Annotated in this window: 96 protein-coding genes and 2 pseudogenes (1 of these 98 running past the window's edge); 65 read left to right on the forward strand and 33 right to left on the reverse strand. The window is 54.9% G+C overall.

All coding sequences use genetic code 11. From position 1 onward, the window contains the following. Positions 1 to 120 (reverse strand): annotated as a pseudogene (locus tag CEE69_RS11155) (IS5/IS1182 family transposase); the annotation flags it as partial. 895 nt (positions 121 to 1,015) lie between these two features. Here CEE69_RS11155 and CEE69_RS11165 point away from each other — a divergent pair. Both CEE69_RS11165 and CEE69_RS11170 read left to right on the forward strand, forming a co-directional pair. Continuing rightward, complete coding sequence (locus tag CEE69_RS11165) at positions 1,016 to 1,741, forward strand: hypothetical protein (RefSeq protein ID WP_199169853.1); 726 nt, start codon at positions 1,016 to 1,018, stop codon at positions 1,739 to 1,741. Positions 1,742 to 1,777: 36 nt separating this feature from the next. Next, a complete protein-coding gene (locus CEE69_RS11170; protein WP_099260766.1) occupies positions 1,778 to 1,996 on the forward strand; it encodes a carbon storage regulator in 219 nt (72 codons plus the stop codon). 22 nt (positions 1,997 to 2,018) lie between these two features. Here CEE69_RS11170 and CEE69_RS11175 read toward each other — a convergent pair whose 3' ends face one another. The 3 genes from CEE69_RS11175 to CEE69_RS11185 form a co-directional block, all read right to left on the reverse strand. Next, complete coding sequence (locus tag CEE69_RS11175) at positions 2,019 to 2,630, reverse strand: hypothetical protein (RefSeq protein WP_008670123.1); 612 nt, start codon at positions 2,628 to 2,630, stop codon at positions 2,019 to 2,021. A 12-nt stretch (positions 2,631 to 2,642) separates the two neighbouring features. Next, the gene (locus CEE69_RS11180; RefSeq protein ID WP_233215142.1) at positions 2,643 to 3,491 is read right to left on the reverse strand and encodes a 5'-methylthioadenosine/S-adenosylhomocysteine nucleosidase family protein; all 849 of its coding nucleotides are present in this window, start codon (positions 3,489 to 3,491) and stop codon (positions 2,643 to 2,645) included. Positions 3,492 to 3,635: 144 nt separating this feature from the next. Then, positions 3,636 to 4,010, reverse strand: a complete 375-nt coding sequence (locus CEE69_RS11185; protein WP_233215143.1) for a hypothetical protein — start codon at positions 4,008 to 4,010, stop codon at positions 3,636 to 3,638. Positions 4,011 to 4,295: 285 nt separating this feature from the next. On the opposite strand from CEE69_RS11185, the pseudogene CEE69_RS33470 reads away from it, so the two are divergent. After that, positions 4,296 to 4,433 (forward strand): annotated as a pseudogene (locus tag CEE69_RS33470) (chemotaxis protein CheB); the annotation flags it as partial. Between the two features lie 9 nt (positions 4,434 to 4,442). Here the strand turns inward: CEE69_RS33470 and CEE69_RS11195 are convergent. The 5 genes from CEE69_RS11195 to CEE69_RS11215 form a co-directional block, all read right to left on the reverse strand. After that, positions 4,443 to 5,615 (reverse strand): acetate/propionate family kinase, encoded by a 1,173-nt coding sequence (locus CEE69_RS11195; protein WP_233215144.1) that lies wholly within the window; start codon positions 5,613 to 5,615, stop codon positions 4,443 to 4,445. Next, the gene (locus CEE69_RS11200; RefSeq protein WP_037253044.1) at positions 5,612 to 7,990 is read right to left on the reverse strand and encodes a phosphoketolase family protein; all 2,379 of its coding nucleotides are present in this window, start codon (positions 7,988 to 7,990) and stop codon (positions 5,612 to 5,614) included. Before CEE69_RS11200 ends, CEE69_RS11195 begins: the two co-directional genes overlap by 4 nt. After that, positions 7,987 to 9,351: a Glu/Leu/Phe/Val family dehydrogenase gene (locus CEE69_RS11205; protein ID WP_037253065.1), complete on the reverse strand. Its 1,365-nt coding sequence runs from the start codon at positions 9,349 to 9,351 to the stop codon at positions 7,987 to 7,989. Before CEE69_RS11205 ends, CEE69_RS11200 begins: the two co-directional genes overlap by 4 nt. A 53-nt stretch (positions 9,352 to 9,404) precedes the next feature. Beyond that, positions 9,405 to 10,382, reverse strand: a complete 978-nt coding sequence (locus CEE69_RS11210) for a periplasmic heavy metal sensor (protein ID WP_008670136.1) — start codon at positions 10,380 to 10,382, stop codon at positions 9,405 to 9,407. A 199-nt stretch (positions 10,383 to 10,581) separates the two neighbouring features. Continuing rightward, positions 10,582 to 11,181: a hypothetical protein gene (locus CEE69_RS11215; protein WP_008670137.1), complete on the reverse strand. Its 600-nt coding sequence runs from the start codon at positions 11,179 to 11,181 to the stop codon at positions 10,582 to 10,584. Positions 11,182 to 11,410: 229 nt separating this feature from the next. Here CEE69_RS11215 and CEE69_RS11220 point away from each other — a divergent pair, with 229 nt between their 5' ends. Then, positions 11,411 to 11,944 carry an RNA polymerase sigma factor gene (locus CEE69_RS11220; RefSeq protein WP_099260767.1) on the forward strand — a complete coding sequence of 178 codons (534 nt, stop codon included), beginning with the start codon at positions 11,411 to 11,413 and terminating at the stop codon, positions 11,942 to 11,944. Positions 11,945 to 12,028: 84 nt separating this feature from the next. Here CEE69_RS11220 and CEE69_RS11225 read toward each other — a convergent pair whose 3' ends face one another. Further along, on the reverse strand, positions 12,029 to 13,663 hold the full coding sequence (locus tag CEE69_RS11225; RefSeq protein ID WP_037253048.1) for a TolC family protein: 1,635 nt from the start codon (positions 13,661 to 13,663) through the stop codon (positions 12,029 to 12,031). A 188-nt stretch (positions 13,664 to 13,851) separates the two neighbouring features. Between CEE69_RS11225 and CEE69_RS11230 the strand changes: the two genes are divergently transcribed. The 6 genes from CEE69_RS11230 to CEE69_RS11255 all read left to right on the forward strand — a co-directional run bounded on the left by CEE69_RS11230 (position 13,852) and on the right by CEE69_RS11255 (position 23,303). After that, complete coding sequence (locus CEE69_RS11230) at positions 13,852 to 14,400, forward strand: hypothetical protein (protein WP_008670140.1); 549 nt, start codon at positions 13,852 to 13,854, stop codon at positions 14,398 to 14,400. Between the two features lie 262 nt (positions 14,401 to 14,662). Further along, the gene (locus tag CEE69_RS11235; RefSeq protein WP_051073415.1) at positions 14,663 to 16,963 is read left to right on the forward strand and encodes an efflux RND transporter periplasmic adaptor subunit; all 2,301 of its coding nucleotides are present in this window, start codon (positions 14,663 to 14,665) and stop codon (positions 16,961 to 16,963) included. Between the two features lie 64 nt (positions 16,964 to 17,027). After that, complete coding sequence (locus tag CEE69_RS11240) at positions 17,028 to 20,558, forward strand: efflux RND transporter permease subunit (protein WP_037253050.1); 3,531 nt, start codon at positions 17,028 to 17,030, stop codon at positions 20,556 to 20,558. A gap of 169 nt (positions 20,559 to 20,727) precedes the next feature. Next, positions 20,728 to 22,116, forward strand: a complete 1,389-nt coding sequence (locus CEE69_RS33145; RefSeq protein ID WP_037253053.1) for a hypothetical protein — start codon at positions 20,728 to 20,730, stop codon at positions 22,114 to 22,116. 210 nt (positions 22,117 to 22,326) lie between these two features. After that, positions 22,327 to 22,620 (forward strand): hypothetical protein, encoded by a 294-nt coding sequence (locus CEE69_RS33150; RefSeq protein ID WP_233215145.1) that lies wholly within the window; start codon positions 22,327 to 22,329, stop codon positions 22,618 to 22,620. A 20-nt stretch (positions 22,621 to 22,640) separates the two neighbouring features. Continuing rightward, positions 22,641 to 23,303 carry a GNAT family N-acetyltransferase gene (locus CEE69_RS11255; RefSeq protein WP_037253055.1) on the forward strand — a complete coding sequence of 221 codons (663 nt, stop codon included), beginning with the start codon at positions 22,641 to 22,643 and terminating at the stop codon, positions 23,301 to 23,303. A 24-nt stretch (positions 23,304 to 23,327) separates the two neighbouring features. Here the strand turns inward: CEE69_RS11255 and CEE69_RS11260 are convergent, their stop codons facing one another. Continuing rightward, complete coding sequence (locus CEE69_RS11260; RefSeq protein WP_051073416.1) at positions 23,328 to 24,815, reverse strand: PP2C family protein-serine/threonine phosphatase; 1,488 nt, start codon at positions 24,813 to 24,815, stop codon at positions 23,328 to 23,330. Positions 24,816 to 25,666: 851 nt separating this feature from the next. Here CEE69_RS11260 and CEE69_RS11270 point away from each other — a divergent pair. The 3 genes from CEE69_RS11270 (at position 25,667) to CEE69_RS11280 (ending at position 27,933) form a co-directional block, all read left to right on the forward strand. Further along, positions 25,667 to 26,560 carry a DUF1559 domain-containing protein gene (locus CEE69_RS11270; protein WP_099260768.1) on the forward strand — a complete coding sequence of 298 codons (894 nt, stop codon included), beginning with the start codon at positions 25,667 to 25,669 and terminating at the stop codon, positions 26,558 to 26,560. A gap of 205 nt (positions 26,561 to 26,765) precedes the next feature. Beyond that, positions 26,766 to 27,194: a MerR family transcriptional regulator gene (locus tag CEE69_RS11275; protein ID WP_008670157.1), complete on the forward strand. Its 429-nt coding sequence runs from the start codon at positions 26,766 to 26,768 to the stop codon at positions 27,192 to 27,194. Next, positions 27,160 to 27,933, forward strand: a complete 774-nt coding sequence (locus tag CEE69_RS11280) for a heavy-metal-associated domain-containing protein (protein ID WP_081611044.1) — start codon at positions 27,160 to 27,162, stop codon at positions 27,931 to 27,933. The genes CEE69_RS11275 and CEE69_RS11280 overlap by 35 nt, the downstream gene beginning before the upstream one ends. Here CEE69_RS11280 and CEE69_RS11285 read toward each other — a convergent pair. Next, a complete protein-coding gene (locus CEE69_RS11285) occupies positions 27,871 to 28,977 on the reverse strand; it encodes a potassium channel family protein (RefSeq protein ID WP_008670159.1) in 1,107 nt (368 codons plus the stop codon). The genes CEE69_RS11280 and CEE69_RS11285 overlap by 63 nt on opposite strands. A gap of 153 nt (positions 28,978 to 29,130) precedes the next feature. Here CEE69_RS11285 and CEE69_RS11290 point away from each other — a divergent pair, with 153 nt between their 5' ends. Next, positions 29,131 to 29,646, forward strand: coding sequence for a hypothetical protein (locus CEE69_RS11290; protein ID WP_008670161.1), 516 nt, complete (start codon positions 29,131 to 29,133; stop codon positions 29,644 to 29,646). A 91-nt stretch (positions 29,647 to 29,737) separates the two neighbouring features. Further along, positions 29,738 to 31,204, forward strand: a complete 1,467-nt coding sequence (locus CEE69_RS11295) for a TolC family protein (protein WP_008670163.1) — start codon at positions 29,738 to 29,740, stop codon at positions 31,202 to 31,204. A 95-nt stretch (positions 31,205 to 31,299) separates the two neighbouring features. Here CEE69_RS11295 and CEE69_RS11300 read toward each other — a convergent pair whose 3' ends face one another. The 5 genes from CEE69_RS11300 to CEE69_RS11320 all read right to left on the reverse strand — a co-directional run bounded on the left by CEE69_RS11300 (position 31,300) and on the right by CEE69_RS11320 (position 37,448). After that, entirely contained in the window at positions 31,300 to 31,602 is a 303-nt protein-coding gene (locus CEE69_RS11300; protein ID WP_233215146.1) for a metal-sensitive transcriptional regulator, read from the reverse strand. A gap of 58 nt (positions 31,603 to 31,660) precedes the next feature. Beyond that, positions 31,661 to 33,172 (reverse strand): copper oxidase, encoded by a 1,512-nt coding sequence (locus CEE69_RS11305; protein WP_037253060.1) that lies wholly within the window; start codon positions 33,170 to 33,172, stop codon positions 31,661 to 31,663. 245 nt (positions 33,173 to 33,417) lie between these two features. Beyond that, the gene (locus CEE69_RS11310; protein ID WP_008670166.1) at positions 33,418 to 34,326 is read right to left on the reverse strand and encodes an anti-sigma factor family protein; all 909 of its coding nucleotides are present in this window, start codon (positions 34,324 to 34,326) and stop codon (positions 33,418 to 33,420) included. 1 nt (position 34,327) lies between these two features. Continuing rightward, complete coding sequence (locus tag CEE69_RS11315; protein ID WP_233215147.1) at positions 34,328 to 34,855, reverse strand: RNA polymerase sigma factor; 528 nt, start codon at positions 34,853 to 34,855, stop codon at positions 34,328 to 34,330. Positions 34,856 to 34,994: 139 nt separating this feature from the next. Next, positions 34,995 to 37,448, reverse strand: a complete 2,454-nt coding sequence (locus CEE69_RS11320; RefSeq protein WP_008670168.1) for a heavy metal translocating P-type ATPase — start codon at positions 37,446 to 37,448, stop codon at positions 34,995 to 34,997. Between the two features lie 82 nt (positions 37,449 to 37,530). On the opposite strand from CEE69_RS11320, the gene CEE69_RS11325 reads away from it, so the two are divergent. Beyond that, the gene (locus tag CEE69_RS11325) at positions 37,531 to 37,863 is read left to right on the forward strand and encodes a four-helix bundle copper-binding protein (RefSeq protein WP_081611048.1); all 333 of its coding nucleotides are present in this window, start codon (positions 37,531 to 37,533) and stop codon (positions 37,861 to 37,863) included. Positions 37,864 to 38,204: 341 nt separating this feature from the next. Here the strand turns inward: CEE69_RS11325 and CEE69_RS11335 are convergent, their stop codons facing one another. Then, the gene (locus tag CEE69_RS11335) at positions 38,205 to 39,452 is read right to left on the reverse strand and encodes an ISL3 family transposase (RefSeq protein WP_099260770.1); all 1,248 of its coding nucleotides are present in this window, start codon (positions 39,450 to 39,452) and stop codon (positions 38,205 to 38,207) included. 307 nt (positions 39,453 to 39,759) lie between these two features. On the opposite strand from CEE69_RS11335, the gene CEE69_RS33635 reads away from it, so the two are divergent. Both CEE69_RS33635 and CEE69_RS32820 read left to right on the forward strand, forming a co-directional pair. Continuing rightward, a complete protein-coding gene (locus CEE69_RS33635; RefSeq protein WP_158230993.1) occupies positions 39,760 to 39,999 on the forward strand; it encodes an RES family NAD+ phosphorylase in 240 nt (79 codons plus the stop codon). After that, entirely contained in the window at positions 39,966 to 40,151 is a 186-nt protein-coding gene (locus CEE69_RS32820; protein ID WP_199169861.1) for a hypothetical protein, read from the forward strand. The genes CEE69_RS33635 and CEE69_RS32820 overlap by 34 nt, the downstream gene beginning before the upstream one ends. A 221-nt stretch (positions 40,152 to 40,372) precedes the next feature. Here the strand turns inward: CEE69_RS32820 and CEE69_RS11345 are convergent, their stop codons facing one another. The 3 genes from CEE69_RS11345 to CEE69_RS11360 form a co-directional block, all read right to left on the reverse strand. After that, entirely contained in the window at positions 40,373 to 42,316 is a 1,944-nt protein-coding gene (locus CEE69_RS11345) for a UvrD-helicase domain-containing protein (RefSeq protein WP_099260772.1), read from the reverse strand. Next, positions 42,309 to 44,327, reverse strand: a complete 2,019-nt coding sequence (locus CEE69_RS11350; protein ID WP_099260773.1) for an ATP-dependent nuclease — start codon at positions 44,325 to 44,327, stop codon at positions 42,309 to 42,311. Before CEE69_RS11350 ends, CEE69_RS11345 begins: the two co-directional genes overlap by 8 nt. A gap of 611 nt (positions 44,328 to 44,938) precedes the next feature. Beyond that, a complete protein-coding gene (locus tag CEE69_RS11360; RefSeq protein WP_099260775.1) occupies positions 44,939 to 45,619 on the reverse strand; it encodes a hypothetical protein in 681 nt (226 codons plus the stop codon). A 1,688-nt stretch (positions 45,620 to 47,307) separates the two neighbouring features. Here CEE69_RS11360 and CEE69_RS11375 point away from each other — a divergent pair. Beyond that, positions 47,308 to 47,946, forward strand: coding sequence for a 3'-5' exonuclease (locus CEE69_RS11375; RefSeq protein ID WP_099260778.1), 639 nt, complete (start codon positions 47,308 to 47,310; stop codon positions 47,944 to 47,946). A 1-nt stretch (position 47,947) separates the two neighbouring features. Here the strand turns inward: CEE69_RS11375 and CEE69_RS31980 are convergent, their stop codons facing one another. Beyond that, positions 47,948 to 48,133, reverse strand: coding sequence for a hypothetical protein (locus CEE69_RS31980; protein ID WP_143549199.1), 186 nt, complete (start codon positions 48,131 to 48,133; stop codon positions 47,948 to 47,950). A gap of 97 nt (positions 48,134 to 48,230) precedes the next feature. Beyond that, entirely contained in the window at positions 48,231 to 49,319 is a 1,089-nt protein-coding gene (locus tag CEE69_RS11380; RefSeq protein WP_099260779.1) for a hypothetical protein, read from the reverse strand. A 364-nt stretch (positions 49,320 to 49,683) separates the two neighbouring features. Between CEE69_RS11380 and CEE69_RS11385 the strand changes: the two genes are divergently transcribed. Both CEE69_RS11385 and CEE69_RS11390 read left to right on the forward strand, forming a co-directional pair. Then, positions 49,684 to 50,493, forward strand: a complete 810-nt coding sequence (locus tag CEE69_RS11385; RefSeq protein WP_099260780.1) for a ParA family protein — start codon at positions 49,684 to 49,686, stop codon at positions 50,491 to 50,493. Between the two features lie 2 nt (positions 50,494 to 50,495). Next, complete coding sequence (locus CEE69_RS11390) at positions 50,496 to 51,404, forward strand: ParB/RepB/Spo0J family partition protein (RefSeq protein WP_099260781.1); 909 nt, start codon at positions 50,496 to 50,498, stop codon at positions 51,402 to 51,404. 26 nt (positions 51,405 to 51,430) lie between these two features. On the opposite strand, the gene CEE69_RS11395 is transcribed toward CEE69_RS11390, so the two are convergent. Continuing rightward, positions 51,431 to 52,906 carry a WD40 repeat domain-containing protein gene (locus CEE69_RS11395; protein ID WP_158230994.1) on the reverse strand — a complete coding sequence of 492 codons (1,476 nt, stop codon included), beginning with the start codon at positions 52,904 to 52,906 and terminating at the stop codon, positions 51,431 to 51,433. A gap of 225 nt (positions 52,907 to 53,131) precedes the next feature. Here CEE69_RS11395 and CEE69_RS11400 point away from each other — a divergent pair, with 225 nt between their 5' ends. Together CEE69_RS11400 and CEE69_RS11410 are read left to right on the forward strand one after the other, a co-directional pair. Continuing rightward, a complete protein-coding gene (locus CEE69_RS11400; RefSeq protein WP_099260783.1) occupies positions 53,132 to 54,046 on the forward strand; it encodes an ArdC family protein in 915 nt (304 codons plus the stop codon). A gap of 931 nt (positions 54,047 to 54,977) precedes the next feature. Next, a complete protein-coding gene (locus tag CEE69_RS11410) occupies positions 54,978 to 55,949 on the forward strand; it encodes a serine/threonine protein kinase (protein WP_099260785.1) in 972 nt (323 codons plus the stop codon). 402 nt (positions 55,950 to 56,351) lie between these two features. On the opposite strand, the gene CEE69_RS11415 is transcribed toward CEE69_RS11410, so the two are convergent. Both CEE69_RS11415 and CEE69_RS11420 read right to left on the reverse strand, forming a co-directional pair. Next, the gene (locus tag CEE69_RS11415; protein ID WP_099260786.1) at positions 56,352 to 57,305 is read right to left on the reverse strand and encodes an ImmA/IrrE family metallo-endopeptidase; all 954 of its coding nucleotides are present in this window, start codon (positions 57,303 to 57,305) and stop codon (positions 56,352 to 56,354) included. Between the two features lie 4 nt (positions 57,306 to 57,309). Beyond that, complete coding sequence (locus CEE69_RS11420; RefSeq protein ID WP_099260996.1) at positions 57,310 to 57,714, reverse strand: helix-turn-helix domain-containing protein; 405 nt, start codon at positions 57,712 to 57,714, stop codon at positions 57,310 to 57,312. Between the two features lie 137 nt (positions 57,715 to 57,851). Here CEE69_RS11420 and CEE69_RS11425 point away from each other — a divergent pair, with 137 nt between their 5' ends. The 5 genes from CEE69_RS11425 (at position 57,852) to tnpC (ending at position 63,925) form a co-directional block, all read left to right on the forward strand. Next, the gene (locus CEE69_RS11425) at positions 57,852 to 58,157 is read left to right on the forward strand and encodes a DUF2188 domain-containing protein (RefSeq protein ID WP_233215148.1); all 306 of its coding nucleotides are present in this window, start codon (positions 57,852 to 57,854) and stop codon (positions 58,155 to 58,157) included. Between the two features lie 207 nt (positions 58,158 to 58,364). Beyond that, positions 58,365 to 59,363 (forward strand): hypothetical protein, encoded by a 999-nt coding sequence (locus CEE69_RS11430; RefSeq protein ID WP_199169854.1) that lies wholly within the window; start codon positions 58,365 to 58,367, stop codon positions 59,361 to 59,363. 3 nt (positions 59,364 to 59,366) lie between these two features. Further along, a complete protein-coding gene (locus CEE69_RS11435) occupies positions 59,367 to 61,649 on the forward strand; it encodes a Mov34/MPN/PAD-1 family protein (protein WP_099260788.1) in 2,283 nt (760 codons plus the stop codon). Further along, the gene (locus CEE69_RS11440) at positions 61,646 to 62,422 is read left to right on the forward strand and encodes a hypothetical protein (protein ID WP_099260789.1); all 777 of its coding nucleotides are present in this window, start codon (positions 61,646 to 61,648) and stop codon (positions 62,420 to 62,422) included. The genes CEE69_RS11435 and CEE69_RS11440 overlap by 4 nt, the downstream gene beginning before the upstream one ends. A 108-nt stretch (positions 62,423 to 62,530) precedes the next feature. Next, complete coding sequence (gene tnpC / locus CEE69_RS11445; RefSeq protein ID WP_099260790.1) at positions 62,531 to 63,925, forward strand: IS66 family transposase; 1,395 nt, start codon at positions 62,531 to 62,533, stop codon at positions 63,923 to 63,925. Positions 63,926 to 64,338: 413 nt separating this feature from the next. Here tnpC and CEE69_RS11455 read toward each other — a convergent pair whose 3' ends face one another. Both CEE69_RS11455 and CEE69_RS11460 read right to left on the reverse strand, forming a co-directional pair. After that, a complete protein-coding gene (locus tag CEE69_RS11455; protein WP_158230995.1) occupies positions 64,339 to 65,514 on the reverse strand; it encodes a hypothetical protein in 1,176 nt (391 codons plus the stop codon). Positions 65,515 to 65,848: 334 nt separating this feature from the next. Next, positions 65,849 to 66,892 carry a protein kinase domain-containing protein gene (locus tag CEE69_RS11460; RefSeq protein WP_099260793.1) on the reverse strand — a complete coding sequence of 348 codons (1,044 nt, stop codon included), beginning with the start codon at positions 66,890 to 66,892 and terminating at the stop codon, positions 65,849 to 65,851. A gap of 182 nt (positions 66,893 to 67,074) precedes the next feature. Here CEE69_RS11460 and CEE69_RS11465 point away from each other — a divergent pair, with 182 nt between their 5' ends. The 12 genes from CEE69_RS11465 (at position 67,075) to CEE69_RS11530 (ending at position 76,023) form a co-directional block, all read left to right on the forward strand. Next, complete coding sequence (locus CEE69_RS11465; protein WP_158230996.1) at positions 67,075 to 67,443, forward strand: hypothetical protein; 369 nt, start codon at positions 67,075 to 67,077, stop codon at positions 67,441 to 67,443. After that, a complete protein-coding gene (locus tag CEE69_RS11470) occupies positions 67,440 to 68,075 on the forward strand; it encodes a hypothetical protein (RefSeq protein WP_099260795.1) in 636 nt (211 codons plus the stop codon). The genes CEE69_RS11465 and CEE69_RS11470 overlap by 4 nt, the downstream gene beginning before the upstream one ends. 37 nt (positions 68,076 to 68,112) lie before the next feature. Then, positions 68,113 to 68,760, forward strand: coding sequence for a hypothetical protein (locus CEE69_RS11475; protein WP_158230997.1), 648 nt, complete (start codon positions 68,113 to 68,115; stop codon positions 68,758 to 68,760). Between the two features lie 17 nt (positions 68,761 to 68,777). After that, the gene (locus CEE69_RS11480) at positions 68,778 to 71,495 is read left to right on the forward strand and encodes a TraM recognition domain-containing protein (protein WP_099260797.1); all 2,718 of its coding nucleotides are present in this window, start codon (positions 68,778 to 68,780) and stop codon (positions 71,493 to 71,495) included. Beyond that, complete coding sequence (locus CEE69_RS11485; RefSeq protein ID WP_099260798.1) at positions 71,492 to 72,130, forward strand: hypothetical protein; 639 nt, start codon at positions 71,492 to 71,494, stop codon at positions 72,128 to 72,130. The genes CEE69_RS11480 and CEE69_RS11485 overlap by 4 nt, the downstream gene beginning before the upstream one ends. A 12-nt stretch (positions 72,131 to 72,142) precedes the next feature. Next, positions 72,143 to 72,775, forward strand: coding sequence for a hypothetical protein (locus CEE69_RS11490; protein ID WP_143549202.1), 633 nt, complete (start codon positions 72,143 to 72,145; stop codon positions 72,773 to 72,775). Between the two features lie 133 nt (positions 72,776 to 72,908). Beyond that, a complete protein-coding gene (locus CEE69_RS11495; protein ID WP_099260800.1) occupies positions 72,909 to 73,364 on the forward strand; it encodes a hypothetical protein in 456 nt (151 codons plus the stop codon). A gap of 103 nt (positions 73,365 to 73,467) precedes the next feature. After that, positions 73,468 to 73,722 (forward strand): hypothetical protein, encoded by a 255-nt coding sequence (locus CEE69_RS11500; protein WP_008657083.1) that lies wholly within the window; start codon positions 73,468 to 73,470, stop codon positions 73,720 to 73,722. 532 nt (positions 73,723 to 74,254) lie between these two features. Next, positions 74,255 to 74,500, forward strand: a complete 246-nt coding sequence (locus CEE69_RS11510; protein ID WP_233215149.1) for a hypothetical protein — start codon at positions 74,255 to 74,257, stop codon at positions 74,498 to 74,500. Positions 74,501 to 74,585: 85 nt separating this feature from the next. After that, positions 74,586 to 74,918 (forward strand): hypothetical protein, encoded by a 333-nt coding sequence (locus CEE69_RS11515; protein WP_233215150.1) that lies wholly within the window; start codon positions 74,586 to 74,588, stop codon positions 74,916 to 74,918. Between the two features lie 247 nt (positions 74,919 to 75,165). After that, complete coding sequence (locus CEE69_RS11525; RefSeq protein ID WP_233215179.1) at positions 75,166 to 75,726, forward strand: MT-A70 family methyltransferase; 561 nt, start codon at positions 75,166 to 75,168, stop codon at positions 75,724 to 75,726. 15 nt (positions 75,727 to 75,741) lie between these two features. Next, positions 75,742 to 76,023 (forward strand): DUF1580 domain-containing protein, encoded by a 282-nt coding sequence (locus tag CEE69_RS11530; protein WP_037252868.1) that lies wholly within the window; start codon positions 75,742 to 75,744, stop codon positions 76,021 to 76,023. Positions 76,024 to 76,040: 17 nt separating this feature from the next. Here the strand turns inward: CEE69_RS11530 and CEE69_RS11535 are convergent, their stop codons facing one another. From CEE69_RS11535 to CEE69_RS11545, 3 genes are all read right to left on the reverse strand, one after another. Next, positions 76,041 to 77,294: a tyrosine-type recombinase/integrase gene (locus CEE69_RS11535; protein WP_099260802.1), complete on the reverse strand. Its 1,254-nt coding sequence runs from the start codon at positions 77,292 to 77,294 to the stop codon at positions 76,041 to 76,043. A 609-nt stretch (positions 77,295 to 77,903) separates the two neighbouring features. Then, positions 77,904 to 78,284: a hypothetical protein gene (locus CEE69_RS11540; protein ID WP_099260803.1), complete on the reverse strand. Its 381-nt coding sequence runs from the start codon at positions 78,282 to 78,284 to the stop codon at positions 77,904 to 77,906. Then, positions 78,284 to 78,586 (reverse strand): hypothetical protein, encoded by a 303-nt coding sequence (locus CEE69_RS11545; RefSeq protein WP_099260804.1) that lies wholly within the window; start codon positions 78,584 to 78,586, stop codon positions 78,284 to 78,286. The genes CEE69_RS11540 and CEE69_RS11545 overlap by 1 nt, the downstream gene beginning before the upstream one ends. A gap of 110 nt (positions 78,587 to 78,696) precedes the next feature. Here CEE69_RS11545 and CEE69_RS11550 point away from each other — a divergent pair, with 110 nt between their 5' ends. Further along, positions 78,697 to 79,905, forward strand: a complete 1,209-nt coding sequence (locus tag CEE69_RS11550) for an AlbA family DNA-binding domain-containing protein (protein ID WP_099260805.1) — start codon at positions 78,697 to 78,699, stop codon at positions 79,903 to 79,905. Positions 79,906 to 79,937: 32 nt separating this feature from the next. Here the strand turns inward: CEE69_RS11550 and CEE69_RS11555 are convergent, their stop codons facing one another. Both CEE69_RS11555 and CEE69_RS11560 read right to left on the reverse strand, forming a co-directional pair. Beyond that, positions 79,938 to 80,831 (reverse strand): hypothetical protein, encoded by an 894-nt coding sequence (locus CEE69_RS11555; protein WP_099260806.1) that lies wholly within the window; start codon positions 80,829 to 80,831, stop codon positions 79,938 to 79,940. Between the two features lie 49 nt (positions 80,832 to 80,880). Then, positions 80,881 to 81,303 carry a hypothetical protein gene (locus CEE69_RS11560; protein WP_099260999.1) on the reverse strand — a complete coding sequence of 141 codons (423 nt, stop codon included), beginning with the start codon at positions 81,301 to 81,303 and terminating at the stop codon, positions 80,881 to 80,883. A gap of 186 nt (positions 81,304 to 81,489) precedes the next feature. Here CEE69_RS11560 and CEE69_RS11565 point away from each other — a divergent pair, with 186 nt between their 5' ends. The 24 genes from CEE69_RS11565 to CEE69_RS11705 form a co-directional block, all read left to right on the forward strand. Continuing rightward, positions 81,490 to 82,392 carry an anti-sigma factor family protein gene (locus tag CEE69_RS11565; RefSeq protein ID WP_099260807.1) on the forward strand — a complete coding sequence of 301 codons (903 nt, stop codon included), beginning with the start codon at positions 81,490 to 81,492 and terminating at the stop codon, positions 82,390 to 82,392. A 9-nt stretch (positions 82,393 to 82,401) separates the two neighbouring features. Further along, complete coding sequence (locus CEE69_RS11570; protein ID WP_099260808.1) at positions 82,402 to 84,729, forward strand: efflux RND transporter periplasmic adaptor subunit; 2,328 nt, start codon at positions 82,402 to 82,404, stop codon at positions 84,727 to 84,729. Between the two features lie 15 nt (positions 84,730 to 84,744). Next, the gene (locus CEE69_RS11575; RefSeq protein ID WP_099260809.1) at positions 84,745 to 88,722 is read left to right on the forward strand and encodes an efflux RND transporter permease subunit; all 3,978 of its coding nucleotides are present in this window, start codon (positions 84,745 to 84,747) and stop codon (positions 88,720 to 88,722) included. Between the two features lie 757 nt (positions 88,723 to 89,479). Next, positions 89,480 to 91,171, forward strand: coding sequence for an efflux RND transporter periplasmic adaptor subunit (locus tag CEE69_RS11585; protein ID WP_199169855.1), 1,692 nt, complete (start codon positions 89,480 to 89,482; stop codon positions 91,169 to 91,171). Positions 91,172 to 91,183: 12 nt separating this feature from the next. Then, positions 91,184 to 94,420, forward strand: a complete 3,237-nt coding sequence (locus CEE69_RS11590; protein WP_099260811.1) for an efflux RND transporter permease subunit — start codon at positions 91,184 to 91,186, stop codon at positions 94,418 to 94,420. Positions 94,421 to 94,453: 33 nt separating this feature from the next. Next, the gene (locus tag CEE69_RS11595) at positions 94,454 to 94,822 is read left to right on the forward strand and encodes an RND transporter (protein WP_099261001.1); all 369 of its coding nucleotides are present in this window, start codon (positions 94,454 to 94,456) and stop codon (positions 94,820 to 94,822) included. Between the two features lie 463 nt (positions 94,823 to 95,285). Continuing rightward, positions 95,286 to 95,642, forward strand: a complete 357-nt coding sequence (locus CEE69_RS11605) for a heavy-metal-associated domain-containing protein (RefSeq protein WP_233215152.1) — start codon at positions 95,286 to 95,288, stop codon at positions 95,640 to 95,642. Positions 95,643 to 96,473: 831 nt separating this feature from the next. Then, the gene (locus CEE69_RS11610; RefSeq protein ID WP_233215153.1) at positions 96,474 to 96,779 is read left to right on the forward strand and encodes a hypothetical protein; all 306 of its coding nucleotides are present in this window, start codon (positions 96,474 to 96,476) and stop codon (positions 96,777 to 96,779) included. A gap of 113 nt (positions 96,780 to 96,892) precedes the next feature. Then, the gene (locus CEE69_RS11615; RefSeq protein WP_390179971.1) at positions 96,893 to 98,395 is read left to right on the forward strand and encodes a PP2C family protein-serine/threonine phosphatase; all 1,503 of its coding nucleotides are present in this window, start codon (positions 96,893 to 96,895) and stop codon (positions 98,393 to 98,395) included. Then, entirely contained in the window at positions 98,392 to 98,637 is a 246-nt protein-coding gene (locus CEE69_RS33640; RefSeq protein WP_063825903.1) for a BON domain-containing protein, read from the forward strand. The genes CEE69_RS11615 and CEE69_RS33640 overlap by 4 nt, the downstream gene beginning before the upstream one ends. 20 nt (positions 98,638 to 98,657) lie before the next feature. After that, the gene (locus CEE69_RS11625; protein WP_233215155.1) at positions 98,658 to 99,107 is read left to right on the forward strand and encodes a thioredoxin family protein; all 450 of its coding nucleotides are present in this window, start codon (positions 98,658 to 98,660) and stop codon (positions 99,105 to 99,107) included. Beyond that, complete coding sequence (locus CEE69_RS11630) at positions 99,104 to 99,736, forward strand: cation transporter (protein ID WP_007340599.1); 633 nt, start codon at positions 99,104 to 99,106, stop codon at positions 99,734 to 99,736. The genes CEE69_RS11625 and CEE69_RS11630 overlap by 4 nt, the downstream gene beginning before the upstream one ends. Before the next feature lie 65 nt (positions 99,737 to 99,801). Beyond that, the gene (locus CEE69_RS11635; protein WP_099260814.1) at positions 99,802 to 101,061 is read left to right on the forward strand and encodes a cytochrome P450; all 1,260 of its coding nucleotides are present in this window, start codon (positions 99,802 to 99,804) and stop codon (positions 101,059 to 101,061) included. Then, positions 101,058 to 101,702, forward strand: coding sequence for a cation diffusion facilitator family transporter (locus tag CEE69_RS11640; protein ID WP_233215156.1), 645 nt, complete (start codon positions 101,058 to 101,060; stop codon positions 101,700 to 101,702). Before CEE69_RS11635 ends, CEE69_RS11640 begins: the two co-directional genes overlap by 4 nt. Further along, positions 101,686 to 103,833, forward strand: a complete 2,148-nt coding sequence (locus tag CEE69_RS11645) for a heavy metal translocating P-type ATPase (protein ID WP_158230999.1) — start codon at positions 101,686 to 101,688, stop codon at positions 103,831 to 103,833. Before CEE69_RS11640 ends, CEE69_RS11645 begins: the two co-directional genes overlap by 17 nt. Before the next feature lie 1,139 nt (positions 103,834 to 104,972). Then, entirely contained in the window at positions 104,973 to 105,335 is a 363-nt protein-coding gene (locus CEE69_RS11655) for a hypothetical protein (protein WP_081611102.1), read from the forward strand. 43 nt (positions 105,336 to 105,378) lie between these two features. Beyond that, entirely contained in the window at positions 105,379 to 107,772 is a 2,394-nt protein-coding gene (locus tag CEE69_RS11660; protein WP_099260816.1) for a fused MFS/spermidine synthase, read from the forward strand. A 685-nt stretch (positions 107,773 to 108,457) separates the two neighbouring features. Next, positions 108,458 to 108,760, forward strand: a complete 303-nt coding sequence (locus CEE69_RS11670) for a heavy-metal-associated domain-containing protein (protein WP_199169857.1) — start codon at positions 108,458 to 108,460, stop codon at positions 108,758 to 108,760. Between the two features lie 101 nt (positions 108,761 to 108,861). Beyond that, positions 108,862 to 110,016: an ABC transporter permease gene (locus CEE69_RS11675; protein WP_099260819.1), complete on the forward strand. Its 1,155-nt coding sequence runs from the start codon at positions 108,862 to 108,864 to the stop codon at positions 110,014 to 110,016. 99 nt (positions 110,017 to 110,115) lie between these two features. Further along, positions 110,116 to 110,646 carry a hypothetical protein gene (locus CEE69_RS11680; RefSeq protein ID WP_008671146.1) on the forward strand — a complete coding sequence of 177 codons (531 nt, stop codon included), beginning with the start codon at positions 110,116 to 110,118 and terminating at the stop codon, positions 110,644 to 110,646. Between the two features lie 2 nt (positions 110,647 to 110,648). Then, complete coding sequence (locus CEE69_RS11685) at positions 110,649 to 112,205, forward strand: HlyD family efflux transporter periplasmic adaptor subunit (RefSeq protein WP_099260820.1); 1,557 nt, start codon at positions 110,649 to 110,651, stop codon at positions 112,203 to 112,205. Beyond that, a complete protein-coding gene (locus CEE69_RS11690) occupies positions 112,206 to 112,949 on the forward strand; it encodes an ABC transporter ATP-binding protein (protein WP_008671142.1) in 744 nt (247 codons plus the stop codon). Positions 112,950 to 112,994: 45 nt separating this feature from the next. Further along, positions 112,995 to 114,128 (forward strand): ABC transporter permease, encoded by a 1,134-nt coding sequence (locus tag CEE69_RS11695; RefSeq protein WP_099260821.1) that lies wholly within the window; start codon positions 112,995 to 112,997, stop codon positions 114,126 to 114,128. A gap of 712 nt (positions 114,129 to 114,840) precedes the next feature. Beyond that, positions 114,841 to 115,343: the 5' portion of a hypothetical protein gene (locus CEE69_RS11705; RefSeq protein ID WP_099260823.1), read on the forward strand. The gene runs 193 nt beyond the window's last position; only the first 503 of its 696 coding nucleotides appear in the window; it begins with the start codon at positions 114,841 to 114,843; its stop codon lies off the right edge, out of view.

Consider the following 115,343-nt stretch of genomic DNA (forward strand, 5'->3'; position numbering starts at 1 on the left):
AAGATCGGCACGCGGTCGCCCACCCTTTGGACTGGGTGGGTAGTCTGGAAGAAGTTCTTCCATCTGCTCCCACAATTCATCTGGCATGCGAAAATCATCAAAACTGCGTTGCCCATCCATGGCGGGCCCTCCTTGGGTTTGAGTACCTGTGAAATACCAACTCAAGGATGGTCCGCTCTTTTCATGCCAACTAGGTTTTCGGATAGGTTCTAAGCGTCCTGTTGGTTGAAATTTGCTTGCTCGATACTTCACGGCCAGGCCGTGGCACTGCAGATATTCGGCAATGGAATAAAGAGCACAAAGTTTCTTGTTACTGCGAAGAAACCTTTCACGGCCTGCATCTAAACGCGTGAACTCGCTATAGACAGGACATTAATCACGGTGATCACGGCGGATCCATGAACGCAATGCTATTCCAACCAATGAAGTTTGCTGCATTGCTAGCCGTTGTCGTGTTCTCCGTTCAACCGGTGCAGCGATCGACGTGTCGCTGCCAAAAATGCCCACAGCGTGCCAGCCACTCAGTTGAATCCGGCGAGTCTTCATGTTGTGACGAGATGGATTCGGGCGGATGCTGTTGCGACGACGGGCCAGCTGCTCCCGGCGAGCGTTGTCCCTGTGGTTGTCAGCAAACACCGACGGACCAGGGTATTGAACCGCAATCCAAATTGCCTCAGGTCGAAACCGTCGCCGACGACGCGGCGACATGGTTTCTTTCGTCGATCACCAAGCAAGTGTCTGCAACGGCCAAGCGTTCTCGCTCGACACCTAGCGTCTCTCTGTTCATTGCGCTTTGCCGGTTTCGTTTGTAGCGTAAGGATCGCGAAGGCTTCGGTCTTAGACACCGATTGGCGTTCGCAATCTTGATTCTTTGCCAAGACCAGTCGATCTGACCGGTCAATCTGACCACTCCGATTCGTAGCGCACGCGGGCACGAATTGCGTTCGGCATGGACGAAAGGCGTGGTCTATAAATTGATCCCAACAAACCAAACGAATTCATGGATGGAATAACGATGCTGATGCAAGAAATGACCTGCTCCAATCAAGCGACCGTACTCGGCGACGAACACGACAACGTGCATTTGGTCGGCTGCCCGACATGCGGTCGCGCGGCGAAAGTGAGAACACAGTGGCTCGACACCGAACTCGCTTGCGGGCACTGTTCGGCAACCTTTGTCGTCAGCGAGTTGATGGATGGCGACAAGCTTGCCCGATCCACCAACGCGGATAAGCGTCAGCCCAAAACCGAACAGCCGATCCTCAAGTTGGACGGTCACGGACGATCAAAGCCAAGGCTCGAGACGCAAGAAAAATCGCTGTCGCACAACCAAAGCCGCCGACCGATCGCGTTCCTGATCGAGCCGCGCGACGAAGTCTATGCACGGTTGGCGGGCGATCTGGTCGAGGCTGGCTTCCGCGTAGTGCGAGCAATTACGGTGACCGATGCACTGAAGGCATGTGGAAAATATCGCCCGCGTTTGGTCCTGGCTAACATTTCGTTATCCGAGCGAAAGGCGTGGCAGATGGCTCCAAAACTGGCAATGCTCGACAGCGACACGCGCGTGTGGCTGTACGATCATGCGATCGAGGTTCACGACTACGCGATGGCCGATTTTCTTGGCATCGAGCAATTGATCGAATACGGCGGCGACGTTTTCCGGTTGTCGTCGCATGTTCGTCAATCGCTGCGAGATTGTCATGCCAAGAGTTCGACCGCCGCGCGCTCGTCGGTGGCCTGAAGATTCAATAACCCACAAAACGAATGGAGTCATGAAATGCTAATTCTATCACGCAAGGCTGGTGAGTCGATTTGCTTGCCGGGAACAAACACGACGATTACAATCCATCGCTCAAGCGGTGGACGAGTCGTACTTGCGATCGACGCACCACGCGAAGTCGCGATTTTGAGGGGCGAGTTGGTCAGACTGGACGACGGCGATGCCCCGCCAAACGAGATGCACACGCAACAGCTTGTGACAATGCGTCCTCGGTGAGATACGCCCACGGTGAAAGGCGTTACAGCAAACCCATCTGTTTACGCTCGCTCAACGAAAAGCGATTGTCGATGTATCTCGCGATCGCTTTGGAGAGTATTCTTCGCATCGTCGTTTCATCGTAGTCGAGCTGCCTTGTTAGCTCTCTGGACCGTTTGCCAATCACATACGCAATCGTGTCGCGGCACTCGTGATAGATAGAGTTTCGTTCCACCTGTGTGCTATGCGCTCGACCGAGTGCATCTTTGATGTCAGGATGCTTGTCAAGGTAACTCTCGGTAACGAGGTCAACGAGAACGCGATTGAAGAAACCATTTCCATACCGAGACTCGGTTGCTACCAGTTCGTCACGAAGTCGAATCGCAAATCGGCTGGTCTCTGATTCTAAATCCTTGGATCTCACCTTCAGGTCAATCAATTCCTCGTTGATCTCAGAGTCCCAAGGGAATATCGAAATCGGCTTGTCGCTCCCGACGCTCCAGATTGAAAGTTGATATCCATCCAATCCAAACGATTCGTCCTCGTTGCGAACATCAACCACGAATTTTTGCCCGTGTTGAATTTCAGCAACCAGTCGCGCAAGCAATGGATGGTTCGCGGATGTTGTCACAGGAAAAGGCTCGGGCTGGTTCATTGTCTACATTCCTTAAGAATGCTCTGCCGCAGTGACGGTATTGCTGCTGGTCATAGACGACAACAGGAAGTGGGAGGCATTGCGGCATGCAATCACTCGACTCTCCTCAATGATACGGTCGCGGTTCGCATCGGCAAAGTCGCTAATGCCTTTGACGACACACCAGATCGGATGCTTCGTCACGCCGAGCAGTCCAATGCCCTCCATTTCTCCTCCGACGATACGGTGATTTCCGGCGGGCACAAGTCGCGTTAACTCGTCCCGGAATGCCGATGAATGCACAATCGCCGCCCCAGAGAGGATTGCCCCAAAATAGACATTGTAGTCGGAGGCCGGTTTTTCAATCCTGAATTGACGCAAAGCATTGACGGTCTTCTCCGCTGCATTCATGCGTGTCGCTGAGTCATAGTTGACTAGATATCCGTTTTCGGACAACGCGTCGCGGTAGTGGCGATGGTCGTACGGAATGACTTCCGTCGAGACGAGGACGTCACCGATCTGCTGCGTTGACTCCTCCACCCCGAACGCCATGCCGAGTTGAATGACTGAAGTTGCACCGGTGGCCCTTTGGAAACGCGAAGCCAACTCTGCCGACCCGCCATACCCAAGTGGCCCCATGCTCCTGGATCGAACCGCAATCACATTTTCAAACCCGATCAAACCCAAGTCGTAGTAGCTGCCCAGGAATGGATGGTGTCGTTTCTTAAACGATATCCCAAACTGTTTACACTGCTGCGACAATGCATCCAACTCCGACGATACAGCTGTCAGAATCAGCGTATCGCAGAGCGGGAAATCAGGGACGGATTCGCTATCTTCGGACATCCTCAACAATGTAGATGAGCAATGAAGGCGAGCCAACAGGCGGACAGAAATGCTCTGTCATTTGGCTTCTTCGCTAGTAAGTCACCGCACATCCACTCGTTGAACGCTCATCGCGCCTGAACTTCCAGCCAGTCCGAGTTTGTCGAGCCAGTGGGATATTCGTCGGCATGACGAATCTTTCTAGCGACCGCAACCCGAGTAAGATCGTCGATACAGAATCCTACGCGGAGCGACGTAGGTTGCTCGGTGGGCTGTGTACGAAGGGTAATAGCTGGAATACGAACGTGGGTAGTAGCTGTCGTAGCCAAACCCTCCGTAGCCGATGCCGCTGTAGCCAACGCCGTATCCGAGACCAATTCCGTAGTACGCGGCTCCGTGTCCGTGGCCGCCATATCCATGACCGCCATAACCATGGCCGTATCCGTGACCGCCATATCCATGTCCTCCGCCGAAGCCGTGACCACCGCCTCCGACATGCCCGCCACCGCCGTGGCCGCCACCACCGTGACCGCCACCACCGTGACCGCCGCTAGCCATGGCTGTTGAGGAGAGCATGACTGCGCCCGTCAAAATTGTGAGACCTGCAAACAGTTTCAATTTGGATGGATTCGTCATCGTTCATCGCCTAATCGGGTGGGAGGAAACCAATGTCCAGCGAAACATCGCTTGGATGAAGCTTGGCAATGAAGCAGACCGTGCGACTGCTTCGTGTTGTGAGAATTAGATGCGAGTTTCACGCCATTCCTTCACCAAACCGTTTTGCTTCGTCCGATCCTGCCGCAAAGACTCCGATCATCCGGATCGAACCGATCGTTCGGGGCCGTTTTACCGCTCGGAGCGATAGTGGGCATCGGTGCATCGGCGGGCGGATTGGAGGCATTGCAGCAATTGTTCGACAAGCTGCCACCGGACACTGACCTCGCGTTTGTTGTCGTTCAACATCTTTCGTCAGACTTCAAAAGTCTGATGGATGAGATTCCGGCGAACCTAGTTGAAGACTCGTTCGCCCTCTCGTGCCAGCATCAATTCCTCGTTCGATTCGATGACGAGGATTCTGCCCTTCGTGCCAGTCGTCGAGACATCCATATCACTTGTGACCGCGGCGTTTGCGATCGGGTCGAGTTCGAGCCCTAGAAAAGCAAGTCGCGCACACGCTGCGGCGCGGATCGTTGCGGAATGCTGACCGACACCGCCTGTGAAAATTAAGGCATCGAGACCGCCCAACGTCGCCGCCATCGCTCCAATACCTTGGCGGAGTCGATGAACATAAATTGCAATCGCAAGTTTCGCCCGCTCGCTACCAGCTTCTGCGGCCTGCAATACGGTTCGCATGTCCGACGAGACGCCGGAGACTCCGATAAGCCCAGACTCTCGATTGAGCGCATGATCAAGTTGATTTGCGGAGAAGCGATTCTCTCGAAGTAGATGACACAATAGTCCTGGGTCAACGGACCCGCTACGAGTCGCCATCATTAGACCCTCAAGAGGCGTGAAACCCATCGTCGTGTCAATCGACTTGCCATCGCGAATAGCCGCTAACGACGCGCCGTGTCCAAGATGTGCGATGACAACACGTAGACCGAGCGAAGGTCGATCCAGTATCTGTGCAGCCCGTTGGGAACAGTACGCATGACTCAGCCCGTGGAATCCAAAGCGACGCAGGCCCCACTCGTCTGACCATGCTTGCGGTATCGCGTACGTATACGCTTCTGGAGCGAGCGTCGAATGAAAGGCCGTGTCAAATACGGCCACATGTGGGAGGCTGGGGAATACTTCTCGTGCCGCAACGATTCCTTCGAGGCAGCTTGGGTTGTGCAGCGGTGCCAAAGGGGTCAATTCGTGCAAGGCGTCTTCAACCTCAGCCGTCACCAGCACGGGTTGTGTAAAACGAGTTCCCCCATGGACGACTCGATGAGCGACCGCTGCAATCACTTCGTTTGTGTTGACTCGGAGATCGGCTGCGACTCGACCAATTGCGGGCTTCACGTCCGACCAACCGACCTCGCTGAGAACGGCTGGCGATTCGGTTGATGTGAATGTGTAGCGAGTTGGCTCGCTTGCCCAATCGGTGTGACTGCTGGCATGAGTGTGGCCGTCAGCTGTCTCGATCAAACTGCACTTCAGGCTGCTGGAGCCGACATTGATCGTCAGTACATTCACCCCTTCCACTTCCAATCCTGAATTTCCGGCATGTCCTCGCCGTGAGTCTCGATGTAGTGCTTGTGTTCGATGAGTTTGTCTCGCAACGCCTGTTTGATGTAAGCCCCTTCCGAGCCGATTGTTTGAGCACGATCGACTACATCTCCGGCCAAGTGGAATCGGTCCAATTCGTTGAGCACGACCATGTCGAACGAAGTTGTCGTGGTTCCTTCTTCCTTGTAGCCTCGAACATGCAAATTTCGATGGTTTGTACGGCGATACGTCAGTCGATGAATCAGCCATGGATAGCCGTGGAATGCAAAAATGATCGGCTTGTCAGTCGTAAACAGCAGGTCAAAGTCTTTGTCGCTTAGTCCATGTGGGTGTTCGGATTGCGGTTGCAATTTCATCAAGTTCACGACATTGATGACTCGGATTTTTAGATCGGGAACGTGCTCTCTGAGCAATTCCACTGCTGCCAAGGTTTCCAATGTTGGCACGTCACCACAGCAAGCCATCACAACGTCGGGTTCACTGCCCTGATCGTTGCTCGCCCAATCCCAAATCCCCAGGCCCGCCGAGCAATGCTTCACCGCCGCGTCCATGGTCAACCATTGCGGTGACGGTTGCTTTCCAGCCACGATCACGTTGACGTAGTTGCGACTGCGCAGGCAGTGGTCCGTGACACTCAGCAAGGTATTTGCGTCGGGCGGCAAGTAGACCCGGATGATCTCTGCCTTTTTGTTGACGATATGGTCGATAAATCCAGGGTCTTGATGGCTGAACCCATTGTGATCCTGTCGCCAGACGTGTGACGTGAGCAGATAGTTCAAGCTGGCAATTGGTTGTCGCCAAGGAATGTGGCGACAGACCTTCAACCACTTCGCATGTTGATTGAACATCGAGTCAACGATGTGAATGAACGCTTCATAACAGGAAAAGAATCCGTGGCGACCAGTCAGCAAGTAGCCTTCCAGCCAGCCCTGGCACTGATGTTCACTGAGCATTTCCATCACGCGACCATCGGGCGAAACGTGATCGTCTGTCGGTAGGATTTGGGCTGTCGAACAACGGTCGGTCACGTCGAAAACCGCGCTCCAACGATTCGATGCTGTTTCATCAGGACTGAACACACGGAAGTTTTTTGCGTCCAAATTCAGCTTCATGCATTCGCTGATGAATTGCCCCTGCACACGCGTCGCTTCCGCCATGACACTGCCGGGACGCGAAACGTCCACCGCGAACTCTCGGAAACCAGGCACGCGAAGATCTCGGAGCAGCGTGCCGCCATTGGCGTGAGGATTCGCGCCCATCCGTCGATCACCCTTCGGTGCTAAGTCCGCAATCTGAGATCGTAGCCGACCGGTATCATCGAAGAGTTCATCGGGCTTGTATGACCACATCCAAGATGCGAGCAATTGGACGTGCGCAGGATTCTCTGCCATCTTCCCCATCGGCACTTGGTGAGAACGCCAAGAGTCTTCGACTTGGTTCCCGTCCACTTCCGGGGGACAGGTCCAGCCTTTTGGCGTCCGCAGCACAATCATTGGCCAGCGCGGTCGTGAATGAAAACCATTCTCGCGAGCGTCTTGCTGAATCTGACGAATTTCCGCGAACACCTTGTCAAACGTCGCCGCCATCAATTGGTGCATGTCTTCCGGATCGCTGCCTTCAACAAAGTAGGGCGTGTATCCGTACCCGCGAAACAGTTGTTCCAGCTCTTCGCGGCTGATGCGAGACAAGACGGTTGGGCCGGCGATCTTGTAGCCGTTGAGATGCAAGATCGGGAGCACGGCACCATCACACACCGGATTAAGGAATTTGTTGGAGTGCCAACTCGTCGCCAGTGGTCCCGTCTCGGCTTCACCGTCGCCAATCACGCAAGACACGATCAGATCAGGATTGTCGAACGCGGCTCCGTACGCATGTGACAAGGCGTAGCCAAGCTCGCCGCCCTCGTGAATCGAGCCTGGCGTTTCGGGGGCGACGTGGCTCGGAATTCCACCCGGAAATGAGAACTGTTTGAAAAGCCGTCGCAATCCATCTTCGTCTTGCGAAATATCCGAGTACCGTTCGCTGTAGGTGCCTTCGAGATAGGTGTTCGCGACCAGGCCCGGGCCACCGTGACCGGGACCGGTTACATAGAGCACATTGAGGTCGTGTTCCTTGATGACCCGATTGAGATGAACGTAGATGAGATTGAGACCAGGTGTCGTGCCCCAGTGGCCGAGCAATCTGGGTTTGATGTGTTCGATCTGCAGCGGCACCTTAAGCAGCGGATTGTCGAACAGATAGATTTGACCCACGGACAGGTAGTTCGCGGCTCGCCAGTAGGCGTCCATGCGCTGAAGTTGTTCGTCCGTGAGAGGTGAACCTAAGCTCTTGTCTGAAGTCATGATATCGGCTGCACTGTCGGTTGAGTCGAAAAGAATGTGTTTGTGCCTTGAGACTCGATGGCTTCGCCGATGCGATTCAGGGCGTGAGCGTAAGCCGCCGTGCGCATGTCAATCTGGTTGGCGGCCATCAACTCATAAATGAGGTTGAATTCTCGCTTCATGATCTGACTGAGTCGCTCGTGAACTTCCTCGACCGTCCAGTAATATCCGGCTCTATTTTGTGTCCACTCGAAATAGCTGACCGTCACACCACCGGCGTTCGCCAGAATGTCTGGAACGATGAGCGTTCCCTTTGCGTTGAAAACTTCGTCCGCTGACGTCGTCGTGGGACCATTGGCGACCTCGACAATTACCGGTGCGATGACTCGATCGGCGTTCTCGGCAGTGAGTTGATTCTCGAGGGCAGCGGGAATGAGGATATCGACATCAAGCTCCAATAGTTCCTTGTTGGTGATTACTTTACCGGTGCCTGCATCGTCGGGTTGGCAATGGCACTCGACACAACCGCATTCGGGGCAGTCACAGACACTTCGCGAGGCATAGACTTCCGACATGTCCTGGCGCTGTTGTTTCAGTTCAATCGCACGCGGAATATCCAAACCTTCTTCGCGATAAACGCCACCGCGCGAATCACTGATCGCGACGATTCGGTAACCGTCGGCGTGCAGTAGCCGAGCAACATGCTGCCCCGCGTTTCCAAAACCTTGCACGGCGACGCGAACTTCTGTTGGACTCCATGATTTCAGACGCTCCAGTTCCTTGATGCAGTAGTACGCTCCACGCCCGGTGGCATCATCGCGACCCAAGCTACCACCTAGCGGTATCGGCTTGCCGGTGATCACCGTTGGGGTGCGACGTCGTTGAATGTTGGAGTATTCATCCATCATCCAGCCCATGATCATGGCATTGGTGTAGACATCGGGGGCAGGAATATCCGTTTCAGGTCCGATAAAGTCGGCAACACGCTGGATGAACCCGCGACTGAGTCGCTCCAATTCAAGCCGTGACAGTTCTTTCGGATTCACGATGATGCCTCCCTTGCCGCCACCAAAGGGAATCCCCGCGACGGCGCATTTACACGTCATCCAAAAGGCGAGTGCTTTGACTTCGCCCAGGTGTACGTCGGGATGAAATCGAATGCCTCCCTTGGTCGGCCCGCGTGTGTCATCGTGACGGACTCGGTATCCCTGAAACACACGCAGTGAACCGTCATCCATTCTCAGGGGGATGGATACTTGAAGCATCGACTTGGGATACCGCAACCGCTCCAACGCCTCGGGCCCGATGCTGGAGAATTCAGCAGCCTGATCGAGTCGGCCAATGGCGTTCTGAAAGATTTCTTCATCGGCTTGGTGACTCATCGTTGTTTCCTTTTCTGTGGTTCGCTGACTCAGTCTCGACGTTGATCCCATTTTCACCTAGCAGGGGCAGTTTCACTTGGGCTAGCCATTCCGACGAGCGTTTGGCGTTGGTCTTCGGTCAACACTTCCGCGGCTTCGCCGACCGATCGAATGAACGCGATGCGATTGTCAGCTTGCAGTTTGGCGATCTCTCGTGCTTTGGCTTCGATCTTGTTGATGTCGGGTTGGGCTTCGGCTGTCAGCGTCCAGAGTTCTTGCTCGGCTTCTTCGATCTTGCGCTCCGCAGTGGCCGTTGCCAGCAGTGCGGCTTCCTTGAGTCGGTTGAGCTTGAGTTGTTGTTCGTCTGACAGAGTGATGTGCTGTGGATGATCGAGAAAGAATCCGGTCTCGCCGATGTGGTACAGGTGCGACGCGCCGGCAAAGCCTGGCAGGGCGGATGGCATGCTCATGCTTCCCATCGACCCCATTCCATCCATGGATGATTTCATGGCGGGGTTTCGACCCATCATCCCCATGCCTTTCATCATTCCCATCCCTTTGCCCATTCCCATGCCACCTGACATTCCGCCCATGCCCGACATCATTCCCATACCCATGCCGCCCTTACCCATGCCGCCGGACGACATCGACGAGTCGGTCGTGTCTTGGTTCATGCCGCCCATCCCTTTCATCATTCCCATTTTCATGCTGTCCATGCCTTTCATTCCACCCATCCCTGCGGAGTCTGAACCGGACGACGGATCGGCGGCACCTTTATCCATGGCCATCTTCGACATCGCACCGGGCTTCGCGTCCGCGCCATAGCGAGCTGTGTGTTGCGATTGCAGGGTTGTTTCGAGGTCGGCCACTTTTTTTCGCAGTGCTCGAAGTTGTGTAGCAAGGTCGCCGTCCGCAGTTTCTGAAGCGGCTGGGTGAGCGGCATGCGGATCGGTTTTGGTTTGTGCAAACAACGATGGAGCGAACAAAAGGAGGCTACTGGCGATCAAAGCGGCTGAAACGGTCGATTTGCTGAACGGTGACGTGAATTTCATCGGAAAACGCCTTGTTGGTTTAAGCTGGAAGGAGGAATGCAGCGACGACCGGCAGGTAATCCGTCGCCCTTGATACCCTGGCGGGGTAAGCTAGAATCTGTCAGTAACAGTAAAAACGATCCGCTTGGCGAAGAGCCACCAAGCGGATCACGACTTTCAAAACAATTCGCTTCGATGAAACGCAATGTCCTGGACGCTCTCACTCACCGCGTTTTGCTGGCGTTTCGCCTTCGGTGGTGGAGGCGTGCTTCATCGCGTCATGAGCGGCGTCCTCGTGACCCATCGTCTTCATCAGCTTGGCGTGGTCTTTCGCCACTTGGTCAAGCGTGGCGGTGATTTTGGCCGACATGTCGCCGCAGACCTTTCCGTCGGGCGAGTCTTTGCAGCATTCGGCGTGCAGCATTTCCTGCGTGTCGGCCGTCTTGGACAGCTTCGTTTCAATCGCCTTGACTTGCTCGACGACCTGCGGGTTACTCGCGTTTTGGTCCCGAATGACCACCATCTCTCGCTGAATACTCTGGATTTGGTTGCCGAGCAGTTGCGATTCCGCTTGCGTGACCTGCGGCCGGATCACCGGCGCCTGAGTCGCGTATCGTTGGATGCTTTGCGAGTAGTTCCGGGCGTGCTGAATGTTGCGGGAAGCTCGCTGGTTTGCCCAGAATCCGCTGCCCGGGCGTTGCCGTCGTTCGGCTGTCGATCGAATTTTGCTCTGTGCCAAGACGGGTTGCGGAACAAGGGAGGTGGCGGCGAACATGACTGCCAAACCAAGAACCAACTTACCGACGTGTTTCGTGGACATCTGTTTTCCTTATTGAGGAGAGGGGAGAATTCTTCGTTGAGGTCGTTTCCTCAATCGGGTAATTGGATGCTTGCCCGATTCGCGTTCTTCACGAAATTGCCGCAGAATTGTGATGGCAATGGCGTGTGTTCGCGTACGTCGTCCGAACTTCGCTCAACCTGCAACGTCAAGGAGCCACTGTTTGAATAGCCGGCGGCGTGACCAACCTGCGTCCGATGACTTTGCAGCAATGGATCACAATTCCACGCAGCGAATGGTGGCTGCTTGCATCGCTGGCGATCAGGACGCGATGCGGATGCTATACGAGCGTTGTAGCCAGCGCGTGTACGCGCAGATGGTCCGCATGGTCGGCGTTCAGGATGCGGACGACGCGACGCAGCAAGTATTCATCCACCTGTTCCGCAAGTTGGATAAATTCGATGGTCGGTCGAAGTTGGAGACTTGGGTCTACCGCCTGGCTAGCAACGAAGCCTTGCAGTTCATTCGTTCCAGGTCTCGTCACTCGACGGACTCGTTGCTCGATGATCCCACGGGGAATTCGCACGACATGAGAGAGCAGACAGAGCAAGCTGAAATGCTGGACGTTGCGTTGTCAAAGATCAACCCAGAGCTGAGGGTCGTCTTGGTGCTCAAGGAGCAAGAGGATTTGTCATACCGCGAGATCGCCGACGCGGTCGGCATTCCAGAAGGCACGGTCGGTTCGAGGTTGAACCGTGCTCGTGCCGATCTGCGTGAAGCCTTGCTGCAGCTTGGTTGGGAATGAGCGAGAATTGAAGATTGGCGACTGAAAGATTGCAGATTGAAAAAAAGACTACCTGGAAATCAATCTTCGTTCGTCAATCTTCAATCAATACGGACAGCCGACCGTGCGATCAATCTGGGCGATCGTGCCGGCCAGGGACGCGTTGATGCGAGCAAGCTGCGTCTCAAACATCAATAGTTCGCGATACGTTTCAATCAAGGTGAAAAAGTCGGTACGTTCGCCACGATAGTCTGCGATCGCTAACTTCAACGTGTCTTCGGTTCTTGGAATGATGCGATCTTCATAGATGTCGGTTTGCTCGACGAGTGAGTCGGCTTGAGCAAGCAAACGACGCAGACGACCATAAATTTCGTCACGCTCGGCTTCCAGGCGTTGTTGCGTGCTGCTTGTTCGTCGTGAAGCTTCACGAACACCGGCATTGATCTTCTCACGCCAAATCGGAAGCGTGGTTCCGAACGTGATACTGAGATTGTCATTGCCGTTGGCCACGGGACTGATCACGTCGTGATTGTCACTGACAATTCCCCAGTTCAGTCCAACCATAAAGTCGGGGTATTGCTGCAAACAAGCGAGCCGTTGTTTCTGGCGATCACGCTGAATCTCTGCGGCCAAACCTCGCAGGCTCGGGTTGCATTGTTCGGCTTGAGAGATCAAAGCGTCCAGTTGCATGGGAGCGTCGGCAATGCCGAGTTCCTCGGTCGCTTGCGGCAACAAAGACACGGGTTGCTGCAACAACGCGGCGAGGTCGGCCTGTGACATTTCCAACTGCTTGGTGAGTTGTACGATCTGATCATCGAGTCGGTCGATTTCCAACTGCGCGCGAAGCACGTCCTGCTGGGTTCCGCCGCTGCGATAGCGAGCCTCGGCTACCTTGGCGAGGTCGTCCACCAGGTCGCGAGATTCTTCAATGATCGCAATCGCACGGGTCGCGTACCAGACTTCGTAATAGGACAAGCGAACCGATTCAGTGATCTGCCGTTCGATGCGTTCCACCTCGGCTTGGGCAATTTGGGCTTCGCGGCTGACGATCGCTCCCTTCGTCCGCAGTTTGTCTGGGAATGGCACACCTTGTTGCAGCGACATCTGGTTGGCGATCCGCCCACCCGCGGTTTGCAACGCGTTGTCGTGCAGCGGCCAGAACGTGTTATTGAATTGGGGATCGGGCAATGCAGTGACCTGTGGAATCCGTTCCAATTCGGCCTGAACACGTTGGCGTGCAGCCTGAATGCTGGGGTGAGCCGCCAGGGCCTGAGAAATGAAGTAGTCGACGGGTTGCCCGGTGCTTAGTTGGGGGTTGGGAGTTGAGAGCTGGGAGTCGTTGTCAGCACTTTCCTCGTCATCGGCGTCCTGCTCACCATCTTCTTCCTCGATTTCAAGCATCTCTCCAAGCGTCTTTGGCTCGTCTTCTTCCTCATCTCCTAGACGCATGGGTGCCGCCAGATCTAGTTGTGCCGCCAGGACGACCTCACCTCTCTGTGGCGGCTGGCCATACCCGACGGTCCGAAAATTCGATTCATTGCTAGCATCCGGAGCTGGCTGCGGGAGTTCGTCACTTAATGACTCTTCGCTGACGGCCGGTCGCGATACGGCCGCGTGCCGCGACCCGTTGGGGCGAACGGGACCGCTGGCACAACCGCCAACGGAGAGCGTGACTAGGGACAAGGCCAGCAAATGACGCTTGCGATTTCGCGAAAACACGGTGCTTTTTCGTATGTACATGACAAACTGGCTCCCTCCAGCTATCCTTTCAAAAGGGAAAGTTCCGTGATGAATCAGATTCGTCTTGAACTTTCTGAGTGTATTTCCGATATACTCCTAATACCGGTCCTAGGTATATGTTTCGGAAGGCCCACGTGTTTCGCTGTCGTTTAATTCGCACCGTCGTTAATCTTTCACTGATCGTCGCAATGATGATTCAGCCGGGGATGGCGTTGGCTTTTGCTAACGACTGTGGTGCCGAATGTGCCTCCGGCTTCAAGTGCGAAGGCTGTGGCTGCTGCGAAGTTGCTTCGCCGACCAAGAAGTGCGGCTGCTGCGGTGGCGGCGAACAGGATGTCGACGGTAGCTGCTGCATGTCGGCGTCGAAACCAGTCGAACATGGTTGGACCGATGAGGAGTGGGCCGAAGACGAGATGATGGCGGAAGACCTGGCGGCGAGCGAATCGCTCGAAATGCAGGTCATCGTCATCAGCACGACCGACGAGGATGCAGTCGACGAAAGTCAGGCCCACGAGGTCACGTCGGCTTGTCATTGCGGCTTGGAAAGCCAGCCGCTCGGCGACTCCTCACCCTCGCGTCCCACGATTGAGCGACGTGACTCGGTGGCGATTCGTTTCGCTGACTTGGCAACCATCTTTGGTGCTACCCATGTTAAGCCGCCGCGTCAGTTGCAAAGCGAAGCATCGAATCCGCCAGCACACTTCTCTCAAATCTTTCTCTGTATTTGGCGGCTGTGATTCTGTCTGCCTGAGCAGTTTCATGCACGTTGCACAACGCGAGCGTGCATGTTCCCAACGATGACTCGTTTGCTCGTGGCCCTTCTTTGCAGAATCCGTTTCGATCGACGGTTGAATCCCGTCCGACCATTCACAGCCTGATGGCAAGTGCCAACACCTAACGGCAAGTGATGGAGCGGCGGCAAATTCCCTTCGGTTTGTCGTCGATCCGTCACCCCTTTAACTTCATCGCCAATGATTGTGCGATGCGGAGTTCATCAATATGTCAAATCACGATCCTCAAAATATAAAAGCAACCGACGAGGATGCGGAGAAAAGTTCCGAGCCAGCCGCTCAAGTAACTGGCGAATCATCCGTGCCTGAAAACAAGGAGGCGTCAAGCATGAATAGGAATCATCAGCCGAGTACGAACGAGGAGCAGGACGTGTCAGCGGAAACGAAGTCATCAGACGCCAAGGTCGACGCCACGGATTCAGCCGGCCCGGCAAGCCAGTCGGAATCACCGGTCGAAGCAGGCACTCCGGAAGCGACCGCTTCATCGGCCGCGTTGGCCGAAACGAAAGTCGCTGGATTTGGGTGGTTGTTGCGCGTCGGAGTCAATGCCGCTGCCGTCACCGCCGTGGCCGCTTTGATCTTGGTCATGATCGGATTCGCACAACGTTCCCAGTGGGTGACCGCCAATGGTTTCTCCGGCGGCGAGTCGGAAGCGGTTGCCGATGCGGGCGGCGGCGAGGAAAAACGATATATCTGCCCGATGATGTGTACTCCACCATCGACCGAACCGGGCCGATGCCCCGTTTGTGCCATGGAGTTGGTCGAAGCGACCGGCGGCGGTGGCGGCGATGGGATTTCGGTCACGATCGAATCCTCGGCGAGACGGCTGGTTGGTATTCAAACCGCGACCAGCAAAATGGGCGAGATGAATCGAACGATTCGCACGATCGGCTCGATCGACTTTGACGAAAGCCGACTGTCAACGATCTCCGCGTACATCGACGGGCGACTCGAAGAATTGTATGCCGACTATGTCGGTGTCGAAGTCAAAGAAGGCGACGATTTGGCATTGATTTATAGCCCCAAGTTGTACTCCGCACAGACCGAATACATCACCAGTTTGGAGAGTGAGTCGGTGGGACGATTCAGTATCAACAGCCCCGACATGCTGGCTATGGCACGTGAAAACCTTAGCGAACTCGGAATGACGACCGGGCAAATCGAAGACCTTCGCGAGAGTCGCAAGCCGCAGTCACGCATCCGAATCAAGTCGCCTCAAACGGGCACGGTATTGGAAAAGGCAGCAGTCGAAGGTGACTATGTCAAAACGGGTCAGAAGATTTATCGAATCGCGGACCTGACCTCAGTTTGGATGATGTTGGACCTATTCCCCGACGACGCTTCATTGGTTCGTTTCGGCCAGCAAGTGGAGGCAGAAATTCAGTCGATGCCGGGTGAAGTCTTCACCGGGCGCGTTGTATTCATCGACCCCACGGTCGACCCTGTAACCCGAACCGTTCGCGTTCGCGTCGAAGTGATGAACTATGACGGCAAGCTGCGGCCCGGCGACTATGCGACGGCTCGGATCAGCGTTCCCGCGGTTCCGGTCGACATGGTTTACGACCCGGCACTGGCTGACAAATACATCAGCCCGATGCACCCGCAAGTGATTCGCGATGAACCCGGCGATTGTCCCCTTTGTGGCATGGATTTGATTCCGACATCGCAACTGGGCTATTCGCCAAAACCCGTCGAGGCTCAGCGCGTTGTTACTGTGCCTCGTGACTCCGTGTTGCTGACGGGTGAGCGGGGTGTCGTCTATGTCGAAACCGAGCCGGGGCGTTTTGAGATTCGCCGCGTTACCGTCGGAGCGATGAATGACGACGACGCGATCATCGTCGAAGGCATGGCCGCCGGAGAAACGGTTGCAACCAACGGCAACTTCTTGATTGACTCGCAAATGCAGCTTGCGGGAAACCCGTCATTGATGGACCCCAGCAAGGCACCGAGTTATTCGCCCGGTCCGCTCGAACTTCCCGATCGCGATCCCGTCATGCTTGCGGGTCAATCGGGCGAGCAGTTCGATCGAGCCTACGACGCCTACTTTGAGATTCAATGTGCGATGGCGGCCGACATGACGCCACCACCCGTTGCGCTCAACACGCTGCTGGATTCACTCAACAAGCTGGAAATGTTGGCCGAAGTTCCTGACGCGGCACAAACACGATTCGCTAGCGCCCGTCGCGGAGCGTCTCGGATGGACGGTTCCCTGGAAACCGCTCGGGAGGCGTATCGCAGTGTCAGCCACGCGATGTTGCACGCCGCAACGATTGCACGCGGCCCTAAAACCGCCAAGTCGCTGGTCCACATGTATTGCCCGATGGTCCCCGGTGGTGGTGGCGATTGGATGCAACCCGGCGGTGAATTGCAAAACCCGTACTGGGGAAGCGAGATGCTGACGTGCGGCGAGACCGTTCGCGACTTGGCAATGAATGCCGCCAACGGCGATGGGCAAGAAGTGAGTTTCAAGGTGGTTGGATTCGGCACGGACAACGGAGAGATGCAATGAACGAGCAATCACAATTGTGTCGGGTGCGTGCTAAGAAAATCATTCAACTGCAGGGAGGCCAACAATGTTAAATCTACTCATTCGCTTTTGCGTTAAGGAACCGTGGCTGGTCGTCATGCTGACGATCGGCCTCAGCGTCGGCGGCTGGTTCGCATTCAAGGCAGTGCCGATCGACGCGATTCCGAATGTCGGTGAGAACCAGGTCATTGTGTTGACCCCTTGGCCGGGGCGTTCACCGAAAGACATTGAAGACCAAGTCACTTATCCGCTGAGTGTTTCGTTGCTGGCCGTGCCCGGCGCGGAATCCGTTCGCGGGAAAAGCATGTTCGGCTACAGCTTTGTGCAGGTGACGTTCAAGGATTCAATTGACTTCTACTGGGCGCGAAGTCGAGTCTCGGAGCAACTCGGCAGTGCCGCATCGCAGTTGCCCGATGGTGTCGTTCCGCAACTCGGTCCTGATGCAACCGGACTCGGGCAAGTTTACTACTACACGCTGCAACCGCCCGAAGACGGCATGAGTCTCGCCGAACTTCGCAGCCTGCAGGACTTCGTTGTGAAGTACGAATTGCAAGCGGTCGAAGGTGTCAGCGAAGTCGCGTCGATTGGTGGTTACGTCCGCCAATATCAAATCGAGGTCGATCCCGACAAACTGCGATTCTACAACGTCTCGCTTGACAAACTGGCGATGGCAATCAAGGGGTCGAACCTGGATGTCGGTGCCAAGACGGTCGAATCGACAGGAATGGAATTCATCGTTCGCGGCAAAGGTTTCCTGGGAACTGATGGTGATAAGTCCAAAGCCGTTTCCGACATCGAAGATACGGTCATTCTGCAACGAGACGGTGTGCCGGTCCGTGTGAGTGACGTGGCGCAGGTTCAACTAGGACCCGATTTTCGTCGCGGAGCGTTGGATTACAACGGTGCCGAAGCGGTCGGCGGCGTTGTGGTGATGCGCTATGGCGAGAACCCTCGCGTGGTCATTGACCGTGTCAAAGCCAAGATCGCTGCGATCGAACCGGCGCTCAAAGGTGTCAAGATTCACGGCGTGTACGACCGCAGCGGTTTGATTGACGAGACGATGGCAACGCTGACGCACGCATTGCGAGATGAGATCATCATCACCGCGTGCATCATTCTGCTGTTCCTGCTTCACATTCGCAGCAGTTTTGTCGTTGCGATCTGTTTGCCAGCCGCCGTTTTGATGTCCTTCATCGCGATGCACTTCGTGGGAGTCGAGGCAAACATCATGTCGCTGGCGGGCATTGCCATCGCGATCGGCACGATGGTCGACATGGGGATCATCGTCTCCGAAAATATTTATCAGCATTTAGCAGACTGGGAGAAGGAGGACGGTGCGACAAAGGCTGGAGCAGACCGGGAGAAATCGCGAACCGAAGTCGTCTACGAGGCAACGATCGAAGTCGCTCCCGCCGTTGTCACGGCCGTCTTGACGACAATTGTTAGTTTCTTGCCGGTGTTCTTTTTAACCGGGCGTGACTACCGACTGTTCTCACCACTGGCATACACAAAAACGTTCGCCATTGCCGCCGCGATGATTACGGCGGTCACGATCGTTCCCGCACTCAGTCGTATCATGCTGCGAAGTGCGAACTATCAGAAACTGTCGGCAGCGATGGCCGCGATCTCGCTCTCGGGATTGCTGGCCGCGATGTCGCACTTCCTGTGGGGCGATGATTTGGGCGGATATTTTGGTCTGGAAACCTGGATCATCACCGTCGCAGCGGGCGTTATCGGTCTGGTCGCCGGTTGGCAGTTGCTTCGCGAACGCATTCGACCGATCGAAGAAATTCCTTCCAGCCGTTTCGTTCGTTGGATTTATGCGGCACGTTTGCGGCACGCGTTGAATCACAAAGCGTTCGCGCTTTCGTTCCCCGCCATGTTGCTGGTCTTGGGACTGGGGGCCTACTTTGGTTTACCTACCATTCTGCAACCGGTCGAACGCACCGCCCGTGTGTTCGGTGCCGAACTAAACGACTTCCCCGGCTATGTCGATGCCAAGCACGTTTTTACGGGACTGCAAAGCGACGACTGGATTGCGCTGGACGAAGGCAGTTGGTTCTACATGCCGACGCTGTATCCGGCAGCCAGCTTTTCGCAAGCGATGCAGGTGTTGCAAACGCAAGACGTGTTGATCGGCCAGATTCCTGAGGTCAAAGACGTGCTCGGCAAGATCGGTCGCGTTGAATCGGCGCTGGACCCGGCTCCCGCGGCGATGGTCGAAACCTACGTCATGCTTAAACCTGAAAGCGAATGGCGCGAGGGCGTGACGGCGCGTGATGTTTGGGACGAGATCAACAAAGTCGCCACACTTCCGGGAGTCACTCCCGCGTCCGCTTTGCAACCGATCGAAGGCCGAGTCGTGATGCTGCAATCGGGCATCAAGGCACCGATGGCGATTCGGGTGTATGGCGACGACCTGAAGACGCTAGCCAGCGCCGCGATGGACGTGGCGGGAACGTTGAAGAAGTCACCGGTTATCAACGAGGGAACGGTGAACCCAGACATCGTGCTCGGAAAACCCTATATCGAATTCACGGTCGATCGCGAAGCCGCCTCTCGTTACGGCATGAGCGCTTCGATGGTCAACCAAGTCATCGAGACAGCCCTCGGCGGAATGAATCTGATCAAGACCGTCGAAGGCCGCGAAAGGTATCCCGTGCGATTGCGTTACAACCGTGATCTTCGCGAACGCATCGACCAACTCAATCGACTTCCCGTGGTCACGCACAGTGGAGCGGTCGTGCCGTTGGAAGAATTAGCAACGCTGGAAACGACTTGGGGACCGGGAGCGATCAACAGCGAGAACGGACGGCTGGTTGCTCACGTTTCCTTCATGACGAATGGTTCGCAGGGCGATTTGGAATCGGTGACGGCGATCGAAGATCAACTTCGTGAGGCTCAATCGCTTCCGCCAACACACCCGGATCACTTAGGGCTTCCCGCCGGGTACTCGCTCGAGGCGGTGGGCAGTTTTCGTAACCAGATCGAGGCCAACTTGCGGTTGATGTGGATTATCCCCGTGGTGATCGTGATCAATTTGTTGTTGATCTATTTTGAATTTCGCAACTTGCCGATCGCGATGGCCGTCTTCACCGGCATTCCGGTCGCTTTTGCAGGCGGCATGATCCTGGTGGCATGGATGGAGGTGGAACTCAACACCGCCGTCTGGGTTGGCTTCATCGCGTTATTCGGCCTCGCCGTGGACGATGGCGTCGTGATGGCGACTTACATCCATCAGTTGCTGCAAAAACGAAAGATCACGTCGGTTCAAGAAATCCGTGACACCGTTTACGAGGCAGGGCTGAAACGCATTCGACCCTGCATGATGACGACGGTAACGACCCTAGCCGCACTGGTGCCCGTGTTGATCGCGACCGGTCGTGGAGCCGACGTGGCCCGCGCGATGGCGATCCCGGTCTTTGGTGGCATGCTTGCCGAGCCGTTCACGTCGTTCATCGTGCCAACGCTCTACAGCGCCTACTTGGAAATGAAGATGCGGTTCGGGTTTGAGGATGAGCTTTGGGAAGGAACAGAAGAAATAGCGGCTGTTGAGGAGGTTAAACAGGCCGCTTGAGTTTGAGTTGCGAAAGTGAGAGTAAGGAGTGGAACAATTTCTACTACCCACTCTCAACTCTGAGACTTTTTTCAAAACACGTGAAGGATTCCTGGTCGCCAGGCATCCAACTAACAACCGAAGCGGCCAAAGGAATCGGTCGCATACGCCTAGAAAGGAATGAATTTCGATGAAGTGCAATACCCTATTCGCTGCCTTGTTTATGGTCGCTTTGGCCTCAACGGCGGTGGCTCAGCACAATCATGCTGGTCATAACCACACGATGCCGGGCCAGACGATGGCTTCCGAGCTTGTTCGTCCGGTCGCCGGACCCCACGGCGGTTCTTTGAAACAAGCTGGTGGCGTTCAATTGGAAACGGTCGTTTCGCAAGGCGGCATTCATATGTTCGTATACGACCGTAACGGCCAAGCCGTTGCGATCAATCAAGGGCGCGGAGCCGCGTCGCTTCGCGTCGAGGGTAATGCAAAACGTTACCGCTACGATTTGTTGCCCGATGGCAAGGGCGGCCTGACCGCCCCGGTGAACCTTTCCCAGATTGCCGGACGTCAAATCGAGATTGACGTCCAACTCGTCGGTATCGAATCCAGTAGCGGAAAACCGCTCAGCCTGAAGGAAGTGGCAACTGTTCCGGCCAGCGAAATGCAACTCGCCGCTGCTGCGATTGCACGTCAAAAAATCTGTCCCGTCAGTGGCAAACCTCTCGGCAGCATGGGGGATCCGGTTGCCGTGGATGTGAACGGCCAGCGTGTCTTCGTTTGTTGCGGTGGCTGCGTAAATACCGTCAAGTCCGATCCAGCGAAGTACGCGGCCGGACGTCCTCAAATAACCGTCGCAACTTCGACGGCGGCCGACGCGCAAGCGATCGCTAAACAGAAAGTCTGTCCCGTGATGGACGAGCCGCTCGGTGGCATGGGCACGCCAATCAAAGTGACCGTTGGCGACAAGCCGATCTATTTGTGCTGCAAGGGTTGCATCAAGAAGGTTCAAGCAGAACCGGCGAAGTACTTGGCGATGGTTTATGGCGATCAGAAGGGGAGTGGGGGAGTCGGGAGTGAAGGAGTCAACGTTGGCGACTTCAGCATTGCCGTGACCTCTTCTACTCAGGCGGATGCGCCTTTGATTACTCGCCAGAAGGTTTGTCCCGTGATGGATGAACCGCTTGGAAGCATGGGTGATCCTATCAAGGTCATGGTCGGTGACAAACCAATCTTCTTGTGCTGCAAGGGCTGCATCAAGAAGGTTCAAGCTGATCCGAGCAAATACCTTGCGATGGTCTATGGTGGCGGTTCATCGGGTTCAGTGCCAGCAGGAACCGAGCAAGTCCGCGAAGGAATCTTCAAGGTGAGTGCCGAGGACGCGCCCTTCATCGCTGCCCAAAAGAAATGTCCTGTGATGGATGAGCCACTCGACGCGATGGGCGGTCCCTACAAGGTGCATGCCGCTGGCAAAGCGATCTATATCTGCTGCCCTGGCTGTGCGAAGAAGATCGCGGCAGAACCGCAAAAGTGGCTAGCCGTTCTCGCACAGCAGGGGGTCAATGCTCCAACGCTTCGATAGGCGGAAGTGGAAAATGGATTGGCAAGGTAGCTCACCGGATGAAAACGCTTTGCATTCATTTTCGCAGAACCGCGGGGGCGGTGTCCCGGTTGATTCACTTCGGTGATGACGCTTACACGCTGCCCCCGCCTTTTTTTGCCGAGCCGTTCGGCATACTTCAAATCTTAGGTGGAAACGAATTCCACTTGTAACCACGACAAGGACGTTCCCATGAACGCAAAGTTATCACGCTTCGTTGCCCTCACGATCGTCGCGGCGGCGACCAGCACCACCGGATGCACCGGCGGATTGCCCTGGCGAAAAAAACAAGTCGCTCAGCAAATAACGGCGGAACAATATGCCCAGCAAGCGGCTGCAAACATCGAGTACAACACATCGGATGTTGACTTCTCGCAGGATTACACACCAAGCCCTCAACCGTCGGCGAGCTACACCAGTCCGCCCCGGCTTTCCTCGGCGTCTAGTTCTGGCGGCGGAAGCTGCAGTAGCGGTTGTTGCCACTAATCCAACCGCGGAGTCAGCCGATGCCCTTCCTTACTCGTCTAAAACAGTTGCCTTACCGGGTGATGCGTCGATTCGCGATCGCGAATCAAACGCTGTTCTTTGGTTGCGAGCTTGTTAGTCTTTCGGGCGTACCCTGCCCGGAAGGCTTGACGGCGGTGCAATGGTCCGAGAACGATCTTTTGCAGCACCAGGGAGAGGAACACTACCTCGACGAGAGCCACGCGACTTGGCTGGGCGACGGGCGAGCGATTTGCTTCGCAGTCATGGACGAGGAGAAGCTCGCTGGATTCGCTTGGATTGCCCTGGGCGATGTTCCAGGAGAAATGAATCACGATGGCCATCCCGATACGCAGCTTCCCCTTTTTCTGCCGGATGATACTGGCTTCGTTTTTCATGTTTTCATCCTGCCTGCCTATCGTGGTCAGCGTTTGTACGCGGCGTTGATGTCCTATGCGGCGGAGCAACTGCCGGATCACGGTGTCGGAAAATTACTCTTGACCACTGAATGCACGAACAGATCGGCGCTTCGCAGTGTCAATCGGATGGGCTTTCGCGAAGTCGGTCGCGCTTGGTTGATCAAAGTCGGACCGATTTGCAGCGTCGGCTATCCAGAGCAGCCTTTCTTTGGTGGAGTCCGAACGGGTGCTTACGTCGGCGACCTGCACGAACGAATCAACGATTGAAAGCCGAACTTCGCCAGGGGCTATTTAACTTTCCGATTCGTTCAAACGATCATCCTCTTCCACCAGTTCCGCCACAACCAGTGTCGTGTCATCGAAGGCGTCGCGATCATTGCGAAACGAACCAAGTGCCTTCGCAAACCGTTGCACTAACTCCGATGCGTTTTCGCCGATCGCCTGTTCGATCGTGTCAGTCACACGCTCGGTACCGAACTGTTCGTCGTCAGGGTTAAAGGCCTCGGTAACGCCATCACTGACCAATACCAGTTTGGTTCCGCTGCAGATCGAACGGCGGCTTTCTTCGTACGTTGTGTCCTCTTCGACACCCAGTATCAAGTCACTGTGGTCCAGCCGCTGAACCGGCTCTTGACCACATTGCAAAAATGGAAGTTCATGGCCAGCATTCGCGTAGACTAGTTGTTTTTCCGCCATGTCAATCCGCACAAGTACCATCGTGGCAAAATAACCCAACATGACGTACTCGTGATACTGCTGATTGACACGCGTCAGAATTTCTGCCGGATGCCGAGACTGCTTAGCCGCCTCGGCAACAAACGCCTTCAACAACGTCGCTGCCATCGCCGCAGGTACACCATGCCCGCAAACATCGGCGATACACAACAGCGTTGAGTTGTCGTTCAGACGGATGACGTCGTAGTAGTCGCCGCCGACATCTTCGGCAGGCTCGAACAGTTCGGCGATGTTTAGCCCCGGGATGACTTCCGAACTGGGCCGAAGGTTTTGTTGGATCGCTTTCGCTTTGCTCATATGAATGCGACGATCCCGTTCGGCCGCATCCAACTTCGCCGCCATGTCGTTGAATTGCTCGCCAAGATAGGTCAGCTCTCGACAGCTATGCACGTCGACTCGTGATTCCAGATTCCCATCACCAACGCTCTGCAATGACGTTACCAATCGACGAATCGGTTTGGTCACGATCTTTCGCAACACAAGGTTTACTAAGAACGCGGCGAGCGAACCGGCGAGAAACACGGCGATCATCTGACGAATCAGCGCCTCGCGAGCGACCGCAAGAATGTTCGACCGTTGTTCCGAAACGAGTACTTGCCCGGCCGGTCCCTGAAACGCGCCGACCACCATCGCCTCAGCCATTGGTTCCGCGTCGACGTGTCCATGGGCCGCTGCCATCATTGCATCAAACATCTCCGGCGATGAACGCCCGTGCGATTTTGCCTGCAGCAGTTCACCTCGCCATTGTAACGCAATGTGGTGCCCAGGCGATTCGTCGGAGTTCATTCGGGCGCACACGCTGTCGACCAATTTCTGCACCGCGTCTGAGTTCTCGCCTTCGACAGCAACAGCAGATTCGTACAGCGTTTTGGCTTCTTCGGCCAAAGCGACTCTGGTTTGCCCAACCTCCCGCCGCACCCGCAATCGGTGGTCCACCACCAAGAAACCACTGATCATGATCAGCAGAAACGAGTTCACCGCCAGCAGTAGTTGACGGGCCAGGGGAAGTCGCCGCCAAAACAAAGGCGTTCTTATTCGCTTCATAGATTTGTCACATCAGGGTTGATAAGCGCTCCGAAATTTAGAGCCGAACTGTTTGGATGCTTCGAATGGCCGAATACTTCATTCAATCAACAACTCGCCACCCAGAACGAATGTTTTGCGAGAAAAGCGGGAAATGGCTGAAGACTTGAGGTCGAGCGGGCATCTAAGTAATCACGTGAGTCTAGCTACCCGATCACGAGCGTAGATATCCGCTTATTGCTGCACAGCCGCCGCCTCCGAGTTACGATCGCCGTGATTTACACGAGCGTCGTGCTGGGCACTGCGCTGATGCACAATCACCCCCACGGGCATGATGGCAGCGATTGCTGTTCATTGACTGCCGTGGGACTCGCTCCGGTAGCCGGTGAATCGCAGCAGCAAGCAACGACAGACCATGACTGCACCTGTCATCACGCTACCGCCTCCTCGGGGTTAGACCCATACGCCTCAGAGGATTCTGCCTCTGGGCACTCGATTGAGGAATCCGGCGAACTTCGTGCATCTCCGTCGTCAAGTCATTCAATTCACAGAGGCTGCCTCGCTTGTTCACTTGCGAGCGAATCGAGCACCCCGCCGTGCTCGGCAGCCATTTCCTCGCTTTACTGCGTCATTACGCAGTCGACACCGCGCCAGCAGACTTCACGACTCAGTGCGTGTCTGCGTCCGCCGGTGCGTGGACCACCGGTGAGATTCTTGTAGGTCGAAAGCACGCTGCTTTCCAAATGAGCCGGACGCGAAATATCGTCGCGTCTTTCGTTTAGCACATTCATCGCCAGCGCAATGAATAGGCATTCGTGTTTAGCACGATGGCCAAAAATGTGTTCCCAACCTCTCAAGAATTGAATCGACTTATGAAATTTTCCGAAACGCTCCGGCGTGGTTTTACGCCGATTGAGCTTCTCGTCGTGATTGCGATCATCGGCATTCTGGTCGGGTTGCTGCTTCCTGCCGTCCAAGCCGCCCGCGAGGCGGCTCGACGGATGAGTTGTCAAAACAACATGAAGCAGATTGGACTAGCCCTGCATAATTATCAAAGTGCCTTCCGAACTTTTCCGCCTGGCTGGTTGGGCAATGATGAAGCCACGCGGCAGCCGTTCGTGGATGGCCCATCCGGTTGGGCCTGGTCCGCGATGATCCTCAGTCAAATGGAACAGGCTGCCGTGAATGACGAAATCGACTGGGGCCGGTCGATACTTGACGCACAGAACGAAGTGCCACGCCTGACGGAACTTCCGACCTTCCGGTGCCCCTCGGACGTCGGCGACCCGACGTGGGAAATCGAAGATCGTGATTCAGGTGCGACGTTGACCCGGCTGAGTACATCGAACTATCCCGGTTGTTTCGGAACCGTTGAGATTGACGAGTGTGAAGATGTCCCGATCGGAAGCGTTTGCGAATCCGACGGCATTTTCTTTCACAACAGCAGGACGGCATTTCGCGACATTCGTGACGGTACAAGCCACACGATCATGGTGGGTGAACGCACCTCGCTGCTGAGCATGTCCACATGGACCGGCAGCGCGCCGAACGGTGAGGACAGCTTTGCGCGTGTGTTAGGCGTCGGCGATCATGCACCCAACTATCCCGAAGCGTTGCCCGAAGACTTCAGCAGTCTGCACGAGGGAGGTGCCCAATTCACCTTTGCCGATGGCCACGTTCGTTTCATTACCGAGTCGATCGATGAAGACATTTACAAAGCATTGTGCACGCGAGCGGGTGGTGAGGTTCCTCGTGACGACTACTAAAACGCCATTTCGGTTTGTTCAGTTCAACATCGGCAATTGCCTATTGACGACATAGCCGATGCTGGGGGGCGATACGCCGGTTCTCCTTGCCTAGGAAAACTGAATCTTCCGTCAGCCCACTCTGCTTTCCTCTGCCAAAAAACAGCGATTTAGCTTGACTCCGTACCACGGTACGGAGTCGATAATGCTTCCACGAGAGGGTCAGATGAGTCGTTTTACCATTGGGAAAGTCGCAGAAGCCGCCGGCGTCGGCGTTGAAACGGTGCGGTTCTATCAGCGTCGCGGATTGCTTGCCGAGCCGTCGCCGGTGAGGACTTTGTTCCGGGAGTATCCGGAGAGCACTGTTGACCGAATCCGCTTCATCAGGCGTGCGAAGGACCTTGGATTTACACTCGCGGAGATTGGCGAACTACTCGCACTTTCAGAGATACCCCATGAATCTCGGGGCAAAGTGAAGCAGCTCGCCGAGCAGAAGCTTGTGGCAATCCGGCAGAAGCTCGTCGACCTTCAGCAGATGGAGACCACGCTATCGGGGCTTGTCCAAGATTGCAGTGGTCGCGGCTCGCTGGACGGCTGTCCGATCATCGAGGCCATGATCCATGAACCAACCAAATGTGACCATCGAGGAAATTGAATCCATGACAGTGACCGTTTCAACAAATATGACTTGCGGAGGATGCCTCGCGAAAGTTGCCCCTCTGCTGGAGAACGATCCAACGATCGTAAGCTGGGACTCTGATCTAAATGATCCTCGCAAACTCGTTCGAGCAGAGCTTTCATCCGAGGGTAGCCCGGATCGAATCGTTGAGTTGATGAATCAAGCAGGTTTCCGGGCAGAAGTCGTCAACGAACCAAATTCTCCGAAACCAGAACAAATCGAAGATGGAAAAACGACATTCAATCTCAAGACGTACAAACCACTCCTTTTGGTTGTTTTGTACGTCCTCGGCGGCGCATTTCTCTTGGAGTCAAATCAGGATCAATGGAATTGGATGCGATTCATGAGCAACTTCATGGGCATGTTTTTCCTCGGGTTCGCCTTTTTCAAATTGCTCAATGTCGAGAAATTTGCTGATGCGTTCGCCACCTACGACGTAATCGCTCGTCGGTCGCGAACGTACGCGATCTCGTACCCCTGGATCGAGGTCGCGTTGGGTTTACTCTTTGTAACGGGAAGCCTCTTGACTGTCGCAAACATTCTGACTGCTGCGATCATGTCGATTGGCTTGGTGGGGGTAATCATGGCCGTGCGAAAGAAGCAGGCGATCCAGTGCGCCTGCCTGGGAACCGCTTTCAATCTGCCCATGTCCTCAGTGACTATCATCGAAAACAGCGTCATGATTGCGATGGCGATTGGGATGCTGGTCATCTAAGCGACCATCAATCTGACTGCCCATGCAAAGCACAAGCGAATGTAAGTCCGTTGACCAAGTGTTGGCTAACTGAGCGTAGCGATCCAAGAAGGCGTTTTCATTGCTGACCCGTTGGCTAGTATCTGCTTGAGCCATCTGCGAGATCAACCGGTTCGCTGTTCCCACTTCCTCCGGCGGTTCTTGCGACTTGCAAACGACAAAATGCTTTTCAGTGTCACGAAGCATTTGCAGGCTGGCGTGCCACAATCGGTCAGCAGGCTCCGTGACTGCATTCGCGGCGGGGCCACCCGTCTCTTGCATTGCTTTAATCAACGACGCCACCTCCAAACAAAATCGCAACACGCGGCTCATGGCGTAACGGTCTTCGGCAAATCGAAAATAGTGCAGCGATGGATAAAAATGATGCGACTCCAATAGTTCCGCCATGTTTGCCGAGAGTGTGTAAAGGTCTTGGTTCAACAGTGGCATCTCATCGGACGAAAGATACGGAACCAAGTATCGCAGGCTATCACCCGTCTGTGCAGTTCGGTAATCAATCTCGTTAGCAAATTGATTGCGACGAGAAAGCGTCGAATAGATCGAGATGACGTAAGCCAATACCAGGGTGAAAAAGCTGAAACCAAGCCCAGCCGCCAGGATGGTCAAAAGCTGCATCGCTGCGGTTTTGGGAACGAGATCACCTACCCCAAGAGTGGTCACGGTAAAACCGGCGTAGTAGATGGCCGCCCAGATCGTTGTATCCGTTGGCTTTCCGGAACTGGCAACGATGCCGCTTCCCAACTGTGGCCAAACAATCAGGCTGAAGGCGAGCAACAACAGCGACGCCCAGCAGATCACCTGAGTCACGATCAACACCGGGCCACTCAACAAGGTGACATAGCTCGACTGCCCGATTGATGTCTTCAACAACTTATGAAACATCCGGTTCACAAACGAAGTGACCGGCCCGGTAACCGCTCGCGGATGCAGCACCGCCATGAACGTTTCCAGGATGCTCAGAGCGACAATGATCGTCCCCAGAATGGTGAGTAACCACATGTTCATCGTGCTGCATTTCTGGTTGGAGTATCTGGGATAATCGGAATAATCGGCAAGCGACCATGATCGTCTCACTGCCGCCAGAACCTTCCCCTGTATACCCCACCACGGTAACGCCGATAAGACTGGGGAATCGTTCCCTCCGCTCAAGGAAGAAAAATGACCGCCTATTCGTTTAAGTTTCACCGGGTCATCGCGACGGTCGTGATTGGTTTCACGTTCAGTGCGGTGACCGCACAAGACACGTTTGGACAATCGTTACCGCAGCCCGTCACGTTGGCCGCGCCCGAGATGGGCAACATGTCGGACATGTTGCAGTCGAGTTCAACGCCCGAAATGTCCGACGCCATCGCACCCACCAATCGCAGCGTCACCGAACTGCCGGCAAGCGTTACCAGCCCCAGCGGTATCCTGCCATCGTCGACGGGTGGGCCTTTCGTCTTCGAACCACTTGCCATGTGCGGCAACGGGTGCAATCCACGTCCAATGATCGACTGCACCGGCCCGGACTATTGTGGCTGCACCAAACGAATCTACTACGGCACCAACCCGTGTGACGACGATCCGATTTTACCGCTGCACCCGTCCGTCAACGACAAGATAACCAAACACTGGTATCAGCACGCGTTCAACATGGTGACGCGGAAGAAAGCGATTACCGAAGCGATCAAATAGGTTCGTACCGCATTTTTACCAAACTTTACACCTGGGCCAAGATGGCCGGGATGAGCGGATGACTCATCCTTTCATTACAACGGAGTTTTCAATGTCAACGCTCAGTCGTGTCGGTCGCTTCCTGGCGTCGACGTCTCTTCTTGTTTCCGCCACGGTTGCGACCGCACAGCAGCCGATCACCGATTCCGAGCGCATCCAACGACGGGGCACGGACGTCAACAACCCTTACCCGCCGACGTCGCCGCAGGACCTTCGTCCTCGCATCGGCGAGAAATTCACCGAACCACCACCGGTCCCACCGGTTCCCGAATCACTCTCTCAAGGCATGATCGTCAGCGACGAACCCGCCCTGACATTGGCGTCATTGGAGTCGATGGCGTGCAGTCAAAACCCGACCCTGACCCAGGCCCAAGCTCAGATTCAAAGCGGACTGGGCAAGGCAATCCAGGCCGGATTGATTCCGAACCCGACGCTGCAATACGTCGGCGAACAAGTCGGCGTCGGTGGGACAGCCGGCGAGTGGCAGGGGGCAGTGTTCTCGCAGCGAATCGTGACCGCCCGAAAATTGCAACTCAGCCGTGCCAAGTTCTTGCAGCTCACGCGAGCTGCCGAGTGGCGAGCGATGGAGCAACAGTACCAAGTGCTCAATGATTTGCGGATCAGCTTCTGGATGACACTTGGGCAACAAGAGCTTGTTCAAATTCACCAAGACATTTTGAAGAACGCCGAAGACGCCGTCGTCACCTCACGCGAGTTGTACAACGCCGGTCAAGCGACTCACGCGGCCATGCATGATGCCAATATCTTGTTGCAACAAGCTCGTTTGGATCTGATGCTTGCCCAGAACAACTTTCGCCAGAACTGGTGGGAGATGATCTCGATCGCCGGGGCGAGAATGCAGCCCACTCCGTTGCTTGGAACCTTGGAAGGTGAAGTCAATCTGATTGATTTCGATGTGGCTTTGGATCGTCTGCTAAGCGAAAGCCCACAAATCCTGGCCGCGCGAGCTAAATTGGTCGCCGACGAAATTAAGGTCAAGCGTGAGACCGTCGAACCGATTCCGGACATTGTTGTAAATTACGGTTACGGTCGTAACCTTGAAGCCAAAGAGAATACTCACATGACGGGCCTCGCAATCGAGGTTCCGTTGTACGATTGGAACCAAGGAACAATTCGTCAAGCAGAATCAGACGTTGTGCGTCAACGTGGCGAAATCAACCGGGTCGAGTTGACGTTGCAACGCGACCTTGCTCGCGCCTACCAAATCTATTTCACCGCGCTGCAAAACGTTCGCAGCTACCAGGAGGTGATTGTGCCAGAATCGAAACTGGCCTACGAAGTCTTACTCGACGCCTACGAGGAAGACCGTGTCGATTGGCCACAAGTCCTCGAAAGTCAAATCAAGTACTACCGCCTGCGAGCACAGTACATCAATCACCTGGTCGCGTGGCGCAGCAACGAAACGCTGATCGCCGGCTACCTGCTCAACGGCGGCTTGATGGCCCCGACTGGCCCGCAGCCTCCGGGACACATCTCGGCCGTACCGAAACCGAGGTAGGAAGAAGAGGGGGAGTCTGGGAGATGGGGAGACACGGAGACACGGAGACACGGAGTTCTGCATCTCCCAAACTCCTTGTCTCCCAGACTCCCCATCTATTTCGTCGATGCGTACTTATCAAAAAGGACGATCAGCTCCTGCAAGATCGCTTCCCGCTGGGCAGCATCATCGGACGACGCCGCGTCCGACAGACTGCCAGCGAGGTGGTCCTGAAGGACGAGTTGCGCCACTTTGGAAAGTGCGCCCGACGCGGCACTAATCTGCATGACGACATCCACGCATGGTGCTTCTTCCTGCACCATGCGATCGACGGCCTCGGCCTGTCCGATGATTCTCCGAATCCGATGATGAATTCGTTTTTTGTCGTCTTCGCTCAGCATATGGCGGCTGACTTTCACCCTGATTCGTGGCCTAAAACCGTAGTGTAGATGGTTTCGCCCGTCGCGGCATCCCCAGCTACATGTTCATGCCCATCATCTTGGGAGCGGCCTCATAACGCTCTGGGTCGCCGAAGCGGCGCACGATTTCGGCAAACACGGCCCCCTTTTCGACCGGCTCGTTGCTTTCCATCACCAATTTGTAAAGGTCATCCGGCAAGACTCGCAGAACGGTCATCAAGCCCTTCACCGCCATCGGATAGTTCGCCCGCATGCCCCTGACCTCGCGACGATTCCAGATCGCCTCCATCTGGGGCATCGTTCGCTCCATGCCCAACATCTTTTGCGGATAGCCGGGCGTGTTGAAGCCTGGATCATTGCGAGTGAAGTCAACGGCCGGCCGCGTCGATGTGTCCTGCAAGTAACGATCCACGTTCACACCTTTGCGAATCCGCGGTCCAACTTGCCGTGTCATGTGGTTCATCATGTGGTGAACCATGTGGCAATGGAAAATCCAATCGCCAGGGTTGTTGGCGATAAACTCAAAGTTGGTCGCTTGAGCAATCCCCACAAGTGAGTTGTTGCGAGGAATCCAAGCACTGCTCGGAGTTCGTGCTCCTTCGTGGCCCGTTTCCCAATACGTGTGCCCATGCAAGTGGATCGGGTGGTGCTGCATCGGAGCAAAATTCATCAAGCGAATGCGGACACGTTCGCCATGTTTGCAGACCAGCGGTGTGGTGAGCGGCCCGCTACGTCCGTTGATTGTATGCCAGTTCCAATCCATCTTCCAACTATCAGCAACGGTCTGCGTCGGTTCAACAAAGAAGTTTTGAAAGATCAGGCCGAAGTCACGGTCAACTGGCGGATCGTAAACCTTTTTCGGATGAACGATGAACCAACCGACCTGTCCAAACGCTTCTTGCATCGGGACATGCGAATGATAGAAGAACGTGCCTTCCTCATGGACATCGAATTCAAACACCATTGTCTGCCCCGGCTTGATCGGATTCTGCGTTAGCGTCGCCGCTCCGTCATACTGGACCGGCAATTCAAACCCGTGCCAATGGACAAAGGTGTCTTCCGGCAATTCGTTCGTTACGACAATGCGTACGCGATCACCCTGCGTCACTTCAATCGTTGGCCCCGGCATGCTGCCGTTGTAGCCATAGACATTCATCCGATAGCCCGGCAGGAATTCTCGCTCGACTGCCATCGGCACCAATTGGAACTCCTTCGCGCCGTTGACCATCTTCCAAGGCAGCTTATCCAAGTCCGGAGCCTCGAACGGGGCCGGACCTGTCGACGCGGGACGAAAGCCCGGCATCTTTTTCCCGATGTAATAGTCCGAATCCGGATCGTTACCGCGAGACGGCTTGAACCGACTGAAGCCATCGATTTCCGCGACTGCGTCTGATCCGTCGGGGATGCTGGGTTCAGCCGACGCGTTCCCGATCGGCGACGGAGCATCCGGGGCATTGGGCAAGTTCAAATCGCCGTTGCCTTCTTGGGCCATTGCCTTGCCCGCCAGCCCCGCGGCGGCGGCAATCGTTCCCACTTTCAAAAATTTACGTCGGTCCTCTGGATTAGTCATGGTGCTCCACTCAGTGTTTCAGTTCTAGGATGCTTTGCACCGATACGCTGGCGATTGCGTAACGGATTCGGGTAGGGTGCTGCCAACCCCCGCACATACCCTTGCGGGGTAACCGGATTTTAATTAGCGATCCGTTGGAAATCAAACAAAACCCTGGCAGGGGCGGCATGCGTTTGACAACCAATCATAACTTCGCCTTCGCAACTCACTCGCGTCAAACAACGAACCAGAAAACAGATTGGTCCCTAATTAGCAGCCAACAGCACATCCAACTCGGATGCGTCTCGCAAACCAATTGCGGTCGTCCTCGCATGAGAGCCTTCCCACGAGACCGCGATTCCATCCTTGCTTTTGGCAACCTGGAGCGTCTTGTCACCGCGACGAACAAGTTGCACTGGAAGATCGCCGAAGCTCACCTTTTGCGACTTGCACTTTTCAACCAACATGTAAGTTGAACCATCGGGTCGCTGGCAGACACACGCGACGCAGTTGCACCCGTCGGGGCCACAGAGGCACTCACCTTCGGCACAGTTGCATTCCGGCAACGTCAACAAGCGAGTCGATACCAACTGAACGCCAGTCGGAAGCGACTTTTTTGCCTGAGGCCGGAACCCTAAATCCTGTTCTGCATCGTCAATCGACACCTCGGTTCCGTCGTACTTGGAGGCGAACGAATTCACTGCGAGATTGGAATCTTGGCTAAAGCCCAGCACCACGTCTTGAAAGTCGATGGGCGTTGAAGGCATGCCAGCCATCGCTCCGGCATGAGAATGCGAGTGCTGTTGTGCGACTGCATGTTCATCCGAAGGCTCAGGCTGTCGAACCGACAACAGGATCACGACGGATGCCGCCAGCGCGGCGACAATGATTGCAACATCCCTTAGTCTTCGCCGACCGCTGGGCGTGTGATCAGGCGCGAGCTGCACCGTTGGTTGCGCCCTATTCATTCGGGCGGCAAACGTCTCCCAGGAAGGGGCTTCGGCCGCTGGTTCGCGATACTGCGTCGACAGTTTGCGAATTCCCGCGAAGGATTGCAGTTTCGTTTGGCAGGTCTGGCACGACTCCACATGCTGCCTGACTCGGTCAGCCACCTCGCTGGCGAGTTCGTCGTCGAAGTATGCCGATAGCTGTGCGGCGGCTTCTTGGCATTTCATGTTAAGGCTCCCACCCTAAGTCAATCAGTTGTACTTGAAGTTCTCGTCTGGCTCGATTCAATCGGGAACCCACGGTTCCCTCAGGGATGCCGACCGTCTGCGCGATCTCTGCGTAGGCTAGCCCGTCGATCTCCTTGAGCTGAAAGATTATTCGCAGCTCGACGTCAATGCGACGCAACGCCGCGTCCAGAAGCTCGGACAACCCGGCCTGCCTTCGCGTATCCTTTCCAGTCATCGAATCCTCGTAGAATGGTTCGGTTGGATGCCGATTGCGAGAGCGGACGTGTTGCAGAGCCTGATTGACCGCGACACGATGCACCCAAGTCGCGAATGCGGCGTTTCCACCATAGGAATCAAGCTTCGACAGCACCTGCATGAACGCATCTTGGCTCACATCATCTGCATCGGTTTCACCAACGATCCGCCGGACCAGCCGGTAGACGCGAGGATAAAACGCTTCATAGATCTCGCGTTGAGCCTCTGACTCACCGCAGATTGCTCGCTCAATGACCACTTCGTTTACGAACATCAGCACTCCTTTAGGCGACGTTTCGCCACGGGAGTGCGAATTTCCAACCATGTGCAGGGTTTAGATGATCTCGACAGGCCGTTTCTTCACGGAAAGTGGAAGAATTTCGTGGAGGTTTCGTTTCTGAAGCGAAAGCCGTTTAGGTCAGCTTCGCTGCGCGAAGACGCAATGCGTTCGCGATCACCGATACACTGCTCAAGCTCATCGCCGCCGCCGCGATCATGGGACTCAGCAAAACGCCAAAGAACGGGTACAGAAGCCCTGCTGCAACGGGAATTCCGAGGGCGTTGTAGATAAACGCGAAGAACAGATTTTGCCGAATGTTGCTCATTGTTTTTCGGCTCAAGTTTCCGGCCGCCGCGACGCCCCGCAGGTCACCACCCACCAGTGTGACACCCGCCGATTCGATCGCGACGCCGGTTCCGGTCCCCATTGCAATCCCCACATTGGACTCGGCAAGTGCCGGTGCGTCGTTGATTCCGTCACCGCACATCGCGACGGTCTTGCCTTCATGTTTGAGTTTCTGGACAAAATCGTGTTTGTCCTCAGGTGAAACGCCCGCATGAAACTCGTCGATTCCCAGCTTAGTGGCCACGGCCCTCGCGGTCGGTTCAGCATCACCGGTCAACATGATGACCTTTAGCCCGAGATGATGCAGCGTCTTCAGAGCCGCCGGCGTGCTTTCCTTGATCGGATCGGTGATGGTAAGGATCGCGGCGAGCGCGCTATCAATCGAGACAAACACGACCGTTGCACCTTCGGCTTGATGCGAACCTGCTTTCGACCGGCCCGCGTCGACACCGGTCACGCCTTGTTCGTCAAGCAAGTCCGCTTTGCCAATCACGACCTCGTGCTGACCGACTCGGGCATGGACACCGCCACCCGTGATGCTGTTGAAATCGCTCGCCTCAGCCAATTGCAGATCGTCGCTCTTTGCTCGCCGGACAACCGCCTGAGCAAGCGGATGTTCACTCTGGCTCTCGACGGCCGCAGCCATCCGCAACACGTCGTCTTCACCCCAGTCACCGAATGTCTCGACCGCTGTGACTTCCGGTCGCCCCTGCGTCAGTGTCCCCGTCTTGTCGACGACGATCGTATCAACCTTCTCCATCACCTCTAGCACTTCGGCGTTCTTGATCAACACACCTTCCTTCGCGCCTCGCCCCACACCGACCATGACCGACATTGGCGTGGCGAGTCCGAGAGCACAGGGGCACGCGATGATCAACACGGCCACGGCCGCTACGAAGGCATGGGCGAGCTGTGGTTCGGGACCAAACACAGCCCAGCCGATGAACGCCGCTATCGAACAAACGATCACTGCCGGAACAAAATATCGGGAAACCACATCGACCAGTTTCTGAATCGGAGCACGGCTTCGCTGAGCGTCGGCGACCATTTGCACGATTCGATTGAGGACGGTATCGCCGCCCACCCCGACCGCTTCCATTACCAAAGCACCCGTTTGATTCAATGTCCCGCCGGTGATCTCGTCCCCTTCGACCTTTTGGACAGGGATCGGCTCACCGGTCAACATCGACTCATCAACGCTGCTTGAACCGCTCATGACGCGACCATCCACAGGAACCTTTTCACCAGGCCGGACTCGCAGACGATCTCCCTTGTGAACGGCATTCAACGCGACTTCTTCTTCGCCATCGTCCGTGATTCGGTGAGCTGTCTCTGGCGCAAGCTGCATCAACTCACGGATCGCACCACCTGTTTGCTGGCGGGCCCGCAGTTCCAACACTTGCCCCAAAAGGACGAGTGTGATGATCACGGCAGCAGCCTCGAAGTACAGCGGGGCAACACCGTTTTCATAAAACGCTTCCGGAATCACGCCAGGCAACAGCACGACGACCAAACTGAAAAAGTACGCCGCCAGTGTTCCGACCGCAATCAGCGAGAACATGTTTAGATTAAAGCTGCGAAACGACTTTGCACCTCGCACCAACAACGGCCAACCGCACCAAAACACCACCGGCGTTGCGAGCGCGAGTTGCAACCAACCGAACACCGATTGACTCATCCAGTCCGCCACGCGCAAGCCCACCATCGGCCCCATTGCGATCACCAACAGCGGCACCGACAGAACAACGCCGACCCAGAATCGACGCTTCATGTCGGCGTACTGTTCGTCATCACCATCGTCCGCCATGTCGACAAATTTCGGCTCCAAATCCATCCCACAGATCGGGCAGTCCCCGGGGCCAACCTGCTCGATCTCCGGGTGCATTGGACAGGTGTAGATCGCTGTCGGGTCTGCGGGCGTATCGCTCGCCTTGGATGATGAGTGACCACCGCAGCACGACGACGCCCGTGGCTGCTCGCCGATTTGATGCACAGCCGCTCCGCCACCGCAGCATGAGGTCTCGTTGCCCGCCTCCTTCTGAGCACGCTCCGCCAGCACGCCCGCCGGATCGCTCTCAAACTTCGTTAGGCATCCGTCGCTACAGAAGAAATATGGCTTCCCGTCATGCTCGCTACGAAGCGATTCGGCAGGATTGACGGTCATTCCGCAGACCGGATCGGTTGCATCGGCTTGGGGCGTGGACATGCTGGCTCCTTGGGCTGCCTTTTTGACAATTTGCATTATACCCCATTATGGTATGCAAGTTGCATTCCGAAAAGGAAGCGGCAACGCGGCCGCACAAACATTTCCACTGGAGACGCTAATGAGTACCGCAACTGCATCCATGAAAGAATGCCTTCAAAACTGCCAAGAATGCCAAACGACCTGTGCTGACATGCTGACCAGCCACTGCCTTTCCGAAGGCGGCGACCACGTCGAGCAAACCCACGTCAAACTAATGCTCGACTGCATCGCCGCCTGTGCCGCCTGCGTCGACTTCATGAGCCGCAACAGCGACAACCACACGTTGTATTGCCGAGCCTGCGCCGAGATCTGCAAGGCGTGTGCAGACAGTTGCAACAAGGTCGGCAACATGGACAAGTGCGTCGAGTGCTGCCGCAAATGCCAAGAAAGCTGTTCTTCGATGGCTGCATAGCACCAACCAAAATCTGAAGACGAAAAAACGCCGACTCCTGAATAGGGAACGCCGGCGTTTTGTCGTATCGTGATCGGACTGCTGAAGGGATCAGCGGTCAATTTTGTGTCACGAGAATGCAATGTCTAGGGAAACGCCCAACAATGGCCACTTCGGCCTTTTTTTGCATGGACTTTTTGAAGCAGATGTTCGCGAAAGAACCGAACACGTTCTGACTCCACTTGCCCAGACTTTTGTCGATGCCGTTCGAGCCTCGATGGATGAATTCATCGAAGGCTATCCGGCCGCGAAGGAAATTTGTCGCGCGCAACGCGGCCACTTGTCGCTAAATGTTCGCCTCGTCAGCAGAATCGGTGGGTTTGATTTGGCTCGGGTAGCTTTCCTAACTGGTGATACAGGGCGATTTCGATCGTTTTATACGACTTGAAACCGTATGCCTTTCTCAACGCCAGTTTGGCTTTGGTGTTCATGCCTTCCACGCTGCCGTTGGAGATCTCGCCACGAGCGAGAAACCAGTTCAACAGTAGGGTTCGGTGTCTGCGTAGTGTGCGTGCCATATCCTTCATCGGTTCGATTTTCGAGCGCATCGCTCGAGTACACCATTGATCGAGAAATCTGCCTGCCCAGGCCGGACTTTGGTAGCTCCAGAACCGTTGGAAGTCTTCTCGCATCAGATAAGCTTTGATGCTCTTCAGGTTATATTGCAGGAGATCATCAAGCTTGACCGTTTGCTTGTCCGTCAGATTCTCAGGGCGTTTTAGAAGGCACCATCGAGACCCTTTTGGCACCTCTTCATAGCCATCGGCTTTCAACTGCCGGGCCTCCTCAACCCGGACCTTGTTGAGCGCATCGCCGAACTTCTTCATCACGTGGTATCGGTCCAAGATGTGTACCACGTCGGCGGCCTTCTCGGCGATCACGTTCATGTACTGACGCCACATGTCGGTGCAAATGAACTTCAAACTCTGGATCGATGTCTCTGGAACGGCGTTGAAAAAACCGCGCAGACTTTCCTCGGTTCGATCTCGAGCGACGTAAAGCAACCGTCGGCAGTCGGCATCAATCTGGTAGACCAGCGTCAGGTACTTGTGTCCTCGACGGTAGGCAATCTCATCTACGCCGATCGCTTCAATGGAGCCGATTTCCCGGTGGATCAGTCCCCAACGAACCACCCAGGCAATTGCCCGGTAGACCGTGTCCCAGCTGGTACCGAAGACTAACGCTGTTTCTTTCCAGCTCAGCCGCTTTGCCCATGCGGCGAGAAAAATCCGATAGCTGTAGGTGCTGTGATGCTTTCCATCTGCCCAAGGAACTTTCTCGATCACCACGCCACAGGCGGGGCAAGCAACTCGCCTCATCGCGTAAAGAAAAAACACCGGGAAACCCCACAGCGGTACAAACTCGAACCGCCTTTCTCCTCGCGTGTCGTATCCGGGGCGTTTCGTTCCGCAGCCACTGCAAATGGGGCGACTTCGCGCGTGTGGCTTGATGCTGATCGAGATCGCTTGGTTGTCGTCACTCCATCGGATACGAGTGTAAACAAACCCCTTTTGCCTTTCGACTCGGTTGAGGATAGTTTTGAGCTGCATCTTGTCGGTCCTGGGTTGTTGCTGAAGTGTCGCAACAACATCAATAGCTCAGTGTCCGGCAAGATGCATCTTTTTTGTGACGTGATTGTTGGAGCCCCTTCCGCCTCGCCTTCGCATCGGCCTGACACTGGCCCGCCCCAGGTCGATGCGAAGGCGAGGCGGGAGGGGCGGCCCCATTCTGCTGAGCCCGAGCCGAGGTCGACAAACGGTCCCCATTCAACCGGGGCTCAAAACGTTTTCACCCACCGATTCGGCGGAAGAGCCAAATGTTCAGGATACAGATCTTGCTCCCTACGAGAAGGATCGAATGCTGCCCAACAAGTGTGTTGGTGCTGGACGCATCAAAAGGGCAGGCAAGCCTGTGTTCTATGGTGCCGAAGATGAAAAGACCGCAGTCATGGAATGTCGTCCATGCCGAGGCGAAGTTCTTTCGGTCGCAACCCTCAGGACGAACCAAGATCGACGCATTCTGGATTTGAGTCGCAAGTCGTTCGTGGGCAAAGAGTCCACGACATGTTTCTGTTCCAAGAGCCGTTCATATATTTGATTATCGGCAACGGCATCATCGTCGCAGAAATCTCGATGGTGATTCTGAAATCCGTGCATGCGAAATCGGTTCAGAGCAAACCAATTGAATACGAGCCGAAGCCGTTTCACACGGGTGTCGCCATCGGCGGGATGATTTTCGGAGCTGGATGAACAATCACCGGGGCATGCCCCGGCACAATCGACGCCCAGATTGGCGGACGCGCGGATGGCCCTATTCACACTCGCCGGAGCCCTGACCGGAATATTCCTGTACGCCTGGATAAAGCCAAGCTAACGCATTAGATGTTCAACTTCGTTCGCACGATCCAGCAAGAACCACGGAGGGGGGCAATTGCTGCAGCGGACGAGAAAAGGATTGCCACGTCAGACCATCACCAAATCGACTCGTCGAATTTGATGTCCGATGCGTTTTCGATACCGACGCCGGCTTCTTCTAGCCAACCGTACAACAGATTGACGTTCTTACGGCTCTGCTTCCGCCTGAACCGAGATTTTGCGAAAGTGAAAAGCACGCGTTGTTTCGCTCGTGAGAAGGCGACGAAAAACGCATTCGCGTCTCCGGCTGGGTCTTTGAGGTTGTTGAATGCAGCATCTTCAAGCCCGACGAATATAACGGTGTGATATTCCAGTCCTTTGCTTTTATGAATTGTCATCACCGGAATTGAAGTCTCGCCCAGTAGATCGCCGATTACATCGGTCCAGGTTCCAAACTGATGTGGTTCGTCGCCGTAGCGATACCCAAGTTGCTTGACTACGTTGGAGACAGTTTCCTCGAAGAAGGTACCTTGTCGATATTGTGGATGACTTTGTCGAAACGACTTTTCTCCAATTGCGTCGATGACTCGATTCACTTCGACCTTGATCCCATCGTCTGTCTTTTCACACTGCGGAAGTGATAGCCGCAAACAGTCGATCAAAGTGCTAAGCAGTTTGTTGCGAATCTTCTGCTGTTGAGTGGAGTCACTGCGTCCAGTCTTCTCTAGTACTGATTGAAGGCGGGACCATGAATCCGGCTGAGGCTCATCGCTTACCGCGACGAGAAAAGCATCTACAACCAGTTCGACAAGGGGCTCAGCCAGCAAGTCCTGTAGTTTTGTTTCATCGCGCACTCTCGCCAAACCGTTGATCTGCTGCAACGCCTCGACCAGATTGGATGAGTATTGACCGACAAATTTCCGACAGATCACACAGATGTCTCGCGGTTCGACACCTTCATCCTCGACCAGTTCATTCAATACCAATGCGATTGCGATCGCCTCCTCTGCTTCATCCGAGAACGCGATGACACGACATTGGCCCTTTCCAGACTCACGCCCCCGTCCACAAATGGGGAGAATCGCCTCGGGCTCGATCTGCTGGGCAAGTGATCCAATGATGTGGATCAGTTCGGGTTCTGAACGATAGTTGGCTCGAAGCACGTAGGGATCTGCAGCGAATTCTTCCGAGTATCGCTTCGTGATTCCGGCCAATGCCCCTGCCCAAGTCATGATGCACTGCTTCGTATCGCCCACTGCGGTCAAGACTGAGTCTGATTCAAGAAATGCGGTTCGTAGAAGATCGTAGTGAAGGTTTGTCGTGTCCTGGAATTCATCGAGGAAAACGTGAGAGTAGGTTGCCCGCATTGCGTGCAAAACTGCCGGGTTGGTTCGCAACGCCAGCTCTGCAAGACGAGCGATCATGTGAAAGTTGAGGTAGCGGTATTTTCCATGAAGATAGTGCTGCCACTGAGACACGGCCAATTGTTCGCGTATGGAACCGATTTCCAGGATCGCACTTCCGTCGATTGGGAGCCGAAGTGAAAAGCACTCCCGATACCACCGGATTGGTCCAATGCCCGCCACGTCAGCGGGTTCGCAATTGAGTCGTTGGGCCGCCTCTCGGATCATACGGTCTGCACGCTCCTCCTTTATGTTGAATTCAATACGATAGTCGTCGTTTGGTCGCCAGAATTCTGGAATTGCCAGGCGAAATCTATCGACAAGATTCTTGCTGAACGCGTCGAGCGTCATCGAGTCGAATCGCTCTGCAAGTTCCGCAGGCAGACGCTTCCCGACACGATCCTGCAAGTTCTTCGCAGCATCACGCTTTAGGCTGATTGCGAGGATTCGGCGAGGTGACTTGCTTGTGTCCGTTCGCAGCAGGTAGTCAGCTCGCTGAGCCAGCAATTCAGTTTTACCGGCACCTGGGCCAGCAACGACGATACTGTTCCGTTCAGCTTGAACAGCGGTCAGGGCGTTGTCTTCCAGAGACTCGATTCCAACGGGCTGCCAAGACTGCTTTTCAATCTTCAGATTTCGATTACGCAGTCTAGCCATTTTTAATTTTCCTCTTGACCGCGCGAATCAGTCTCTTCAATTCGTCAGGGCATTTCGCCAGCAAGTCTTCGTCTTCAATTTCAGCAAGAGCCGCCATGTGCGTCGCGGGTTTGCTGCGTTGAATAAAGAGGTAGCGATACCATCGCAGACTTTCGTGATGAGACTCAAGTCGATCGGGTTGCGCAATCTTGCCCTTTCCGAAGACGCTTCGGAATAGACCTGCTACCTGGGTCTTCCGAACTTTCGGATCGTCGGAAAGTGATCGTGGCTCGCCGTCAGCGGTCTCGTGGTACTCCCCCGGAAACTTTTGCAGCATCGAATAATCCAGATCGAGCGGGTCTGAAAAGTAGACGCCATATTCGCGCAAGCTCTTCACCCATCCCATGAAATACTCGTCTGGCACACCCCAAGTGGGCATCTCAGCGAATTTCTCCTCGCTCAGGACTGATGTGCTATCGCCATCACTAATTTCGAGAATATCTTCTCGCTTATGCCCAAGTTCAATGAGTTGTTCACAAACGTAGTGAATCCGCCCCCAGCCGCCGCCCTTTCGATCGCAATCCATGTCTAGCAATGTGAGATGGGGAATGGAAAGACTATTGAGCAGTCGCCACATGTGGTTCACATGACGACCACCGAGTGGAACGACAGAAATGACATTGGGATCGGAAGGTAAATCGTTCGTATCAAGGAGACGTGCCAGTACAACTTGTTCGCTATCTCCTTCTCCGAGAACAACGAGACGAGCGAAATAGAGTTCCGGATAGGCACGAACCGCCTGTCGAATGAACTTGTCCGCATCACACTGTTCTGTCGGAAGATCCAGTTTGTGAGCGGACGCGACCGCCGTGGTTGGATCAAGCCGCAAGTAACGAATCTCTTCAGGTTCAATTCGGGCAAGCACCGACGGAGAGTGCGACGAAAAAATCGCTTGAGCCCTCGGCGGTTTGATGATCTCGCGAAACATTTTTACGACCCGCCCCAGCAAATGCGGAGCGAGGTGGGTCTCTGGCTCTTCGACCGCGAAAACTGTCAGCAACGGAGGGTCAAGGCGTTCTTCGTCGAACGCGTGCTCGCCAGAGAAGTCATCGATTGCGGCCTGCTCGATCTGAAAGGCGGATTTAACTATCGAAAAGTACAAGAGTGATCGCAGCCCGTCGCTCAATCGATCTACAGGAACACAATCATCTTCTGCTGCGGTTTTCATTCCTGCTGTGAAGGACGAGACGAAGTCTTCAACGGTTTGTGTTTCGAGGTGCAATACAATTTCTTTGAATCGACTGCGGTTGTACAACCCGTTCCAAGACTCATTGAGCGAACGCTGAAGCTCTGTAATTGCCGGTTCACTACTAAAGTTGCTTACGATTCCGTCGGTCGCAGCGTTGATCGAATCGGCAAGGTCGTCTGTCCAACGAGCGGCATCGAGCAACCGTTTGAGCAGCGATTGTGATGAAACGCGGACATGCTTCGATGGATCACGTGCTCCGGGAATGTAGTGAACGTGAATTCGCTGTCGCTCGAATGCCGAAAGTGGCTGGCGATATTCGTCGTTAATTTCTTCTGAAATATCAGACGACGTTTTGATCCAGTTCAGCGATTGCTCCACCTCACCTTCAGGCAAATTACCTTTCTGCCAGACTGCTTCGAGGCGGATTCGACAATACGGTCGACCACCGGGTTCATTCACCCGCATCTGCTTGAAATGCTCAGGAATAGCGGACGCATCATCTCCGCCGCCTTCCGTATCGAATTCGATTCTGGCCTCGATCCAAAGTGACAACGACTTTAGATCGGCATCAGATCGCGAAACTCCAACCGGCAAATGAAAGTCATCGGCGCGAATTGAACGTTGCTCTTTGGTGAGTCCGAACAAACGAGCCAGTCCGAGAAGAGCGGCTGACTTTCCAGCCCCGTTCTCACCTATCAAAACCGAGATATCGTTCAAGTCGATCGAAACTGGGGCAGGTCCAAAGCAACGAAAGTTGCAGAAACTCAGGAAGCTGATTTTCATCGTTTATTTCGCAGCCGACATAGTGACATTGACGCAGGTTGAAAGTTACCGGGCTCCAACCGCTAGCAAGTAAAGCTCAAGATTCTACAACCCTTATTGGGCTCGTTCCCACGGGGTAGCGGCCCCGTTCGTTCTGATTCCGCAAATAGTGGAGAAAAGAGACGCCCGATTGCGTTTGGTGTGGACGTCACGGTGCTGATTGCTTCGTACAACCCGACCGAATACCTATTCCAACCTTGGATGCCCGAGAAGACCGCGAGGTAGAAGATGCGTACGAACGAAATTCTTGGGTCGGCCATGCGAACGCTTGATGCGGTGTGCCAATCCGTGTCGCGGAAATACTTCGGAGCGACGTTGAGTCGTACGCAGGTGAAGGTGTCGACGCGGCAACACACTTGGTCATCGACTTCAGCTGAAACACAAAATCGACGGCCATCTCCTGTGTTACATGTGAATCGCCAATCAACACGATCTTGTTTGATGAACCAACTTTCAAATGCGACGCAAAAGATTGAGCAACATAATTGTCCCAATGAATAGCCCACACTCCATGGGATATGCGGCATCAGCGATTGATGCGTAGGCGAAGAATAAAACAAAACACGCGGGACTCATTTTTCGACGCCTACTGATCGAATACCATCCTGGGAAAATGGGCGAACGACACGGCGGCGGAGCGGAAGGACTTCGACAGGCAGTTGCCGCTTGCCTGCCCGTTTGCGTACGCGGTTGACTTCGCGAAGAATCATCAGCATTTGCCTACGCACCGGTGCGTAGGGTGCAACCGGTATCTCGTACAGTTGCACGGCAAGTCGCGGGAGGCTTTGGCGTAGCGCCTGTTCGGCAAACCACGCTCGGAGATCGAGGTATCGCTGGCGGTCGATTTCAACGTGTGAGTGCCATTTTTCGTCGTTGCTGCCGTCTTTTTTCCGGCCGCCGGGTTTGTAGCTGATAGAGTAACCAGCGTACTGGATCGGAAAGCGGCGAATATCGCGGATGAGGTTGGCCTCTTCGTCAAAGAACCGATGCTCACCTTTCGTCGCAAGAATTACGAATTGGGATTCGTGACGAATATACTGAAGGTTTGATCGCCCCGACTTCTTGCGGCGGGCACGAGTCGACTCACTGACCGCAATCCCGTATTTACTGATGAGCTTTTCGTCGATGGCTTCTGCCGACTTTCCGGCTGGAACTTTCCCTTGCACGTGAAACCAGTATCCGTGCCGCAAATAGCAACACGCAATTTGCTGCACGAATCCTTCGACTGATGTTGCTACGGCCCGGTACTGCATGAGCTTCCTTGCTTCAAACTCCTCAAACTAGAAAGTGGAACCTGTTTTGCGACCAAATTGGTGCGCGCGGCACAGGTTCCCAAAGCCGCTCCTATCGAAAAACGCTAGCGAGAATGCTGGGGCGACTGTTCTGTGCAAAGACCAAGCAGATCAAATCACAGACAGCAGAAACACCCCTTCAGAGTTGAATGCCGGCGCGGCACTACATTCATGTATTGTGCCACGCCAATGCATACAACCCTTCACGCAAACAACCTCCCGGCAGAACCACTGAAGTGCAGACGCACGTCGGGTACTGCCGTAAAGTCATCGCCACAGAAGACCAGTGCTCCCGCACATGTCTTGTGTGACCGCTTGCGTCCTTCCAAGAAATGCCGACTGAATTCGTTTCGGTCGACAACACAAAATCATCAGCAGATTTCAGCGGAGTGCCGGCATCGCACAGAAGTGACTCGCCATTGCGAATGCTCCCGTGCGAATGCCAAACACCAACCGCATAAGCTGCCCGTCAGTCCTTTCGTCGTGGCAAAGTTCTCGGCACCACCCGATCACGCCAACGAGACTGCACTGCCTTGCACAGCCATCGCTCAAGTCGCACAGAAAGCTCCCGCCGACTGGCTTCTCGACTTCTAATCAGACCACACTCCCACTCTACGGCGTTTGAATCACTCAGCGAACCACTGCCAAGCACCGGTAACCGTCCGGCTGCCATAGAGCTTCCTGCGTTAGCTATTCTCTTCACCTTGCGGATCACGTCGCTATCCCGTGTGACCGGGAGGGAATTTGGCTGTATGTCCAGTTCGCCAGAACCGGCATAGTTTCGATTGCAAGTTGCAATTCGCAACATCGCAATCATTTCTGAGGGGCGAACGTAGAAGCCCCCTCTTACCCACCAACCAAAGTCGTTCGCTGCTCGGCAGCGTCTTCCGCAAAGTTTACCGGCAAGCCCTCGCGGGCCTTTCGTAGTTGAGCTATTCGCCGTCGTTGGATTTGCCAACGATCGCCGCAGTAAGTCGCCTGCGGTTCGGTCTGTCGCCAGACTCGAAACTCCCCACGCCGGGCAGGTTGAGCGAGGTCGTTGACCTCGAACCCCCTGCACAGGATTACGCATCTTTCCACTCATGAATCTCTTCATCAGAAAGTACCTCACCTGTTTTGAAAATAGCGGCCTCAATGCGTTCTACGAGAACGCCTCAAGGTTTTTCCGCATCGCCCCCGCCCAAGGCATCTCTCCGCCAACGTCGATCGGCGCAGGCGGTGTCCTCGCGGGACCGATTTGCATCGGATCGAATCGTCGGATTACTCGGAGTTGAAATCACTGGCATACGAGGCCAGCGGACAAAACCGGATTAGTCGACGAAGCCTCCGTCGAACTGGACAAGCACCTCTCGATGCATCCAGCTCTACGGGCCAATCGCATAGCAGGAGGTTAACTCTGCTCCCTTAGCCTCAGTGGTGAACCGAGGTTTACCGGGTGCGATTGCCTACTGATGTTTGTCATGCGTGTCACAACTCACTGGCGGAACTTGCCGCTCGCTCGAAGCAACGCGTTTGACTTTCTTTACAGCAATGGTTGGAAATCCGATTTCCCACCACGCGCTGTGAATACCGTACCGATGCAAGATTGCAACTCTGGCCTAGATGGAGACGAAATTGATTTGAGACGAATACCGTGATAATTACTTGTAATGAAAACGCACCAGCCCGATGAAAGACTCGTGTTTGTCGACTTAGAAACGGCAGGCTTGAAACCTTGGCGACCGATCGTTCAGATCGCCGCGATCGCCGTCGATTGCAACTTGCAAGAGTTGGAGCGTTTTGAGGCGAAGATCAAATTCAACGAAAACTTCGCCAACCCCAAATCGCTTCGGAATGCGAGCTACTCCGCCCAGCGATGGAGAACAGAAGGGCTTCCGAGCAAGATCGTGATGAAGATGTTCACTGAACTACTTCGTCATCATGCGACGGTGGATCAGATATCTGCTAGCCGGAGTGTATTTCAAGTCGCCCAGCTTGCCGCTCACAATGGAGCCTTTGATGGCGCATTCCTTCGCGTCTGGTATGACCGCGCCGGCGAGTTTCTACCAGCATCCCCGAGAGTCTTTTGCACGCTGCAACGCGCTATCTGGCTATTCCATGAAGACAAATCACTGACACCTCCACCAGACTTCAAGTTGCAAACACTGTGTCACTACTTTGGCGTGCCCCTCCGATCTTCGGATGCTCACGACGCACTCAACGACGTGCGTGCCACGGTCGAACTCTATCGAGCGATGTCGCGGCACATCGACGACCTGAGCGCACGCAAGTTGCGTTCCTGTGGATAACTCAAAATGGAGCGTGTAGTTTGCGTCGCACGGAATCACGCGATTCGCGTGTAGACGGCGTCGCGGTTTCTTCGATTCGCGTGTAGTTGGCGTCGCAGTTCTTGTCTTGCGAATCGCGAGTTGCGCGATCCAAGTAGTTCAGACTACTGATGATTCCTCCCCAAACGCTACGACAGGGGTGCGTCACCAAAGTACTTGTACAAAGTATTACTGGTACAACCAAAGGAGTGCTTTTGGAATTGGCTTTCTAGATCATTCGGTTGTCGAAGATCCTGAAAGTCGCATCAGACCGTTTTTAGGATGTCGGCGGCAGTCTCAAGCCCCGCGTCTTTTGAGCCAGTTGTCCCTTTCGCCGATTGACCAAACACTTCGGACCGAATCGTCGCGAACAGCTTTTGACTTTCATCAGAGAGCTTCGTTGTTTTCTGCTCCGTTCGTCTCACTTCGTGCCACCAATCAGGAGCAGTCCGCCTGCCGCGATGAGCCTTGCTCACCGAATCGACGAGAAAGGCCATTGGCGATTTTTTGAAGAACGTTCGCCCGAACCGCTCCGAGGCAGCTTGGGTTATGTCGCACCACTCTTCGAGCAAGCGGACGGGGTAGCGCCGGAGCAGCGACTGAGCGGCACCGATATCGAATCCCAGATGAACAAGAGTTTCAAGCACCGGCTGCATTTCCTGATGATTTGCATCGGGAGTGGCTTTTCGATTGAAGTAGGCCCCGCGCCCAGCATTGACCACGTAACGATTCTTCGCGACACGCGTTACTGTCGAACCTGAAGTCACGCCGTTTGCATCCAACTTCTTAAGACAACGGATTACCTTCATTCTCAAGTCACGAGGAGCGACGTCGGACGAAAACCCGAGTACCTCAACGGCCACGTGTCTCAACTCGAATTGCGGAAGTGTGCTACAACGATGAAAAATCTTGGAAACGAACAAGAAGAGTCTTCGTGAGGCGGGATCGAGCTTGCGATACAGCTCTAGATCGAACCTCAAATGGCTGGCTCCATGTTTCGCGAGGTCGAAGAACGTTCGATCCCAATTCAATCGCCATGCTCGTTGAGACGAAGGATCGGTGGGTAGGTCGTAGCTAAAGAAATGGAAGCTCACGTCGCGATGTTCAGCGCGAACCGAGTCATAGAAGGCGTCGCAGAGGTAGCTTGTTACCGACAGCCGTCTCAATGCATCTCGAAACAGTCGGTATTGCTCGCCGCCGCGTCCGGAGCGTGAATCGACGATACCAAGCTGGCGAAGGCACCAATGCGGTGTTGCGACTAGTTCGTAGCGATCGTCAGCCTGAGAGAGCGTCAGAGCCAGCAAGCCCCACAGATACAGCTCGTCACTGGCGGACAACCCCAGCGGACAAAACACTCTGGCACGGGCCGTCCGCCTTTTCCGTCGCGCATCGCTGTACTGATATTGAGCTTCGTGGACAAGGTTCGAGACAAGCGACGATGGGCGGTCAAGCGGACAGAGTGAATGCTCAACTATGCTAAGCTGGCCAAATCCGATTGGTTGATGTTTCTTGCTGCGATTTGTTTGTGACATTTGCCGTAATCTCTTGCAACTTCATAGCACGAAGCATGAGAGGGCATCCAGCAGAAACAGCATCACAAGTCAGTGCTGTACCGTTCAAACAAAACTTCTTGACGCCCCTTCTCGCACCGTGCAACGATTCGACAAGAGATTTCGGACACTTGGCCGGAATTGCAACTTGCAATCTTCACGGGGGAATATGGCAACGACGTTTTGCCTTATCAATCAAAAGGGCGGCTGCGGCAAAAGCTCGACCTGCATGCACCTTGCCGGGGCTTTCGCGGAACTGGGAATGAGTGTCTTGTTGGTGGACATGGACCCGCAGGGTTCGCTCAGCCAGGGGTTTCTGGGCTCCGAGATGGTGGAATCGCTACCAAGTCTTCAGACGACCGCGACGCTTTTCGACGAAAACAGTTTCTTCGCGTCGCACGATGCATTACTGATTCCCACGCCATTTGAGCGCATAACGCTGTGTCCCGCCAATCAGACGCTTGCGCGGTTTAATGCACCGGAGCCAGAGAAGACTGGAATGGTGCAGTTTGCCCTGCGGGAGTTTCTGGCAGACCAACATGAATTCGATATCGTGTTAATAGATTGCCCACCCAATCTCTACCGTTGCAGCTGGACAGCCATGATCGCGGCAGACTACGCGATGATTCCAGTGCCTCCCGAGGATTTTGGAACGCAGGGGCTCAGGGCGGTCCATCAATGTGTTCGGCAAGCACGTAAGCTCAACCCGAAGCTGAGTCGAATTGAGCATTTGATTACTCGCTGTGACCATCGCTTGCTTGTGCATCGAATGTACGAACAGAAACTCCGTGCGCTGTACGGGAAAACCGTCCTGGACACGATCATTCCAGAGGCATCTGCGTTCAAGGTCGCATTGACGCGTCGCCGACCGGTCCAACTCCACCAACCGCGGTCCAAGGCAGCAAAGTTGACTCTTTCTCTTGCTCGTGAGATTCTTGAGAGAATCAGTATGGATGAATGTAAACGCAAGGTGGCGTAGCAATGGCAAGCACGAAAAATGCACTGGATGAAGTTAGCCTGAACGTTGATGAATCAATGGGACTCCGACGCGGGCCACACACAGCGACACTCAGTCCAGTATCGTCCGCAAAGGACATTGGACGACGGCCACTGCGAACCTTCGGCAAGGTCGAAATTGATCGAGTCATTCCTGATCCTGAACAACCTCGAACACACTTCGATGACGCCGACATCGAACGACTCGCCAATAGCATTCGGAAGCATGGTCAGTTGCACCCAATTCGTGTGCGTTGGAATGAGTCTGGCCACAAGTGGCTAATCGTGTCTGGCGAGCGTCGTTGGAGAGCAACCAAAGCGGCTGGACTGCCAACTATTGACTGCTTCTTTGTGGACGGGAAAATGTCCGAGCCGGAGATACGTGAGCAACAATTGGTTGAAAACCTGCTCCGCACCGATCTGAAACCCATCGAAGAGGCGCGAGCCTATCAGTCGTTGATGAAACTCTGTGATTGGAACGGCAAACAAGTCGCTGAGTCATTGAACGTGACGACGTCACGCGTCAGTCGCGCCTTGGCGTTGCTTGACTTGCCCGAGGACGTTCAGAAGAAAGTCGAGTCAGGCACTCTCGCCAAATCGTCAGCGTACGAGATTAGCAAGCTGTCCGATACTGAAGCACAGGCAGAGATCGCTACCAAAGCATCGACTGGCGAACTTTCTCACGCCAACACGGTGAAGAAAATCAATGAACGTCGCAGCAAAAAGAAGCCTGCCAGGTCGACTGGCACAAATCTATCATTTTTTGCAGAGAACGGAATCAAGGTCGCTGTTGCGTCAAAGTCGAAGGTGGACTACCACGAAATTGAGCTGGCGCTGACGGACGCCATCGAAGAAGTACAGCACCGAATCCGTAATAACATCAAGCTATTCTAAATCGCCGCCGTCTCCCCAAACTCGCACTAATCTGCAAGGTCTTTCAGTTTCAAATGTTGTGCCAACTTCGGTCTTAGACGCCATTCGGGAACCCGATCATCGTCGTCTCGACTGTATCCTTCGTAGTGAACGGTGTAATAAGTGCCTGGTCGCGCGCCCTTGATCGGATCTCTCCCCAGAATCACAGCGTCGTACCACAGTTCATCGTTTCCATGTCGTAATGCAGCCACTCGCTTACCAGGCTGCTGAACTTCCGTGTGAAGCATCGAGCCAACGAGCGTTTTTTGCCCCTCACGATTCGTTACAATTTCCTCAAACAATTCGTCGCCAGCAAAATACTGCACGACCTGATGAACCTCTCCGGGCTTGATGTGCGGCTTCAACGTGCTTGTTTTGAAGATGCTAACCGATCTTACCGAACACGCCATCAACCATTGCCCATCAGGCGAAAACTCAACCAATTGCAACGACGGCCTACCAACGCCTCCATCATCTTTGCCTTTGCGTTGCATCGTCGCAGGCTGAAGGGTCACAAACCGTGATCCCGTTTGCACGTTCCAGAGATGAATGCTCTTGTCAGCACCAACCGTCGCAAGCACCTTGCCGTTCGGGGTGAACGCGAGACTCTCGAGCCTCCACTGCGCCGAACCGTTTTCTGCGGAGCCACGAGTCTGCCCCTCTTGGATGGGCAATGTCCGAGATCCAGATGATGCGTTCCAGGCCGTGATGAGCCCATTGCCCCATCGCGTGCGTCCCCAGATTTCGTCTGTGTTGGGGCGAAACACAGAAGACATCATCATCTTTCGTTTCTCGACTATCTTGGACTGGGTGTCAAAATCCCAATAGTACGAATCGGCAACGATCGACTTGCCGTCCGCCGAAGCGACGATCTTGACGAAATCGACAACGCCGTCCTTCTTGAAAAACGCCGTTTGAGTTCCATCAGGCTCGAAGACACCGATCCCTTTGCTTCGGATTGCCGCGACCCGCCCCTCCGGGAGGAATACGAACCCGTGACCAAGTCGATCGCTGAAGTTCGCGTTCTGAATCAATTTTGTCACCGTTTCTTCGCCAGTCTGAACATTCCATACGGTCAGCGACGATTCGTCCAACGCACCGATACTGTTACCGTCAGCCGTATAGCGAATGAATTTCCTCGCGGATGTCTTGATCCATTTCACGAACTCCAAGGTCTCGACTTTCCAGATGCCGATTCCTGAACCTTCGGGAACATCCTTGGCAATAAGTGAATTCCCCTTGCCCAACCGCTCAAAAACGGAGAGTTGGTTTGCAACTGATATCGCGATGTGCTTGCTGTCTGGTGAGAAACAAACCGGGGAATACGGATACTTGTAGTCGGTACCTCCACCGATATTCCGAAGCTCCAAATGCCATGTTGGTCGTTCCTCGGCATTCAGGCGCGTTCCCCAAAGCAAGACTGCAATCATCAAGACGAGAACTCGAACTTGATCGGCCAAATGGCCAATTGAAGAGACTGGCATCGGTTCGCTTCCATGAAGAGTCGTGAGGGCGTGCTGGAACGACATTGTCTTCGGTTGCAATGCCGATTTCCACACCGGGAACCAGAAATTGCTCTCCGAATGAAATTGTTTTTTTGTCGGCGGTAATCCCAATTTTGACATGGCGTCAAGGTCCGCTCGGGCCGGCGCTCCGCTCTGTTTTTCGCTGCTGCTTTCGCTGCGCGAAAGACTCCACCTTCACTTGCCATGCTCGATTTCGTTCAGGCCGCCGACGGGCTGAGTGAACTTGCTACTGCTGCAACGTCGGATGCAGCGCAATTCGAGGAACAAAGGATGAGAAAAGATGAAATTACAAAACTAGTGGATTCCGGTCTGGATGAACTGAATGATGCCCTCAAGAAGGGACAGTCAGATCACTTGACTAGGCTTTTTGCTGTCATGGCTCGATTCACACACTACAGTTTCAACAACTGCTTGCTGATCGCGCAACAAAATCCTGATGCAACGCGTGTTCTGGGATTTCACGGCTGGCGAAAGCTGGGCCGGACGGTTCGCAAGGGAGAAAAGGGCATTGGAATCACTGCACCAATTGCCTACCGCAAGGAAAAGACGGATGACCAATCAATGGAAATTCGTGGCTTTCGAGTCGTCCATGTTTTTGACATTGAACAGACCGAGGGTGACGAACTTCCGTCATTCAAGCAACCCACCGGGGACTGCAACGCATGGCTGGAACGTACGGAGCAATTGATCGTTTCCAAAGACATTGAGCTACGTTACGAAGAGCTAAAGCGCGGCTGCTATGGCTACTCAGCAAAAGGCAAGATCGTAATTCAGAGCGGTTTATCGGATGCGAAACGTCTCGCCACTCTTCTACATGAACTAGCCCACGAATTGCTTCATCAACGACAAGTTGACTTGTCCGAATCGCCATCACGAACCATCAGGGAAACTGAAGCCGAAGCGGTCGCTCACGTTGTTGGTCGTGCACTTGGGCTTGAAACGTGCGAACACTCGGCGGATTACATTCATTTGCATCAGGGCGATAGCGAAGTGCTTGCAAAGTCAATGCAGCGAATACAAAAGTGTTCGGGGCAAATCCTGTCTGAGCTAATGAATGCCGAACCTCTACCAACAGAAAGTGCCGCGACCCCCACGTAACGGAAAGTCGGACTTTCATTGACTGCGGTTTGGAACAAAGCATGACTCCGTTCCGCAGTTCCTTTCAGGTTAAGAGACATTTGCCATCACTCCCACTCTCAGCACGGCACACCATTCGATGGACGTTCAATTTACCCCGTCTGTTCAACGAAAAAATTCCCCCAGATCGAATCGCCGCAGGCGATATGGTAAATGGGTTCCTGCTCGGTTTCCGCAATCGGTTCGATCGCGGAACACCTCGGCCGTCACCGGCTCAAGACGATTCCTGACCGCGTTTTCGATCAGGATATCGCCTTTCGCCCACCCCACCCATCGCTCTCCCATTTCCGCTTCGCGGAATATGCGAGTGCTCCCCAATTCCTCCTCCTTCGCAACGAAGTTTACGAAGGCTGGGGTTCCGCTCCTTTTCCCTGGCCGGCTGTGCTTGCGCAACCGTTGTTGCACCCTTTTCCGCTCTGCTCTCCTGCGCCTCTCGGGCTGGCTTGGGCCAGCCCTTCGGCTTTGTTCCGCTGAACGCTCCACCGTCCCTGAACGGGCCGGATACGCTCACCGCTGGGGCGGTTCGCTGCGGGCTTGAACGCCCGCCCGTCTCGCTTGGACGCTCGACTCACGATCGAGTCTGCTGGGGCAGCCTGCGATCGTCTTCGCCTCCGCTGAACGCTCCGGCTCTCGCGCGATTCGCTTGCGAGCGCCGCGCCAAACATGGCCGTCGTTCACACCCAATTCACTACGAAGTGCGCGGCACATAGCTCGGAATATCGGCTGACCCATCCAAGTTCCATTCCTGATTCCACAAGTTTCCGCATTCGCAAACGACTATTGGTCGTTTGCACTCGAACGTGTTTGCTACAGGTGTCTGCTAACAGTCCGTGTGACAGCCTGTTAGGATTTGTCAAAGTAGACGACATCAATCCCCTTCGGATAATTGCCAATGAACCACCGCCCAATCCGAATTCGCGGAGCGGAGTATCCGGTCCTTGAACGGTTTCGGATAGGCGGTCGAACGTACCTCGCAATCGAGAAACTTGGCTCGGCGGGAAGACAAGCATTCAAAGTCTTCGACACCTCAGCGAAGACGCTCCGTGTCCTGCATGTGCTGACAAATTCTCCCGGCGTTTTCGAGCGAGTACGGCTACTTCAGCGCCTCACGCGAGGCGACAACGAGATCCTGCAAATCATCGAATGCCAGAGCCAGGATGATCGCGTGTGGGTCGTCTTGCCTTGGGTCGACGGATTCAATCTGCGTTCCGTTCTCACTGGCATCCGTGAGCACAAGAAACAGCGAATTGCTGCGCCCGAAGCGGTGCGGCTTGCCAAGGGAGTCGCTCATGCCTTGAGCCACTTGCACAAACGCAAACAGATCATCCACGGCGACATCAAACCTGCCAACCTGATTCTCACAAAACGAACAAGTCTTGTGCTCATTGACTATGGGAATGCCTGGGCCATTGAACGAACGACGTCGCGGTCGAGTGGCGACGGAGTCAGCGCCGTCTACGCGGCTCCCGAGTTCTTACGGGGTGAGTCCGCAGTCGACTTTCGCGCGGATGTATTTTCGTTGGGGGTCGTTCTGTATGAACTTTTGACCGGTAAGATTCCCTACGACGGACACGGCGGCAAGCTGGGATTGCTGCCGAGTACCGTTCAATCCGGGTCACGCCTGGTTCCAGCAAGTGAAATCAGTCCAGAACGCGCCCACGTCGCAAACCGCATCTGGTTGCAAATTGATCGCTTACTCGCCCGTTCGCTAGCAATCGAGGCTAGTAAACGTTTCGAGACAACCAGCGAATGGCTTGATGCGTGGAACGATGCGCTTGCCGAAATCCACCAGGCAAAACGAAAAAGCAAGCAGACCAATTTTGCCGTCCGCTTTCTCGACTGGATTGAAAGCCGATTCAAATAGGATCGGTCTATCAACGTGCAGGAGATTGCTGATTGAAGTTGCGGTTGGATTGATTTTCGATCACTCCACCCTGCTTCAAGGGCACCGGCTTCGCTCTCGCTGACTTCGGTCGTCAAAACCGAACGGAGTTCGGCATGCCTCTCTCCGCCCCGAGGGTCCGCAAGGTCCAGTGCAGTCTCCATCACTTTCACGCGACAACAATCATCGTCGGCTATTAGCGAACGTTTTACTTAGCCGCGAACGCTCTTGAAATATGGCAACACAATGGGCGTTGCATGAGAATTCTAAGATAAGTACCACGTCGAAATGCAAACCGATTGTTTATCGCGGAATGAACTCGTATTGAATGTAGATGTGTGCTGCAGCAGACGCTTTGACGTTGGTCGACGACATCTCTATTTCTTATCTCGGTTGCAACACGGCGACCACCGAACAACCTTCATCAGGGCCGAGTGCATCTTCGGTTGTGAATATCGGTAACGCCGAGATTGTGAAGCGTTTGCTCAGCCGACCAAAATCAAGTTTTTGAACGCCATCTTGTGGCGTCTGAGTTTTTGATGCCTGAACGATCGGCCCTTCATCCGGCACGGATTTGTCCGGTGGAAAGAAATCCCTGTAACGTTCAGCGAAGGGACTGTTGGCGATGCCGTAATCGACGCGCATCTTCAGTGGTGGCGGCTGAGGGACCATGTCAGCGAACAAAGGCTTGGTCTTGGATCGAGCCTTCAGTTCACGTTGCTCCGTCGGTTTGAGTTTCCAGCTGAAGTACACGGCGGCGAGTGGCTCGGTGTGCAACTCGACGAAACGTCGCACTGTGGCTTCGCGTGATCCCTGATAGTCATCGGCGAGCGTTGCCAATTCGGTCGCCGACACTGCCATGGCGTCGATACGAGACAGAAACCACGGTGTCGGGAACATCAATTCCGATGCCGCTACGTCGCAGAGCGTTTCCAGCAAATCCTTCGGATCAGCAAAAGTTTTCTCCGTACCTTTTCGGCACCGAACTTCCAATTGGTAATCAGGAAACAGCGTGTGGCCGATCTCATGGCAAATGCTGAATCGCTGCCGTGTGAGCGGACGGGTCTTGTTGACGCGCAGCACGACTCGGCCGTCGGCTTCGGGTGCGATCTCCGAATCCGGGCTGAAACGCGGATCGTCATCTGACCAGTGCAGGCCACGCAGACTGGCTGCCGCTTTCACATTGAACGGAGGCTCTTCAACAAACGTCTCGTGATATTCGGCAACAACCGCACGGGCTTTGATGCGAACGGCTTCATACGGATCGTCGGCCCCAGTCTCATCCAAGATGGCAACGATGTGTTCATGAAGATCACTCCTGCGGTACCGTGGCGGCATCTTGCTACCTTTTCGTTGTGCGTTTCAGTGTTCGGTAAAGGTCGTCCCAATCATCTCGCGTTTTGGGTTGACCACCGCGAAAACGCATGGTGGCCAAGTCTTGGATTTCATCTTCCGCCAGTTCGCGGTCGGTCATTTTCATCCATTCGCAGAATTCCTTCAGTGAGTCGTTGAGTTCAACCGCTGCGTCGTTGACCCGGACCGTGGCACGACCCAACAGATCGGCGATGGTCGTCCGCAGTGGCGTGACCAGCTTCATCAAGGTGTCTGCCGAAGGCTTTTTCTGGCCTTGTTCATCGTGTTCCAGTTCCCACAGATAGGTCTTGGACAAGCCGGACTCGTCGGACAATTGATCCAACGTCAAACCAGCCTCTTTTCTTGCCTGTTGCAGGCGATCGGCAAGGGACATGGGAGTATCCCCTTCGCGGATTTCCGGAGATTTTGAGTGTTTGCTCATCACCGGATTGTAACTCTGGTGGTTCGCCATGGCAACAACCTTGTTCGCTGGGGTTGAACTTCTCTGCTCAATCGTTAAATTCGCTGTAGTTGAACAATGCTTCGCCTCTGGCAAATGGCAGCCGGTGGCAGCATTCACTCGAAGTTAAGGAGATCAAAGCCATGACCAAGAAGGATTATCACGTTGTACCGCAAGGCGAGAGCTGGGCAGTGAAACGCGAAGGCGCAGTGCGCGCGTCATCGCTTCACTCAACGCAGAAAGATGCCATCGATGCCGGCAAGCAGTTGGCACAAACGAACCGGACGGAGTTAGTGATCCATAGTCCGAACGGACTGATTCGTGATTCGGACAGCTACGGCAACGATCCGAACCCGCCCAAAGACAAGAAACACTGATTCGTCGGAACCGCGAATTGCTTTGTCGATTCTCGATTCTGCGCTAATCTGACCTCTCACCTACGCGAGAACGCCATGCACAAAATGACTTTCTTCCCGCTGGGAAATGCTGACTCCTGCCGCATCGATTTGGATAACGGGAAGAAGATCCTGTTTGACTATGCCAACACACGTGATCCGGAGGACGAGGATGACCTGCGTTGTGATTTGGAACAGGAATTGAGAGACGACCTTGATGACGCCGAACGCGATTCCTTCGATGTGGTAGCGTTTACGCATCTCGACGAAGATCACTACAAAGGCGCGACTAATTTCTTCTGGCTGGACCACGCGAAGAAGTACCAGGGTGATGGTCGAATCAAAGTCGATGTCATGTGGGTGCCGGCTGCAGCTATTACGGAAGACGGCATCAAAAAGAAAGAGGGCAAGATCATTCAGAAAGAGGCCCAACATCGCTTCAAAAACGGAGAGGGAATTCGCGTTTTCTCACGGCCCGGTCGGCTGAAGGACTGGTGTAAGAAGAACGATGTCGACTTCGACAAGCGTAAGCACCTAATAACTGACGCGGGGCAGGTAGCACCCGAGTTCACGCCTGCTGACGACGGTGTCGAGTTTTTCGTGCACTCACCTTTTGCAAAGCGACTCGATGAAAACAGCGTCGAAGACCGCAATCAGGATGCCATCGTGATGCAAGCGACGTTCACGGTTGACGAAACGGAAACCAGGGCGTTGTTGATGGCTGATGCGACTCACGAAGTCATTACTGACATCGTTGAAATCACGAAGTCAAAGAAGCGGACGGAAAAACTGGAGTGGGACATCGCCAAGCTTCCACATCACTGCAGCTATCTTTCAGTAGGGCCGGAGAAAGGAACGAATAAAACTGCTCCCGTTGATGCCGTGAAAGAGCTGTTCGAGGACTGCGGGCAGGATGGCGGCATCGTTGTGTCGACGAGCAAGCCTATCCCTACGAAAGACTCGAAAGGGGACAAGGACAGCGATCCGCCTCACCGACAAGCGGCCAACTACTACACCGAGGACGTGGTTGATTCGGCTGATGACTTCAAAGTGACGATGCAGCATCCGAAAGAATCAGCACCACGGCCCCTTGAAATTGAGATCGACGAATCAAAGGCAACCGTGCGCAAGCGCGCGGCGATTGCCGGAGCTGCGGCGGTCAGTACGAGACCACCCCGGGCAGGCTAATTCATGGATGAGAGATTTCTTGACGCATCAGGCGCGACTGTTAAAGCTTCGGAACTGTGCACATTCAAGGGCCAGGAATTGTGTCGGCTCTTATCCAATGAGCAAATTGACTTTGCCACGCTAATGGAATGCAGGCGCGACGGCGAAGACGACGTCGTGGTGTTCGAGGTTGAGGTGGAACTCGGCCAGCTGAAGGTGCATCCGATTCATTCTGTAGAACGGTTAGCCGTCAAGTTCACTCCTGCTGACGAATCGTTCCCTGAAACATTGGCGTTGCGTCGCGATTTTCCAGTCGTCCCGCATCTGAATCTTCGCTTTGCGGAGTTCCCTCGCAGTCTATGCCTTAATGAACAGCCGTATGAAGAGCTGAAACATCAGTGGACGGCCCCGAAGTATGTGGAGCGAGTGAGGACGTGGCTCGCGTTGACAGCAAAAGGGAAGTTGCATGATGACGATCAGCCGCTGGAGCCATTGCTTTGGGGCAACGTCGGTCAGCTCGTGTTGCCAAGCGATATTTTGACAAGAGACGACCGATCAGCTCGCAAGTTGCGAGTGTCCGCTACAAGCGTTGAGCCATTGGACATGTTCCTGGTAGCGGAAGACGATGATGGCACGACCGATTTTGGACTTCCTTTCGTTCCCGTCTTCCTATCGTGTCCCGCACAGACGCACGGCGTCATTCGTTTCCGACCACGTAATCTCGAAAAGCTCTCAGAACTAACCAATAGTGCCGAGTTTGATCTACTTTCAGCGTTGCGACATCACATCGAAACGTGGAAGGAATCATTATCGGGCAATGAGGAGGCCACCAATAATTTCCTGAATTCCTCGCTGATCATCCTTCTTGCGATGCCGAAGACGAGGGTTGCCGGCGGAAAGACAGAATCGACTGACCTGTGGGCGTTTCTGACAGGCGCAAGTGTTCGATCGATAGGCGTGGACATTGGGCTCTGGATGGAAATTGCGGGGAGTTTGGGAAAGGAGCCTTCTCCGCCGGAAGACAAGACGGGCAGCCATATCGAGCTCGATCTGCTCAATCCAAGGTTTAGCCTTTCGGCACCTTCGGCAGCTAAGCTAAACGGCTGGAAAGCCGACGAAACGAATCTGAATATCGCGGCAATCGGAGCAGGTGCTCTGGGTTCACAGATTCTTGTTAACGCCAAGAGAATGGGACTGACCATCGATACCATTGTCGATGACGACAGACTCTTGCCCCACAATCTTGCACGACATGCCTTGCCCGGTTCTGCCGTGGGATATCGGAAGGCAGAGAGCATGTGCGTTCTTTTAAATGACCTTCTCGAATCCGATGAATCAAGCACCGCGATCGCCGCTAACGTCTTGAAACCCGGTGACCATCGCGAGACTGTCGAGAAGGCTCTGAGCAAAGCGGACATAATTGTTGACATGTCGGCCTCAGTCGCTGTCGCCCGCGCTCTGGCCTCGGATGCACGGTCTAATGCAAGACGCATATCAGTGTTTGTGAATCCTACCGGGACGGATCTCGTAGTGCTCGCGGAAGACACAGAGCGAAAATGCCCACTCGACATGCTTGAAATGCAGTTCTATCGAGCCTTGTTGAACCGCGATGATTTGGTCGGCCACTTCGCCCCCAATGATGGTCGTCAGCGCTATGGTCAATCGTGTCGAGACGTCACGTCGCGAATACCACAAGACTCCATGGCCGTACACGGCGGGATCGGCGCGCGAGCGTTGCGCAAAATTGTTTCAGATCCTGCGGCACGCGCAGCTGTCTGGCGGGTGCAAGACGATTCGGCAGTAAGCCGGATTGAACTGACGCCGAGTCCCGTTGTTGAACGGCAAATTTCCGATTGGACGATCAAGCTGGACTCGACAGTCGTTGAGCGGATGCAGAGGTTGCGTGAATCGAAACTTCCAAATGAAACCGGTGGCGTACTCATCGGTTCGTTTGATATGCACCGTCGCATCGCCTACATCGTTGACACGATTCCTTCCCCCCCAGACAGCGACGAGTGGCCGACACTCTACATTCGCGGCTCTATGGGATTGCGACGAAAAGTCGAGAGTATCGTCGAGCAAACCGATGGGGCGTTGCACTATGTCGGGGAGTGGCATTCGCATCCGGATAAATGCTCCACAATGCCAAGCACCGACGACATGAAAGTGTTCGCTTGGCTGACTGAAAGGATGCAACAGGACGGGTTTCCGGGGCTCATGATGATCGTCGGCGATCAGGATCAACTAAATTGCTTCATTGGCAAAATCATGCCGATTGAAAACCTTATTCCCTTACTACAAACATGACATCTGACGAATCAAAAACGAATCCGGTGCTGAACTTTTTCAGTCTCAGCGACGAATACGAGCGAAAGGCAAGATTCTTACCCGCGGTCCTGACCGTACTGGTCGCATTGCCGGTCGCGATGGCTTACGGGATCGAGATGATGCAATTCATCACACTCCTCACGACTGGGGTGGGAATTGGTGCCGTACTTGCCGTAGGCATTTCCCACCTTGCGTCTGCCCTGGGGAATCGCCTCCAAAAGAAGCTATGGCCGGACTGGCCCTACGATGGTCCCACAAACCAATGGCTCAATCCTGAGAACGACGCACGGTCACAGCAGCAAAAGAAACAATGGTACCGAATGATCAAATCACTGACGGGCCTAGACATTGCTCGGCTAGCGAAATCGGAAGACAAGGCAGAAGTTCGACTCGCGATCAATGATGCCGTTTCGAAAGTCCGATCGCGGCTGTGGAAACACGACGGCAATGGCACAGACTTGGTCCGGTTGAGGAACATTGATTACGGATACGCCCGAAACCTAACTGGGCTGCGTGTAATCTGGATTCCTACGGCCATTTTAAGTTTTGCGGGATGCTGGGTTGCTTGGTGGCGTTTCGATGGGCATATACTTTGGGCCGTATTAGCAACGGTATTGCTTTGTATTCTGCCAGTCGTCGGTATCTTTGTGCTTCCGGGATATGTTCGTCAGAAGGCTGACTACTACGCTGAAGCTTTCTTCGCAGCGGTGGAGCGGATCAATCTAGAGGAACAGACAAGGAAGAGTGGCTAGCAAACATGAGTGGCGATCGTGGAATTTGTCTGGCAGAATCGTACTTGTTTACCGAGCGAGAAACTGGCCTTGGTGTAAACAAGGTGAATCGAGCACAATTTGCGGGTCATGGAAGTCCCGAAGATTACGACCGATTGCCCCGATTGCAAACCGCTCTTTGAGCAGCAACAAGCGATCATCGATGCATTGGTCGAGCAAGTCAAGAAACTGACCGAACGTCTTGAGAAGGTGGGGCGCGAAGGCAAACGCCAAGCAGAGCCCTTTCGAAAGAAACGCAAGAGTTATGCCAAGAAGCCTGGGCGAAAACCTGGTGATGATCATGGCAAGCATCATCGTCGAGCGATTCCCAAAGTGATCGACGAAACCTACGACGTGCCGCTGCCACCGTGCTGTCCCGATTGTGGGCACGAGAAATTGGCCAAGACCGAGACACTCGTCCAATACCAGACCGAGATTCCTCGGACAGTCATCAATCGGCAGTTCAATATCGACGCGGGGAAGTGCTGCGACTGCCGCACCCAAGTTCAAGGGCGGCACGAGTTGCAAACCTCCGACGCCGTCGGCGCGGCCGCTGCTCAGCTCGGTCCAAACGTCCATGCGACGATGGCACTGCTCAACAAGGAGTTGGGACTCAGCCACGGCAAAGTGAAACGGCTGCTGGAAATGCTCTTCGAGATTCACGTCAGCCGTAGCACCAGTTGTCGAAGCATGCTTCGCACGGCCGATCGGCTGGAGCACACCGACGGGCAAGTGCGTCAGGCGGTGCGAGGTTCGCCGCAGGTCGTCGGCGACGAAACGGGTTGGCGAGTGGATGGACGTGGGGCTTGGTTGCACGCCTTCGTCGGGCTCACGGCAACGTGTTACGAAGTGGATTCGACACGAAGCATCGGACCGGCCGAGCGATTGCTTGGAATCGATTGGTCGGGAATCTTCGGGCACGACGGCTGGGCGGTCTACGATAAGTTCACATCGGCGACCCACCATCAATGCTTCGCACACCTGCTCCGGCGATGTGACTCGCTGATCGAAGCTGGAACCGGTGGCGCGTTGGCGTTCCCTCGTGGCGTGAAGTCGTTGTTGCTTCAAGGTTTTGAGTTCCGCAATCGATTCCGGCGCGGCGAGATGTCTGTTCACGGATTGAAAGTGATGGCGGGAAGATTGACCGGTCGGATGAGGGACTTGGTTCACCATCCCAAGACGCACGCGGCCAACGAACGATTCGCGAAGTTCCTGGAGAAGCATTTGGACGATCTGTTCACATTCCTTCGTCATCCTGGTGCCGACGCAACGAATTGGCGCGGGGAACAAGCGATCCGACCGGCGGTAGTGAACCGCAAAGTCTGGGGTGGCAATCGAAGCGAAGCGGGAGCTTTAGCTCAGTCTCGTATCATTGGCGTGATGCAAACTTGCAAACAGCGACTTGCGGATCCATTCGACTTTATCCGCCGTCAACTCGTCAGTACCACGCCACTGGTGCTGCCACTGCCCATCACTGCACGGTAAACAAGTACGCAGAATCTTGGTGGGGAACGTTGCTATCGCATTGACGTCTTGCCAATTCCCCATTGAGTTGTTCCGCGTTTGGAATTGATTTGCACTCACTTCCATCGACGATTCTGCGCGCACCGGTGGCCGACATGGCCGACACCGGATGCAGTTCGGATTGCTTTTTCCGGCAATCGGATGCGTTGCATCGACCTCGTCGTGTTGCATTTGGCGCCGATTCGTTTGAATGACACCGTCCGAAGCGTCGAACGGATGGCGGCGGTCCTGAACATTGTCTAACAGTGCAAATTCCCGGTGTCGCTTCTCCCACTGCGCAATCACCTTCAAGCAGTAGCATCGTTGTAGCGTTGCTCGACCGACAATCAAATCCTTTCCGTGTTCAATTGCCGATACTCGTTTCCGCTCGATGTTTAGCTGGGTCTTCGCAGGCGTTGATTTGCCCGATGTTCGGGCTTCCAGCGAAACCGATCGCCGCAGTCGCAATGAAAGATGGTTCTTCTTCCGTTTACCAACAGATACGGATCAAGCGGCTCGTTGTAACGGATCGTTTTGTCGGCTTCGCTTGCTGGGCGTGGTCTTCCGTGAGGGCATTCTTGGCACATCGAAGCCACCGCCGGCGCCGGTGGCTGCCGTTCTCCGTCTTTGGAATCATTGATCATTTTGCGAACCCTTTCGAGCATCGAGTAGAAATGCTCTCGATTCCCTACGGTGTTTGGGACCGTGATTCCCTTGTAAGTGTTGCCAAACAATATGATCGCAAACGGACAATGCGTTCCTTCGGTTGCTTCAACTAGGTGGCAATGTGCAATGACCCGGACAACATGTTGAGGCAATATTTTGCCATCCGTCTTGTTGATTCGATGTACCGGAATTGTCATACCACCCTTCTGCAAGATGCGCCGCGGTTTGCCAACCAGTTTTCGTTTCTCGTCTCGCAGCACGCCCTCGGGTCTTCTCGCCTCATATCCGGCAAGCAACAATCCAAACCAATCAACGGGTTGTGGTACGAGTTTGTTTGGGTTTGGGTCGCGTTGAACAGCCATGCGAATGGACAAACGGCGTTTCCCGAGTTCCCGCCACGTTACCAATGCGTTTCTTGTGAAATGTAGCCAAGCTGTCGCTCCCACAAACATTAGTAACAAATAAGCAAGGTTCGGAAGCGGCAAGATTGACAGCACGACGAGCCCCACGACAAATGCCACGAGCAGCCAGAATAGTTCGTAAACGCTTCGCCCATAGGCTTCCTCGATTGCGTCTTTCTCGTACCACGGCAACAGCGATAGCGAGGGCATTTCCTCTTCAGGATCAGAGTAACTTTTTTCGTGCGTGAGGATTCCGGCCCTTGGGCAAAATGTGTACTCGGCCAGCGTTGTAGCTGATACTGTTGGGTCATCAGTTCCCGCTTCCGGAATCGCGGCAACGTTTCGATCAATGCGATTGGCAAGTCGCGACGCCGTCGAATCGGTCGCGGATGATTCTTGGAGGCTAAAGCGATTCGCTGGTTTGACGGGAGATCGCTGTGGCTCGACTAGGTCCGCAGGGCTGAGGCGATTTTGTTCCATCAACAGTGACAGGTGCTTGCGCACGATCTTATCGAGAAATTCGATTGCCTCTGTTCGCTCATCATCGCTCGGCGGACCATCACGATGATAGTGCGATTCGCGATTGCGTATCCACGTAACCTTCCGCGCCATTCTTCCGATCTCTTCTCCCAGGAATTCACTGCGGTGCGCGAGATAATCGCCTAGCGAGAAGTTTCTTTGCTCTCCGTCAGTCGCTTCAGGCGGAAAGTGTTCGTGAATGATCTCTTCAACCAAGCGCACGGCATGGGTTAATCGTTCAACAAGCGAACTCACTGTCTGGAGGTCGGCAAGTCGCGAGAAATAGTTCGTGATGTCTCGCTTCATCGCGTCATTTGATTCAGCGCTCATAGTCCACCAGCCCGAGTCTGCGAATAACTTCTGCGACCGAGTTCGGTCGATCCGATCTCAGAAATGCGGTCGCGCTGGCGATTAATTCCGTTAGGGGCTCGGGAAGGGAGAGACTCTCGCAAAACGCTCGTTCCTGGCCTGGTGGTGGTAACTCTCCCGCTAGCACATGTATCGCAATTCTCCCCCAGCTGTAGATGTCTGCTCTCGTATCCACGTCATCACTATCAGCCTCCCCGGCGCGATACGGATCGGCCGGCCAGTCATCGGTTGAAACTGTCGGCCCGCGATCAATCAGTTTCGCAAGTTCAAATTCCGTTAGTATCGCTCGACCTTCAGGTTGATGAATCAGAATCGAAGACGGACTGAGTTCTCGGCAAACGATCTCTTGACCGTGCAAAGCGGCCAATCCGTGAGCAATGTCGGCGATGAGAGATTTTGCATGCGAACGACTGAGCTTCCCGGAGCGAAGCGTTCTCGCAAGCGTCTCTCCTTCAATCCATTCATCAATGACCCAGTAGAAACTTTCGATCGGATCGTGAAATGCCGTGATGTTGCGGGCAATGTTCGGATGGTTGCCGATTGCGCTGCAGACATTGGGATGACGCTTGATCCAAGTCTTGCAACGTTGCTCTTCATCGGTTGAAAGGTCACGCAAGTCAAAACGCTTGCCACGTGCCTGACGATCCAGTTCCAGATGCCGTAAACGACAAATCTGAAACCTGAGCCCGTTTGACGCCACAATCCAATCGGTCAACACCTCCGAAATCAAATATTCGTGGACCGTACCAGCGGACGCCTGTCCTTTCGTCTGACTCAACAGCACGGCGAGCGATACGTCCAAGGCTTCGGCAATGGCTGCCAAGGTGTTGCGATACACAGCCTTGCCGACCAACAGGTTGTTGACCGTCCCCACAGAGCAACCGGCACGCTGAGCTAATTGTTCCACCGTGATGCCGCGTTGATTCATGGTCGCTATCAGCTTGCCGGAATCCGCCAAAACGGTTCGTCCGTGGTTGGGCCGGTTGGTTGCCATCTTGATCCCCAGGAACCGTGATTTGCTTAGTTGAGGAGATTGTTCACAGATTGTACGAGATTGAATTTAGCGTAATCGAGGAACCACGAATAATCCTGACACTCCGAGTCAATCAACGTGCTCGTGAACTTACCTCGAAAAACTAAAAAGGACGTGTCGTGCTGCAGAAAACAACGCAATGGATGACCGACCGACTTGTCGAACGAGCGTTACCCAGCATCGGAAGCTTCATGGCTTCGGCGCTTCAGCGAATGCTCATTCTTGGCCATGCGGATCATCATAACCAATTGGAGGAACAGGCTCGACGGTACGAAGCAGCGGGCAAGCCACATTTGGCGAAACTGATTCGCAGCGAAGCCGAACAACTCACGTTGGACGATCCGTTTAGCTCTGCCGGTGCGATCTACGAACGGCTATCGGAAGACGCCAACAACAATTCAGGAATTCCTCTTGCACTACCCGAAGCGGCGCCTGCGGCAAGGAAACGCAAGAAGAAATCATCTGAACAAAACGATGTCGTTTCCGAGCAAGATGAGGAACGGGGCCAATGAACACGCTGACGCAGTTCAACGAACGCGACATCACGGTACTGCGTGCGTTAAGTCGCAAGGTCCGGCTTTTCGGTCAGCGGCAATTGGCGGAGTCCCTGTGGCACGGCGACGTTGCAAATGCCCGTCGTCGCATACGGCGATTTGCAGCACTCGGCTTGGTTCATCGACAAGTCACGATGGCACGCCCACTGCCGGAGTTACTAGCACCCGTTGCGCATTGGCATCCAGGTCAACCCGGCCCCGACTTTGGGCAGATTGCGTTTCAGTTGCAAAGTCGCTGGCGGTACCAAGCACTTCGCTCGACGGTCGTGTTAACTCCTACGCCAACTGTGGTTGATCACTTCGGTGGGCGTCAAAAGGCGACGCTATCGTCGCAAGTCTCCCATGACCTTGGCGTATCAGCCGTTTGGCTTTGGTTCTACCGCAACCACCCCAACCTTGCAGCCGCTTGGCGCGGTGAAGACCTGATTGACGACAGCGAACCCGGAGAGAGTCTGCCTGACGCAGTGCTGGTCGACCAAAACGAGAACCACACCGTGCTGATCGAGTTCGGCGGTGACTACAACGCGCAGCGCGTCTTGGAATTCCACGACGACGCTGAGCACCGCAACTTGCCCTATCAGATTTGGTGAATCAATGCCCGATAATACGCTTCGACAACGAGATCGCATGATCGTCGATTTCGTTGTTCGCTATCGACTCGCGACCAACGCGATCATTGGCGCTCAAATTCTGCCAGGACGCTCGCTCAACGCAGTTGCCAAGGTGACGGCTCGGCTGTGCAACATCGGACTGCTCAAACGCTACATGTTGGTTCCACCCGAAAACTACTTTCGCGCTGGGGCACGCGCCATCAACGTGCTTGGCTTGCCGCAAAGAAGCTGTGAGTCGCTTGGTCCTCAATCGTTGCCGATCGACTACGCAACCTTGATCTACGCGATGAAACCCAATGCAAAGCGACGACGGCTCACTCCAGAGGAAGTGACAGAGTACATGCCTTGGTTGCCGTCTGAATTGTCTCATTCGCCCTATTGCGTTGACGCGAAAGGAAACCTTGACCATCTGCGTGTTGATCTCGGCGGGTCGCCGCAGCACGTTGCTCGAAAAGTCGCCGCCGCTGCGCACGATCGTCTGCTCGTCCCGCAGATCGCTGAGCTTTCCTCACGTTCCAAATTCCAGCTCGTCGTCCTGACAACGGGTACTGAGAAAGCCAATGCAATAGCAAAGGCTATCGGAAACACAGACTGTTCAGACCAAATTCGCATTCGTTTGGCCATCGTGCCACGCCTTTCTTTCCTATTACTTCGATCCAACTAAAACCGCAGGAGACAACCATGCCGCGAAGTGTTTACCGCCAATCGGCCGGAAATCCGATTCAAACATCGATGTTGCCAGCCGAACCACTGGAGCTGGAATTCGCTTACCGTCGAGGCGTCGATAACACGGACGATGCTTACACTTGGCGAGTCATGAAGGAATTGACGATCGCCAGTTTTGTGGGCTTGGTCGCTTGCTGGCTACAGTTGTTCGTCTTTGACGTGGGACTGTTGCTAATGCTCGGTGTCGCGATTGCTCTGTACTTGTTTCTGCGTGCCGCCAGTTCTCACTTCCATGCAATTCGAGATCTTGGCCTCGGGATGGTCTTGGCAGCGTGGATTTACCATCCGTTCATGCCGCCGATCGCAATCGAGCTGTTTGTCGCCTTGATTGCTAGCGCGTTCGTCGCCAGGGAAATTTCGCGGCACTATGCATTTGTCTCGACCGTAGCTCCGATGCCTTTGGCACGAGCGTGGGACATTCGCGATTCGGTCTGTTGGACGACGCTGGCAAGTAGCCTGCTGCTTGTTCCCATCGCGCTTGCTGCTCTGATCCCTCATGCGATGCCAGTTTTGTTAGCGGCGAGCGTATTTGGCTGGATTGTCATGACGTACCTTTTCGTTGCGAACCCACACGCATACTTCACAGGCTTTTGCGGGGCTGTAAAGACTTGGTGCAGCTACAACCGAGACGAACACCAGCTCGCCGGCATTTTGAGTAGCCCGTCTGGCAACTGTCGCCGACGGCTAACATTGCTCGTCGTTGCTTTGCTGTTGAACGTCTTCGCATTCTTTCGCGTTACGGTGTTGTCGCAGGCGGCGGAGGGAGCCGCACAAGTTGGTCGCCTCGCTGGCTCGGTGGGTCCATTGGAATTCATTGTCAACCTTGCTGCGGTCTCATTGTTGTTTGCAGCTTTGGCGATAATCCCCGTCTTGATGCTGATGCTGTCCGTCGCAATTGTCGGCACACCAGTATTCGCACGGCTCTCGATTCCCAAACCAAGTTTCGTGCCAGCGCATGAATGGAAAGAGATCACTGACCGAATCCGACGCTCCAACAATTTGGTTGAGCGAAACAGTCTCTATCTTGGCCGCGTATCGTTCGATCAGTCGCCAATGCTTGTCCCGCACGATGTCTTCCGCGAACACGCACATTTCTTGGGTGACAGTGGCTCGGGAAAGACGGCGCGTGGATTGGCTCCGTTCATCGAGCAAGTGCTTGGCAGCGGAAACGCCAGCGTCATGGTGCTCGACCTCAAAGGAGATTCGCCGGAATTGCTGCAAACACTACGCAAGGGCGCGGAAACGGCAAAAGAACTCACTGGAAATGAGGTTCCTGTCCGGTACTTCACGCTACGAGAAGAACTTGCAACTTACGGCTTCAATCCATTCAAGCTGGCTTGCTGGGACAAGCTAAACGACCTTCAGAAAACCGACATTCTGTGCGGTGCACTGGGTTTGAACTACGGGACTGACTACGGCGAAGGCTACTTCAGTTCGGCCAATGCATCCGTTCTGTACGCCACAGTATCGCACTTCCCCGACATCAATAACTTCGAGCAACTGCGGGACAGGATCGCTTTCGTTATCTCACGACCAAAATCCCATGGCTTGGACGACAAGTCCCGCGACGCCGGGAACCACGTTCGCATGTCTGTCACCCGGCTGGCTGCAATCGCTTCGCTAAACATCTCGGACGAATGCACACCCAACGCCGAAGTACTTCGGCACAACATTGACCCAACCCGACTATTTGCAAGCGCTGAAGCCCACTACTTCAGCCTGTCAACAACTCTTGGCCCAGGTTCATCTCCTGAGATCGCCAGACTAGCAACCTACATGCTCCTTACCGCTGCAACCATGACCGACAGAAATGTTCCGGTCTATCTCGTTATCGACGAGTTTCAGAGAATGGCATCTCGAAACTTGGACTACCTGCTTCAGCTCGCTCGAAGCATGGGCGTTGCAGTGATTCTTGCGAACCAGTCCATGCAAGACCTCAAACGATATGACCTCATTTCAACGCTAGAGACCAACTGTCGGTACCGCCAATGGTTTGCGATCTCAGGTTGGGATGACCAAGACCGCCTTTCGCACGCAAGCGGCGAGACGATTGACACGCTCGATTCAGTATCCGTTACTCATTCAACAAGTGATCGCGGCGCAAGCACCAGTACCAACCATTCGAGTCGTGAAGTGGTCAGTCCAAGACTAACCAAGAATGACGTCAAGTTGGTGAGCGACGATGATCGCAAGAGCATCGTCCTGATCAATCGCGGTTCGGGTTACGCCCAGTACGGCGGAATGCCTGTTGTAATCGAGAGCGATTTCCATATCTCGCAAGCTGAATACAGCAATCGCAAATCCGCTCCGTGGCCATCTGACGACAAGGGGACTTTTGTACCGTCAACCTGGAATCGCCCGACTCCCACAATCCCTCACCGTGGACGGAGAGCAAATATGACGCCAACGGTTACTCAGGAGACCATCTCAATCGAGCCTACAAAGACAGCAACTGCAGGAGTTCCTGTCGCTGAAACTCCCGCCACCAAGAGTCCTCAAGCGGCCAAGCCACGACGCAAGAAATCGAGAGCAACAAAGCGACGAAAAAAGCAGCAGCAGCCGCAGGTGAGCGTGGAACCAACGACGCAGACAGAAAATCTGTTCGACCGATATCTCCAGGAGAACCCCATTGAAATTGAGTCGGACACGTCTTCCGTAGGAGCATCACGATGATTTATCAACGATGGTCGCCCGGTGTTCACGATCTCATTGAGTCTTTGACATGTCGCATTCGCGTCTTGTCGCTCAATCAAATCCAACAAGGATGGCGACAGCAGCTTGGACCTGCCAAAGCAGTGTTGGAAACGATCGAGCTACTTGTCAAAGCTGGCCTGTTGCAAGGCGACGTATGGAAGGTCCAAGCGTCTCCGGTCAACGGAAGGCCAGTCTGTCACTGGTCGCAAGGCGATGAAACGCCCGACCTGGTTCCTGTCCATCAACTCATTCAGGAACGGTGGCACCATCCCCGGATGCCGACCCCGGTGGTTGCAGCCACCCATCGAGCTGCTCGCCTGTTTGGTTCTTCGACGGGAGGGTTGCCACCAGCCAACCACCGCAATCACGACCTGTTGCTTTCAGAAGTCTATCTCCGATACCGCGACGTGCTCTCCAGCACCGGTGTCCTTTGGGTCGGAGAAGATGCGATGACCTTGGCCGAACGCGGAATCAAGAATCCCGACGCGTTTCTTGTAGGAAACGAAGGCGAAATCGTTCGAGTGATCGAATCGGCTGGCAAGTACTCGATCTCACAACTCGAATCGTTTCACAAGCACTGCGAATCCGAGCAACTCGCTTACGAACTCTGGTAGGGGAAAATCAACATGCACCAAACGAAAATGGAATCACTGCTCTTAGAGCATATCGCCCGCCACACGATTGCGATTGATCGGTACCTGCCGGCGGATAACCGTGAACGCGCTTTGCTGGTATTGGAGCGTCTTCATCGAATGGGCCAAATCAGCCAATGGACACATCAAAGCGGACTTCGTTACTGGACTCGTTCCGCATCGAAACCGTTATCAGACTCTTCGTTGGTGCGTTCGCTTGGTTTCCTCTTGTTCTGCCAACAACCGACACGGCGCCGGCTTACCAGCAGCGATATTGATGAATTCTTTCCTTCTCTGTTCAGGCACGGACTACCAGGCGGACATTACATCGACTGTGAAACAGACTCACCCTGTTTGGGGCGTGCATGTGTTGATACAGGAGCATCAAAGGTCAAACGAATCACCGTACGAGCTGGCGAAATGATCCGCAAGTATCGACAAAGTGAAGCCTTCAATGTGTTGCTAAAAGACAATCGCTTTCAAATCACATGGATCGTTCCAACAACGGCCAAGCAACACCGACTAACCGAAGCATTGGCTCCGCTCGTCTTGACGGGCGTCAACTGCCGCGTTTGCGCCATCCCTGAACTACTCAACGTCCTCGCTCCAATCCCCCAGCGGGTTTGAAAATGACTCTCGACCCGAGAGCAGAAAAAACAATGGGTAGGTGATCGTCTCCAATTGCTTGGCAAGCCCGGTAAGGGATTGTCAATCAAACGCCGTCTGGAATGAGCCAGCGACGTGAACAGGAGGTTACGTCATGAAAAAGATGACAGATCGCCTTGAAGGAAAGATGACCTCGGTTCGTTGGGTAGCTGAGATCATTTTTGTTCGGAGTGCAGATACGGTTCTGGATGTTCTTAGTGACATCTGGAAGGGACTGCGCTCAGTGATTCGACGAATAAAAAAGCTGTCTCGTTCGCACTCCTCGCAGACTGAGTGGTTACTCAGAAAAAGAGGGATGACGTCCGAGCTGCGTTGGATATTCGCGGTATTGCTTGTATGGCCAATGATGCTCATCCGCCTTGCCTTATTTGGCTTGGTGGCCGGGTTGTGGCTCATGCATGCACCACAAGTAGCAATGCAAACGTGGGAAGCCATCGCGAAAGTCGAATCATCACCCAATAAAAAAAGAACGCCGTCGGAGAATCGACCTCAGAAGAGGCTCCGAGACTTCAACGACGTTCGGGCTCGCGTAAGCGAGTTAACGCAGTAACCGGAGCAATGAGGTTCCGGTCTTAACCATACCGCCGGTGGATTCAGGAGGGCCTGTTCCATCGGCTTTCACTAACAGCGTGCATAGCACGCAAGGAGTACGGATGTCAAAAGCACCGATAAAGCGATTCGCAGTAGGGAATGGAATCAAGGCTTCGATTTGGGAGAACCAGTCGAAGAACAATGGTTCGTGGCTTAGCGTCACGATTACCCGAACCTACCGCGAGGGCGAAGAATTTAAAGACACCACGTCGTTTCGACGTGATGACTTGCTGTTCGTCGCCAAAGCGTCCGAATTGGCGTTTACGTGGTGTCTCAAGAAGGCGCAAGCCAGCAAAGAGGCAAAGAGCCGCGAGTAAAGGATGACAAACCGTCGGTGGGTGTAGCCCACCGGCTTCATGGATGTGAACGCAATGAATTCGATTGACGAAATAGGACTCCTTCCAATGGGAAGAATTTTAGTGACAGAGGCTGCAAATTCACGAATTCCGCCAGAGGAAATGCTGATGGCGATTCTGAAACATGGTCGCGGAGAATGGGGTGACATCTCTGACGAAGATCGGGCGGCGAATTCCGTCGCGCTCAATCGCAGTCTCCGAGTGGTCTCGCAGTGTCGAGCATCAAACGGGACTCGGTTTTGGATCATCACAGAACATGATCGCTCCCACACAACGATTCTTCTGCCGAACGAGTACTGAATCGCACTATCGGTTTTTGTCGCACAGGTGGCGACCGGGTTGTACCCAAGGTTTTGCCAGGCTGGACTTCCCAGCCTGGCACTTTACGAACTCGCTTTTGCGCGATGGGCAACCATCGCGGAGGGGCGAGTTTACAACGGGGAGTTCGTGCCCCTCTGTCACACGCGGACTTCCCTCCATGCATGGAGAAAAAATGAAAGAGAAAATACGCAGATACCTGTTGGTACGGCTGTTGCCCGAGGATTTGCTCGACGCAATCAGCGGACTTTACGACCTTCAAACCACATGGCTTGATCGTCGCAAATACAAGCTACCCGTCCACTGCTATCAAGACGTTCAAGACGCAAACGAGATTCTGCGTGAATGGATTGATGAAGCAGAGCAGGCCGGTTGGCTATCGCCTGAAGAACGAATAGATCGCGAGTTTGGCGTGAACTAATTCGAGGTATTTGACAGAAACCAAACACGTGTGGAGAGGGTGACAGCTCTCCACACATTTTTCAAATAAGCAAATCCGGAAACCAATGTCAAGCAAAACACATACACCGTACGCGGTTATCGGCTCCGAGAGCCTGACCTCCTCTCTGTACAAATCTGGCGACGAGTTGATCGGTTTCCAGTATCGGTTCAACATCACGCGACTCGACGCGATTTCGGGACGCGTCAGTCAATGGTTTGCACCTGCCGACGTGATCGCCCTAGTGAAACTCACCCAGGTCATTGCTTCGGAGCTACAGCACGACGGGTGCATGAATACTTGCCTCCGCGATGAATTGCGCGGTGTAGCGGTGCTTCTTGATGAGGCACTGGACAAACTCAAAACCGAACACGATTCCACAGGAGACAAGATTCGATGAGAAGCAAACTGGTGCATGAACTACGCCATGGCCTGCTGGTCGTGCGTGTTCGCAAAACAAAGTCTGGCGACTCAACGCGTCACAAATTGTCAATTCACAGACTCTACCGGAACGGTGACCTTTGGCACGAATCGAGTCGGCTGGGACGAGACGATATTCCATCCGTTCGCTTTTTACTCGATGAGGCCCACACATGGATCCTGTCGCAAGAAGCGTGCGAAGAAAGCTGTGAGGGAATACGCGAATGATGGATCAACGACCAAGCATCGTGGAGAGCCTTCAACCGTTGGTGGAAACGAATACTCGATTCAGCACAGTCTATGCGGACCCGCCTTGGTCATACCGGAACAAGGCAGCCAGAGGCGCAGCCGAGAACCATTACCGGACGCTTGAACTTGATGTGATCTGCGATGAACCGGTTTCAAAACTTGTGGAGCCAAACGCACATCTTCATCTTTGGACGACGAACGGATTCCTTCGCGAGGCGTTCACCGTAATCGATGCGTGGGGGTTTCAATTCAAGTCATGTCTTGTTTGGGTCAAGCCACAACTCGGAATGGGGAATTACTGGAGGGTTTCACACGAGTACTTGCTGCTAGGGGTCCGAGGCAGCATGCCATTCGTCGACAAAACCTGTCGTAGTTGGTTGATTCATCCGAGAACGCGGCACAGCAGCAAACCGTTCGCGATCCGACAGCTGATCGAGCGGGTCAGCCCTGGGCCGTATCTCGAACTTTATGGTCGCGTGGAGCAACCACGCACCCAATGGACAGTGTACGGCAATCAAGTGGAACGACGACTTTTCTAATTCTGGTCAACTCAAATGAAAATTGACGTTCAAAAAGAACAGCCGATCACACTTGCTGAGGTCCCAAAGTATGTACCGAAGCGTGGCGGGAAGAAGGTTCACTACTCAACAGTCTACCGTTGGACGACCAAGGGTGCGCGAGGAAGAGTGCTGGCATCCGTTATGGTTGGAGGAATTCGATACACAACTATTGAGGCAGTTCGTCGCTTCCTTGACGCCAAACCGGCAATGGCCAGCAAAGCGGATTCCTCGCTCGATGATGCAATCGAGGAAGCGCTTCGGGAAGCTGGACTGTGACCGCTGCTTTCGCCAAATCAGCCGACCGCTCGCGCGACCTTTTTGGCCAACTCCAGGTCTCGCTCAGCATAGATCTGCGTTACCTCGGCACTCTCGTGGCCGCAAACTACTTGAGCGGCTTCAATGCCAAATTCTCGACGAACTTGTGTTGCTGATGTATGCCGAAGTCGATTGGGTGCCGACTTCTCAATCTTCAGTTTGTCGCACGCACGATGAATTGCTCTCCGGTAACTATCCGTGAAGTATCGATCACGAGGGGTTCGCTTGGGTGTCTTGCGTCGATTCGTCCCCCGACGATTGCCGCAGGATAGCGGCGTCGTGCGAGCGGCTGCTGCTTTCGCCCGACGGCGTTCTTCGGATTCGGCCGGGGAGAAGCAGAACGAATTCGCTCTTCGTTCGAGATACGGCTCAAGCAACACCTGGGCTTTCGGTCCGATTGCGATCACGCGTTCTTTCTCGTGGTGCTCGGTTTTGTGCTCCGATGGCGTGTAAACCCAAACATCGCCGGAACGATCTACGTCACACGGACGAAGACTACAGACTTCCCCAGGACGTGTTCCCGTCAGTCTCTGAAGTCGGACCATATCCGCGACGATTCCAGGGAGGTTTGGAAGCGTCAATTCTACAATTGAATCATCGACACACTTAACGCCGGGTGATTCTCTCGCGGCGCAGCGACCTTTCTTCAGTCCCGCGAGTGAATTCAGTGACAGCGGCACCCCAGGGTCAACCAGCTCTTTGCCCGCCGCCCACTTGAACATGCGAACCAAACGTCCGACCTGTTTGTTGATGTGTTTCCGAGACCAATCAAGGTCGCTAATCATTTTTTCACGTAACGCATCGAGTGCGACGGGGCCAAAGTCATCCAGGAACTCAGTTGCGTGGTGTTTTCGCAGGATTCGGATCACGTCATCAATCAGCGTCGCTTCCCGCGTGATCTTGCCGTTTTTTTGGTAGTACTGCCGAGCGTGTCGCCGAAACACCAGCGCCAGTTCGTTGATCGTGATCGGAGATCCGGCGAACCGCTTTTTGCGAAGCGTTGCGGCGGTGATTCCAGACAGTTCTTTTTGGACGGAATCTTTGCTTGGCTCTTCGACCTGAACGGCGTCGCGTTCAGATTGCCAACGAAGCAGAACTTTTTGGTACTCCGCGTGGCTTTTGGGAGAACCGTGTGGCCCGAGATAAATTCGTTCGCCGTGGAGCGAAACGGTGGCCTGCATGGTGCCTTTGTGGAGGCAATACTTTGGCGGCCGATGAAAAAGACGTGGCATGTGCTTGACCCAATGTCAGAAGACAAAAGGGTAAGTGCTAGGGAATTACCCCCTAGCACTACCCTTTAGCAACTGGCTCTGAGCCGCACTGCCGACGATCGGCAGGTAACCTAAACGAAGGTTTCAGCAAGAGTTACAAAAGTTGCGGGAGCCGGATTCGAACCGACGACCTCGAGGTTATGAGGCTAGCCCGGAAAACTTCAAAAACACCGTGTTTGACGAAGATTCCGCGATCCTATATCCCTGTTTGCGCTTGTGCAACCTTTATCACTCTTTATCGACCGTTAGAAGTACTTCCTTTTCCGTGCACCCCCAAACAGGGATGACGAACGGGTGACGGAATATCGAAAGCGTGTAAGCGATGAGAGATACACGCGCACGGCATCTGCAGAACGTGAGTGGACGTGCCGCTGCCCTTGGAAGCAGTTTCTGCTTCACGGTCGGCGCACCAAACGATGAGTGAACTATTCACGGCTGGGTTGCCTTACCGCGACAAACTACTGCCAATTGAAGGCTGGTTCGGCCCGGCTTGATTGAAAGGCCGTTCTCCGGAACGGTCCATGCAAGTTGTCCCTTAAATATTGACGGGTCGACGCGTCTCAGATCCTCTCACAGGATCACTCGTTCTCGATGCGGCTGCGCCCCAGATCCGTTGGCACGCAGATGCTTTTTCACCTCGTAGGCCCATTTGCCCTGCCGCATCGGTGAAACATGTTCGTGTTCAATCTCGTATCCCGGAAACGGATCGCTCGGCAAATCGCTCAGTGAGATCGAAACCGAACATGACTTGAGCGCTGGCATCGGAACGAAGTCCGGCGTTGGCCGTTTGTCGATGATGCAAAAATCATCCATCGCGTACTCAATCTTGCTGTCGTACCAGACTTCGTGATCATCTTCGTTTCCACACAGAACAACTTGGTCTCGCTCCTCCATCGCGTGGTGAAGTTCTCGCCAAAAAAACGGCCCGTTGTTCGTTGAGAGCACAGCCATTAGTTGCACTGGTTCGACCAATCCAGTCGGGTCACCAGAGAATCGCGTTCGCAGATGTCCAATCGCCTTTCTTCGCCTGACGTGAACGATGGAAAGTGAAGTCCAAACTGCAGGCACAGTGGATAGGTCGCCGTCGCGTCGATCATTGCTCGACGTGTGTAACGACCAAACGAGTACACAGCAAACTCATGCTCTCCCTCACCTGCGAAACAGCACGCCGACGCATCGACCAAGAATTCATCCTGCTGGTCAATGCCGTAGGTCGGCCACTTCGTTCTGATTGTCTCCCAGTTCGGATCCATTATTTTGCCTCGCCTCGTTCTTCGCCAATCTAATGTCAAACGCTATCCTGTCTTAGGATAAGGCTACCGACAACGAGCCCAACTAAGTTGAACTTAGGAACAAAAGAACAATGATTCCGAAACGCATTGACGCAATTTCTGGTGACGATTTGCGAACAATCGTTTCCGAAGGAGTGAAGGAGGGACGGACCCTTGAATTTAAAGAATCATTGCCAGGACGCGGGGACTCTGATCGCAAAGAGTTTCTCGCTGATATCACCTCATTCGCCAACACATCCGGTGGCGATATCGTGTACGGGATGAGGGGTGAACGTGATGCAGATGGAAAGACCACTGGCGCAGCGTCAGAATTCACGGGGCTAAAGGAGATCTCGACAGACGCCGAAACGCTGCGGCTAAAGGAGATGGTGCTTCACGGCGTCGCACCCAGAATCGTCGGTCTAGACGTTGTCGAGATCGAGGGCGGTGATGAAGGCCCAGCGATACTCGTCCGCATCCCAGATAGCTTTCAGAAACCACACATGGTGACTTTCAAAGGAAGTTCACGATTTTACGGACGGACGAGCGCTGGAAAGCACCAACTCGATGTCGGCGAGATCCGAACGGCTTTCGTCCAGTCGGCAAAACTACCGGAGATGCTTCGAGCTTTCGTTCTTGACCGGCTGACGATACTGCTTGACGACGCTGCCTCGATTTCATTGATCGACGGCCCGATCGCTGCAGTCCATTTCGTCCCAATTTCAGCGATGCTCGGTTCGCACAAAATTGATCCTCGAGACATCGAGCACCCCCAATCGCTGAACTTCGCTCCGTTTGGAAGGGACGGACTGGAGCGAATTAACTTAGACGGTTACGCGAAGTACACAGCGACCAGCGAAGCTGATCGAGCACGAATCTATGGACAATTGTTCCGAAACGGTGCCGTTGAATTTGTTTCATCATCCGTACACGTTAAGAACAGCGGCGAGTCGAGTGATTTTTCCGCTACGCACCTATGCAACGACCTGCTAACCACGCTCATAAAGTTGCGGAATCTCTACCATCATCTCGACGTCGATCCGCCCTATGTCATCTTCGTATCGCTCTTGAATGTCGCACCTTGTCAAATTTACCTACCGGAACGGTTCCGACATTTCATCGACACGGTCACAATCAAAACGAACCAAATCACATTCTCCGAACAGCTGATTGACGAGCCGATCCCCGATGACCGTTCGCTTCTCGCCAACATACTTCGCCCACTATTTGATGAAATGTGGCAGGCGTTCGGCATAAAGCAATGCATGGACTTTACACAAGAAGGCGAGTGGCCCTCTTAAGTTTTCGGTGATCCGGTCTTGGGCGTTCAACATCAAAACGCTGGTGGAGTGATTCCCTTGGCTTTGAGGGCCGCAAGGTACTTGTCTGGTTCGGCGACCAGCTTTTTGGCACAGCCGGGGCAGCAGATGTAGACGGCTTTTCCGTTGACATTGACCTTGCCTGGGACGCCCATGCCGCCCAGCGGTTCGTCCATCACGGGACACGTCTTCTGTGCGGCGATGGCGGCGGCGTCGGCGAGCGTGGATTTAAAGACGCCCTCGCGCACCTGTTCGCCTTTGGCGGTGTAGTACTTGGTGAGGTACTGGTCGGGTGAGGCTTCGACTTTCTTGGTACAGCCCGCACAGCAGACGAAGAGTGACTTGTCACCGATCGTGATCTTGGGTGGCTTTCCCATCGAGCCGAGCGGTTGACCGCTGACGGGACAGGTGGCTTGCAGGCTGATAAGCAGTTCGTCAGAGAGCTTACCGCTGGCGAGCTTGCCCATCGCGTGAAAGACCAGAGGCTGGCTTCCGATGTTGGTGATTTCGACATTCATGTGCAACGGTTGGTCGACGACTTTGGAAAGGTCGACGCCAACTCCAATCGCGAGATTCTTGAGCGTTTTGAGTTGGTAGGTGTATTCCTTCTCGCTGTCACCAACTCGAAGTTTCAGTGTACCGGTCGCGTCGGGCGGGGCGATGGGTTGATCGTTCTTGCCAAGAATCATGAACATGATGCCTTTGTCGGCGATCACCGTTTCGACTCGGCGGTCGCCAACGGTTTGTACCGTGCCACCGTGTGGGCCAGATGCCGCAGTGGCGTGGCTGTGGCCAGCGTGGTTGTGTGCCGCGTGGTCGTGTCCGGAGTGGACGTCCTGTGCGGTCGCGAGTTGGGGGGATGCGAACAGTGTGGCCGCGACAATTGCAGTGAGAATGCGAAGTTTCATTGATACAGTTCTTTGAAAAAAGAGATGGTGCAGGGTGATGAACGTGGGACTACTGATTCAACTTGGCGAGGTACTTGTCTGGATCGGCGAGCAGTTTGTCTTTGCAGCCGTCGCAGCAAATCCACACTGACTTGCCGTTCACATCGACCTTTTCAGGGGCTCCCATGGTTCCGAGCATCTCACCGCTGACGGGGCACATGTGCTGAGCCATGGCGGACTTGTAGTCTTCCGGCGAAAGCTCTTTCAAACCGGGCATCATCTTGGCCATTGGCGAATCGGAATCGGCGGTGGCGTGGTCGCCGTGATCGTGATCGGCGTGGTCGCCATGGTCATGGTCTGCGTGGTCCTCGGCCGTGTCGCTGATGGGAGTCGCGGGTGGCGTCACAGGATCGGATTCGGGCGAGCTGCAGCCGTAAATGCCGAGAATGAGCAGCCCGCCGAGTAGAAACGGGATGAATTTCGTGAGTCGCATGGGGTCTTGCCTTCGCGGATGAGGAGGGCGAATTTTTCGATTGACGTGCATTTGGATACTTGGGCGGTCGCTTTCTTCACGCGATGCGGAAAGAATTCTGCAAATTCACTGAAATGCGTGAATAAACAGGTACTTCGGGCATCAAAAACACATCAGCAGAAGCGTCTCCCAGAGAATGAGCGGGTTATGTCAACCAACGATTGCAAAACGGTGCAGCCATATCTGTCGGCTTATCACGACGGCGAGCTTGCGGCTGGACAAGCGGCAACGGTGGCGAAACACGTTGAGTCATGCGAATCGTGTGCGGCAGAGCTGAGTTCGTTCAGGTCAATCGGGTCGGATTTCGCTCAAACGCCCATCCCAGCAAAACCGTCTGATCTGTGGCAGCGAATTGAGCGTGAACTTCCGATGGCCGCTGAGCCGGTGACCTTGTCGCGACGGTTTAGCGTTTGGATTCGCGAGTCGCCGTACGGCGCGGGGCTGGTGTCGTTGGCCGCGTCGATTCTGTTGTTGCTCGGTTTTGGACTTTGGTACGGCGGCGATCAGGGTAGCGTGAATAACACTGCCGGCGGCATGGCGATGCATTCGCATGAAGGCGAAGAAGGCATGTCAGCTGACCACATGCTCGAGTTCGCTGGGGTGATGGATGACTATTTACAGAAGTTGCCCAACGACCCTGACGCAGCGGAACAGATGCTGCTTACCAAGTACGACGGTGAAAAAGTCGACGCGGACGGAGCAGTTAAGTTGGTCGGCTATCGACCGATCGTCTCGGGCGGATTGCCCGAGGGATATTCGCTGGCATCAACCAGCGTCTTGAAAATGCCTTGCTGCACGTGCGTAAAGGCGGTTTGCAAACGCAACGACGGTTCGACGTTGGTTCTATTTGAACACGACGACGAAGAGACGGCTTGGTTTGGCGATCGCCGCCAGAGCATGGCGACGTGCGGCGACAAAGATTGCTGTCTCGTCGATCTCGATTCCAGCATCGCGGCAACTTGGAAGCAAGGTACTCGAAGCGTCACCGCCGTCGGCGTTCGCGACCAAGAGGAAGTGGCGAAGCTGGTGACCTGGTTAGACAAATCCTAAAGCGGACTCATGAACGAATTCTTCAAACAACACCGCGGGAAACTCTGGATTGCACAAGCGGTGGCGTTTGTTCTGCTCGGTGTCTTCGTCGCTTCGTGGTTTGGCGGCGGCTCGGATGAGCCGAAAGTGTCCTCGAGTTCCGATACGTCGAATTCGGAGGCAATGCAAGGGAAACCGACGATTTGGACTTGCTCGATGCATCCGCAAATCCGTCGCGATGGTCCGGGAAGTTGTCCGATCTGCGGGATGGACTTGGTTCCGGTGAGAGAATCGGCCGACGGTGTTCGCACCGTTTCGATCAGCTCTGAGATCAAGAGTTTAATGAACGTTCAGGTCAGCCCCGTGCGTCGGCAATACGTGACGGCCGATGTTCGGATGGTGGGCAAGATCGAGTACGACGAAACACGACTTGCCCACATCACGGCTTGGGTTCCCGGCAGGCTCGAACGCATGTTCGTTGACTATACGGGCGTCGAAGTCAACAAGGGCGACCACATGGTGCAAATCTACAGCGAGGCACTCTACACCGCGCAGGAAGAGTTGCTTGCCGCCACTCGGCGGGACCGGCCGCAAAGCTCATCGCGTTTCATCGAACCACTCGATCTTGCCGAATCCGCTCGCGAGAAACTGCGGTTGCTGGGACTGACGCCAGAACAGATTCAGACAATCGAGCAACGTGGTAAGTCATCCGAAACCGTAACGATCTATTCGCCGGTTGGCGGCGTGGTCGTCGGCAAGTTGAAACAAGAAGGTGATCGCGTACAGACCGGCGACCGAATCTACACTGTCGCGGATTTGAACCACTTGTGGGTTCAGATGGATGCTTACGAATCGGACCTAGCTTGGTTGCGGTACGGGCAAGACGTCGAGTTCACGACCGAAGCTTATCCGGGCGAGGTTTTTCACGGTCGCATCGCGTTCATCGACCCGGTGTTGAACGAAGATACGCGAACGGTGAAGGTTCGCGTGAACGTCAGCAACGATGACGGCCGACTGAAGCCGGAGATGTTCGTGCGGGCGATCGTGAAGAGCAACGTCGCGGCGGGCGACCGAGTGCTTGATGCGTCGTTAGCTGGAAAGTGGATCAGCCCGATGCATCCCGAGATCGTGAAAGATCAACCGGGCGACTGCGACATTTGCGGGATGCCATTGGTACGGGCCGAATCATTGGGCTATGTCACCGCGGAACCGACCAACGCTGCGAAGCCGCTGATCGTACCGACGTCAGCCGTGTTGCTGACCGGCACACGAGCGATCGTCTACGTTCAGATTCCCGACGCAGACAAGCCGACTTATGAAGGTCGCGAGATTGTGATCGGTCCGCGAGCAGGTGACTTCTATCTGGTGAAGTCCGGTCTCAACGAAGGCGACCTCGTTGTGACCAACGGAAACTTCAAGCTCGACAGTGCGCTGCAGATTTCTGCGAAGCCCTCGATGATGACACCTCAAGGTGGTGGCGGCGGTGGACACAACCACGGCGGTATGGAAATGCCAAAGGCAGATGAAGGTGTCACGATGAACGCGAGCCCGATGGAGTTGGTGCCAGCGGTACGTGATGCGATGCAAGGCATTGTTGAGCAATACAAAACGATTCAAGAAAAGGTCGAAGCAGCGAACCTCGCAGAGATTCGTGCCGGCTACGACGAACTGGATAAAGCGGTCGAGGCGGTGCCAGCAGACTTGATCGGCCCCGACATGCGACCGCAGTGGTTCGAGATTGCGATGTTGTTTCGCAATGACGTCACTGAAGGCCGCGAGGCCAATTCCATGCGAGAAGCCGATCGGGTGTTTGCATTGACTCGCCAGCACGTCGATCAAATGAAGGTTCAGTTCCCGCTGCCGATGTCTCACGACGAAATGCAGATGCCAGCCATGACAAACATGGACGCTCCGCCAGAAGTGACTCAGCAATTGAACGGCTTTGTCGGTCCCTACTTGGGAGTTGGCAAGGCGCTCGCGGCCGACGATCTGGAGAGTGCGAAGCAAGCCGTCGAGCCGTTGCATCAGCGATTGGCTTCATTGCTGCCGATCGTCTCTGAGTCCAAAGCGGTCGAGATGTGGAACAAAGAGAAACGCGACTTGTCCGAGATCGTCGCAAGATTGCAGAAAGCAAGCGACCTCGCCGCCATGCGGAGCGGATTCGCGTTGCTGTCTGAGCAGATGCTGAGCCTGGAGCGGATGTTCGGCCTTCCCACCGACGCGGCTCTTTACGAACTGCATTGCCCGATGGCGTTTGAGGGACGTGGTGCATCGTGGATTCAGTCCGACGATGCGGTTCGCAATCCGTACTACGGCCCGTCGATGCTGAAGTGTGCCGACAAAGTCGAAAAGTTGTAGGCCAAGTAATCCAACATGACTGACAACGATGAAACCATTGAAAACGCGAAACGCTCGATGCTCGGCCGGCTGATCTGGTTCTGCCTGACCAACAAGCTCGTTGTGTTGTTGCTGGTCATTGCCACGCTGGGTTGGGGCGTCATGGTCGCGCCGTTTGACTGGGACACCGGCGTGTTGCCTCGCGATCCCGTTCCCGTCGACGCGATTCCCGACATTGGCGAGAACCAACAAATCGTGTTCACGCAGTGGATGGGTCGCAGCCCACAGGACGTCGAGGACCAGATCGGTTATCCGTTGACGGTTGCGCTGTTGGGCATTCCCGAAGTCAAGACGATCCGCAGCTATTCGATGTTCGGCTTCTCGTCGATTTACATCATCTTCGGCGAAGACGCAGACTTCTATTGGTCGCGAACGCGAGTGCTGGAAAAGCTGAACAGCTTGCCCGCCGGTACCTTGCCCGATGGCGTGCAACCGACTCTCGGACCGGACGCGACAGCATTGGGGCAGATTTATCTTTACACGCTCGAGGGCCGCGATCCTGATGGCAACCCGACCGGCGGTTGGGACTTGCGAGAGCTGCGAACGATCCAAGATTACTACGTTCGCTATTCGTTGACTTCAGCGGAAGGGATCAGCGAAGTCGCGTCGATCGGCGGATTCGTTCAGGAATACCAAATCGACGTTGATCCCGATGCGATGCGGGCCGCTGGAGTGACGCTTGCGAAGGTGTTCGAGTCGATCCGCATGACGAACGTTGATGTGGGAGCTCGGACGATCGAACTGAACAAGGCGGAATACGTCATCCGCGGTCTTGGCTTCATCGAGAACATCGAAGACATCGAGAAGACGGTCGTAAAAGTGACGGACAACGTGCCGATCACGGTGGCCGACGTAGCCAACGTGTCGCTTGGACCGGCGCTACGGCGTGGTGCGCTCGACAAGGCCGGTGCCGAAGCCGTCGGCGGAGTCGCGGTCGTGCGTTACGGATACAACCCGCTGGCAGCGATCAAGAACATCAAACAGCGTATTAAGGAAGTCTCGCCAGGCCTGCCGACGAAGGTGCTTGTCGATTACACAAAGACGTCGGCCGATGAAGTTGATCTCTACGCCGACCGGCATGACCTGGAACCGATCACGGGAGCGACGGCCAGTAGTGATGCTTGGGTGAAGCATCTTCGTGGCATGCCTCAAGAACAGTGGCCGACGTGGATCACGACCAGTCAAGTCGCGGTTGTGCCATTCTACGATCGCACGGGGTTGATCTACGAGACGCTGGGCACGTTGAACACAGCGCTGTTTGAAGAAATCCTCGTGACGATCATCGTGATCTTGGTGATGGTCATCCATTTGCGCAGTTCGTTCCTGATCAGCGCTTTATTGCCGCTGGCGGTGTTGATGTGCTTCATCGCCATGAAGACGTTTGGCGTGGACGCAAACATCGTGGCGTTGTCCGGCATCGCGATTGCGATCGGGACGATGGTCGATATGGGGATTATTCTCACCGAGAACATTCTCAAATACCTGGATGAAGCTGCGCCCGAAGACGACAAAATGACGGTGATCTTCAAAGCGGCTCACGAAGTCGCCGGTGCGGTGCTGACCGCCGTGACAACGACCGTGGTCAGTTTTCTGCCAGTATTCACGATGATCGGTGCGGAAGGAAAGCTGTTTCGTCCGCTCACATTCACCAAGACGTTTGCACTCGCGGCATCCGTCATTGTGGCGCTGACAATCATTCCGCCAGCCGCCCACGTGTTGATGGGCGGGCGCATTGAGTCAAAGAGTTTGCGTCGCGGGGCTTGGTTCGCTTTGCTGATTCTCGGCATTGCCGCGTCGATACTGCTGACATGGTGGATCGGTGCAATCTTGATCGCGCTGTCGGCTTACAAGTTGTACGAAGAACGCATCCCCGAACGCTATCAACGCTACGGACCGTACACGGCGAGTGCTGTCGCCGCTCTGGTCGTCGGCGTGTTACTGACGCAGGAGTGGTTGCCGCTGGGACCGCAGAAAGGTTTGCTGCTGAATCTCCTGTTCGTTGGCGGATTGATTGGTGGCATCCTCGGATTCTTTACCGTCTTTCAACGATTCCTGTACGAACCGATCCTGCGTTGGTGCCTGAATCACAAGCTCGCGTTTCTCTGCTTGCCAACTGCGATTCTGTTGTTCGGTGGATCGGCTTGGTTGGGATTCGACAAGGTCTTCGGTTTTGTCCCCAAGACGTTCTCGATGGTTGGCATTTCAGATTCGACCGTTCGGGAGTCCGGTCCTTGGAGAACAGCAACCAACGCACTACCGGGACTCGGCAAAGAATTCATGCCGCCGCTCGATGAAGGTTCGTTTCTCTACATGCCCACCACGATGCCTCACGCTTCGATCGGTGAAGCGATGGACGTGTTGCAGTTGCAGAACCAATTGCTCGTGTCGATCCCCGAAGTCGAATCGGTCGTCGGCAAGATCGGTCGCGCCGACACTCCGCTTGATCCGGCACCGGTGTCGATGATTGAAACGTACATCACCTACAAGTCGGAATACAAAACCGACGAAGACGGTCACCGGCTGAACTTCCGCTATGACACGGAAGCAAACGAGTATGTCCGCGACGACGACGGTGAGCTGATCCTTGATCCCACCGGTCGTCCGTTCCGGCAATGGCGAGACGAAATGCGCACGCCTGACGACATTTGGCAAGCGATCACGACGGCGGCCCAGATTCCAGGCACGACGTCCGCCCCTAAATTGCAGCCGATCGCGGCTCGGATCGTGATGCTGCAAAGCGGCATGCGTGCGCCGATGGGAATGAAGGTGAAAGGCCCGGACCTGGAGACGATCGAGCGGGTTGCGCTGGAATTGGAATCGCTGTTGAAGCAGATTCCAACGGTCCAATCGTCAGCCGTCATCGCTGACCGCATCGTCGGCAAGCCGTACTTGGAGATCGACATCGACCGCGACTCGATCAAGCGATACGGACTGCACATTCGCAGCGTGCAGGACGTGATCGAAGTTGCGATTGGCGGACGGCAAATCACCACGACCGTCGAAGGTCGTGAGCGTTTCCCGGTGCGAGTTCGTTACGCCCGCGAACTGCGGGACGATCTCGAATCGCTCGAACGGATTCTAGTTCCAACGCCGACCGGATCGCAAATCCCGCTCGGACAACTCGCCGACATTCGCTACACGCGAGGTCCGCAAGTCATCAAGAGCGAAGACACGTTCTTGCTGGGGTACGTGCTATTCGACAAGAAGCCAGGCGAAGCGGAAGTCGACGTTGTCGAAGATGCTCAGGCGTTCCTGCAAGCGAAGATCGACTCGGGCGAGTTCACGCTGCCAGCCGGAGTCACCTACACATTCGCAGGCAACTACGAAAACCAAATCCGATCGCAGAAGACACTGGCAATTGTGTTGCCACTCGCACTCGGGATCATTTTCTTGATCCTGTATCTGCAATTCAAATCAGCCATCACAACATCGCTAGTCTTCAGTGGCATCCTGATCGCGTGGGCGGGCGGTTTCATCATGCTGTGGTTGTACGGAACCGAATGGTTCCTCGATTTCAGCTTACTCGGCACCAACATGCGTGAGCTGTTCCAAGTCAAAACGATCAACCTGAGTGTTGCCGTTTGGGTCGGCTTCCTGGCTCTATTCGGCATCGCCAGCGACGATGGCGTCGTGATCGCTTCGTACCTCGACGAGAGCTTCCGCAAGGACCGCATCGAGAGTGCCAAACACGCTCGCGAAGCCACCGTGGCTGCGGGTCTGCGTCGAGTTCGACCGTGTTTAATGACCACGGCGACGACAATCCTGGCATTGATTCCAATCCTGACATCGACCGGCCGCGGCAGCGACATCATGGTGCCGATGGCGATCCCCAGCTTCGGCGGCATGGTCATCGCAATCATCACGATGTTCATCGTGCCGGTCTTGTATTGCAGTGCGATGGAGTGGAAGTTGCGGCTGGGTATCCGAGACGAACGCTTTGCGAAGGACGCTTGAGGGAAGATGGGTTAATCAGACTCCCACGTGGGCGTGTTGGTATGCTAATCGCCTGTTTTGCGGCTGGCTATGCGAGAATGACAGGACAAAGCGGGCAGCATTTGCCGATAAACTGGACTGGACGCAAGGCTAGCTTTGGCCTACAATTTGACTAATTAACTCTAAATTAAGATACACCAACTGACACGATGTTTCGGCTGCTTTTCCTATCGTTTATCGCACTGCGAGTTGTCGCGTGCCCGGTCTGTTGCCAGGGTGCGTTTGACAATCGTTTTGTAAGCGATGTGGCAGTTGTGCATCATTCTTGCGGTTGTTCTGGTGAACAGAACGCGACTTGCGATGACGATGGCGTTCCACCAGCGAAATCACCCTGTCCTTGCGAGACGGGATGCGACTGTCAAGTCACGGCTGAGCTGAGCCATCGGACGATTGTCGAATTTCAGCTCGCCGTGGATCTCGCTCCGCTGAGTTTGGAGACGCTTGATCTCTCGGAGGTCTTGGTTTCTCGATTCGAGCATCAGCCTCGTCCATTCGATCTCTTGACGGGTCGCTCGGTGCGCGTTGCGCACTCTTCTTGGCTGCTCTAAGCCGCGACTAGGTCTCTTCGTCTGCTGACCGGCGAACTCGGTTTGTAATTCCGGCTACGGATTTGCTTGCTCGGATTCTAGCTTCTGGTTGGCGGCGATTCTGGTCGTTGTATGCGCTCGCGGTTGTTGCGTGCGCTGTTTAAGCCGTCTTTAGCCAGCAAGGTTTACCAATGAGTCATCCGCTTGCCGATGCGCCGAGAAAAAGTCCTCGGCAAGAACCCGTGGAGCCGTCCGTCAATGGACACAAGGTCCCCGCCGCCGAAACTGAAATCAATCAGGACGCCGAATCGAAACCTCGCGGTCCCACTCGCCGCGGCATCTCGTTGGTGCTAGGCAGTATCGGACCGACCTTGGTTTTGGCCGGGTTCGCAGCAGTGTTTTATTACGGGCATCACAACGATTGGCGGATACCCAAATTCGCCGCACTGACCGGCGATGTCGAACCGGTTGTCGATGATTGGTGTGAAGAACATGCGGTGCCGGAGTCCATTTGTGTCGAGTGTGATCCGACGTTGATGGCCAAGGGGCCTGACTACGGTTGGTGCAGCGTCCACGGCGTCCACAACTGCACGCTCGACCATCCCGATGTTGCCCAACTCAAAGAAACACCCACTGTTCCGGTCGAAGATTTAGAACGTGCGGCTCGTGCATTGGCGATTGCGCATCGCAAAGAAAACAACAGCGCTTGTGAGGTCTACCAGTCACGAATTCAGTTTGCTTCGATCGAGTCGGTTCAACAAGCTGGCGTCGATGTTGAACTGGTCGAGCGTGCCCCGATCACCGAGTCGATCGTTGGTAACGGCGAAATCATCTACGATCCAACGCGACAGGCGAGCATGGCGTCGCGGGTGCCGGGAAGCGTTTGGAAGGTCACCAAGAACGTGGGCGATCCGGTGGAGGTTGGTGAAGTTCTGGCGGTGATAGATGCGGCGGGAGTTGGCGAGATCAAAACGGCCTTACTGCGGGCGCTGGCGGAACAAAAACTTCAACAGCAAAACGTTTCGCGATTGAGCAGCGCTCGCGCCGCGATTGCCGGTTCCCGAATTTTGGATGCGAACGCGGCGTTGGCGAAAGCTCAGGCGGACGTCTTGGCGGCGGAGCAATCGCTGCGGAATTTGGGACTGCCCGCCGAAGTCGGTGAGTTGCAGGGCTTATCAGAACAACAGGTGCTCGATCGCTTGCGATTGCTGGGAATTCCGGACGAGCTTCGGACGCAGTTGAACAGTCGAACCGTCACGTCAAACCTGCTGCCGATTCGATCGCCAATCCAAGGTGTCGTGGTTCAGCGGAGTGTTTCCGCGGGCGAAGTCGTTGATCCGACGCGGATTCTCTTTCAGGTTGCCGACGTTCGCCAAATGTGGTTGACGTTGAACATTCCGCTAGAAAGCTCCGAGCAGTTGGCGATCGGTCAGCCTGTCGAGTTTCGCGCCGACGGTAGCCGCGATGTCGTCACCGGAACATTGGACTGGATTAGCACTTCGGCAGACAACACGACGCGGATGTTGCAGGTTCGAGCCGTGTTAGATAACTCGGACGGACGCCTCCGCAACGAGACCTTTGGGATGGGGGAGGTGATCCTGCGGAAAGAGTCTGACGCGATTGTGATCCCAACCGGTTCGTCTCACTGGGAAGGTTGTTGCCAAGTCGTCTTTGTTCGCGACAAGGACTACTTCGCCAGCCCCGAAAGCTACAAGGTTTTCCATGTCCGCTCGGTTCGATTGGGAGCGGTCAATGGCGATGTGACAGAGATCATTTCGGGTGTGTTACCGGGCGAAGTGATCGCGACTGACGGCAGCGACGTGCTGCGGGCACAACTTCTCAAGAACAACCTTGGTGCAGGCTGCGACTGCGTCGCCGAATAAAGGATTGCACGGATGCTTAACTACCTCATTGATTTCTCGCTCAAGCACCGCGCCTTGGTCATCTTGGCCGCGTTGTTGTTCGCTGGCGTTGGCGTGTTCTCGCTCCAGCAACTGGACATTGACGCGTTCCCGGATACGACTCCGGTTCAGATTCAAATCAACACGGTCGCTCCTTCGCTAGCGTCGGAAGAGATCGAGCGACAGATTACGTTTCCGGTCGAGCAAGCGATCAGCGGGTTGCCGGGCCTGCATGAGTTGCGTTCGATTTCAAAGTTCGGCCTGTCTCAAGTCGTTGTGATCTTTGACGATGGCATCGACATCTACTTCGCCCGACAACTGATCAACGAACGGCTTTCCACCGTCGAGTTGCCCGACGGGATTCAGCGACCGCAAATGGGGCCGGTTTCGACAGGGTTGGGCGAGGTCTTTCACTATGTGCTGGTTTACGAAGGTGTTGATTTCTCCAAGGTCGCACAACAAGAACGCATCAAGCGGATGACGGAATTGCGTACGATCCACGACTGGGTGGTGAAGCCCCAGTTGCGTTCGGTTCGCGGCGTTGCGGAGGTCAATAGTTGGGGTGGTTACGAGAAACAGTATCAGGTTCGACTGCAACCGGATTTGTTGGTGAAGTATGGATTGACGTTCGAGCAAGTTAGCGAAGCCATCGAAGCGAACAACGAGAATGTAGGTGGTGGGACGGTTACCGACGGCAGCGAAATGTTGTTGGTCCACGGCGTCGGTCGAACGGTCAATCTGGAGGAGATCAAGGATGTTGTTATCACCGCCAAAGATGGCGTGCCAGTTCGCATTCGTGACGTGGCGGAGGTGGAAATCGGACACGAAATCCGACGCGGGGCGGTCACGGCGAATGGACGCGGCGAGGCGGTTTTGGGACTCGGGTTCATGCTGATGGGCGAGAACAGTCACGACGTGACGTGGTCCATCAAGGAAAAGATCGCGAGCATCCAAGAAACGTTGCCAGCAGGCGTTCGGATTCAAACGGTTTACGACCGCACCGAATTGATCGACCACGTGATTCACACGGTTCAAAAAAATCTCTTTGAAGGTGGTCTGTTGGTGATCGCGGTGTTGTTCATCTTTCTGGGGAATCTGCGAGCAGGTTTGATCGTCGCGGCAGCGATCCCATTGTCGATGCTGTTCGCATTTTCAGGAATGTTGAAGTTTGGCATCGCCGCCAGTCTGCTGAGCCTGGGTGCGATCGACTTTGGGTTGGTCGTCGATAGCAGCGTCGTGATGATCGAGAACTGCGTGCGGCATTTGGCACACAACCGGGACGGCAAAAGTCGACTGGAGATCATTCGCGAGGCGGCCATCGAGGTTCGCAAGCCGACGATGTTTGGCGAGCTAATCATCATGATTGTCTATCTGCCGATCCTGACGCTCGAAGGGATCGAAGGCAAACTGTTTCGACCGATGGCGATCACCGTCATCATGGCCTTGGCCGGTTCGATGGTCCTGTCGCTCACCCTGATGCCGGTTTTGGCCAGTCTGTTCTTGCCGAAGAACGTCCAAGAGAAAGAGCCGTTGTTGATCCGCGTGCTCAAGCGACTTTATGCACCGGTTCTTCGGTTCACGATGCACCACAAGACCTTTGTGATTGGTGCGGCATTGTTGTTGTTGGTCAGCGTGTTTGGCTTGGTGGCACCGAACCTTGGCAGCGAGTTCGTGCCGCGACTTTCCGAAGGTGCGATCACGATCAACGTCGTGCGTCTGGCTGGCACAACGCTGGAAGAATCCATGCGATACAACACGCAAATGGAGCAAGTGCTGCTGGACAAATTTCCTGATGAGGTATCGCAGGTCTGGAGCCGCATCGGTACGGCGGAAGTTGCGACCGATCCGATGGGAACTGAACTGACAGATTTGTTTTTGACCCTGCATCCACGCGAACAATGGACGAGGGCGGAGACGCAGGAAGAATTGGTCATCAAGGTTCAGGAAGAACTTCGAGACCTGCCCGGCCCTCGATTGGCGATGTCCCAGCCAATTGAGATGCGAATGAATGAGATGATTTCGGGCGTTCGGTCGGATGTCGCGGCGATTCTCTATGGCGATGATCTTGATTTGATGGTCGAAAAGGCAAGCGAAATTGAACAGGCGCTCAACGCCATTCCCGGCAGCGAAGACGTCAAGGTCGAACAGGTGTCTGGCCAACCCGTTTTGCAGATTCGTGTCAAACAAGACGAGATCGCACGCTACGGGGTGTCGGCCAGCACGATCATGAATCTTGTGCGTTCGTTAGGCAGCCATCACGTCGGCGAAGTGTACGAAGGGCAATTGCGTTTCCCGCTGATCATTCGCTTGCCGGAAAAGGCGCGAGCCAATCCGGACGCGATCCGTCAAATTTTAGTGGCGACGCCTTCGGGTGAACGCATCCCTTTGTCACGCTTGGCCACGATCGAGAAGGTCGAGGGGCCGAACACCATCAAACGCGATTGGTATCAACGGCGAATCACGATCGAAGCGAATGTCCGTGGACGCGATCTGGGTAGTTTTGTCGCTGAAGCTCAACGCACAATTGACGAAAAGGTCCAACTGCCACCGGGACGCTACCGTGTCGAGTGGGGTGGCCAGTTTGAAAATTTGCAACGTGCCCAACTGCGGTTGATGATCGTTGTTCCCATCGCCCTGTTAATGATCCTGTCATTGCTCTACGCGACCTATCGCAACTGGGTGGACTCGTTACGAGTGTTCACCGGCGTTCCCTTCGCTTGGATCGGCGGAGTGTTGGCACTATGGGTTCGCGACATGCCGTTTTCCATTTCGGCTGCCGTTGGATTCATCGCATTGTCGGGCGTTGCAGTGCTGGACGACATGTTGCTGGTTTCAACGATCCGGCAACTCCGGCGGCGTGGTCGCTCACTCGATGAAGCGGTCGAGGAAGCCGCGATGACGCGATTGCGTCCGATCCTAATGACGACGCTTGTCGCCAGCCTTGGTTTCGTGCCGATGGCGTTCAGTACCGGCATGGGCGCCGAGGTGCAGCGACCGTTGGCAACGGTTGTGATCGGCGGCGTGTGTAGCGCAATGATCATGAGCTTGCTCGTTTTGCGAGTGCTCTATGTGGTCTTCAACCTGCCGGTTGAAAAATTTGACGGAGATGGTGGAGATGATGATGGTCATCAACTCAAACCCAACGACCCGACCGACCCGGAGTCGGAGCAGCCTTCGGATTCCGACGAAACGTTTGAATCCCAGAAGCTGCCCGAGCGGCTGACGGTCTAACCCTTGATTCGGCCAAGCCGAAGGAGATTGATTGTGAAGATGAATTGGATCAAAGATTTTCGTGGACTGTCGCTGGCCGGATTGGCCGCTGCCGCCGTGGTGTTGGCCGGTTGCAGCAAGAGCGATGTCGTCACTGAACCCGGTAGTTCCGAACCGGTGGCGGCAACGAATGTGGATCACAGCCACGGCGGTTGGTGGTGCGTCGAGCATGGTGTTCCCGAAGGCGATTGCGCCCTGTGTGACAAAACGCTGGTGTCGAAGTTCAAAGAGGATGGCGATTGGTGTGATGAACACGACCGCCCCGAATCGCAGTGTTTCATTTGCAGCCCCAAGCGTTTCGATAAGTTCGCAGCGACTTACGAAGCCAAGACGGGTCACAAACCACCGCAACCAACAGAGTAGGCATGTCAAGGCAATCGCCAAAAAGAAACGCCTGAGTCGGGGATTGCGACGCGTCACGACCATGTCGTTCGCTACGTTTCTGCTCGTTCAGCCCGGCTGCATGTGTGGATGTTCTGTGCCCCACCGGATGGCTTGCATTTCGCAAGCCTGCTGCGATGGCGATTGTTTGAACATTTCCCCGACAGAGAACAGTGAGGATTCAACCGTGCCCTTGGCGAAAGTTGAAACCTCGACCCATCCACGCCGATAGCCATTTGATCGTAGTGGCCGGGGGGAAAACAGTAGCGCATTTGACCAGCCCGCTGAGTCGCTCGCCCCCAGCCACGTTTTTTTGCTCCGCCCTTTTTCCCACTCACCGACCCCATTCCCCATAACCAAGGAGATCGCCATGTGACACCTCGCCCCCATCCGAAAGGACCGACCACTTGAAAGTTAATGTTTGTTACCTGAAAGGAATCTGAAAATGTACCGTACCTCCCTTTGCCTTGCCCTGACGTTCGCCGCTGCCCTTTGCATGACGGCCCAAAGCCGCGTTGCCAATGCCGCCGATGCGGTCGGCGCTTCGACGACCAAAACCACCATCACCTTAAAAGTTCTCACCTGTGAGAGCTGTGCCAAAAAGGTGGCGGCCAAGTTGTCGGAAGTTCGTGGCGTCGGCGGCATCAAAACGGACGTCAAGTCCAAGACTGCGATCGTTGTCCCCATCGGTGGCGCCACCCTATCGCCGCGGCAGTTGTGGGAAGCGATTGAGAAAGCTGGTAAGGAGCCCGTAAAGCTTGAAGGGCCGAGCGGAACGTTCACGTCCAAACCGAAGCAATAGTCTTCAGTTTGAATGAATCGAGTAGCCGCTAGTGCTGGATTTGCACCCAGTTCCGGCGGCTTTTCCAGATTGCTCACGCAGTCGCACCGAACCACTGTCACCCTTCCCGAAGAATTCAGATGAACTAAATCAGACGCTCCCGGCGTCCATGACCACACGAAATGACCACGTCCAGTACTGAAATCGAATCCGTTTCGTTGCGATCCAACGCAATCATTCCAAGGCATCTGAATTGAACGCAATTTGCATTTTATCGTTCTCTCGCATCGTGCTCGTCATAGTGCTGATCAGTGGTTGCCTCTTGGCGACGCTGGGCGTGAATGCGTGTGAGGCGTGTGGCGACATCTGTTTCCAATCGGCGTCGACCTGCACGGGTTCATGCTGCGACACGGATGTGACCGACTCGAACGGCCCCGGTCGTTGTCCGTGCCGTTGTTGTGAAAAGGCAGCTTACTTTTGGCTGGGCTGGCCTGGTTCCAATCGAATCCAATTCGATCTCAGTTCGCTCTTGTTCCCACCGACAAGGGGTAACCATCTCGACCCTGACCTACTTCAGACGCCGTCGTTGAGAATCGGTTTGCTGCAAAGTCAACGATATGAATCTTCCAAGGACCTTTGCTCTCGACTGTCTCGGTATTTGATCTGATGGTTTTTCTTGAACAGAAAATTGATCCGTCATCTTTTATCGTCCAGGAAAGCAATTCAATGGAAACTATACCCCGACAATCAGACCGAGCCTCGTTGCCGACTTGTAACGGCGCCAAAAACCCAGCGTACGATCGTATGTCCCTGCTGCTTTGTGTTCAAGACAAATCACGACGGACTCAGTACGTGAATCATCTCATCGCGTCCGGCTATTTGGTCACTGAATCCGGCGATGGTTTGACGTGCCTTGAACACTTGCGAACCAACAAGTTTGCGGTGCTTGTTACGGAGATCAATCTGCACTGGGGACAGGGTGATGGCGTGATCGAAGTGATGACGGACGACAAGGCCATCGAGACGATCCCAACGGTTCTACTTGATTTCCTACAGGTCTCTTTTTCTGACGATGGTGCGGTTCATCTGTCGAATCCACTCAGTAGCGAAGAACTGGTGAGGGTTGTTGATCAACGAGTAGCGAGGGTCCAAGGATGAAAGCGATATCACGACAACCGAAGTGGTCCCTATCAACTGCGACACTACTACTGATCGCCGTCAATGGTCCTCTGGTACTGCTGGTGGCAATACTTGCGGTACTTGACCATCGAATGGAGATGAAACGCGCTACCAGCGAACGAAGTGAAGCGCTCAGCGAGCAAGCGTCTCTGATCGGCAACGCGCTGCTGGTAATGGACAAGTCACCGAACGCGCAAACGATTGAGCGATTGCTTGCTGGCAGCTATTCAGATTCCTCGCAACAGGAACGGGCGCAGCGATGGATCAACATTGTTTGGAACGATCAAGATTTGCAGTACTATGCCGATTCAAACATGAATCTCTTTGCGGATTCGGATTCGGATTCGGATTCGGATTCGGATTCGGATTCGGAGTCGGAGTCGGAGTCGGAGTCGGAGTCGGAGTCGGAGTCGGAGTCGGAGTCGGAGTCGGAGTCGGAGTCGGAGTCGGGTCGCGCGCAGACGGCTTGGGAGGATTCGGGTGAAGTTGCGGTCGTCGGTGATTTCGCGACTGGGCCGGTTCGCGTCGAGATTTCTGAAAGGGCGGCCGATGTCCGCCGTGCGATTCGCAAGGAGATCATCATTCACCTGCTGAGTCTGCTTAGCCTTGCCACAGTCGCAACCGTCCTGGTGAACCTCGCCCTGGTTCGACTGATTGTTAAGCCAACACGTTTGCTGGTCAGCGCCGTGCAGCGGATCAGCGAAGATCGTTTGGCCGTTCCGAGAATTAAATGCCTCAGCCGCGAGTTAAATACTCTTGGCCAATCCATTGCCGAAATGAGCGAATCGCTTGCGAACACGGAGCAAAGGCGGGCCTTGGACATGAGCCGGGCCGAGAGGATACAGAGACATCTTTTGCCGCAGTCGCCGACCGTTCCCGGACTGACAATTTCGACACACTATCAGCCCGCGGAGGACGTTGCTGGAGATATTTACGGAGTCGTCGCAATGCCGGACGATATCTGGCTGATTTACATCACCGATCTTGTTGGCCACGGCATTCCGGCAGCGATGAATGCCTCTATTTTGAAAATGCTATTCGACACGGCGTCGATGCGTGGTGGAAGTCCGGGCGAAGTGCTGCAGCGTGTCAATGTGATGTTGCCCGGCTACCTGATGGACAGTGAATTCGCCACCGCCGCTGTACTGCGTTGGGACCCTGCGACTGGGCGTCTGCAACTCGCCAGCGCGGGACACGAACCCGTCACGTTGCTTTCAAAGGACGGCACCTCGTCACTTGAGTCGACCGGTCTACCTTTGGGAATTGACACTGACTCACGATGGAAGACCACGGAACATTGGCTACAAAAAGGCGACCGGCTGTTGATGGCCACCGATGGTGTGGCCGAGTCGCACAACGTGAATGAGCAACAGTTCGGACGAGGCAGGATCTCGGAGATATTCGCAGGGAGTGTGAATGAACCGCTCGACGATTCCCTAAACCGGCTGGTCGGCGAACTTGGACAGCATGCAGGTAACCTACCGCCGGATGACGATGTAACGATCCTGGCTTTGGAGTGTAATTCGGTCGGTGGACAGCGATTAGAGGTTTCTCATCCGAATCACCTACGGATTGTGCGTGAGGCGGTCGCGTGAGGTGCCAATTGGCGGAGAGAGTCGAGAAAGCGTTGGTCAAGTTTGGTTTTTCGGAGGTCAAGGCGTCATGTGATTGCACTGGCGACGTTGAAATAACCGGAACCGTGGCAAATCCGAACGACCGCGCGCTTGCATGTGCGGTCGTTCGTACAACACCCGGTGTCCGCACTTTCTCGGCCAAGATCACAGTGTCGGAAAGTGAGTTCGTTCGAGCTAAGGAAGGCAATCATCGAGTTTCGTGAACCAAATACGAATTAGAAACATGCGAAAAATCTGCCTATTAACGTTTGGCGTCTTGTCGGTTGCGATGTTCGGTTGCGACCGTAGCGAGTCGCCGTCGGCGAACGAGAAAGTTCGACGGAACGGAGTTACCCCCGCCCAGTTGACCGACGCCAACTTTCAACGCGAAGTCATCGAGTCCGAGCTTCCCGTCTTGGTCGACATGTGGGCACCGTGGTGCCAGCCCTGCATCGCCATGAAACCGACGATTCGTGAACTCGCGGCGGAATTATCCGGTGAAGCCAAAGTCGCGGAAGTGAATATCGAGGAAAACCCCTTCATCAAGGAAAAGTACAACATCGACAAATACCCGATGCTGCTGATTTTTGTGGATGGAAAAGAAGCAGAACGTCTGGTCGGGTTGAAATCGAAAAAATATTTGAACGATGCGCTCCAGGTCTACATCCGCGATCAAACGAGAGCCGAGCGATGAGCAACGTCGAGAAGCGTCAAGACGATCACGAAGACGGAGATGAGCGTCGAACGCTCATTTGGGTGCTGCTCATTAATTTCTCTCAGGCATTACTGGCGGGGGTCGTCGGCTTCATCGCTCAGTCAACAGGATTGTTAGGCGCGGGGCTGGATAACCTCGGCGACTCGTTTGTCTATTTCGCTAGTCTGTACGCGGTAGGCCGTTCAGCGACCGCCAAATCACGAGTCGCCAAACTATCGGGCATTTTACTGGTTGCCATGGCCATCGGCTTAGTGGCCGACGTGATACGCCGATTCATTTCCGGCTCCGAGCCTGTGGGCTGGGCAATGATCGTCGTAGCAATCATCAACGCTACGACCAACCTAGTGTGCCTACGACTGCTTCGCTCACATCGAGATGAGGGGGTTCATCTCAATGCCTCATGGATTTTCACAACTAATGACATGATCGCCAACCTTGGCATCGTGCTATCCGGTATTGCCGTCATTTTCTTTCAGTCACAAGTTCCCGATTTGGTGATCGGAGTGATTGTCGCCGGAATTGTAGTCAAGGGTGGTTTTGAGATTTTGTCCAACGCAAAAGAGGCCAAGCAAAGCGATTCGGCGGAATCGGCAGCGACGGAAAAGTGATTTCAACTGCAAGCAAGTGAACGAACGAACACAAGTGAAGCCTATTGACACATCGAGGACGAAACATGACCCAAATGCCCAACAATACTTTTTTCGACGACACGTTTGCTCTTGCCCGCGATCCCTATCGTTTTATCTCCAAGCAATGTGAACGACACGGCTCGGATGCGTTCGAGACTCGTTTGCTTTTGCAAAAGGTAATCTGCTTGCGAGGCGAGGAAGCCGCTAAGGCGTTTTACGACACCTCGCGTTTCTCCCGCGTCAGTGTCGCTCCGTCGCGAATCGCCAAGACGCTGTTCGGTCGCGGCGGGGTGCAAGGCATGGACGGCGAGGCCCACCGCCATCGCAAGATGATGTTCATGTCGTTGCTGACCGAAGACAAGATCGGTGGGCTGACGCAGCTTGCTCGCGAGATCTGGACTCGTCGAGTCTTGCAATGGTCACGCATGGATCAGGTCGTGCTTTACCGACAGGCTCAGGAGGTTCTCACCGAAGCGGTTTGTCAGTGGGCGGGCGTGCCGCTCGATCCGGCCGATGTGGATCGAAGGACCAGAGAGCTGGCAGCCCTTTTCGACTTTGCGGGCAGCATCGGTCCAAAGCATTGGTGGGCAAGGATCGCACGCAAACGCAACGAAGCTTGGTTGCGCGGAATTGTCAAACAGATTCGCAGCGGAACCTACGACCCGCCCGAGGACACCGCCGCGTTCATCGTCGCCAACCATCGCGATCTTGATGGGAACTTGTTGGACGCTCAGATCGCTGCGGTCGAGCTAAATAACATCCTGCGTCCAACCGTTGCGGTTTCGGCTTACATCGTCCATTGTGCGCACGCCTTGAACGAGCATCCTGTGATTCGCGAACAACTTCGCGATGGCTCCCCGGATGATTTGCATTGCTTTGTGCAGGAGGTCCGGCGTTACTATCCATTCTTTCCGTTTGCCGGAGCAAAGGTGAAAGAATCATTCGCGTGGCACGGTTACCACTTTCCGAGCGGTCGGAAGGTGCTGCTGGACCTATACGGCACCAACCATGATCCACGTCCTTGGGACCAGCCAGAATCGTTCAGACCATCCCGTTTTCGCGAATGGGACGGGAATCCATTCACCTTGATACCTCAAGGCGGCGGCGATCACTTCCAGAACCACCGCTGCCCCGGCGAATGGATCGCGATCGAGCAGATGAAGGCGGCCACCGACGTGCTCGTCAACGGATGCAGCTACGAGATCCCGGAACAGGATTTGCAAATTGCAATGGATCGACTTCCCGCCATTCCCGCTGACCACTTTGCCATGACGAATATCCGGCCCCTGGAAAGAACTGAATGAGCGATGAACGAAATAAATTGATTCGCAAAGGCCGCAATGTCGAGATTGCCAGCCTGATCTACAACATCACCGAAGTGGCCATCTCACTGACGGCCGGGTTCATGACAGGCAGTTCTGCATTGATCAGTTGGGGTGTCGATAGCGTCGTCGAAGGGAACTCCGCCGCGTTCATGATTTGGCGTTTGCACGGAGAACAACAGGGAATTAGTGCACGGGATATACGAAAGCGAAAGAAGATCGCGCTTAGTGTGCTGTCGGGTGCCTTCACGATCGCCGTGCTGTTCATCTGCTACGAGGCGATCAGCAAGTTCATCAGTCAAGAAACTGCGTCGATGTCGTGGTGGGGCATTGGCATCTTGCTGGTGTCGTTGGTCGTCAACCCGATGCTGGCATGGGGCAAGTATCGCTACGGCAAGAAGACCGATTCGGCGACTCTGAAATACGACGCCATTGACACGATGATCTGCGAGTACCAAACCGTTGTCGTGCTGATCGGCATCGGTCTGGTGCAGTGGCAAGGTTGGTGGTGGGCCGATCCGGTGGCTGCACTGCTGATCGTTCCCTATGTGGCTTGGGAAGCCTACGAGTCTGGACGCGACGCATGGCAAGTTCAAATCGACGAGGATGACAACGATGAGTGATGAAAACAACATGGAACTGAAAATCCTCGGCATGGATTGTGCCGAGGAAGTTGCGCTGATCAAACGTGAATTGGTGCCGTTGCTCGGTGGTGATGAGCGGTTGGGTTTCGACTTGCTCAGTGGTCGACTAACTGTCGACCTCGATGGCGTTGACGTTACTTCCGGTGACGTGTTGGCGGCGATCGAGCGAACCGGATTAAGGGCCGAGACGTGGGAGAACGCGCAACAGTCCCCCGACAATCAATCGTTCTGGGCAAGCCATCAACGCGCGATCATGACCGCGATCAGCGGTGCTTTCGGCGGGATCGGGCTGGTGATTCATTTGCTCTCGGGCGGCTTCGATGAGGCCGTCGCAACGCCCGCGATCGTTTGCTACCTGATCGGAATTCTGGCCGGGCTGTATTTGGTGCTACCGAAAGCTTGGCGAGCACTGGTCACCTTGCGGCCTGACATGAATTTGCTGATGTCGGTCGCGGTGATCGGAGCGATCGCGATCGGCGAGTGGTTTGAGGGAGCGGCGGTCGCATTCTTATTCTCGCTGTCGTTACTGCTGGAATCATGGAGTATCGGTCGGGCGAGACGGGCAATCGCTTCATTGATGGACCTGACGCCGCCGGTCGCACACTTGAGAGACGAATCCGGAGAAGTCCGCGACGTTGTACCTGCCGACGTTCCGATCGGATCGACGCTAGTCATTCGTCCGGGCGAGAAAATACCGCTCGATGGTGAAGTCACCGTGGGCAATAGCGACGTCAATCAAGCACCGATCACCGGCGAAAGCGTGCCGGTCGAAAAGCAGGTCGGTAGTGAAGTGTTCGCCGGAACAATCAACGGTGACGGCTTGCTGGAAATGCGAAGCACCAAAGCGGCTGAAGACACGACGCTGGCCCGCATCATTCAGATGGTAGGCGACGCCGGATCGAAACGCGCGCCGTCCGAAAAGTGGGTCGAGAAGTTTGCGGCGGTATACACCCCGGTGGTGATGGCGGTCGCGTTATTGATGCTGTTGATTCCGACGTTGCTACTCGGGCAGCCTTGGTCGGTTTGGATCTATCGGTCGCTCGTGTTGTTGGTCATCGCCTGCCCATGTGCATTGGTCATCTCAACACCGGTGTCGGTCGTCGCATCGCTGGCCGCCGCTGCACGCAATGGCGTGTTGGTTAAAGGGGGCGTGTTCATCGAGCTACCTGGTAAGCTGGTCGCGATCGCGATGGATAAGACCGGGACGCTAACAAAGGGTGCTCCCGAAGTCATCGACGTCGTTCCGATGAACGGCCACGACGAAGAAGAATTGCTGACGCGTGCCGGAGCATTGGAACTCAATAGCAACCATCCGCTCGCACGAGCCATTGTTGATGAGACCAAGAAACGCGGCATGACCATGCCGCCAGCCGAATCGTTCGAGACGATTCAAGGTAAAGGGGCAACCGGAGTCATTGACGGAAAAACCTATTGGCTCGGTTCGCATCGTTATCTTGAACAACGCGGACAGGAAACCCTGGAAGTTCGTCAGCAGCTCGAAGCGATGCAGGAGGCCGGACGAACCGTGGTTGTGATCGGCAATGACGAGCACGTCTGTGGTTTCATCACGCTAGCCGACGCCATCCGAGACGAGACCCGCGAGGCAATCAAGACGTTGCACCAAGTCGGCATCAAGCGGATCGTCATGCTGACCGGCGACAACGAGGGCACCGCCAAAGCGATCGGCAAAGAGTCCGGTATCGACGAAGTCCATGCGGAGTTGTTGCCTGAAGACAAAGTCGCGGAGGTCGAAGAACTCGTTTCGCGATACGAGCATGTTGCGATGATCGGCGATGGCGTGAATGACGCACCCGCACTAGCCCGGGCTTCATTAGGACTCGCGATGGGAGCGGCGGGAAGCGACGCCGCGATTGAAACAGCCGACATTGCCCTCATGTCCGACGACCTGTCGAAGCTGCCTTGGCTGATCGAACACTCGCGACGAACGCTGTCCGTCATTCGCCAGAATATCTGGTTCTCTTTGGCAATCAAAGCTTTGTTCGTCGTGCTGACCTTGGCGGGAGTGGCATCGCTGTGGGCAGCCATCGCCGCCGACATGGGAGCTTCACTGCTGGTGATCGCCAATGGATTACGGTTGCTCCGCAGTTGAATCAATTCAACCATTTCGATCGACTTCGGCTGACATAGAAACGGAAGAATCAAAATGACGGTGGTGGACCGTCCATTTTGATTGGTTCCTGCTGGCCTTGCGAGTCGTTGGACGGGGATACGTTGCGACTCGGTGCCGGTCGAGAGTGAAGGTCGGACGGAGTTTCTCGCGGTCCTGGACTAGGTCGCGAAAGCGTTGGCGGCGGAATGTAGCGGGCGTCATTGGGCTGGCGCGGTGCGGCGTGTGAGTGTCCAGCATGATCGTGACCCGAATGGTTGTGTCCCGCGTGGTTGTGGCTGTCGAATGTGTTTTGGTCTGGAGCGTTTGGCTGTAGTGGGGTTTGCGAGTCGGGATGGCGCGTCGCGGGCGATGGTGACAGGCGAGGTCCAATGGGATGAGCGTAGGTGGATGGCGGTTCGTGGAGACTGGCAAAGTTTCGTGCGTCGTGCGGGCAGTGGATGGCATTCGGGCACCCGCCGAAGTGCGCGTCCGTGGTGGCATGTCCGTAGGCGAGTGGTTCCTGAAACCCGCAATCATTGCCAATCGGCTCGATGGAGCGATGGATGACTTCAGGTTCATCCATCAAGACTCCGTGGTCCCAATGCGAATGGCTGTAGAATTGGTGCGGGGTAGCGAGATGAGAATGTGGCGAGTGATAGTGCCCGTAGCGGTATGGGGCATCATCGAATTGCGCCTGCACGACCGATGTTGATGAGACGGTCAGAATAATCACACTCGTGAGGACCATTGAGTTAAAAAATCGAGGCATCTTCATTCCTTCGGGTTGTGAGATTTGGGATCTCTCAAAACAAGGCAACCACCATGCCGCCAGCGAGCTGTCGCCACGTCGGTAAGCAGCGGCCTCGTGCCAAAGTACGGAAAACTCGCCTCCAGATTCCATCCAGAATAAATTTGCGGTGTGCGTCTCGCAAATCAAAGATGGTCTGAAGCGACATCATATCGACAACCGCGTGCCGTCAATTCGATGACGCTCTTCGGAGGCAAGAGGCGGCTCGATGTCGTGAAACACGGGGAAAACGCTTCTATTCATTGTTTGGCACGGACTTCGCCTCCCTTTATTTGAGCAAAACAATGGTTCGTTTTGCGAAAGCGAACTCCCCCCCTGAAGGAACTGAAAAATGAGAAATTGGAAAACTTGTGCGATCGCAGTGGTGGCGGTTACCGCGATCACGTTCGTTGGTCCTTCAACGGCTCGCGCCGACCACCATGGGCATTTCGGTGGCCACGGACATGTGGGTGGACATCATGGGCATTTCGGCGGTCATCATGTCGGTCATCACGGTGGATTCGGGCACCACGGAGGCGTGCAAGCTCTGCGTCCGGCGTTGCCATCGTATTCGTCGGGTTACTACGGTTACGGCGGTGGCTATTATGGCGGTGTTGGCACGTACGGAGTCCCGTTACAGCGAAGCTATCGAGTGGTTCAACCTCAGGTGCGACATCATCGCTGGCACCCGGGGCACTACCTATTCCATCATTAATAACAGGACGTATTTCGACGCGCGTCGCGACGATTGATCAAGGATGAAGCATGGAGCAAACAAGTCGATTCATCGCACCACGACGCTGCTGTATGGGTTGTTCCTGATTTCGGGAGCGACGACGCTGGTCTACGAAATTTCCTGGACCCGGCAGGCGGGGTTATTGTTCGGTCACACGGTGTTGGCTGGCAGCGTGGTGTTGGCGAGTTTGTTCTTCGGGCTTGCGATTGGATACGGCGTCGGTAGTCGGCTTTGTCAATTCGGACGTCCGCTGCGGTGGTTCGGCGGGTGTGAAATCATGGCGGCGGTTTGGGTGCTGCTTGTGCCATCGTTGTTCGACGCGCTGCAGTCGCCGGTGGTGCTTCGGTGGATGAACGGCGAGAGTCAGGCGTGGCAATGGTTCAGCCGCGCCGGTATCGGCATCACGATCTTTTTGCCCGCCACGATTGCACTCGGTGCGACGTTGCCATTGATGTCGCAAGCATTGACGCGCGTATTAGGCAATCCGTCGCGTAGCGCGGCGATTGGTTACGCTTGGAATACCGCCGGAGCGATGGCGGGAACACTGATTTGCACCTATCTGTTGCTGGTTCGAGTTGGCGTTAGCCGCAGTAGCTTCTGGGCGGCGGGCGTCGGAATCGGAATCGGTGTGCTTGCGATTGGTCTATCGCGGCGTGATGGTATGCCACCACTAAACCCTATCGGCGGCTCGGTGAAGGGGAGCCGCTCGGCGGGTCCGATTACGATGATGACGGTTGCGGGGCTGAGCGGCTTCATCACGTTGGCGCTCGAAATTCTTTACACGCGGCTCTTTTCACTGGTCTTTCATAACAGCACTTACACGTTCGGCAATGTTGTGGCGGTGTTCTTGCTGTCGCTGGCGTTGGGTTCGGCGATCGTCGCAAGGTTGGTCAGGCGAGTACGAGCGGAGACGATTCTGTTTTGGTGTGGCGTCTTCGGTGCGATCACTTGTTGCGTTACTTTGGCGTTGTTCGTCAATGTGACGAGGCTTGGTTATTATACGGCCGGTGACTCGTTCGTCGAACATTTGCTTCGCGGCTTTGCAATGGTGCTCGGTTTCATCGTTGTCCCCGTGACCGTTTGCGGGATGATCTTCCCTGCGACGTGGCAAGTTTTGAGCGATCGAGAGGCGACCGGGCGAGTCATCGGAACCTTGGCGATGGGCAACGCGATCGGAGCGGCGTTGGGGTCGCTTTCGGCCAGCTTCATTTTGCTGCCTACGATCGGATTATGGGGCGGATTTTTGACCGCGTCGGTGCTGTTGATCGCCGTGTCGATTTTGGCTTGGCCTCGGCGGCAACGATATTCGAGCGCGGCCGCATTGACGATCGGCGGGTTGTGCATCGCGATGACTGCGGTGGCGATGCCGTCTTGGTCGATGCTGGGGCGTGATTCCGACGAAGTTTTCATGACGCGGCGAGAGTCTGCTTATGGCTGGATCGACGTAACTCGCAGCAAAGAGCGCGATGCTTGGTACATCCGCCAGAATCTACACTACCGGCTCGGTGGCACCGGTGGAGATGCGATGCGGGAGCGGCGGCAAGCGAGGTTGCCGATGTTGTTGCATCCCGATCCGCAGGAGGTTCTGTTTCTCGGCATGGGCACCGGCGTCACCGCCGCTGGAGCGATTCATCATCAGGAAACCGAGCGGATTGAAATTGTCGAATTAATAGCCGATGTGACCGCTGCTGCACGGGAACTCGGCCATCGAAACGACCACGTCTTGGACAATGATCGCGTGCATGTGACGACGGATGATGCAAGGCATTTTCTATTGGGAACGGAACAGCGGTTTGATGTGATCGTTTCGGACTTGTTTGTGCCGTGGGAAAGTCAGACCGGGTACCTTTACACTCGCGAGCACTACGTTGCCGCGGCCGAGCATTTGAACGACGATGGACTGTTTTGCCTCTGGCTGCCGGTTTATCAGATGGGGCAGCGTGAGTTCACAATGATTGCCGACACGTTTGCGACCGTCTTCCCCGAGACCAGTTTGTGGTGGGGAAAGTTGGACCCGAGCAAACCGATCATTGGGCTCGTCGGTGCGATGCGACCGATTGAAATCGACGATTCGGCATTGGCGGCACGGCTCGAACGGCTCAACCGACTTCCCGGCGGCAACGATCCACAGGTTGCGAAATTAGACGATCTGCGACTTGCAGCGATTGGTGATTGGCCGATCCAAAACGTCGAACTGCTTAATCTGGACGAACATCCAAGGGTCGAATTTTGGACACCACAATCTTTGATGGCCGGCAAACTACTTCGGGGAGCCTGGTTCGCGAAGTTCTATGATGACGTGCTCGCCAAACTGCCGACGTCGGACGTTTCCATTGATTCGGGCAGTTTCTTGGGCGACGCTGCCGAAGTCCAAGAAGGTCGGCAAACGCAGCGTTTTCTATTGTTCGGACAGTAAGAAAGCCCAAGTTTGATGATCGGATGACCGATCATTGGTCTAGTCACAGACTTTTGTTCTAAGTAAAATCCGGCAATGTTCCGCTTCACTCTCACCATCGTATTGCTCGTCAGCTTGCTGGCTTGCCCGATTCGCTGTCTCGCCTGTCAGGCGAACAACTGCGGTGGTGACGTCCAGAAGTCCGCGTCGTGCGAATGCTGTTCGCACGATGCATCATCGCCTGAATCGCCTCCGTCGGGAGAATGCGATTGTCAAGATTGTCTATGTGATGGTGCAGTCGTTGAAGCTGGCGTCCAATCGCCAAGTCTCACGACAGTTTTCGTGGGATTCATTCCCGCGTCACTTCAGCCGGCAGGTTGTCTGTCGTCGATGCTTTCTGCTGCTGAGCATCAGCGGCTGAAGTCACCGAGTCCATTTTTCTGTGGCCGAAGTGCGCGCATTGCGTACCAGTCCTGGCTGATCTAGACGGATCATTCTCTTCGCAGGCGGGCTGAGTGAACGCACTCGGCCTCTGACGAAGATCGACTCTTTCTCCGTCTCTCTGTTTTGAATCTTTCATGGCTCGAAGTCTGCGCGCGACGTTCGCGCGTGATTGGGTCGTGTTGTCCGTGTGTGCCTTTCCAAAAGGAGTTTTGGCATGTTGAGTTTGTCCCGAAGAACCGGCCTCGTCGCCGGGGTCGTATTGATGGTCGCCTCTGTTTTGACGGCCTCGGTCGCGTCGAGTGCCGAGCGAGAAAAAACGAACACCGTGATGACGGTGGGCGAGATGTGTGGCGGTTGTGTGAAGAAGATCACCAAGCGTTTTGATGGTGTGGAAGGAATCGCCAAGGTGCAGTGCAGCATCGAAAAGCAATCCGTCACGTTGACCCCCAAAGACCGCGTTCGGCTCAGCCCGAAAGGTATCTGGGAGATCATGGAGAGCATCGGCAAAACGCCGACGAAGATGGTCACGCCAGAGGGGACTTTTACTTCCAAGCCGAAGAAATGAGGAATAGAGAATAGGGAATGAGGAATGGCAGTTGAGAAAACGACATTCCTCATTCCTCGCTTTCAAATCTTCACTCTTCAATCTCAAATCTCCAATTAAACATGCTTCTTCCCTGGGAATACGGTGTTCGTAATTTGGCTCGGCGGCCGATGCGGACGGCATTGACGCTCGTTGCGTTGGCAACGGTGGTGATGCTGGTCTTTGTCGTCGTCGGGTTCATCCGTGGTTTGGAGCAGTCGTTGACTGTGAGCGGAGATGAAGATGTCGTCTTGGTGTACTCCGTGAACTCGGAAGAGAACATCGAAAACTCGTCAATCGCCGCGCGGACTCCGTCTTTATTGACCGCCAGTTTGGACGGAGCCGTGAAGCGATTCGGGATCACGAACGTTTCGCCGGAGTTGTATTTGGGGACACGAGTGAAGACCAATGATGGCGACGGAGGTTTGGGGCTGGTCCGTGGCGTGACGTTGTCCGCTCCGCTGGTTCGCCGCCGCGTCAAGTTGATTGACGGGGATTGGCCAGGCGAAGGCGAGGTCATGGTGGGAAGGCTCGCGGCGGCCAAACTCGGTAGTTCGGACGATGCGATGGCGATCGGCCAGAGCGTTGAATTTGAAGGTCGCCAGTGGCAGATCAGCGGACGGTTTGCTGCAGGCGGTGCGGCCTACGAATCTGAAATCTGGTGCAAGCTCGGCGACTTTCAGACAGCTACCAAGAGACAAGATTTAAGCCTGGTGGCGATGTTGTTGTCGCCCCAAAGTTCGGCAGCCGAGGTCGAGTTGTTCTGCAAGGAACGCACCGACCTTGAGTTGCGAGCGAACCGAGAAACGGATTACTACGCATCGCTTCAACAGCACTACAAACCGGTGCGTTTGTTGGCGTGGTTCGTTGTTGTGCTGGTTTCGGGTGCCGGCATTTTTGCCGGATTGAACATGATGTACGGCGCGGTGGCTGGACGGATTCGCGAAATTGCGACGTTGCAAGCGGTCGGATATCGCCGTCGAGCGATCTTGATCAGTTTGGTTCAAGAAGGCGTTTTGTTGGCGGCAGCGGGATCGTTGCTGTCTGGCGTGATCGCACTGACGATGCTCAATGGCATGGCGGTGCGATTCACGATGGGTGCGTTCACGATACGCATCGACAGCGTGGCAATCCTAATCGGTTGCGGCGTTGGGTTGTTGTTGGGCGTCTTGGGTGCGTTACCCCCGGCGCTGAAAGCGTTGCGAGCCGAAGTCGCAACGAGTTTGAAAGCTGTTTGAATAAAAATAGGGAATGAGGAATAGAGAATGAGGAACGTGTTTCATTCTCGATTTCTCTATTCCTCATTCCCAATTCCCCATTTCTCTTGGAGATTAAGAATGAAATCGACTATTTACATTGGCCTGTCGTTGTTGGTCCTGCTGGCGATTGGTTGCAAAGATGGAACCGGAGTTGCAGAGGGGCCGAGTCACAATCGGTATGATTTGGACTCTGGAAAGACGCAGTATGAAGCTGAAACGGAACCAGCTGGTGCGATGCCGGTTGGTGAAGCTCGCGAGAAAACCGAAGACGGCAAAGACGTCACACTCGTCGGCTTGATTGGCGGTTCGAGCGAGCCGTTCGTTAAAGGGCTTGCCGCGTTCACGATAGTTGATCCCAAAGTTCCGTACTGTGCGTCTGAGGAAGGATGCCCGACGCCGTGGGATTACTGCTGCGAAACCGACGCGGTCAAGCAGAATATCGCGACCGTAAAGATCGTCGATGACTCTGGCAAACCGGTGACGCAGGATGCTCGTGAGTTTTTGAATGTCAAAGAGTTGTCGACGGTCGTTGTCAAAGGCAAAGCTCGGCGCGACGAACAAGGCAATCTGACCGTTGCGGCAAGTAAGATTTTCGTAAAGAAGGACTAGCCATGAGCGCTCCCCTCGATCTCAGTCAACTGGCTCTCGACCGCGCGCCCGCGAGCGAGTCGGCGGCGACGAAGCCGCGCCGCAAGCGTTGGGTCACCCGTTATGTGCTGCCACTAGCAATTATTGTTGGCTTTGTTGGCCTGCTGGCAGCGGCGGCGGGACGACAGTTGATGCCGCAGCGGTCGGTGACGGTCGTGCCTGTAATTGTCAAGCGAGCGGAGGTGCAGCAGGCGGGGACCACACTGTTTCAATCGCCGGGTTGGATTGAACCGCGACCGACGGCGATCAGCGTGGCAGCGTTGACTCCCGGGGTAATCGAAGAGCTGCTGGTAGTCGGCGGACAAACTATCGAAAAGGACGAACCGATTGCGCGGTTGATCTCCATTGATTCCGAGCTGATGGTCCAGCAGGCCAAAAACTCGCTGGCGATCCGCGAAGGAGAATTGAACCGTGCGATCGCTGAACGAAACGCTGCGAGGATTCGGATTGACAATCCGGTGCATCTCGAAGTGCCTTTGGCAGACGCCCAAAGCACACTCGCGAAAGCAAAAACGGAATTGGCGAAATTGCCGTTCTTGATCGAAGCGGCCGAAGCCGAGGTAAAGTTTGCGCACAGCAGCATGGAAGGGAAGCAGGCGGCTGAAAACGCGATTGCGGGACGGATCGTCCGACAGGCGGAAAGTGAACATGCCGCCGCACATGCGAACATGCAAGAGCTGCGGCAGCGACAACCCAACTTGCAGTCGGAGGTCGATACGCTGAAACGGAAAGTGGCCGCCTTGCAACGACAACGCGAGTTGTTGGTCGAAGAGAATCGACAGTTTCAGGAAGCAGAGGCAAAGGTTGAATCTGCCATCGCGTTGCGAGACGAAGCGAAACTGCGACTGCGGCAAGCTGAATTGTCTCTGGAGCGAAACGTCGTTCGCGCCCCTATGGACGGACGCGTGTTGCGACTGGTCGCTGCGCCGGGCACTCGCGTGATGGGACTGGAGACCACTGCGGGACAAAGCTCCAACACGGTCATTGAGATGTACGATCCCGATCGCCTACAAGTCCGAGCAGACGTTCGGTTGGAAGACGTGCCGATGGTCACGCCGGGACAGCCAGTGGAAATCGAAACGGCTTCTTCTCCCGCTCCCATCAAAGGCCGTGTCCTTCAATCGACCAGTTCGGCAAACATTCAAAAGAACACGTTGGAAGTGAAGGTCGAACTGATTGATCCACCTCCCAGCGTCAGTCCCGAAATGTTGGTCACGGCAACATTTCTAGCTCCGCAAGTCGAACGATCGGCTAGCGAGGCGACGGAAGCGGAGCGGATGTTTGCACCGAAACAACTGATTGAGTCCGGCGAGTCCGGTTCATTCGCTTGGGTGGTCGACTCGGACGAAACAGCCCGGCAACGATCAGTAGAAGTCGGCAGCAATGGCTCTGATGGCTTGGTCGAGATCAAGTCGGGGCTGCGGGTCACGGACAAATTGATTGCCAGCGGGTCGGATGGATTAACACAAGGTAGTCCGGTGCATGTCACCGGCGACGATCAAACAATCGGGATAAGATAAATGGCACTAGTAGAACTACGTGGCGTTAGCAAAAGCTTCCGCAAAGGCGACGAAACGATCACTCCGCTGGACAACATTGATTTGGACATCGAAGCGGGCGAGTTTGTGTCATTGATGGGGCCGAGTGGCACGGGCAAAAGCACGCTCTTGAATTTGGTCAGCGGCATTGACCGTCCCGATTCGGGAACGATTACTGTGGCCGGGACTGAAGTAACGAAACTGTCACGAAGTAAACTGGCTGATTGGCGAGCGGCGAATCTCGGGTACATCTTTCAAACGCATAACTTGATTCCCGTACTGACCGCTTATGAGAACGTGGAGCTTCCTACGTTGCTCTTGAAGTTATCCACGACGCAACGTCGGCAGCGAGTCGAATTGGCGCTTGAAGCGGTGGGTCTGAGCGATCGAGCCGATCACTATCCGCGGCAGCTTTCCGGTGGACAGGAACAGCGTGTTGGCATCGCCCGCGCGATCGTCGCTCACCCCAAAGTCGTCGTCGCCGACGAGCCGACCGGTAGCTTGGATACGGAAACCAGCGAGCAAGTGCAAATTCTGCTGCAACGCCTGAACAAAGAACTCGACATTACCCTGCTGATGGTCACGCATGACAGCGATGCCGCAAGGATCGCATCAAGGCAGATGGTTCTGGACCGAGGAAAGTTTTTGGAAAGCGAGAGGGAGAAAGAGAGTCTGCGAGAGGGGGAGATTGGAAGGCAAAAAGTGAAGGAGTCAGGAGCCGCATAGCAGTTTTACAATCAACAATCTTCAGTCTCCAATCGACAATCAAAAATGTTCACTTACGTCCTCAAAACACTCTGGCGACATCGCACGCGAACGCTTCTTACCGTCACCGGTGCGGCGGTCGCGATGTTCGTGTTCTGTTTCGTCGGCTCGGTCCAGGAAGGATTGCATCGGCTGACAACCGGATCGGACGCCGACCGAAGTTTGATCGTGTTTCAAGAAAATCGTTTCTGTCCAACGACGAGCCGATTGCCGGAGGATTACTCCCGCAAGATCAAGGAGATTTCCGGCGTTCGCGACGTGATGCCGATTCAGGTTTGGACCAACAACTGTCGCGCGAGTTTGGATATCGTCGTCTTCAACGGAGCCGATCCACAGCAGATCAAATCGACACGGCCCTTGACTTTGACCGAGGGCAATTGGGAAAGCTTCGCCAAGCAACGTGACGCGGCGATTGTCGGTCGCAATGTCGCTCAGCGGCGGGGGCTGAAAACGGGTGACCAGTTCTCCATCGGCGACATTTCCGTGAAGGTTGCCGGCGTTTTTTCTTCGACCGTACCATCGGAGGAAAATCTGATTTATACAAGTCTCGCCTTCCTACAATACACACGCGGTCTCGACGCCGCCGGACTGGTCACTCAGCACGAAGTTCTGCTAACCGACAATGCTGATCCCGATCAGGTCGCCAACGAAATTGACGCCACACTGCGTGCCGGTTCTGTCGCGACAAAGACACGACGCAAAGGAGCGTTCCAGGCCAGCACGCTTTCGGACCTCGTCGACCTGATTGGTTTCGCTCACTGGCTCGGCTACGCCTGCGTGGGCCTCGTGTTATCACTGGTCGCCACCACCACCGTCATGAGTGTCCAGGACCGAATCAAAGAATACGCGGTATTGCAAACCATTGGAGTTCGACCACTGCGGGCGATGCGTCTGGTACTCGCCGAGAGCACGATTTTATGCGTCGTCGGCGGTATTGCCGGAACCGCCCTGGCAATGACAGCATTGGCCATCGGAGGATTCGCAATCGGAGCCGAGGGGGCGACGATTGCCTTTCGCCCTTCCATTGGCTTGGCGGCGACAGGAACGGCTGTGTCATTGGTCGTGGGCGTTGCCGCCGGATTGGCTCCCGCTGTTCAGGCCGCTACGGTCCCGATCGTCAATGCGCTTCGCCAAACTTGATCGGTATTGACTCATTCGCCTTGAAAACGAACAATCGCTTGTCCAAGTCCCACCCATTTCGTACTTCCACCAAGAACGCTGATTTGTTTTCGTCCTGCATCCATCTACTAACACTGATCGCATTCAATGTGCATGCGTTGGTGGGATGTTGCGCGCATCACAATCATACGTCTCCGCTCGGCGGGCATGACGAGATCGGTTGCCACAGTTCGTTGGAATCTGATCACGATCGCTCGGCGGGTCACGACGAAGACGCAAATCACGAGCACCACGATGGCAATCCCTGCGATCATTCGCAGCCATGTGACGAAGGCCGTTGTGTTTTTGTTGATGCAAGACTGGTTCCATTGCAGCTTGACTTGCAGACGAACGCTTTGGTCGCGTTTGGAACCTCGACCTCGGTCATCCAGCCGCGAGTCGCTCTAGCAACCGACCCCCGCGTCGGATTCAAGTTCCCATTCTTATCCGCTGGGCAGCGCTGCGCGCTATTTCAATCCTGGCAAATTTAGCGGCGAGTCTCTCCGCCCCTGATGCGTGACGGCTGATCGCTGCTGCGCGTCGTTCTTTCGGATCGCCGACCCATGGTCAGGTTTCTGCGCAGACGTCCTGCGCCCTGCCAAAACGGTCGTGCAGTACGCATTGCTTTCGCAATCGGGCGGAGGCGTGCGCTTTGAAGAATTGTTTACCAAACCCAATGATAAAGGATTGAAAGATGAAATTGACAAAAACGATGTTTGCTTTGACCGCATGCGCTGCACTTACCTTTTGCAGTGGATCCCTCTCCGCTCAGGAAGCCGGTCACGAAGGCCACGACCATGCGGGGCATGATCATGCCGGACACGATCACGACGGGCACGACCACGGCGACCACTCGCACGGTGGCGAAACGCTTGCGTTCTATTTGCCGGAATGGAAGTCGCAGCATGTGGACGACGCGAATAAAGCCGCGCAATTGGCCGCGACGCTGAAAAAGCTCGGTTGCGAGGTCAAGCAGGACAGCCACGCGGGTCACAACGACGTTTCGTACCGTCAAGCCAAATGGACGGAAATGAAGGTCAAGGATCACAAGATGGCCGAACAGTGGGCCGGTTTCCTTGCGAAATCTGGCTTCGATGTTTCACATGCCCATCCCGATCCGGCCTACGCCAAAGGCCCCGAAGCGGTCGAGTTTCGTATGGTTAAGTGGAAGCGGATGCACGGCGATGGCTCAGCCAA

This window comes from Rhodopirellula bahusiensis (genome assembly GCF_002727185.1).
GTDB classification, from domain to species: Bacteria; Planctomycetota; Planctomycetia; order Pirellulales; family Pirellulaceae; genus Rhodopirellula; species Rhodopirellula bahusiensis.

What these genes read in the sequence shown, in the direction of transcription:
- CEE69_RS11165 (WP_199169853.1), top strand. Translation starts at nt 1,016, where the DNA reads ATGCTGATGCAAGAAATGACCTGCTCCAATCAAGCGACCGTACTCGGC.
- CEE69_RS11170 (WP_099260766.1), top strand. Translation starts at nt 1,778, where the DNA reads ATGCTAATTCTATCACGCAAGGCTGGTGAGTCGATTTGCTTGCCGGGA.
- CEE69_RS11175 (WP_008670123.1), bottom strand. Translation starts at nt 2,630, where the DNA reads ATGAACCAGCCCGAGCCTTTTCCTGTGACAACATCCGCGAACCATCCA.
- CEE69_RS11185 (WP_233215143.1), bottom strand. Translation starts at nt 4,010, where the DNA reads ATGCTCTCCTCAACAGCCATGGCTAGCGGCGGTCACGGTGGTGGCGGT.
- CEE69_RS11200 (WP_037253044.1), bottom strand. Translation starts at nt 7,990, where the DNA reads ATGACTTCAGACAAGAGCTTAGGTTCACCTCTCACGGACGAACAACTT.
- CEE69_RS11205 (WP_037253065.1), bottom strand. Translation starts at nt 9,351, where the DNA reads ATGAGTCACCAAGCCGATGAAGAAATCTTTCAGAACGCCATTGGCCGA.
- CEE69_RS11210 (WP_008670136.1), bottom strand. Translation starts at nt 10,382, where the DNA reads ATGAAATTCACGTCACCGTTCAGCAAATCGACCGTTTCAGCCGCTTTG.
- CEE69_RS11215 (WP_008670137.1), bottom strand. Translation starts at nt 11,181, where the DNA reads ATGTCCACGAAACACGTCGGTAAGTTGGTTCTTGGTTTGGCAGTCATG.
- CEE69_RS11220 (WP_099260767.1), top strand. Translation starts at nt 11,411, where the DNA reads ATGGATCACAATTCCACGCAGCGAATGGTGGCTGCTTGCATCGCTGGC.
- CEE69_RS11225 (WP_037253048.1), bottom strand. Translation starts at nt 13,663, where the DNA reads ATGTACATACGAAAAAGCACCGTGTTTTCGCGAAATCGCAAGCGTCAT.
- CEE69_RS11230 (WP_008670140.1), top strand. Translation starts at nt 13,852, where the DNA reads ATGATGATTCAGCCGGGGATGGCGTTGGCTTTTGCTAACGACTGTGGT.
- CEE69_RS11235 (WP_051073415.1), top strand. Translation starts at nt 14,663, where the DNA reads ATGTCAAATCACGATCCTCAAAATATAAAAGCAACCGACGAGGATGCG.
- CEE69_RS11240 (WP_037253050.1), top strand. Translation starts at nt 17,028, where the DNA reads ATGTTAAATCTACTCATTCGCTTTTGCGTTAAGGAACCGTGGCTGGTC.
- CEE69_RS33145 (WP_037253053.1), top strand. Translation starts at nt 20,728, where the DNA reads ATGAAGTGCAATACCCTATTCGCTGCCTTGTTTATGGTCGCTTTGGCC.
- CEE69_RS33150 (WP_233215145.1), top strand. Translation starts at nt 22,327, where the DNA reads ATGAACGCAAAGTTATCACGCTTCGTTGCCCTCACGATCGTCGCGGCG.
- CEE69_RS11255 (WP_037253055.1), top strand. Translation starts at nt 22,641, where the DNA reads ATGCCCTTCCTTACTCGTCTAAAACAGTTGCCTTACCGGGTGATGCGT.
- CEE69_RS11260 (WP_051073416.1), bottom strand. Translation starts at nt 24,815, where the DNA reads ATGAAGCGAATAAGAACGCCTTTGTTTTGGCGGCGACTTCCCCTGGCC.
- CEE69_RS11270 (WP_099260768.1), top strand. Translation starts at nt 25,667, where the DNA reads ATGAAATTTTCCGAAACGCTCCGGCGTGGTTTTACGCCGATTGAGCTT.
- CEE69_RS11275 (WP_008670157.1), top strand. Translation starts at nt 26,766, where the DNA reads ATGAGTCGTTTTACCATTGGGAAAGTCGCAGAAGCCGCCGGCGTCGGC.
- CEE69_RS11280 (WP_081611044.1), top strand. Translation starts at nt 27,160, where the DNA reads ATGAACCAACCAAATGTGACCATCGAGGAAATTGAATCCATGACAGTG.
- CEE69_RS11285 (WP_008670159.1), bottom strand. Translation starts at nt 28,977, where the DNA reads ATGAACATGTGGTTACTCACCATTCTGGGGACGATCATTGTCGCTCTG.
- CEE69_RS11290 (WP_008670161.1), top strand. Translation starts at nt 29,131, where the DNA reads ATGACCGCCTATTCGTTTAAGTTTCACCGGGTCATCGCGACGGTCGTG.
- CEE69_RS11295 (WP_008670163.1), top strand. Translation starts at nt 29,738, where the DNA reads ATGTCAACGCTCAGTCGTGTCGGTCGCTTCCTGGCGTCGACGTCTCTT.
- CEE69_RS11305 (WP_037253060.1), bottom strand. Translation starts at nt 33,172, where the DNA reads ATGACTAATCCAGAGGACCGACGTAAATTTTTGAAAGTGGGAACGATT.
- CEE69_RS11310 (WP_008670166.1), bottom strand. Translation starts at nt 34,326, where the DNA reads ATGAAATGCCAAGAAGCCGCCGCACAGCTATCGGCATACTTCGACGAC.
- CEE69_RS11315 (WP_233215147.1), bottom strand. Translation starts at nt 34,855, where the DNA reads ATGTTCGTAAACGAAGTGGTCATTGAGCGAGCAATCTGCGGTGAGTCA.
- CEE69_RS11320 (WP_008670168.1), bottom strand. Translation starts at nt 37,448, where the DNA reads ATGCAAATTGTCAAAAAGGCAGCCCAAGGAGCCAGCATGTCCACGCCC.
- CEE69_RS11325 (WP_081611048.1), top strand. Translation starts at nt 37,531, where the DNA reads ATGAGTACCGCAACTGCATCCATGAAAGAATGCCTTCAAAACTGCCAA.
- CEE69_RS11335 (WP_099260770.1), bottom strand. Translation starts at nt 39,452, where the DNA reads ATGCAGCTCAAAACTATCCTCAACCGAGTCGAAAGGCAAAAGGGGTTT.
- CEE69_RS33635 (WP_158230993.1), top strand. Translation starts at nt 39,760, where the DNA reads ATGCTGCCCAACAAGTGTGTTGGTGCTGGACGCATCAAAAGGGCAGGC.
- CEE69_RS32820 (WP_199169861.1), top strand. Translation starts at nt 39,966, where the DNA reads ATGTTTCTGTTCCAAGAGCCGTTCATATATTTGATTATCGGCAACGGC.
- CEE69_RS11345 (WP_099260772.1), bottom strand. Translation starts at nt 42,316, where the DNA reads ATGGCTAGACTGCGTAATCGAAATCTGAAGATTGAAAAGCAGTCTTGG.
- CEE69_RS11350 (WP_099260773.1), bottom strand. Translation starts at nt 44,327, where the DNA reads ATGAAAATCAGCTTCCTGAGTTTCTGCAACTTTCGTTGCTTTGGACCT.
- CEE69_RS11360 (WP_099260775.1), bottom strand. Translation starts at nt 45,619, where the DNA reads ATGCAGTACCGGGCCGTAGCAACATCAGTCGAAGGATTCGTGCAGCAA.
- CEE69_RS11375 (WP_099260778.1), top strand. Translation starts at nt 47,308, where the DNA reads ATGAAAACGCACCAGCCCGATGAAAGACTCGTGTTTGTCGACTTAGAA.
- CEE69_RS11385 (WP_099260780.1), top strand. Translation starts at nt 49,684, where the DNA reads ATGGCAACGACGTTTTGCCTTATCAATCAAAAGGGCGGCTGCGGCAAA.
- CEE69_RS11390 (WP_099260781.1), top strand. Translation starts at nt 50,496, where the DNA reads ATGGCAAGCACGAAAAATGCACTGGATGAAGTTAGCCTGAACGTTGAT.
- CEE69_RS11395 (WP_158230994.1), bottom strand. Translation starts at nt 52,906, where the DNA reads ATGCCAGTCTCTTCAATTGGCCATTTGGCCGATCAAGTTCGAGTTCTC.
- CEE69_RS11400 (WP_099260783.1), top strand. Translation starts at nt 53,132, where the DNA reads ATGCTCGATTTCGTTCAGGCCGCCGACGGGCTGAGTGAACTTGCTACT.
- CEE69_RS11410 (WP_099260785.1), top strand. Translation starts at nt 54,978, where the DNA reads ATGAACCACCGCCCAATCCGAATTCGCGGAGCGGAGTATCCGGTCCTT.
- CEE69_RS11415 (WP_099260786.1), bottom strand. Translation starts at nt 57,305, where the DNA reads ATGCCGCCACGGTACCGCAGGAGTGATCTTCATGAACACATCGTTGCC.
- CEE69_RS11420 (WP_099260996.1), bottom strand. Translation starts at nt 57,714, where the DNA reads ATGTCCCTTGCCGATCGCCTGCAACAGGCAAGAAAAGAGGCTGGTTTG.
- CEE69_RS11435 (WP_099260788.1), top strand. Translation starts at nt 59,367, where the DNA reads ATGGATGAGAGATTTCTTGACGCATCAGGCGCGACTGTTAAAGCTTCG.
- CEE69_RS11440 (WP_099260789.1), top strand. Translation starts at nt 61,646, where the DNA reads ATGACATCTGACGAATCAAAAACGAATCCGGTGCTGAACTTTTTCAGT.
- tnpC (WP_099260790.1), top strand. Translation starts at nt 62,531, where the DNA reads ATGGAAGTCCCGAAGATTACGACCGATTGCCCCGATTGCAAACCGCTC.
- CEE69_RS11460 (WP_099260793.1), bottom strand. Translation starts at nt 66,892, where the DNA reads ATGGCAACCAACCGGCCCAACCACGGACGAACCGTTTTGGCGGATTCC.
- CEE69_RS11465 (WP_158230996.1), top strand. Translation starts at nt 67,075, where the DNA reads ATGACCGACCGACTTGTCGAACGAGCGTTACCCAGCATCGGAAGCTTC.
- CEE69_RS11470 (WP_099260795.1), top strand. Translation starts at nt 67,440, where the DNA reads ATGAACACGCTGACGCAGTTCAACGAACGCGACATCACGGTACTGCGT.
- CEE69_RS11475 (WP_158230997.1), top strand. Translation starts at nt 68,113, where the DNA reads ATGATCGTCGATTTCGTTGTTCGCTATCGACTCGCGACCAACGCGATC.
- CEE69_RS11480 (WP_099260797.1), top strand. Translation starts at nt 68,778, where the DNA reads ATGCCGCGAAGTGTTTACCGCCAATCGGCCGGAAATCCGATTCAAACA.
- CEE69_RS11485 (WP_099260798.1), top strand. Translation starts at nt 71,492, where the DNA reads ATGATTTATCAACGATGGTCGCCCGGTGTTCACGATCTCATTGAGTCT.
- CEE69_RS11490 (WP_143549202.1), top strand. Translation starts at nt 72,143, where the DNA reads ATGCACCAAACGAAAATGGAATCACTGCTCTTAGAGCATATCGCCCGC.
- CEE69_RS11495 (WP_099260800.1), top strand. Translation starts at nt 72,909, where the DNA reads ATGAAAAAGATGACAGATCGCCTTGAAGGAAAGATGACCTCGGTTCGT.
- CEE69_RS11500 (WP_008657083.1), top strand. Translation starts at nt 73,468, where the DNA reads ATGTCAAAAGCACCGATAAAGCGATTCGCAGTAGGGAATGGAATCAAG.
- CEE69_RS11510 (WP_233215149.1), top strand. Translation starts at nt 74,255, where the DNA reads ATGAAAGAGAAAATACGCAGATACCTGTTGGTACGGCTGTTGCCCGAG.
- CEE69_RS11515 (WP_233215150.1), top strand. Translation starts at nt 74,586, where the DNA reads ATGTCAAGCAAAACACATACACCGTACGCGGTTATCGGCTCCGAGAGC.
- CEE69_RS11525 (WP_233215179.1), top strand. Translation starts at nt 75,166, where the DNA reads ATGGATCAACGACCAAGCATCGTGGAGAGCCTTCAACCGTTGGTGGAA.
- CEE69_RS11530 (WP_037252868.1), top strand. Translation starts at nt 75,742, where the DNA reads ATGAAAATTGACGTTCAAAAAGAACAGCCGATCACACTTGCTGAGGTC.
- CEE69_RS11535 (WP_099260802.1), bottom strand. Translation starts at nt 77,294, where the DNA reads ATGCCACGTCTTTTTCATCGGCCGCCAAAGTATTGCCTCCACAAAGGC.
- CEE69_RS11540 (WP_099260803.1), bottom strand. Translation starts at nt 78,284, where the DNA reads ATGGCTGTGCTCTCAACGAACAACGGGCCGTTTTTTTGGCGAGAACTT.
- CEE69_RS11545 (WP_099260804.1), bottom strand. Translation starts at nt 78,586, where the DNA reads ATGGATCCGAACTGGGAGACAATCAGAACGAAGTGGCCGACCTACGGC.
- CEE69_RS11550 (WP_099260805.1), top strand. Translation starts at nt 78,697, where the DNA reads ATGATTCCGAAACGCATTGACGCAATTTCTGGTGACGATTTGCGAACA.
- CEE69_RS11555 (WP_099260806.1), bottom strand. Translation starts at nt 80,831, where the DNA reads ATGAAACTTCGCATTCTCACTGCAATTGTCGCGGCCACACTGTTCGCA.
- CEE69_RS11560 (WP_099260999.1), bottom strand. Translation starts at nt 81,303, where the DNA reads ATGCGACTCACGAAATTCATCCCGTTTCTACTCGGCGGGCTGCTCATT.
- CEE69_RS11565 (WP_099260807.1), top strand. Translation starts at nt 81,490, where the DNA reads ATGTCAACCAACGATTGCAAAACGGTGCAGCCATATCTGTCGGCTTAT.
- CEE69_RS11570 (WP_099260808.1), top strand. Translation starts at nt 82,402, where the DNA reads ATGAACGAATTCTTCAAACAACACCGCGGGAAACTCTGGATTGCACAA.
- CEE69_RS11575 (WP_099260809.1), top strand. Translation starts at nt 84,745, where the DNA reads ATGACTGACAACGATGAAACCATTGAAAACGCGAAACGCTCGATGCTC.
- CEE69_RS11585 (WP_199169855.1), top strand. Translation starts at nt 89,480, where the DNA reads ATGAGTCATCCGCTTGCCGATGCGCCGAGAAAAAGTCCTCGGCAAGAA.
- CEE69_RS11590 (WP_099260811.1), top strand. Translation starts at nt 91,184, where the DNA reads ATGCTTAACTACCTCATTGATTTCTCGCTCAAGCACCGCGCCTTGGTC.
- CEE69_RS11605 (WP_233215152.1), top strand. Translation starts at nt 95,286, where the DNA reads ATGTACCGTACCTCCCTTTGCCTTGCCCTGACGTTCGCCGCTGCCCTT.
- CEE69_RS11615 (WP_390179971.1), top strand. Translation starts at nt 96,893, where the DNA reads ATGGAGATGAAACGCGCTACCAGCGAACGAAGTGAAGCGCTCAGCGAG.
- CEE69_RS11625 (WP_233215155.1), top strand. Translation starts at nt 98,658, where the DNA reads ATGCGAAAAATCTGCCTATTAACGTTTGGCGTCTTGTCGGTTGCGATG.
- CEE69_RS11630 (WP_007340599.1), top strand. Translation starts at nt 99,104, where the DNA reads ATGAGCAACGTCGAGAAGCGTCAAGACGATCACGAAGACGGAGATGAG.
- CEE69_RS11635 (WP_099260814.1), top strand. Translation starts at nt 99,802, where the DNA reads ATGACCCAAATGCCCAACAATACTTTTTTCGACGACACGTTTGCTCTT.
- CEE69_RS11640 (WP_233215156.1), top strand. Translation starts at nt 101,058, where the DNA reads ATGAGCGATGAACGAAATAAATTGATTCGCAAAGGCCGCAATGTCGAG.
- CEE69_RS11645 (WP_158230999.1), top strand. Translation starts at nt 101,686, where the DNA reads ATGACAACGATGAGTGATGAAAACAACATGGAACTGAAAATCCTCGGC.
- CEE69_RS11655 (WP_081611102.1), top strand. Translation starts at nt 104,973, where the DNA reads ATGAGAAATTGGAAAACTTGTGCGATCGCAGTGGTGGCGGTTACCGCG.
- CEE69_RS11660 (WP_099260816.1), top strand. Translation starts at nt 105,379, where the DNA reads ATGAAGCATGGAGCAAACAAGTCGATTCATCGCACCACGACGCTGCTG.
- CEE69_RS11670 (WP_199169857.1), top strand. Translation starts at nt 108,458, where the DNA reads ATGGTCGCCTCTGTTTTGACGGCCTCGGTCGCGTCGAGTGCCGAGCGA.
- CEE69_RS11675 (WP_099260819.1), top strand. Translation starts at nt 108,862, where the DNA reads ATGCTTCTTCCCTGGGAATACGGTGTTCGTAATTTGGCTCGGCGGCCG.
- CEE69_RS11680 (WP_008671146.1), top strand. Translation starts at nt 110,116, where the DNA reads ATGAAATCGACTATTTACATTGGCCTGTCGTTGTTGGTCCTGCTGGCG.
- CEE69_RS11685 (WP_099260820.1), top strand. Translation starts at nt 110,649, where the DNA reads ATGAGCGCTCCCCTCGATCTCAGTCAACTGGCTCTCGACCGCGCGCCC.
- CEE69_RS11690 (WP_008671142.1), top strand. Translation starts at nt 112,206, where the DNA reads ATGGCACTAGTAGAACTACGTGGCGTTAGCAAAAGCTTCCGCAAAGGC.
- CEE69_RS11695 (WP_099260821.1), top strand. Translation starts at nt 112,995, where the DNA reads ATGTTCACTTACGTCCTCAAAACACTCTGGCGACATCGCACGCGAACG.